This window comes from Pseudomonas sp. LB3P31 (assembly GCF_054897945.1).
Genome location: NZ_CM142710.1, coordinates 1,768,649 through 1,883,598, shown reverse-complemented (window position 1 = coordinate 1,883,598; position 114,950 = coordinate 1,768,649). Strand labels below are relative to the sequence as shown.

Sequence of the window (114,950 nt, the reverse complement as noted above, 5' to 3'; positions counted from 1 at the left end):
TACCGCGCCCTGGCGCTGCGCGAGCAGGGTGAGGACATCCTGCTGCTGTCAGTGGGCGACCCGGATTTCGATACCCCGGTGCCGATTGTCCAGGCGGCCATCGACAGCCTGCTCAACGGCAACACCCACTATGCGGACGTGCGCGGCAAGCGGGCACTGCGCGAAGCCATTGCCAGGCGCCACCAGCAACGCAGCGGCCAAGCGGTTACGGCAGAGGAGGTCACGGTGCTGGCTGGCGCGCAATGTGCGCTGTTTTGCGTGGCCCAGTGTGTGCTCAACCCGGGTGACGAAGTGATCGTCGCCGAACCGATGTACGTGACCTACGAAGCGGTGTTCGGGGCCTGCGGCGCAGTGGTGATCCCGGTGCCGGTGCGCCCCGAGAATGGCTTTCGGGTGTTGCCCGAAGACGTCGCGGCGCGCATCACCCCGCGGACTCGCGCCCTGGCGCTGAACAGCCCGCACAACCCTTCCGGCGCGAGCCTGCCACGCGCCACCTGGCAGGCGTTGGCCGACCTGTGCATCGCCCACGACCTGTGGCTGATTTCCGATGAGGTCTACAGCGAATTGCTGTTCGACGGCGAGCACGTCAGCCCGGCCAGTTTGCCGGGCATGGCCGAACGCACCGCGACGCTCAACAGCCTGTCGAAGTCCCATGCCATGACGGGCTGGCGAGTGGGTTGGGCGCTAGCGCCGCCGTCGTTGTCGGCACACCTGGAAAACCTCGCGATATGCATGTTGTACGGCTCCCCGGATTTCATTCAGGACGCCGCGGTCGTGGCTCTGGAAAGCAACTTGCCGGAGCTGGACGCCATGCGCGACGCCTATCGCCAGCGCCGCGACCTGGTGTGCGCCAGCCTCGCCGATTGCCCCGGCGTGCGGGCCTTGAAACCCGATGGCGGAATGTTCGTGATGGTCGACATTCGCGACACCGGGCTCAGTGCCCAGGCGTTCGCCGATCGCCTGCTCGAGCGCCATGGCGTCTCGGTGCTGGCCGGTGAAGCGTTCGGCCCGAGTGCTGCCGGACATATTCGATTGGGCCTGGTGGTAGGCGCAGAACCCCTGCGCGAGGCCTGCCAACGTATCGCCCGTTGTGCCAGTGAACTGATGGAGACGCGAATTTATGCATGACTACAAGGCGCTGTTTATCGATGGCCGCTGGCAGGCCCCGTTCGGGCAGGGCATCGCCGAGGTGATCAACCCGGCGACCGAAACCGCCGCCGGCTCGGTGCCCCTGGGCGACGAGCGCGATGTCGACCATGCGGTGGCCGCCGCACGGCGGGCTTTCAGCAGTTGGTCACGTACGCCTTCGAGCGTGCGTGCCAGCTACATCCGGGCCCTCGCCGGGCAACTGCGCATGCATGCCGACGCGATGGCTGCGGTGATCACCGCCGAACTTGGCATGCCTGTGCAATGGTGCCGGTCGGTGCAGGTCGACGGGCCCATCCAGGGACTGGAGCAATACATCGAACTGGCTGGCCTGATGGATAAAGTGCGCGAGGTCGGCAACTCATTGGTAGTGCGCGAAGCGGTGGGCGTTTGCGCCTTCATCAACCCGTGGAACTACCCGCTGCATCAGCTGATTGGCAAGCTGGCGCCGGCGCTGGCCGCCGGTTGCACGGTGGTGGTGAAGCCGAGTCAGGAAACTCCACTGCACGCTTTTTTCCTCGCCCAAATGATCGAGGCGATCGGCTTGCCCGCCGGTGTGTTCAACCTGGTCAGCGGGCCCGGTTCAAAAGTCGGCGAAGCGCTGGCCAAACACCCGGACGTGGACATGGTGTCCTTCACCGGCTCCACCGGTGCCGGCGTGCGCGTGGCGCAGGCAGCGGCGCCGTCGGTCAAGCGCGTGTGCCTGGAGCTGGGCGGCAAGTCGCCGCTGCTGATTGCCGAGGACGCCGACCTGGCTGCGGCCGTGCGCTATGGCGTGCAGGACGTGATGATCAACTCCGGCCAGACCTGCACCGCGCTGACCCGCATGCTGCTGCCGGCCAGTCGTTACGCCGAAGCCGTGGAGCTGGCGATTGCCGAAGCGCAAAGCCTGCGCATGGGCGATCCGCTGGACCCGCAAAGTTTCCTTGGCCCGATGTGCTCGGCAGCCCAACGCCGCACCGTGCGTGACTACATACAGGTCGGCCAGGAGGAGGGCGCACGCCTTGTGTATGGCGGCGATTCGGCGATGGAGTTCGAGCCCGGGTTCTACGTCGGCCCGACGCTGTTCGCCGACGTCGACAACCGCATGCGCATCGCCCAGGAAGAAATCTTCGGCCCGGTGCTGTGCCTGATTCCTTACGCCGATGAAGCCCAGGCGATCCAGATCGCCAACGACTCGCCGTTCGGCTTGTCCAGCGGCGTCTGGACCGCCAGCCCGGAGCGGGCTCTGAGCCTGGGCCGGCAATTGCGTGCGGGACAGTGTTTTCTCAATGGCGCGGCGTTCAATTACCAGGCGCCTTTTGGCGGCTACAAACAGTCAGGCAATGGCCGTGAGTGGGGGGAAGAGGGACTCAACGAATTCGTTGAAGTGAAGGCGATCCAGGTGTGAGTCCTGACGAGTTCCAACTGGCTCGACCGGTTGCTCGCGTCCCGTGCGTTACCTTCTTCCAACACTCAGCTTGCAAGCGTCTAAGGAACCACCATGAAAGTACTGATCGTTCACGCCCACCCCGAGCCAAAATCCTTCACCGCAGCCCTGCGTGATCAGGCTGTCGCGACACTCGAAGCCCAGGGGCACGAGGTCAAGGTCAGCGACCTGTATGCAATGAACTGGAACCCGGTGGCCAGCGCCGATGATTTTTCCTCGCGGGAGAATCCCGAGTACCTGGTGTATGCCCTGGAACAACGGCTGGGCGTCAAGAGCCAGTCCCTGGCGCCGGACATCCAGCAGGAGCTCGACAAACTGCTGTGGGCAGACCTGCTGATTCTCAACTTCCCGATTTTCTGGTTCTCCACCCCGGCCATTCTCAAGGGCTGGATCGATCGGGTGCTGGTGTCCGGCATTTGTTATGGCGGCAAGCGCTTCTACGACCAGGGCGGCCTGAGCGGCAAGAAGGCGCTGGTGACCGTCACCCTCGGCGGGCGCGAGCACATGTTCGGCGACGGCGCGATCCACGGGCCGCTGGAAGACATGCTGCGCCCACTGCTGCGTGGCACTTTGGCGTACGTCGGCCTCGACGTGCTGCAGCCCTTCGTCGCCTGGCACGTGCCCTACATCAGCGACGAGGCGCGGCAGGGTTTCCTGCAGGATTACCAGCAGCGCCTGCAGCACCTGAGCGACGAGCAGCCGCTGGTTTTCCCGCGCCTGGCGCAGTTCGACGAGGCGCTTTACCCGCTGCCAGTCTGAATGCCGGATCACCCCGCTGGCGTTCATGTCGATGGACGCCAGCCCCCAGGTCTTTCTACACTGCCCGCAGTCCAGGGGGACCGAGGGGCAACGGATGAATCGCAATGAGCTACGCAAGGCCGACATCAACCTGATGGTGGTGTTCGAGACATTGATGCTCGAACGCAACGTCACGCGGGTCGCGGAAAAACTGTTTCTCGGCCAGCCGACCATCAGCTCGGCGCTCAATCGCCTGCGCACGATGTTCAACGACCCGTTGTTCATTCGGGTCGGCCATCGCATGGAACCCACTGCGCGGGCGGAAGAGTTGATCCAGTATCTGTCGCCTGCCCTCGATTCGCTGTCGGTCGCCCTGAGCCTGACTCACGACTTCGATCCTGCGGTCAGCACCATGACCTTTCGCATCGGCCTGTCCGACGACGTCGAGTTCGGCCTGCTGCCGCCGCTGTTGCGGTCCTTGCGTCAGGAAGCACCGAAAGTGGTGTTCGTGGTCCAGCACGTCGACTACTGGCGCATCCCCGACTTGCTCGCGTCCGGCGACATCACCGTGGGCATCAGCCAGACCCGTGGCTTGCCGGCGAATGCCAAGCGCAAACTGCTGCGCCACATCCAGCCCAGCATCCTGCGTGCCGATGCCAGCGACACCCCGCTGACCCTCGACGAATACTGCGCGCGTCCCCACGTGCTCGTGTCCCACACCGCCAACGTCAGTGGCTACGCCGATGAGTGGTTGGCCGAAATCGGCCGCACCCGCCAGGTGGTGCTGTCCGTGCCGCAATACAGCTCGCTGCCGGCGCTGCTGGCCGGCACCGACCTGATCGCCAGCCTGCCGGACTACACCGCCGAAGCCATGGCCGCCTCCGGTACCTTGTTCAAAGAGCCATTCCCGTTCAAGACCCCGACCCTCGACCTGTCGATGGTCTGGCTCAGTCACGTCGACACCGACCCCGCCGAACGCTGGCTGCGCAAACGCCTGGAAACCTTCATGAGCGCCACGGATCTCAGCGCTCCATCACAGTGAGCCGGATAACTCTGTGCTATACGTACGACCCTTCCGCCAATTCTGAGGAGTAAGCGACATGCCCCACCTGCACATGGAATACACCGCCAACCTGCCAGGCCTGAACCCCGACGTCGCCCTGATCCGGCTCAACAACACCCTGGTGGGTTCCGGCCAGTTCGGCGCAGAGTTCGACATCAAGAGCCGCGCGATCAAGGTCGAGACCTTCAAGGTCGGCACCGCCATGGGCGAGCGTGGTTTTGTGCATGTGAAGCTGGCACTGCTCAGTGGGAGATCGGCGCAGATAAAGAAGCAACTGTCCGAGAGTTTGTTGGCGGTGGTGCAGGAGTTGTGCGAATGGCCGGCGGGGGTGGAGGTGCAGTTGTGCGTGGAGATTCTGGATATTGATCGGGAGTCTTATGCGAAGACGGTGGTTGGTCATTGAGTTGTTTTTGCACGCTTAACCCGATCAGGTAATGCTCGATTCGGACAGGGACGCTCTTCACCGGGTGACCCCTGATCGATCAGATGATTGTTTCTTTCCGGGCACACGCCAGATTGATTTGCTCACGCAGCCAAGCGTTAGAGCTGTCCTCATCCACTTTCCGATGCCACTGCATATCCAGCGTAAAACCCGGCAACCCCACCGGTGCTTCACAACACTCAAACCCGCCGTCACCAGCAAGCAACTGCTCAATTCGCCTCGGCAGCGTCACCACAAACTCCGTCCCCGTGATCATCTTCAACGCCGCGCCATAGCTGTTGGCCCGCGCCACGACCTGGCGGGTCTGCGCCTGTTGCGCCAGCCAGCCGTCGACCATGTTGCTGCTGGAACTCCACGGCGTAGGGAACACGTGTCGGCGTTCGATGAACTCTTCCAGGCTCAATCGCACAACACCCGGCGCGGCGTGTTTGTCGAAGAGGCAGACCAATTGATCCTCCAGTAGCGTCTCGCAATTGATGTCGCCATGGCTGCGGTGAAAGTTCGGGCCGAAGCAGATCACCAGGTCGAGGCTGCCGTCGCGCAGGGCTTCGGCCGGGATGTCGGTTTCGAGTTTGTGCACATTGACGGTCACCGGCCAGTCGGCGAAGGCGAAGCGTTTGAGCAGGCGGGGCAGGATCAGTTGTTCGAAGTATTCCGGGGCGCACAGGTTGAAGGTGGTGGGTCGGGAGGCGGGGTCGAAGGTGGCGGCGCCGGCGTGGCACAGGTTGATCTGTTCGAGGATTTTCAGCACGTGCGGGTACATGCTGTCGGCTTTATAGGTGGGCTGCATGCCCGCGCGGGTGTTGAGGAATAACTCATCGGCGAAGACCCCACGCAGTTTTTTCAGGCAGTAGCTCACGGTCGATTGGCTGACACACAGGGCTTCGGACACGTCGGTGACGTTGTTCTGCTGGTACACGGCAACGAACACCGTGAGGTCCTGCATGTCGAGTTTTCTAAGCAAGTTGCTGTTCAGCATCCGTTCCGTCTCGCAGTGCTGTGTTGCGCGGGTGGGCGCAAAAGTCTGCGAAGGATCCTAACGGATCGACCGAGTCAGGAGAATGTTGATTGCACCTGCCTCTGCAACAAGTGTTCAGCGAATGTGTTGCGCGTAGTGCCGTGGATCGAAGCGCAGGACCATCAGGATCATTACCGCCACCACGGCGGTCAGTGCCCACCAGGCCCATTCGAATCTGCCCAGTTGATCACGTATCAGGCCGGCGAGCAGCGGCGAGATGCCGGCGATCAGGTAGCCGATACCTTGCACGAACGCGGTGAGGCCGCCGGCACGCTGGGGGTTGTGCAGATGGTCCATGGACACGATCAGGCTCATTGGGAACAGCCCGCCGATGCCGAGCCCCAACAGGCAGGGCCACAGCAGGCTCAGGTGTTGCGGGCTGAGGATCAGTCCGCAGAATCCGGCCATAATCAGGCCCAGCAACACCACCAGCACCAGGCGTCGATCACGGCTGCGGTTGGCGATGGCGGGAGTTACCAGGCCTGACACCACTTCCATAGCCGTCAGGAAACCCAGGAGCAAGCCGGCGTCCTGTTCGCTCCAGCCCTTTTCCATGTAGTACGGGGCTAACCAGGCGAGGACGCAGGTGTAGGACGCGGTGCCCAGGCCGAAGAAGATTGCGAGCAGCCAGGCGCGGGAGTTGTTGAAGAACCCATCCTTGGTGGCCGGTTTTGATTCAGGCAGCGTCAGCTGTGCCGGCTGCGCGATCCAGAAAATCAGCGCGACCAGCGCCAGCACAGCCCAGACCGCCAGGCCGACTCGCCAGCTGCCGGTGCGCACCATCACCAGTGGCGCGAAGGAGGCAGCGATGGCCGCGCCGCCCATTATCGAAGTGACGTAGAGGCCCATGCACAGGGCGACGTTGTCGCTGAAGCGCGACTTGATCAGGGCAGGCATCAGCGCCTGGATCAGGGCGATGCCGACGCCTGCCAGCACGGCGCTGAGGATCAGTTCGGCGGCGGAGTCGAGGAACAGTCGCGATGCGGTGGCGAGGCCGATGATCAGCAAAGACAGGATCACGGTGCGTTGTTCGCCCAGGCGCTGGCTGACTCTGATGCCGAAGAACATCGCCATGCCCATCGCCATCACCGGCAGCATGGTCAGGAGTGAGGCCAGGCTGAAGCTCAGTTCGATATCGCCGCGAATGGCTGACAGCAGAGGGCCAACGGCGGCCATGGAGGGGCGCAGGTTGAGGGCGACCAGCACGATGGCGAGCATCAGCAGGAGGGCGGGGCGGGTGTTGGCGCGCACGGTTTCCATCGATCGGACCTTGAATGAACAGGTGGCGATTAGGCGGGTGCGGGGTGGGGGGCGGCAAATCAGAAAGTCTGTTGGGGTATTTGGAAATTAGATAGTTGTTGATGTTGGCGCCTCGGCAGATTGGTGTTGAATGTGCCGATGTCATCGCGGGCAAGCCTTGCTCCCACAGGAGTGAAGTTTCCACAGTGATCGTGCGTGGCCGTGGATTGTTTAGCCATTCCGTAAGCAAAGTTCTTCAAATCCCGATTTAACACCCTATCCACCCGTGTGACGCTGCTCCCATCTGTTCTGCACGGTTTCTCCTATGGACGGTTGCCCCGTCACACTTCCTTCCGATCTGGCCTTCTGGGCGCTGTGGCACTGCCGTCACGCGCGCCCGCCGGATTTCTGCGTTTTGCGTTGATTTGATCTTCAACAGGTCCTGGCGTTTTTACCGGGACCATCCGGGCAGCGCGTGCGCGTCTGCCTGACACGCAAACACGAGAATTCCCATGAGCAGTGCCACGACCACCTTCGCCACTCAACAAGAAGCCCTGACCTTCCTCGAACAGAACCCGGATATCGAGATGTTCGAGTTGTTCATCCTCGACAACAACGGCGTACCCCGGGGCAAGTTGTTACATCGCGATGAGCTGCTGGCTGTGTATGCCACCGGCCGGCCGTTGCCGAGCACGATTCTGGGCCTGACCATCAATGGCGATGACGTCGAGAATTCCGGGCTGGTGTGGGACGTGGGTGATATCGACTGCCGGGCGTACCCGATTAGCGGCAGTCTGACGCGCATGCCGTGGCGGTTGATTCCGACGGCGGCGGTGCAGGTCAGCATGCATCCCACCGAGGGTTTGCCGGCGACGATTGCCGATCCCCGTCATCTGCTGGCGAAGGTGATTGAAGGCTTGCAGGCCGACGGTTATTACCCGGTGATGGCGGCGGAGCTGGAGTTCTATCTGCTGGATCAGCAGCGTGACAGCAATGGTCGTCCGCAGCCGGCGCGGGACGTCGATGGCGGGCGTCCGCGGGGCACCCAGGTCTATGGCCTGCGCGAGCTGGAGCAGATCGAGCCGTTCCTCGCCGATCTCTACAGTGCCTGCAAACTCCAGGGTATTCCGGCGCGCACGGCGATTTCCGAATATGCCCCGGGGCAGGTGGAAATCACCCTCGAACACCGCACTGATGCGCTGCAGGCGATGGACGAAGCGGTGCGATACAAGCGGCTGGTCAAGGGCGTGGCGCACAAACACGGGATGACGGCGTGCTTCATGGCCAAGCCCTTTGATGACCTGGCAGGCACCGGCATGCACATGCACGTCAGCCTGGCGGACGCCGAGGGTAACAATCTGTTTGCCAGCGAAGCGCCGGACGGCACGCCGCTGCTCAGGCACGCGGTCGGCGGCATGCTCAGCACTCTGCTGGATTCTTTGCTGCTGTTCTGCCCCAACGCCAACTCCTACCGCCGCTTCCAGACCAACAGCTACGCGCCGCTGGCAGCCACTTGGGGCGTGGACAATCGCACGGTGAGTTTGCGAGTGCCTGGCGGCCCGGCGTTTTCCCGGCACATCGAGCACCGCATTTGTGGCGCCGATGCCAACCCGTACCTGGCCGCCGCGGCGATTCTCGCCGGGATCCATCGGGGGATACGTGAACAGCTCGACCCCGGCGCTCCTGTGGAGGGCAATGGTTATGCCCAGGCCAAGGAGCTGTTGCCTACCGACTGGCTGACGACTTTGCGCGCGCTGGAAGGTTCGAGCTGGGCACGGGAGGCGTTCGGCAGCGAATTCCTCGGGGTTTACCTGGCGGTTAAACGCGCCGAGTACCGGCAATTCATGGGTGAGGTCGGCGAACAGGACTGGCGCTGGTACTTGCATCAAGCCTGAATAAAAGCTGAATCATTCTCAAATATGTTGGAAGTTTGAGCAATGTGCCATTAGCCAACTAATCGTTGGCTAATTTTTCACAAAAAATTGATGGTTGCCTGCCTAGAGTTTGTGTTGTCGCGGTCAATGAAATTTTCACATTGTCTGCAGGCACTTCTTTCAGGAACTGCAAACCATCATGTTGAAGTTAAAAGCCGTGCGCCCCGAATGGGTGACACTGATTGCCAGTGCGTTTTTATTGACTGGCTTCAATGTCGTTCTCTGGCAGCATCTGTTTGAAATCACCGGCACCGACGGCCAGGGCCTGGTCATGCGGGTGGCGTTCGGGGTGATGATCCTGGCGGCCTTCAACATCGTGCTGACGCTGCTGGCTTTTCGACCGGTGCTGAAACCGGTATTGACCCTGATTTTCATGTGCAGCGCCGGTGTGGCGTATTTCATGGGGCAGTATGGCGCGCTGATAGATGTCGGCATGCTGCGCAACTTTGCCCAAACCAATGCTACGGAAGTCCGCGATTTACTCTCTTGGAAGTTGCTCGGTTATATATTGATTCTCGGTATTCTGCCGTCCTGGTTGTTGTGGAAACTTCCGATTAGTTACCGCCGTTGGCACCGTGAGTTGTTCAGTAAAGTGCTGGTCAGTATTGCCTCGGCTGCGGTGATCGGCGGTGTTGCGCTGGTCAACTACCAAGGGCTTTCCTCGCTGTTTCGCAATCACCATGAACTGCGCTTGATGGTGGTGCCTAGTAATTACATTGGTGCCTCAATCTCCTTCGTCAAGGAGCAGGTGGTGTCCGCGCGGCAACCCTTCGTCAAGATCGGCGAAGATGCCCAGCGCAACCCGGCATGGCAGACCCATGGCCGCAAATCCCTGACCGTGCTGGTGGTCGGCGAAAGTGCCCGGGCCGAGAACTTCGGCATTCTGGGGTACAGCCGCAATACCACGCCGAAACTGGACAAGGAAGCCGGCCTGATCGCGTTCACTGATGTGCATTCCTGCGGCACGGAGACGGCGGTGTCGGTGCCTTGCATGTTCTCCAACATGGGTCGCAAGGATTACAACGCGACCAAGGCGAAGAACGAAGAGGGCCTGCTGGATGTACTTCAGCGTGCAGGCCTGAACGTCATCTGGCGCGATAACCAGTCGGGCTGCAAAGGCACCTGCGACCGCGTCACCTTCGACGACGTCAGCAACCTGAAAGACCCCGGCCTTTGTGCCAATAGCGAATGTCGCGATGAAATCCTCCTGCAGGGCCTGCAGCACTTCATCGACTCCCTGGACAAGGACACCGTGCTGGTGTTGCACCAGATGGGCAGCCATGGTCCGGAGTACTTCAAGCGTTACCCAAAAGAATATGAACACTTCACGCCCGTCTGCGAAAGCAATGCGCTGAACAATTGCAGTCGCGAAAGCATTATTAATGGCTACGACAACACGCTGGTGTATACCGATCATGTGCTGTCTTCGCTGATCGACGTGTTGCGCAGCAATCAGGACAAAGTCGATACGGCGATGCTCTATCTGTCGGATCACGGCGAATCCCTGGGCGAATACAATCTGTACCTGCATGGAACGCCTTACATGCTGGCGCCAGACCAGCAAAAGCATGTAGCGATGCTGGCCTGGTTCTCCGACAGTTATCAGAAGGCCTTTTCGGTGGACACTCATTGCCTGCAGCTGAGCCGTGACAAACCGCTGAGCCAGGACAACCTGTTCCACTCGATGCTGGGTCTGCTGGAGGTCAACAGTCACGTCTATAACCAGGCCCTGGATATGTTTGCCGGTTGCCGCGGTGCGGCGATCGACGGCGTGCTGGCCAAAGAGTAGGGCTCTCAATCCTTCTGACAGCCGGTAAACCAGCGCCTGTCAGACATTTCTTGTTGTGATGCAGGTCTTTTCGCTAAAGCTCTTGTTCAGTGGAGGCGCGGAAATCGCCGGGGGCGATATATACTGCGCGCCATTCTTCAAGGGAGAGCCGTGTGGCCATCGATATTCACTGGATTCGCGACAACGATAGCCTCGGCCGCTTTTGCGCCGAATGGCAGCAACTGCCCTACGTTGCCCTCGACACCGAATTCATGCGGGTCGACACCTTTTATCCGATCGCAGGCCTGCTGCAGATCGGCGATGGCGTACGCGCTTACCTGATTGACCCGCTGACCATCGACAACTGGCAGCCGCTGGCCGCCTTGCTGGAAAACCCGGCGGTGGTCAAGGTGGTGCACGCCTGCAGCGAAGACCTCGAGGTATTGCTGCGCCTGACCGGCAGCCTGCCGGCGCCGTTGTTCGACACACAGCTGGCGGCCGCGTACCTGAACCTGGGTTTCTCCATGGGTTATTCGCGGCTGGTGCAGGCCGTGCTGGGCATCGACCTGCCCAAGGGCGAAACCCGTTCCGACTGGCTGCAACGTCCGCTTTCCGACACCCAAATCAGCTACGCCGCGGAAGATGCGCTACACCTGGCGGAAGTTTTCGTACGCCTGCGTCCGCAGCTGTCTGACGACAAATACAACTGGGTCCTGGAAGACGGCGCCGAGCTGGTGGCCAACCTGCGTCGGGAGATCGACCCGTACGAGGTCTACCGCGAAGCCAAGCTGGCCTGGAAACTCTCTCGCGCCCAATTGGCGGTGTTGCGTGAACTGTGCGCCTGGCGCGAGCGCGAAGCCCGCGCCCGCGACCTGCCGCGCAACCGCATCGTGCGTGAACATTCCCTGTGGCCGCTGGCACGAACCCAGCCGGACAGCCTCGGCGCACTGGGTAAGATCGAGGACATGCACCCGCGTACCGTGCGTCAGGACGGCGAGTTTCTGCTTGATCTGATCAAGCGCTCAGGCAGTGTGTCGCCTGATCAATGGCCACCTGCCGTGCCGGAGCCGTTGCCGGTGGATGCCGCCGCGCTGGTCAAACAACTGCGCGCGATCGGCCAGGCCGAAGCCGAGCGCCTGAACATCGCGCCGGAATTGATGCTGCGCAAGAAAACCCTGGAAGCCTTGCTCAAGAGCGGCTTCCCCAATGGTCCCTACCAATTGCCTGATTCGCTGCGTGGCTGGCGCCGCGAGTTGATGGGCCAGGCGCTGCTCGACAGCCTGGCCACCGCCGGAGAACAGCCTTGAAACGTATTTGCTCGATTTATCGAAGCCTGAAAAAGAACGAGATGTACCTCTATGTGCTCAAGAGCGATGCCCTCGAGCGCGTTCCGGAAAGCCTGATGGCCGCGTTCGGCAAGCCGCACCATGCCTTTGACCTGGTGCTCTCACCCGAGCGCAAGCTGTCGCGCGAGGACATCACGGTGGTCCTGGAAAACCTCGACAAGCAGGGCTACCACCTGCAGATGCCGCCCGCCGAAGACGAATACATCGAGCACCTTCCGGAAGAGTTGCTGCGACGCAACGACCCGATGTAATCGGTCCGGGCTGCAAGCTTCGCTGACACACTGGAATTGATATCTGGCGACGACCGCGCCGATGGGGCGTGACTCCAGCGGCGGTCGTCCGCTCTGTTTTTGAAAGGTTTGAACCATGCGCGTGCTGATTGCTGAACACGACCATCCTGTGTATGCCCAACTGTTGCGCCAGGCAGCGCCTGAGCTGGAAGTGCTGACCAGTGGTGACTCCGCCGAATTGGCCGCCCAGGCCGCCGATTGCCCGATCTGGCTGGGTCAGCCGGACCTGCTGGCGAACTTGCTGCGCCAGGGTCACCAACCGCAATGGTTGCAGTCGACCTGGGCGGGTATCACGCCGCTGCTCGCCGACGGCTTGCCACGGCACTACCGGCTGACTCGGGCGGTGGGGATTTTCGGCCAGGTCATGGCCGAGTACGTGCTGACTTACCTGCTGGGCCATGAGCGCGAAGTGCTGCCGCGCCTGGTCAGCCAGGTCGAGCGCAAGTGGGACAGTCGACAAGGCCAGAGCCTGGCGGGCCGCAAGGTGTTGATCGTCGGTACCGGCGATATCGGCCACACCGTGGCGAAGTTTTTGCAGCCTTTCGGCGTCGAGTTGTACGGCATCGCCAGCGAGGCTCGTGAACAGGCACCATTTCTGGAAGTCGGGACACTGGCGGATTTGCCGCGGCTGGTCGGTGAAGTGGATTACGTGATCAATCTGCTGCCAAATACGCCCAACACTCACGATCTTTACGATGCGGCGCTGTTCAAGCAGTTCAAGCCGACCGGGTTGTTCCTCAACGTCGGTCGCGGCGTCGCGGTGGTTGATGCCGATCTGGTGGAAGCCTTGAAGGAGGGGCATCTGGCGGGCGCGGTAATCGACGTCTGCCGCCAGGAGCCATTGCCGCAGCGTCATCCGTTCTGGACGGCCTGGGGCCTGCTGCTGACTGGCCACAGCTCGGCACCGACTTCGCCTTCGATGATGGTGCAGCTGTTTGTCGATAATCTGCGGGCGTATCAGGCGGGAGAGGCGTTGCGCGGGGAAGTGGATTTCAACCGCGGGTATTGAGGCGTCACCAAAAAGATCGCAGCCTTCTGCAGCTCCTACAGGTGTACACATGACCCTGTAGGAGCTGCCGAAGGCTGCGATCTTTTGCTTTTACAGGGTGAAATCACCTTCCGCAGCCAACTCGCTCAACGGACGCCGCGGGCTCGGTTCTTCCCGTGCCTGCAGGTATTCAGCCAAAGTCGCCTTATCCCCCAACTTGCCCACAGCCACCGCCGCGTGCAGCGCGTAACCCTCGGGGATGTTCAGCTCCTTGCGGGTCAGCTGCTGATCAAAGCCGGCCATGCCATGGGTGTGCCAGCCGCTGATGCTCGCTTGCAGCGCCAGGTGGCCCCAAGCCGAACCTGTGTCGAAGGTGTGCCACAGCGCCGGGGTTTCTTCGCTGGCGCCAGGTGCGGTGAACGTGGTCTTGGAGATCACGATCACCAGCGCCGAGGCATGTTGCGCCCAGGCGCGGTTGAATTCGTTCAGCAGCCCCAGGTAACGCTCCCAGTTCGGTGTGTCGCGCCGCGCGTACAGGAATCGCCAAGGTTGCGAGTTGTAGGCCGATGGCGCCCAGCGAGCGGCTTCGAAGAAGCTCAGCAGGGTTTCTTCAGGAATCGCTTCGCCGGTGAATGCACGGGGCGACCAGCGATCGGTGAACTGCGGGTGGATAGCGTAATCGGCAACACGTGGGTTGGCACTCATCAACAGATTCCTTGGTCGGTTTGAATGTGGGCGACGCAAAACCCTACGTGGCGGCGCGAAAACTGACAAGTGCGTTCTACCGGCAGTCGCCAATGCTTGGCCCGCAGAGCTCCGGGCACTAGACTGGCGGCCTTTTCACCACCTGATGTCGATGCTCGAACCATGGCCGCCAAAGTCGAACCGTTCTGGATACGCAAAACCCTCGATCAACTCGATCAGGAGGAATGGGAGTCGCTGTGCGACGGTTGTGGCCTGTGCTGCCTGCAAAAGCTTGAGGATGAAGAGGACAACAGCGTTTATTACACGCGAATTGCCTGCAAATTGCTGGACCTGAAAACCTGTCAGTGCAGCGATTACCCTAATCGTCGCGAGTCGGTACCGGATTGCATCCAGCTGACGCCGGGCAAGGCCGACGAATTCAAATGGCTGCCGCCGACCTGCGGTTATCGGCTGGTCAGCGAGGGCAAGGATCTGCTGCTCTGGCACCATCTGGTCTGCGGAGACCGGGATCAAGTGCATAAACAGCGCATTTCACAATCGGGGCGCATGCTGGCCGAAGGCAGCGTGGCCGAGGACGATTGGGAAGACCATCTGATTTTTCGCGCGGGCTAACTGTATCTGCCACAAGGAGTGTGTATGGCTGTTGGATTGCGCCAGGCGCTGGCGATTACGCTGCTGGCCCTGAGTTCGTCGGTGTGGGCGGCGAAGAAAGTCGATCTGGATTATCACGTGCGCCTGTTGCCGCAAAGCGATCAGGCCGAAGTGCGGCTGACCCTCGCCCAGGGTTCGGCCGTGCGCAGCCTGGATTTCGACCTGGGCGATGGCAGCCATTACAGCGACTTCAAGGCCGACGGCCAGTGGCAACTTGTACCGGGCAAGCAGGCGCGCGGTATCTGGCGCCCGGCTGCGGACAAATCCAGCCTGATCTACCGCGTGCGCATCAGCCACGGTCGCAAGAGCGGCAGCTTCGACACGCGCATGACGCCCACTTGGGCGTTGATGCGCGGCGATGACCTGGTGCCTGCGGCCAGGCTTGATCAACAGGACGGCATCGAGCTGGTGTCGCGCCTGGAATTCGAACTGCCGACTGGCTGGAAAAGCGTGGAAACCGCCTGGCCGCGCATCGGCAAGAACAAGTTCCGGATCGACAATGTCTCGCGCCTGTTCGACCGCCCGACTGGCTGGATGCTCGCTGGCCATCTCGGCACTCGCCGCACGCGGCTGGGGGAAACCGAAGTCACCGTCGCATCTCCCCGGGGCCAGGGCATGCGTCGCATGGATGTGCTGACGTTGCTGAGTTTCGTCTGGCCCCAGGTGCAGGCAGTGTTCCCGCGGCATCCGGCCAAGTTGCTGATCGTCGGCGCCAATGACCCGATGTGGCGCGGCGCCCTGGCGGCAAGGGAATCCATCTACCTGAACACGCGTCTGCCGCTGGTGAGCGAGAGCGGCAGCAGTGCGCTGGTGCGCGAACTGGCCCAGGTGTTTGGACGGATCAACGACCAGCACCGCAGTGACTGGATCAGCGAAGGATTTGCCGAGTATTACGCCATTGAGCTGGTGCGCCGCGCGGGTGGCATGAGCGATGAGCGGTATGCGAGTTTGTTGAAGAAATTGGCCCGGGATGGGCAGAAGGTCACGACCTTGCGCGGGGAGCAGGTGGATTCGGCGCAGATTGGCAAGGCGGTGTTGCTGCTTGGAGAGCTGGATCAGGAGATTCGCATCAAGACCCGTAACAAGCGTTCGCTGGATGATGTGCTGCGCGGGGCGATGCGGTTGGAGACTGTGGATACCAAGGAGTTTGTGCAGCTGGCCGAGAGTGTGATTGGCGAGCCTTCCAAAGTCTTGGATACGGAGTTGCTTCATTAAGTCAAAAGATCGCAGCCTGCGGCAGCTCCTACGGGTGTCGGGTCGTTCACAACATTCGTGAACGACCTGACATCTGTAGGAGCTGCCGCAGGCTGCGATCTTTTGATCTTAAAATCTCAAACCCCGGTCTTCGGCGAAACCAGCGAATCATTGCCAGTCACAGTAGCCGTACTGGTCGCCGCCTCGGCATTCTTCTTCAGCTGACTCAACTCTTCCCCGGCGCGCTCGATTTTCGCCCGCACGTTGTTCATATCCTGACGGCTTTTTTCCAGCAGGCTCTTGGCCGAGCTGTGGCCGGTAATGCCACGGGCCAAGGCCACGCCACCGATCGCCACCTGGATCAAACCAAAAATACCGCCACGACGCAGGCCTTTGCCCATCATCACCACGCCCCCGGCGAGGGAGCCGATACGCTCCCAGCCATGGACGTTCTGGTTGGTGTTGGTCTGGAACGGGGTGGATTCAATGCGCTCTACGCGTTTGAGTTCGCTCATGATCTGTCTCCTGGCTGGATGGACTGCTTCAAGAATAGATAATTAAGCTGACTGCCATCGCGTGTGGCTTGTTCCATCGGATGTGCGGCAATTCAGCGGAATTTGGCGCCGGATCGGGTATTCAGGCCTTTAGCCATGCGGTCATAGAGCACGACATTGACCGTGGCAGCGAGGTTCATGCAGCCGGTTGTCGGGATGTAGACCACGTCTTCGCACCAGTCGCGAATCTCTTTATCCAGCGAGCCGTCTTCCGGGCCAAAAATGTACAGGGCGCGGTCAGGATGAGTGTACTCGGGCAGCGCGCGGGCGCCTTCGACCAGTTCCACGGCGACCGGGACGCAACCCAGGGGCAGGATCTTTTTCAGGTCATCGATGCCGATCAGCGGGATGTCGTAGTGGACCCGCTTGGTGTCGGTGACGAAATCGGCGGCGCGTTCGTACCGTTTGCCGGTGTAGAACACCGAGGCCACGCCATAGCAGCCGGCGGCGCGCATGACCGAACCGACGTTTTCCGGTGACTTGGGGTTATACAAACCAATGCAGCTGTACCGTTTGTCTGCCACGAGCGGGGTGCCTTCGGGAAAAAAAACGCGATTATACGGGGATTGGGGGGAGGGGTGTTTGGTTTGAGGTTGGGGGTGCCTGGGGGAATGCTATCGCGAGCAGGCTCACTCCTACAGGTTGGTGGTGGTAATGAGTGTTGTGTCTGGTTTGGAGGTTTGTGGTGGCTGGGCTGGCCCCTTCGCGAGCAGGCTCGCTCCTACAGGGGATATTCGGTGGTCACAATTATCTGGTCCACCACAGATCCCTGTAGGAGTGAGCCTGCTCGCGATGAGGCCAGCCCGGCCAACGAAAGCCTTCAGTCTTCCTTCTTCATCAACCCAGCCAGCGCCGCAAACGGGTTATGCGTCGCCTTGGCGATCTTTGGCGAGCTCAACGAACCCTCGCTGAAGTACTGCTGGTCGGTGTAACGCGAGTGCTCATTGTCATGGCAATACAGGCACAGCAGCTCCCAGTTCGAGCCGTCCTGGGGGTTGTTGTCGTGATTGTGGTCACGGTGGTGCACGGTCAATTCGCTCAGGCGCTTGCCGGAAAATTCACGGGTGCAGCGTCCGCACACGTGCGGGTACATCTTCAGGGCCTTGTCGCGGTAACCCATTTCCTTGTCGCGCTGGTTGTCGGCGAGGATGCGGTCCAGCTTCGAGGTGTTGGTCGGGGTGGTTGACGAACTCATGGGTTCACCTTTGTAAAAGACTAATGACGGTTATACACGCAGTTTAGCTCAGCCCTTGAGCTTCTCGGCAATCCAGATGGTGTGGCGGGTACCCTTGTTGCCATGGGCGAAGACCTGGACTTCCTCGGCCTTGAAACCGGCCTTTTTCAGTTTGTCGGAAAACTGCCGGTCGGCGCTCGCCGACCACACCGCCAGCACGCCCTTGGGCCGCAGGGCCTTGGCACAAGCGCTCAAGCCGCCAGCGGAATACAACCAGCTGTTGGCTTTCTGGGTCAGGCCTTCAGGGCCGTTGTCGACGTCGAGCATGATCGCGTCGAAACCCTGGGGCTCAGCCTGCAGCACCTTGGCCACGTCTTCCATGCGGATCACCGTGCGCGGGTCGAGCAGCGGGTTGCCGGCTTTTTCGCCCAGGGGGCCGCGGTTCCATTCGACAACCCCAGGCACCAGTTCGGCGACCACCACTTGCGCGCTCTTGCCCAGGTGCTTGAGCGCCGAAGCCAGGGTAAAACCCATGCCCAGGCCGCCGATCAACACCCGCGAATCTGGCCGGCCGGCGACCTTGCGGCAGGGGATCTCCGCCAGCGCATCTTCAGAGCCGTGCATGCGGGTGTTCATCAGTTGCCCGCCGTCACCGCCCTGGATCTTGATGACGAAGTCCTCGCCGTACTCGAACAGGCACAGGGCACCGCCGTTTTCCGGGATTGGCGTGGTGTCGAGCAGAACAAAACGTTTCATGGGGCTCTCTTGAGAAGAATGGGCTAGAAAAAAATGGTCTTGAAAAAAATGGGCTTGAGAAGAATTGGCATTGGGAAGGGCAAACCCGCACAGTTGGGAGTAGCCTGAGAAAGACAACAAGGCTAACGGAGCCATTGATGAAGCGCACCATTCTAACGGTCATTGCCTTGGCCGCGCTCTCGATAACTGCAGTGCAGGCCCAGGAGCTGCAAACCATTCCCACCAGCCCGGCGCCGATGTCCGGTTCCCCGGGTACCGCCACACCGACACCGTACCCGCAGATCACCCCATCCAGCGTGCCCAGGGCAGGTGCCGGCAGCGGCAGCCCTCCGTTGCTGCCGCCGATCGAAATGCCCAATCCGCCCAAGGACCAGACGTTACCGGGCCTTGAGCAGAACAACACCAGGATCAAATCCCCTGGCGGTTAAACCATGACGGGTATCAGGCGATGCCCAGCACCTTGAACACAAACGCATACTCGAGGGCCACATCACGCAATCCCTGATACCGCCCACTCATCCCGCCATGCCCGGCACCCAATTCAGTCTTGAGCAGTAGCGGATTGGAGTCGGTCTTGGTCGCGCGCAACTTGGCTACCCACTTCGCCGCTTCCCAGTACTGCACGCGACTGTCGTTGTAGCCGGCAATCACCAGAGTCGCCGGGTAAGCCTGGGCGCTGACGTTCTCGTAAGGCGCATAAGCCTTGATCCGCTCATAGACCTCCGGCTCCTCGGGATTGCCCCATTCGTCGTATTCGGTAATGGTCAATGGCAAGTCCGGATCGAGCATGGTGTTGAGCACATCAACAAACGGCACTTCGGCGATTGCCGCCCCAAACAGCTCGGGTCGCTGGTTGAGCACCGCGCCGATCAACAGGCCGCCGGCGCTGCCACCGCTGATTGCCAGCTGGGGTGCGGTGGTGTAGCCATTGGCAATCAGGTGTTCGGCGCAGGCGATGAAGTCGCTGAAGGTGTTGTGCTTGTGCTCCTGCTTGCCTGCGCGGTACCAGGCCTCACCCAGTTCGCCGCCGCCGCGCACGTGGGCGATGGCGAATGCTACTCCGCGGTCCAGCAAGCTCAGGCGCGCGTGGGAGAACCACGGGTCGAGGCTTTCGCCATAAGCGCCGTAGCCGTAAAGGTACAGCGGAGTCGGCTGGCCCAGCGCTTCACGCTTGACCACCAGGCTGATCGGCACCTGCGTCCCGTCCGGTGCCGTCGCCCACAGGCGCTCGCTGACGTAGGCGTCGGCGTCGAACGGGCCGAGTACCGGGGTTTGCTTGAGGACCTTCTGCTCGCCATTGGCCAGGTCCAGCTGACGGATCTGCGCCGGACGATTTAATGCTTCGTAGCGCAGGCGAATGCGCTCGCTGACAAATTCCAGGCTGTTCTGCACATGCAGGCTGTAGGCCGCATCCGGTAATTGCACGCGGTAGCTCGGCAAATCCTGGGGATGCACTTCAATCACCGGCAACCCGCCGACCCGCAGGCTCAGGGTCATGGCCGTGGCATTGAGGCTCATGCCGTCGATCATCGTCAGGTGGCTGTGGGGAATCAGGTTCTGCCACTGCTCTTCGGTTGGCGCCACGTCAGTGTCATCGGCGTGGTACAGGGCGAAATTGATGCCGTCGCGATTGGTGCGGATAAACCAGCTCCACGCGCCGTCGTGCACGCCATGATCGACGTCGTACTCATGGCCCTCGCGGCGAGGCGCCACACAGGTGAACGCCTGGTGTGGCTGCGCCGCGTCGAGTATCCAGACTTCGCTGGTGGTCTTGCTGCCCAGCGCCAGGAGCAATTGCAGCTCGGAGCTGGAGCGGTAGCAATGCAGGAAAAACCGTCCGTCCGGTTCATGGAAGACTTCTTCGGCTGCGGTGCCGTCCAGGCGATAGCGGTACAGCTTGTGCGGGCGATGGGTGTCGTCCAGCTCGCCGAAAAACAGCGTCAGGCTGTCGTTGGCCCAGGTCATGCTGCCGTCGCAGTCTTCGAACTCCAGCTCGCTGACGCGGCCGCTGGACAGTTCTTTCACGAATAGGGTGTAGATCTCATCGCCTGTGGAGTCGATGCTGTAGGCCAGGCGCTGATGGTCCGGGCTGATACTGAACGCGCCCAGGGAAAAGAAGCCGCCTTTGGCCAGCGCGTTCGGGTCCAGCAGCAGTTGTTCCTGGCTCTCGTCGAGCTCCAGGCTGTCATCGGCCGGGCGCGGGCACCGGTAGTGACGGGCGTACTCGTCCCCGGCGGTGGTGCGGGTGTAGTACAGATACGGGCCCCAGGGCGAAGGCAGGGACAGGTCGGTTTCGAGGATGCGGCCCTTGATCTCTTCGAACAGGCTTTCACGCAAACCGGCCTGATCGGCGGTCTGGGCTTCCTGATAGCTGTTTTCGGCCTTCAGATAATCGAGCACTGCGGGGGTGTCACGTTCCTGCAGCCAGGCATACGGGTCGGGACCTTCAGCCTTGTGAGCAATGGGTGCGTCGTGAATGTTGGCGGATGGGGGCATGAAGGGCTCTCGAACAGTGTACGAAAAATGGGGTTAGCTGCGCAGTCCCTGTAGGAGTGAGCCTGCTCGCGATGAGTCCAGCACATTCAACATCGATGTTGGCTGGCAGTCCGCTATCGCGAGCAGGCTCGCTCCTACAGGGGTTGTGTTTTGTCCTGAGGTATTGGGACAAGCCTGGCGTGCGAAAAGTCGTTACTATAAGCGTCTCTTTGCCTGCCTTGCCATGGACACCATGACCGAGAACGACTATCTGATCGCCTGGGGCCTCTACGCCTTTGCCGCTTTAGGCTGCCTGCTGGTGTGGATGCGCCTGACCCGCTGGATGTGGCGCTGGCTGCGCGAGCCGCTGCGGGTGCTGGTCGCCGTGTTGCTGTTTGCCCCGACCATGGTTGACCCGGTGAAGGCAAAAGTCGCCCCGGCGATCGCCATCACCGCCCTCGACCTGATGTTCAAGGTCGGCAACAACGCCTTTCGGGCGATTGCCGACCTGATGATGTACGGGATGTTCGCCTTTGGCATCTACCTGGTCTATGTCGCCATCCGTTTCGCCAGGGAACGCTCGGCCAAGGCTCGCAAGGCTCAGGCTGACGCTGCCCAGGCCGCAGTCCGCGCCGACGAGCCAGAAGACGATCAGCTGTTCGGCGGTGCCGGCGACGATCGTTACGGCCGTCCGCCAGTCCCGAGCAACCCTCAGCGTTTGCGGGTTGAACCGCGTTTGTAAACCTGCCCCAGCTTTTCATCGAGAGTCCGAGCATGTGTGAGTTATTGGGCATGAGCGCCAATGTCCCGACCGATATCGTGTTCAGCTTTACCGGGCTGATGCAGCGCGGCGGGCGTACCGGCCCGCACCGTGATGGATGGGGCATCGCCTTTTATGAAGGCCGCGGATTGCGCCTGTTTCAGGACCCGGCTGCGAGCTGTGAGTCCGAAGTGGCGAACCTGGTGCAGCGTTATCCGATCAAAAGCGAAGTGGTGATTGGGCACATCCGCCAGGCCAACGTCGGCAAGGTCTGCCTGTCCAATACCCATCCGTTCGTCCGTGAATTGTGGGGGCGCAACTGGTGTTTCGCGCACAACGGCCAACTGGCGGATTTCCAGCCGATTACCAGCTTTTACCGCCCGGTCGGCGACACTGATAGTGAAGCGGCATTCTGCGATCTGCTGAACCGGGTGCGCGCGGCGTTTCCCGAGCCGGTCGAAGTTGAAGAGTTTCTCCCGGATCTGGTGGCTGCATGCGCCGAATACCGCAGCAAAGGCGTGTTCAACTGCCTGCTCAGCGATGGTGACTGGCTGTTTTGCTATTGCTCGACCAAACTGGCGCAGATCACTCGTCGTGCCCCGTTTGGCCCTGCGCGGTTGAAAGATGTCGATGTGATCGTCGATTTCCAGGCCGAAACCACGCCCAACGATGTGGTCACGGTAATCGCCACCGAACCCCTGACTGAAAACGAGACCTGGACCCGCTACGAACCGGGCCAGTGGAGCCTGTGGCGACGCGGTGAATGCGTCAGCCAGGGCAAGACCGAATAAGGATCTTTCCGATGTTGCTCAGTTATCTACGGCTGGTGTTGTTCGCGGCGGGCCTGTTGATCGGGGTGCAGGTGCCAGGGTTCATCAGCGATTATGCCAAGCGGGTCGAGGCGCATCTGATTGAAGCGCAGACCAGCCTGAGTGGTTTTCAGGGCACCGCCAACCAGTTCTTCAAAGGCGACATGCAGGCGCTGGTGGCGCATTACCGCGCCAGTGAAGACCCGATTTTCCGCAGTGATGCCGACAGCCTGAGCAACCTGCTCACCCGTCAGCTGGCCCTCGATAAACAGTTCCAGGCCATGCAGGGCCCCTGGTACATCCGCGTGCTGCAGGTGGCGCTGGCCGCTGACCCGGATATTCGCAAAGAAACCTGGAATGGCTACAGCTACCAGATCCTGCTGACCCCGGAAGCGATGATCTGGGGGATGAGCGGCGCGCTGCTGCTGTCGTTCGGGATCGAGTGCCTGTTCCGGTTGATTGATTGGGTGGTGTTGGGCGGCAAGCGTTTGCGCCAGAGCCGGCCGATTGAAGATCGGGATGTGCGCGGGCTCTAAGATCAAAAGATCGTCCGATCGCGGCCCGAGCCTTCGGCAGCTCCTACAGGTGTACGCATTCCAACGTAGGAGCTGCCGAAGGCTCGGGCCGCGATCGGACGATCTTTTGATCCTGCTTTTCGCCCACCGAATTCAACAAAGCAATCAGGAGTGTTCCCCATGACCCGCCTGCTATTGAACTGCGACATCGGCGAAAGCTTTGGCAGCTGGACCATGGGTCTGGACGCCGAAGTCATGCCCTTCATCGACTGCGCCAACATCGCCTGTGGTTTCCACGCCGGCGACCCGAGCATCATGCGCAAGACGGTCAGCCTAGCATTGAGCAACGGCGTGCAGATCGGCGCGCATCCGGCGTATCAGGACCTGGTGGGCTTCGGTCGCCGTTCCATGACCTACACCGCCCAGGAGCTGCAGGACATTCTGCACTACCAGATCGGCGCACTGGATGGCGTCTGCCGCGCCCAGGGCGGGCGAGTGAGCTACGTCAAACCCCACGGCGCAATGTACAACGACATGATGGCCAACCCGGCGCAACTGCGCGCAGTGCTGCAAGCGGTGGCGGCCTACGACCGCACCTTGCCGCTGATGCTGATGGCAACCCGCGACAACAGCGCCGCGCAGCAGCTGGGTGATGAATACGGCATCACCCTGTGGTTCGAAGCCTTCGCCGATCGCGCCTACGACAGCGCCGGCCGGCTGGTCTCGCGCCAACTGCCCGGCGCCGTGCACCACGACCCGCAAACCATCATCGAACAGGCGCTGACCATCGCCCGCGGCGGCGATCTCACCGCCAGCGACGGCAGCGCCCTGCATTTGCAGGCCAATACCCTGTGCGTTCATGGCGACAATAGCAGTTCGGTTGCCGCCGTGCGGCGCATTCGCGAGGCCCTTGATCAGCAGCCTGCACCATGAAACTGCGGGTCGAAGTGGTGGCGCTGGACTGCCTGATGGTGCGGTTGTTTGATGAAATCGCCGAGGCCAACATGCCGTGGATGCTCGCGGCCAGTACCAGCCTGCGGGCAGCGTTCGTCGGGCATCTGATCGACCTGGTGCCGTCCTATACCACCTTGATGGTGCATTACGACTTGACCACCTTGAGCCCGACCCAGGCCCGGGAATTGATCAGCGCAGCCCTGATCGATCTGTCGCCCAATGCCCGCGCCGCCGGCACCTGTCATGTGTTGCCGGTCTGGTACGACCTGAGTGTTGGCCCCGAGTTGAGCCTGTTGTCCCGGCGCAGCGGGCTGGCCGTGCAGGAGGTAATTCGTCGCCACAGCGAGCACGAGTATCAGGTATTCGCGCTGGGCTTCGCGCCGGGCTTTGCCTTTATGGGCCTGGTGGAACCAGAGCTGGCGGCGCCACGTTTGAACACTCCCCGCAAGAAAGTCGCCGCTGGCAGCGTCGGCATCGCCGAGCGGCAGACGGCGGCTTACCCGGTGGTGTCTCCCGGTGGCTGGAACCTGATCGGGCGCACCCCGGCCAAACTGTTCGACCGCGAGCGGGACGGCTACAGCCTGATGCAGCCGGGCGATACGGTGCGTTTTGAAGCGGTGGAGTATGCCGAATTTATTAACCTCGGCGGCGACGATACCCCCCTTGAGGTGCAGACATGAGCCGCCTGCGGATTGAAGCGAGCACGCCGCTGTGTCTGCTGCAGGACGCCGGTCGATTCGGCGTGCGGCACTTGGGTGTGACCCAGGGCGGCGGACTGGATTGGCGCTCGCTGTCCTGGGCCAATTGGTTGCTGGGCAATCCACTGGATGCCCCGGTGATCGAAATCACCCTGGGCGGATTTGCCGTGGTGGCGCAGGACGATTGCGTGCTCGCGCTGGCGGGAGCGGACCTGGGCGCCCAGGTGGATGGCCAGCCGCTCGCGCCGTGGCGCAGTTTCCGGTTGAGCAAAGGGCAGCGCTTGCAGTTGACTCAGCCGCTGCTCGGCGCCCGCGCGTACCTGGCCGCGCCAGGTGGTTTTGCTGCACCGAAGGTCCTGGGCAGCAGTGCGACGGTGGTCCGTGAGGCGCTGGGCGGGTTGAATGGCTTGGGCCGGGCGCTAGCGCCAGGTGATCCGTTGAGCTACCTGGGAAGTTCGCTGGTGTTGCTGCGCGAACTGTCTGCCGGGCAGCGGCCGGATTTCAACGACAGCCGGCCGCTGGACCTGGTGCTCGGGGCGCAGATCGGCGAGTTCAGCGGGCAAAGTTCGTTCGATGCGTTCAACAGTGCCTGGACCCTGGACAGTCGTGCGGATCGCATGGGCATTCGGTTGTTAGGGCCGGCGCTCGAGTATCAGGGCAAACCGATGATTTCCGAAGGCATTGCGCTGGGCGCGGTGCAGGTGCCGCCGGATGGGCAGCCAATTGTATTGCTCAATGATCGGCAGACGATTGGCGGGTATCCACGGCTGGGGGCGCTGACGCCGCTGGCGCTGGCGCGGTTGGCGCAGTATCTGCCTGGGGTGCAGGTAAGGTTGCGGCCGGTGGTGCAGGATGCTGCGCATCGTGAGCAGGTCGAATATTTGCGGCGGTATTTGGATAGCTAAAAGTTTCGCGAGCAAGCCCGCTCCCACAGTAGATCTTCGGTGAATACACAATTTTGCGTATCACTAAAAATCCAATGTGGGAGCGGGCTTGCTCGCGAAGGCGTCCGCCCAGACAACACAACCTACTTGGACAAATACCGCATCCCTTCCTCCAACCCCCGCAATGTCAACGGATACATCTGATCATCAATCAGATCCCGCACAATGTTGGTCGAAGAGGTATACGCCCAAGTATCCTTCGGATAAGGATTGATCCAGATAACCTTCTTGTACTTCTCCATGAACCGCTGCATCCACACATAACCGGCTTCTTCGTTCCAGTGCTCGACGCTGCCCCCGGCCTGGGTGATTTCATACGGGGCCATAGCGGCGTCCCCAATGAAGATCACTTTGTAATCAGCGCCGTACTTGTGCAGCAAGTCCTGGGTCGAAGTGCGCTCGGAAGTGCGGCGCATGTTGTTCTTCCACACTGATTCATAAACGAAGTTGTGGAAATAGAAGTACTCCAGGTGCTTGAACTCGGTCTTGCAGGCCGAGAACAATTCCTCGCAGATCTTCACGTGGGCGTCCATCGAACCGCCGATGTCGAATAACAGCAGCAGTTTGACGGTGTTGCGCCGCTCCGGGCGCATCTGGATATTCAGCAGCCCGGCATCGCGCGCGGTGTGGTCGATGGTGCCGTCGATGTCCAGCTCTTCGGCCGCACCCTGGCGGGCAAATTTGCGCAGCCGGCGCAGCGCGACCTTGATGTTGCGCGTACCCAGCTCCACCGAATCGTCGAGGTTCTTGTACTCGCGCTGATCCCAGACCTTGACCGCCTTGCCCTGGCGCTTGCCGGCATCGCCGACGCGGATGCCTTCCGGGTTGAAGCCGCCGGAACCGAAAGGGCTGGTGCCGCCGGTGCCGATCCACTTGTTACCGCCGGCATGGCGTTCCTTCTGTTCTTCCAGGCGTTTCTTGAACTCTTCGATCAGTTTGTCCAGGCCACCCAGGGACTGGATCGCCGCCCGTTCCTCGTCGGTCAGGGAGCGCTCGAACTCCTTGCGCAGCCACTCTTCAGGAATCAGTGCCTGCAGGTGGTCGTCGAGTTTTTCCAGGCCATTGAAGTACGCACCGAAGGCTCGGTCGAACTTGTCGAAATGCTTTTCGTCCTTCACCAGGATCGCCCGGGACAGGTAGTAGAACTCGTCCATGTCGGCGAAGGTCACGCGCTGTTTTAGCGCGTTGATCAGGTCCAGCAGCTCACGTACCGAGACCGGCACCTTGGCAGCGCGCATTTCATTGAACAGGTTGAGCAGCATGGCTATCGCCCTCTATCGTGTTAAAAGAGGGATCAGCGGGAGCCGCGACGGCTCATGAACGCCAGGCGTTCGAGCAACTGCACGTCCTGTTCGTTTTTCACCAGGGCACCGGCCAGCGGCGGAATGGCCTTGGTCGGATCGCGTTCGCGCAGCACGGCTTCGCCGATGTTGTCGGCCATCAGTAGCTTCAGCCAGTCCACCAGTTCCGAGGTCGAAGGCTTTTTCTTCAGGCCCGGCACCTTGCGCACGTCGAAGAACACGTCCAGCGCTTCGCTGACCAGGTCCTTCTTGATGTCCGGGTAGTGCACGTCGACGATTTTCTGCAGGGTAGTGCGGTCCGGGAAGGCTATGTAGTGGAAGAAGCAGCGACGCAGGAAGGCGTCCGGCAGCTCTTTCTCGTTGTTGGAGGTAATGATGATGATCGGGCGTTTCTTCGCCTTGATGGTCTCGTCGATTTCGTAGACGTAGAACTCCATCTTGTCGAGTTCCTGCAGCAGGTCGTTCGGGAACTCGATGTCGGCCTTGTCGATCTCGTCGATCAGCAGGATCACCCGCTCCTCGGACTCGAAAGCCTCCCACAGCTTGCCCTTCTTCAGGTAGTTACGAACGTCGTGGACCTTTTCGGTGCCCAGCTGCGAGTCGCGCAGGCGGCTGACCGCGTCGTACTCGTACAGGCCCTGGTGGGCCTTAGTGGTGGACTTGATGTGCCAGGTGATCAACTTGGCGCCAAAGGATTCGGCCAGTTGCTCGGCGAGCATGGTCTTGCCGGTCCCCGGCTCACCCTTGACCAGCAGCGGACGCTCCAGGGTGATGGCGGCGTTGACCGCCAGCTTCAGGTCATCGGTGGCGACGTAGGCCTGGGTGCCTTCGAACTTCATCTGCTAATCCTCGAACGGTGACGCCGACCTGAACGAAGCAGGGCGGGACGGGCGAATTAAATATTATGCCCGACTATAACGCGCAGGCCGGTCGACTGTGAACGCAGACGGCTTATTCAGTCTCTGAATGGAGCGTCACTTGATGACTCAGCCCGCATCCGGCTTCGGTCGTTCATAACGAGCATTAAAAGCCTGGATGAATCCGTTGCGTAAAATCTGCAAAAACGCCTGAAACGCGTTGATATCTTGCCGATGCACGTTGCCGCTCAGCTCCACACGGGTCGCGAACTGGTTCTTGCCCTGATTTTTCAGCACGGTCTCCGAGCCTCCGACCACAGCCTCCCATATTGAGCGGAATATCCCCTTATCCTTATTTTCCACATCCTGCTGCCAATTAAACACGTCGACGTCCTTGAGCAGCGGCTTGATGTAGCCCTTGAGTTTGCCCTTGTTGGCTTCGGCCTCGATCACCACGTCACCGTGACCGGCGTTGAAGTCGAACTTGCCATAGGCTGAGGCAAAGTCGTTCATGCGCTTGAGCTCGATGTCACGGGCCCGCAGGCGGAAGTCGAAGTCCTCGAAATTGCTTAACGGGTCGAAGGTCGCGGTAGTTTCCAGCGGCGCATGGCCGAGCAACAGGGCCTTGCCTTCAAAACGCGCGTCACGCCTGCCTTCGGTGTCGACCACGTTGGTCAGGTTGTAGAGGCTCGCATTGACCTTGGTGGCGTTCATGTTCACCGGCGGTTTGGAATTGAAATTGCGGAAGGTGATCTTGCCGTCGTTGATTTTTATTTCGTTAAACGTAAAGGGCGCCAGTTTGCTCAATTGGGCGCGCCAGTCAGTGCCCTTACCAGTCTGCGAGTTCTGTTTGTTGGCGCCACCGTCGACGAAATTCACTTCCGGATTAAAAAACTGCACCTCGGCCACCACCGCGTGGTCGGACCACAGTGAGTGCCAGCTCACGGACAGGTCGATCAACGGCGCGTTGACGAATGGCACCGGGACCTTGCCGTCGACCTTGACGATTTTCAGCCCGTTGATCTTGTAGGCGCCACGCCACCACGCCAGGTCGACGTCGGTGATCTGCCCGCGGTAATCGCCCATGTCGGCGAGTTTTTCATTCAAGTAGTCGCGCACCATGTAGGGCAGGGCGATGTGCAGTGCAACCAGCAGCACAATCACACCGGCGAGGGTCCACAGGGGCCAGCTGTAACGACGTTTCATGATGACAATTCTCCAGCGATGTAAAACCATTGACTGTCATGCTCGCTGGACGTTCGACCTGACTGGACTAGCACCCACAACAGGCTTACCTTGGAGCGCTATTTCAACGCTGCATAAGGACCCAGCCATGAGCCGTATCTTCGCTGACAACGCCCATTCCATTGGCAATACGCCGCTGGTGCAGATCAACCGCATCGCACCGCGCGGCGTGACCATCCTGGCCAAGATCGAAGGACGCAACCCCGGTTATTCGGTCAAGTGCCGGATCGGCGCGAACATGATCTGGGACGCCGAAAGCTCCGGAAAACTCAAGCCGGGCATGACCATTGTCGAACCCACTTCTGGCAACACCGGCATCGGCCTGGCGTTCGTGGCCGCCGCCCGGGGTTACAAGCTGATGCTGACCATGCCCGCGTCCATGAGCATCGAGCGTCGCAAGGTACTCAAGGCGCTCGGCGCAGAACTGGTCCTGACCGAACCTGCCAAGGGCATGAAAGGCGCCATCGAAAAGGCCAGCGAAATCGTCGCCAGCAATCCGGCCAGCCATTTCATGCCGGCACAGTTTGAAAATCCTGCCAACCCGGCCATCCATGAGAAAACCACGGGTCCGGAAATCTGGAACGACACCGACGGTGCAGTTGATGTGCTGGTAGCGGGCGTAGGAACCGGCGGAACTATCACCGGAGTTTCGCGGTATATCAAGAATACCCAGGGCAAACCGATCCTGTCGGTGGCCGTGGAACCGGTGGTGTCGCCGGTGATTACCCAGGCGCTGGCGGGGCAGGAAATCAAGCCGAGCCCGCACAAGATTCAGGGCATTGGCGCCGGTTTTGTGCCAAAAAATCTTGATCTGTCGATGGTCGATCGGGTCGAGCTGGTGACGGATGAAGAGTCCAAGGCCATGGCCTTGCGCTTGATGCAGGAAGAGGGGATTTTGTGCGGGATTTCCTGCGGTGCGGCGATGGCAGTGGCGGTGCGACTGGCCGAAACGCCGGAGATGCAGGGCAAGACCATTGTGGTAATCCTGCCGGACTCCGGAGAACGTTATCTGTCGAGCATGCTGTTCAGTGACCTGTTCACCGACCAGGAAAACCAGGCTTAAGAGACACTGCAAATTCCCTGTAGGAGTGAGCCTGCTCGCGATTGCAATTGATCAACCGGCATTGATGTCGACTGACACATCGCTATCGCGAGCAGGCTCACTCCTACAAAGGACACAGGCCTATGGCCTGACCCAAGTCAGCCCCCGTTCAGCAATCCTGTGCTAAAAAGTAGTTTGTTACCGAATCCCCAACAGTGAATTTTCAGTTTTACGGGTTTTCCCCTATGCCGGCAGTGATGATCATGGCCGGCTGCCACGTCGGGTAGATGGCGTTGTGCAGAGTTGCCCATTATCAAGGAGTTGTTGATGACCTTTTCCTTTGCCGCGAAGGCATCTTTGTTACTGCTGTTTCTGGGCAGCACCCTCTACGTGCATTTGCGCGGCAAGGCGCGACTGCCGGTCCTGCGTCAGTTCGTCAATCATTCCGCTTTGTTCGCCCCTTACAACGCCTTGATGTACATGTTCTCCGGAGTGCCGTCCAAGCCCTATCTGGACCGCAGCAAGTTCCCTGAACTTGACGTTCTGAAGGACAATTGGCAAGTGATTCGTGACGAGGCGATGCACTTGTTTGACGAGGGTTACATCCGCGCTGCCGAAAAGAACAACGACGCCGGTTTTGGCTCGTTCTTCAAGAAGGGCTGGAAGCGTTTTTACCTCAAGTGGTACGACAAACCGCTGCCTTCTGCGCAGGCGTTGTGCCCGAAGACTGTGGCGCTGGTCAGCAGCATCCCCAACGTCAAGGGTGCCATGTTCGCGTTGTTGCCAGGAGGGAGCCATCTGAACCCGCACCGTGACCCGTTCGCCGGTTCGTTGCGTTATCACCTCGGACTGTCGACACCCAATTCCGATGCTTGCCGGATTTTCGTCGATGGCCAGGAGTATGCCTGGCGTGATGGCGAGGACGTGATGTTCGATGAAACCTATGTGCATTGGGTCAAGAACGAGACTGATCAGACTCGGGTGATTCTGTTCTGCGACATCGAGCGACCGTTGAGCAACCGTTTCATGACCCGGGTCAATCGCTGGATCAGCGGCCTGCTGGGCCGTGCTACCGCGCCGCAGAACCTGGATGACGAACGGGTGGGCGGGATCAACCATGCGTATGCCTGGAGCAAGAATTCCAGTGACAGGTTCAGTGGAGTGATCAAGCAGTGGAAACGCCGAAATCCAAAGGCCTACCGCGTGCTGCGCCCGGTGCTGGCGGTGGTGGTGCTGGTGTTGTTAGGGTATTGGTTGTTTGGCTGATGCCTATTGATGCCTATTGATGCCTGCTGATGCTGGCTGATGATCTGTGGGAGCAAAGCTTGCTCGCGATGGCGTCGTGACAGTCAGCATCATGGTGAATGACAGTCCGCAGTCGCGAGCAAGCTTTGCTCCCACAGAACATCAGTTCATCAGTTCATCAGTTCATCAGATCATCAGATCATCAGATCATCAGATCATCAGTTCATCAGTTCATCAGTTCATCAGCCTTGAACAAATCTACCGGCCAACCACCCTGGCCGGTTTCAACACCAGCCACAACGCCAGCGCAATCAACACCCCGCCGTAAATGTGCGCCATCGACAATGGCTCATCGAGAAACAACGCCCCCCACAACACCCCGAACGGCGGGATCATGAAGGTCACCGTCATCGACTTGACCGGCCCGATCGAGCTCAGCAAGCGGAAGTAGATGATGTAGGCAAAGGCCGTGCAGCCCAGGCCCAATCCCAGCAACGACAACCAGACACTCCAACCGCCCCAGTTCGCCGGCGGCTGGCTGATCACGCTGTAACCGAACAGCGGCAACAGGAACAACGTCGCGCCGAGCATGCTGCCCAGCGCCGAGAGACGGCTGTCGAGACCGCCGGCCTGGTCCAGCCAGCGCCGCGCAAGAAACCCGGCGAAGCCGTAGCAGGTCGTGGCAAGCAGGCAGGCGAGGGCGCCCATTAACAGTTGCAGATCGAATGCCACCGGCCCGGCGCGGGTCAGGATGCCGACGCCGAACAGCCCGAGAAACACTCCACCGAGCTTGGTGCCGCTGAGCTTTTCACTAAAGAACAAACCGCCGATCAACACCCCCATCAATGGGGTGGTCGCATTAAAAATCGCCGAGTAACCGGCGGGCAGCACCTGGGCCGCCACGGAATACAAGGTCGCCGGAATGCCGGAGTTGATCACCCCGAGCAGCATCACCGTTTTCAGTTTGCCCTTGAAGTCCCAGCTGATGCGCATCAGGCCCAGGATCACCAACAGACCGGCGGCGGCGATCGAGACCCGGAAGAACCCCGTGGGCACGGTGCCAATGACCGGGGCGATGATGCGCATGAACAGAAAGCTCGCTCCCCAGATGGCTGCCAATGACAGCATGCGAAAAATATCGACGGGGTTCACGGCACGTTCCTTCCTTGATGGGCGCGCAAGTGTCGCGCCAGTCGGGGCACAAGGCAATGGTTGCGTTGCGTAACAAAGGGCCACTAAGCTCAGTCTCCAACGACAAGAACAGCCGCCGAGGTTTTACCTATGCCGCAGCAATGGCCAGCCGCCGATATCGCCCGAATGATCCTCGATGGCTTTGACGATTACCGCGAGCATTTCCGCCAGATCACCGACGGCGCGCGAGCTCGTTTCGAGCAGGCCCAGTGGCAGGAAACGCAATCGGCCTCGGCCGCGCGGATCAATCTGTACGAAGAGAAGGTCGGCGAAACGGTGGACCACCTGCGCGCGTCCTTCGACACCGACGCGCTGATGGACGTCAGTTGCTGGCCGCTGGTCAAGAGTGCGTACATCAGCCTGATCGACCTGCGCTTCGACGACGAGCTGTCCGAGACCTGGTACAACTCGATCTTCTGCGGGCTGTTCAGCCACGACCTGATCAGCGACGGCAGCATGTTCATTCACACCACCCGGCCGAGCCTGCGCCGCGCCCGGGCGGCGCAAACCCGCACCTACAAGCCCCAAGGTCAGCTGTCCGGCATGCTGGCGAGCATTTTTGCCGACTACAGCTTCAGCGAAGCCTACGCCGACCTGCCCGGCGACCTGCGCCGCCTGGAAGCGCAGCTGCGCGAGAATCTCCCAGACTGGGTGTGCAAGGATCCGGAACTGGGCGTCGAACTGTTTTCCTCGGTGCTCTACCGCAACAAGGGCGCCTACCTGGTAGGCCGCATCTATACCCGCGACGAACAATGGCCGTTGGTGATTCCGCTGCTGCACCGCGAAGGTCGCGGCATTCAGATCGATGCGTTGATCACCGACGAAGCCGACGTCTCGATCATCTTCTCGTTCACCCGCTCGTATTTCATGGTGGATGTGCCGGTGCCGGCCGAGTTCATCGGCTTCCTCAAGCGCATCCTGCCGGGCAAGCACATCGCCGAGCTGTACACCTCGATCGGCTTCTACAAACATGGCAAATCCGAGTTCTACCGGGCGCTGATCAATCACCTGGCCAACACCGATGACCAGTTCATCATGGCCCCCGGTGTGCGCGGCATGGTGATGAGCGTGTTCACCTTGCCGGGTTTCAATACCGTGTTCAAGATCATCAAGGACCGCTTCTCGCCGTCGAAAAACGTCGACCGCGCCACGGTGATCGAGAAGTACCGCCTGGTGAAAAGTGTCGACCGGGTCGGGCGCATGGCCGATACCCAGGAGTTCGCCGACTTCCGTTTTCCACTGAGCAAGTTTGACCCGGCGTGCCTGGAAGAGTTGCTTGAGGTGGCGGCGTCGACGGTGTCGGTAGAGGGCGACACGGTGTTGATCCGCCACTGCTGGACCGAACGGCGGATGACGCCGCTCAACCTTTATCTGGAAAACGCCAACGACGATCAAGTGCGCGAGGCGCTGGAGGATTACGGCCTGGCGATCAAGCAGCTGGCGGCGGCCAACATCTTTCCTGGCGACATGCTGCTGAAGAATTTTGGCGTCACCCGTCACGGTCGCGTGGTGTTTTATGACTACGACGAGATCTGCTTCCTGACCGAGGCGAATTTCCGGCATATCCCGCAACCGCGTACGCCTGAAGACGAAATGGCGTCTGAACCGTGGTATTCGATCGGGCCACTGGATGTATTTCCTGAAGAGTTTCCGCCGTTCCTGTTTGCCGATGCAGGGCAGCGCAGGCTGTTCGATCAGTTGCATGGCGAGCTGTATAACGCCGATTACTGGAAAAGCCTGCAGGAAGCCATCCGCGCCGGGAAAGTCATCGATGTGTTCCCGTATCGGCGCAGGGGCCTCGATAACGAATAACGCCACAACCCCTGTAGGAGCTGCCGAAGGCTGCGATCTTTTGATCTTGTTTCTCAGAAGCATCGAAAAAATCAAGATCAAAAGATCGCAGCCTTCGGCAGCTCCTACGCAAGCCCCCGCTTTGAACATCCGCAATCCATAGTAAATCTGCGACAATCGTCCCCCTGCGCCACTAGACGACTGAATTGCGTACCCGATGACCGACGAATCGCCCTCCATCGACAAACTGCTGAAAAACCTCGATCACGCCATGCTCGCCGACCGCCACCGGCTGCGTCGGCAGCTGCTTGAGCTGCGCAAGAAGCCTGACGAAGCCAAGCTGGCCCAGTGGGTCACGCGCATGCAGGCGTCCTGCGACCAGGTGCTGGCGCGGCGTGCCAGCCTGCCGGTGGTGCGTTACGACGACAGTCTGCCCATTGCCGCCAAGCGCGATGAAATCAAGGCGGCCCTGCTCCAGCATCAGGTGCTGATCATCGCGGGCGAGACCGGTTCGGGTAAAACCACCCAGCTGCCGAAGATCTGCCTGGAGATCGGGCGCGGCCAGCACGGCCTGATCGGCCATACGCAGCCCCGTCGAATTGCCGCCCGCAGCGTGGCCAGCCGGGTTGCCGAAGAGCTGGGCACGCCGTTGGGTGCGCTGGTCGGCTATCAGGTGCGGTTCGAGGATCAGAGCGATTCCAACACCCTGATCAAGCTGATGACCGACGGCATCCTGCTGGCGGAAACCCAGAACGATCGATACCTCGAACGCTACGACACGATCATCGTCGACGAAGCCCACGAACGCAGCCTGAACATCGACTTCCTGCTCGGCTACCTGAAAACCCTGCTGCCCCGTCGTCCGGACCTGAAGGTCATCATCACCTCGGCCACCATCGATCTGGAACGATTCTCCAAGCACTTCGATGATGCACCGATCGTTGAAGTCTCCGGTCGCACCTTCCCGGTGGAAACCTGGTATCGCCCGCTGACCCTGGAGCAGGACGAAGAGGGCAACCGGGTCGAGGATGACTTGACCGTCGACCAGGCCATTCTCGCGACCCTCGACGAAATCGCCGATTTCGAACGCAGTGAACGCAAGAGCCCCGGCGATGTGCTGGTGTTCCTGCCCGGCGAGCGTGAGATTCGCGACGCCGCCGACATGCTGCGCAAGGCCCAACTCAAGCACACTGAAATCCTGCCGCTGTACGCACGGCTGTCGCCGGCCGAACAGCAGCGGATTTTCCAGTCGCATCCGGGCCGCCGCGTGGTGCTGGCGACCAACGTCGCGGAAACCTCGCTGACCGTGCCGGGCATTCGTTACGTGATCGACAGCGGCACCGCGCGTATCAGCCGCTACAGCTATCGCGCCAAGGTCCAGCGCCTGCCCATCGAGGCGATTTCCCAGGCAAGCGCCAACCAGCGTAAAGGCCGTTGCGGCCGGGTTGAGCCGGGGATTTGCATACGCTTGTACAGCGAAGAGGATTTTATTGGGCGTCCGGAATTTACCGACCCTGAAATCCTGCGTACCAACCTTGCCGCGGTGATCCTGCAGATGCTGCATCTGCGTCTCGGCGAGATCACCGATTTCCCGTTTATCGAGCCGCCGGATGGCAAGGCCATCAGCGACGGCTTCAACCTGCTGCAAGAGCTCTCGGCGGTCGACCGCAACAGCCAGCTGACCCCGCTCGGTCGTCAGTTGGCGCGGCTGCCGGTGGACCCGCGCATGGGCCGCATGTTGCTGGAGGCGGCCAAGCTTGGCAGCTTGCAGGAAGTCCTGATCGTCGCCAGCGCCATGTCGATCCAGGACCCGCGTGAGCGTCCGCCGGAGCGTCAGCAGGCAGCGGATCAGGCCCACGCCCAGTGGAAGGATGTGGACTCGGATTTCGCCGGGCTGGTCAATCTGTGGCGCGGTTTCGAGGAGCAGCGGCAGGCGCTGACGGCGAGCCCGCTGCGCAATTGGTGCCGCAAGAACTTCCTCAATTACCTGCGCCTGCGTGAATGGCGCGACTCCCATCGGCAATTGAGCCTGATCTGCCGCGACATGCAGCTGAGCCTCAATAAAGAGCCGGCGGATTATCCGAAATTGCACAAGGCGGTGCTCTCCGGCCTGCTCAGCCAGATCGGCCAGAAGACCGACGAAGGCGATTATCTCGGCGCCCGCCAGCGACGCTTCTGGATTCACCCATCGTCGGGCCTGGGCAAGAAACGTCCGCAGTGGCTGATGACCGCCGAGCTGGTGGAAACCACCAAACTCTATGCGCGCATGGTCGCCAAAATCGACTCCGACTGGATCGAGCCGCTGGCCGGGCACCTGATCAAGAAAAACCACTTCGAACCCCATTGGGAGAAGAAGCGCGGGCAGGTGGTGGCTTTCGAGCAGATCACCTTGTTCGGGTTGATCGTGGTGGGTCGCCGGCCGGTGCATTACGGGCCGATCGATCCGGTGGTATCGCGCGAGTTGTTCATTCGCGAAGGTCTGGTACGTGGCGAGATTCAGTCCAAAGCCAAGTGCCTGGTGGCCAATGCGCAGTTGCTCGAACAGTTGGATGAACTGGAAGCCAAGGCCCGTCGTCGCGACATCCTTGCCGACGAGGAAACCTTGTTCGCCTTCTACGATGCGCGGCTGCCGGCGGAGATTCACCAGACCGCGACGTTCGACAGCTGGTATCGCGTCAACAGCCAGAAAGACCCGCAGCTGCTGATCATGCGCGAGGAAGATGTGCTCGCCCGCGAGGCCAGCGAAGTCACCGCGCTGCATTACCCGGACACCCTGCACATCGGCGATCTGGAACTGGCCCTGAGCTATCACTTCGAGCCCAACCATCCGCGGGACGGCGTGACCTTGCGCGTGCCGGCGCCGCTGTTGCCGATGCTGCCGCCGGAACGCCTGGAATGGCTGGTGCCAGGCGTGATCGAGGCCAAGTGCATTGCCCTGGTGCGCAACCTGCCCAAGGCGCTGCGCAAGAACTTCGTGCCGGTGCCGGATTTCGTCAAGGCTGCCTTGCAACGCATGACCTTTGCCGAGGGATCGTTGCCCCAGGCACTGGGTCGCGAATTGCTGCGCATGACCGGTGCGCGGGTCAGCGATGAAGCCTGGGCCGAAGCGGCGCAGCAGGTCGACAGCCACCTGCGAATGAACCTGGAAATCGTCGACGGCCAGGGCAAGTTCCTCGGCGAGGGGCGTGATCTGGCGGAACTGACTGCGCGGTTTGCCGAAGCCAGTCAGGCGGCATTGGCGGTGCCGCAAACTGCAAAAAGCCAGCAGCCGGTGGAGCCGAAAGTCTTTGCCGCGGTGGCGGAAAAAACCCAGCAGAAGATCGCCGGGCTGTCGATGACGGTTTATCCGGCATTGGTAGAGGAAGCCGGCACGGTCAAGGAAGGGCGTTTCTCGACCCCGGCCGAAGCCGAGTTCCAGCATCGGCGCGCCTTGCAGCGTTTGCTGATGCAGCAGCTGGCGGAACCGGCGAAGTTCCTGCGCAGCAAGTTGCCGGGGCTGACGGAGCTGGGGCTGATGTACCGCGACATGGGGCGCATCGACAGCCTGGTGGAAGACATTCTGCTGGCCAGCCTCGACAGCTGCATTCTTGACGGTGAAGACCCGCTGCCCCGCGATGGCGCAGGGCTCGCGGCACTGGCCGAGCGCAAGCGCGGCGGCTGGACCGAGCATGCCGAACGCCTGGCCCGCTTGACCCTGGAAATTCTCAAGCTGTGGCATGGTCTGCAAAAACGCTTCAAGGGCAAGATCGACCTGGCGCAAGCCGTGGCCCTGAACGACATCAAGCAGCAGCTTGGCAATCTGGTGTATCCGGGCTTCGTGCGTGAGACGCCGATGCCGTGGCTCAAGGAACTGCCGCGTTACCTGAAAGCCATTGAGCAGCGCTTCGAGAAACTCGGTGCCCAGGTGCAAAAAGATCGGGTCTGGAGTGGTGAACTGTCCGGCCTGTGGGCGCAGTACCAGGCCCGAGCCAGCAAACATGCCCAGGAAGGCAAGCGCGATCCGCAGCTGGAGCTGTACCGCTGGTGGCTGGAGGAATACCGGGTCTCGTTGTTTGCCCAGCAGCTGGGCACCAAGGTGCCGATCTCGGACAAGCGCTTGAGCAAGCAGTGGGCGCAAGTCGAGCCGTAGCCCACCCGGCTTGATCTCCTGACTACCCCTGTAGGAGCTGCCGAAGGCTGCGATCTTTTGATCTTTCCGGGTCGCGGCACAGGAAGATCAAAAGATCGCAGCCTTCGGCAGCTCCTACAGTGGCCGGAGTTCTCGCAAATAGGGCGAAAACCCGAGCTTTATGGCAAACTTCGCGCCTATAAACACCGGACCTGCGGTTTTGAGCCTTTGCGCTGCCGGCGGACCGGAATAAAGCGATGCCAGGTTTGCGTCCCCCGGATGGGAATAGACCCTTTATGTGTTGGTACGACGGTGCCAACGCTTTCTGCCTGATCAGATTAGAGAAACGACCATGCATAATGTCGTCATCAGCGGCACCGGCCTGTACACCCCGGCCAACAGCATCTCCAATGAAGAGCTGGTGCAGTCTTTCAATGCCTACGTCGCGCTGTTCAACGCCGACAACGCTGAAGCCATCGCCCGCGGCGAAGTCGAAGCCCTGACGGAATCCAGTGCCGCATTCATCGAAAAGGCCTCGGGCATCAAAAGCCGTTTTGTTATGGACAAGGAAGGCATCCTCGACCCGCAACGCATGGCGCCACGTCTGCCGGAACGCTCGAATGACGAGTGGTCGGTGTTGTGCCAGATGGCGATCGGCGCTGCCGAGCAAGCCCTGCAACGCGCTGGCAAGACCGCTGCCGACATCGACGGCGTGATTGTCGCCTGCTCCAACCTGCAACGCGCCTACCCGGCCATTGCCATCGAAGTCCAGGAAGCGCTGGGTATTCAGGGTTTCGGTTTCGACATGAACGTTGCCTGCTCTTCGGCGACCTTCGGCATTCAGCAAGCCGCCAACAGCATACAACTGGGCCAGGCCCGGGCGATCCTGATGGTCAACCCGGAAGTCTGCACCGGTCACCTGAATTTCCGTGATCGTGACAGCCATTTCATCTTCGGTGATGCGGCCACTGCGGTGATCATCGAGCGTGCCGATCTCGCGACCTCCGAGCATCAGTTCGATGTCGTCAGCACCAAGCTGCTGACCAAGTTTTCCAACAACATCCGCAACAACTTCGGCTTCCTCAACCGCGCGGCGGAAGAAGGCGTCGGGGCCAAGGACAAATTGTTCGTGCAGGAAGGCCGCAAGGTGTTCCGCGACGTCTGCCCGATGGTGGCCGAATTGATCGCCACTCACCTGGAAGAAAACCAGCTGAACGTGGGTGATGTGAAGCGCTTCTGGCTGCACCAGGCCAACCTCAGCATGAACCACCTGATCGTGAAGAAGTTGCTGGGCCGTGAAGCGAGCGAAGAAGAGGCGCCGGTGATTCTCGACACTTATGCCAACACCAGCTCTGCCGGGTCAGTGATTGCGTTTCACAAGAACCAGGATGATCTGGCAGCGGGCTCGCTGGCAGTGCTCAGCTCGTTTGGTGCCGGTTACTCGATCGGCAGCGTGATCCTGCGCAAGCGTTGATTGATAAGTGGCTCATGTGGCTCAAGTGGCACCTGTTACACCTGTGAAGCCATAAAAACTGTGGGAGCAAAGCTTGCTCGCGATGACATTCTTTAGATCGCCATCGCGAGCAAGCTTTGCTCCCACAGTCCCACAGTCCCACAGTCCCACAGTCCCACAGTCCCACAGATTGTTTTCCACACACCCACAAAAAACCCGCATTGCACTATCGGACGGATGATGGGGACCGATATTGCAAAGCGGGTTTGGGAAGGCGGCTCGGGCATCCCTGCCCGAGACGTATAGCGGGGATTATCAGAACTTGGCTTCAGCATCCAGTTGCAGGGTGTTGATCTTCGAGTCGCGCAACGTGGCGTTGGTGTAGTCGGATTTCGCCATCAAGTAGGTGGCGCCGAGGGTGAAGTTTTTGTCCAGCTCGTAGCTCACTTTCAACTTGCTGCCGCGCGAACCGGTGAAACCGTTGGCGAAGTCCGAGTCGGTGAAAGCACCCACCACCGCGTTACGCTGCACGTCGCGATAGTTGTAGTCCAGGCCAAAGCCATAGACCTTGGTTTTCACACCGGCCAGCCAACCCATGTCCTGGTCGTTGCTGGCATCCTTGTTATTGACCACCTGACCGTACAACGACAGCGGCATTGGCAGGCCGCCGATGTCCAGCTGACCGAAGCCTTCGTACAGTTTGAACTGCTCGTTCGGGGTGTTGCCGTTAGTGGCCAGTACCGATGGGATGCTGGTACCGCCGGCGGTGATGTCGTCGTCGTTGTCGTAGCCGTAGACGCTGCCACCCAGGGTCAGCTTCAGGCTGTCGGTGATGGCAAAGCGTGCGCCCAGTTGGCCAGCGTACAGACGCAGGTCGTGCTTGAACTGCACGCCTTCACCGTCGACGTTGTCCTTGAGGGTATAGTGGCCGGCGCTGCCGAACAGCTCGGTGCTCGCGCCCAGCGGGTACTTGTAGGTAACGGCCAGGCCTTCCGGGCTGATGTCGCTATCCCAGATGATGTCGCCCATGCTCACCCATTGCTGCGGCATCTTGCCGCCAACGATGTGCAGATTCTTGATGGCGTCGGGGTGGTAGTCGACGTAACCCTGGTCCAGCCAGATCGACTTCTTGTCGAAGTAGTTGTCCAGGCTCTGGTTGGTGGAACGCGCGTCGTCGTTGTTGCCGGTGGCGATACGGATGCCGGTGTCGACCTGCGGGTTGATCTCGGTATAGGCACCCAGGCGGGCACGCACACGCTGGCGATCGGAATCGCGGTTGTTGGAGACGCCATCGTTCTTGATGGTTTCCTGACGGAAACGCACGTCGCCCTTGAACTGGGTCTTCGCAGCCCAGGCCAGCTTCTGGTCGAAGGTACTCAGCGCGTCTGTCTTCTTCGCGGTGGCAGCGATTTGCTCGTTAGTCTCTTGCTGAGCCTGACGGGCGATCTGCTGGTCTTTCTGGTCCCTGGCCAGCTCGGCTTGCAATTCGCCGTACTGCGCATTGGTAATCGAGCCGTTAGCCTTGAGCATGTCGAGCAGTTTGGCGTCGACTGCGGCACTGGCCGGAACGCTCATGGCCAGCAGCAGACCGCCACACAGGGCCGCCGCAGTTTTCGTGGAAGCAAGACGCATATCAATCTCCGAAGATGAGAGTGGATGACTGAGCCATCCAGGGCACAACCGACCATTGAGGACGGAAAACAGTGGCCGGGGTAGAACCCGACGCTCTAAAAACAGGCGCCAGTATCGCGATCGTTTATGACAGAGCGGTGGCAAAGTGATGGCATTGCCGTGACGATATGAAGTCCTCTGCAATGCCCTTCCCAGAGCACTGCGGTCGGATAGGTCGTGTGAGTTGCGCTGCGATAAGCGATACTCGCGGGGCTTTGATGCATCAGGTGAAGAGGAATTTATGCCGCTGCAGCGACTGGAAAATCTGTCCGAAATTGCTCCGCACACCTGGGACGCCCTGGTGCCGGACGCCCAGCCATTTCTGCGCCATGGGTTCCTCAGCGCCCTTGAAGACAGCGCCAGCATTGGCCCGCATTCCGGCTGGCAGCCCGAGCATCTGCTGCATGTCGAGGGTGACCGCCTGATCGCTGCGCTACCGAGTTACCGCAAGTGGCATTCCTACGGTGAGTATGTGTTCGATCACGCCTGGGCCGATGCCTGCGCGCGGGCCGGCATCGACTATTACCCCAAGCTGTTGACGGCGGTGCCGTTCAGCCCAGTCAGTGGCCCGCGGTTGTTGGCGGCCACAGTCGAGGATGGTTTTGAATTGCTGAACAGCCTGCCCGGTTATCTGGAGGTCGAAGAGCTATCCAGCGCGCACATCAATTTCACCGATGCGTTTACCGATGCGGCGCTGGCGGAGCAGCCGGGCTGGCTGCAGCGAATCGGCTGCCAGTATCACTGGCAAAATCGCGGTTACCGGGACTTTCAGGATTTTCTCGACGTTCTCAGTTCACGCAAGCGCAAGCAGATGCGCAAGGAGCGCGAGCAGGTCGCGGGGCAGGGCATCGAGTTTGAATGGCTGGAAGGCCGACAACTGAGTGAGGCGCAGTGGGATTTTGTCTATGCCTGCTACGCGAATACCTACGCAGTGCGTCGGCAAGCGCCGTATCTGACGCGGGCTTTTTTCAGCCTGTTGGCCGAGCGCATGCCCCAGTCGATTCGTGTGGTCCTGGCCAAACAGGGCGCGCGCCCGGTGGCTATGGCGTTCAGCCTGGTGGGTGGCGGCAATTTTTACGGACGTTATTGGGGCTGCCTGGCGGAATTTGACCGCCTGCACTTCGAGACCTGTTTCTACCAGGGTATGGATTACGCGATCGCCAACGGCCTGCAGCGCTTCGACGCCGGGGCTCAGGGCGAGCACAAGCTGATCCGCGGCTTTGAGCCGGTGATCACCCATTCCTGGCACTACTTGCGCCACCCCGGGCTGAAAGCGGCGGTAAAAGACTTCCTGCAGCAGGAGCGCCTGGGCGTGCTGGCTTACGCGGAAGAGGCGAGGACCGCGCTGCCGTATAGGCAGGCGTGATCCTCGCCCCCCAGCCTCAGGTATCTTCCTTGCCCAGCCAGCGGTAGGTCACCCCGCCGACTACCGCTCCGAGCAGCGGCGCGACCCAGAACATCCACAGCTGCGCGATGGCCCAGCCGCCGACGATCAGCGCCGGGCCGGTACTGCGGGCCGGGTTGACCGAGGTGTTGGTCACGGGAATCGAGATCAGGTGGATCAGCGTCAGGGCCAGGCCGATGGCGATCGGCGCCAATCCCGCCGGTGCGCGCTTGTCGGTGGCGCCGAGGATGATCAGCACGAACATCGCCGTCATGACCAGTTCGGTGACAAACCCGGTGGCCAACGAGTACTTGCCGGGAGAGTGTTCGCCGTAGCCATTGGAGGCCAGCCCGGCCGACAGATCGAAACCTTCCTTGCCGCTGGCGATGTAGTAGAGCAACGCGGCGGCGATGACCCCGCCAATCACCTGGGCGACGATGTAGGCGGGCAGCTCCCTGGCCGGAAATCGACCGCCGACGACCAAGCCGACCGATACTGCAGGGTTGAGGTGGCAACCGGAGATATGCCCAATGGCAAAGGCCATGGTCAGTACCGTCAGGCCAAACGCCAGGGCCACACCCAGCACCCCGATTCCCAGCGGAGAAGATGCGGCCAGGACCGCACTGCCGCAACCCCCCAACACCAGCCAGAACGTGCCGAACAACTCAGTAACTGAACGTTTGAACAGAGACATGAGAGCGTCCTTGATAGGCTTCCTATCGAGACTGTATCGAGTTATGCATCCTGCAGATTTACGACAGGCTCGCCTCCAGAGCCTTGGCTGAGTACAGCAGGGATTTTGTGGATTTCCAGCGCCGAAAAAAAACGCCAGGGCTCTGGTGAAAGGGCTCTGGCGGTTCAAGAGGTTACAGCGAATCCCTGTGGGAGCGGGCTTGCTCGCGAAGGCGGTGAGTCAGTCAGCACAAATACTGAATGACACACCGCTTTCGCGAGCAAGCCCGCTCCCACAGGTTTGGTGTTGTCCATTCAATTCAGTCTATGCCGACAAACCCACCCGTCTGGTGCTGCCACAGCCGCGCATACAAGCCGCCATGGGCGAGCAACTCGGAGTGGCTGCCGGTTTCGGCAATCCTGCCGTTTTCGAGGACGACCAGGCGGTCCATCCGCGCGATGGTTGAAAGACGGTGGGCGATGGCGATCACGGTTTTGCCTTGCATCAGGGTTTCCAGGCTCTCCTGGATGGCGGCCTCGACTTCCGAGTCCAGTGCCGAGGTGGCCTCGTCCATGATCAGGATGGGCGCATCCTTGAGCAGCACCCGGGCGATCGCGATCCGCTGACGCTGGCCGCCGGAGAGTTTGACTCCGCGCTCGCCCACATGCGCATCGAATCCGGTACGCCCTTCGGAGTCCGACAGCAAAGGAATAAACTCATCGGCACGGGCCTTGTGCACCGCTTCCCAGAGTTCGGCGTCGGTAGCGTCGGGCTTGCCGTACAACAGGTTGTCGCGGATCGAACGGTGCAGCAGCGAAGTGTCCTGGGTGATCATGCCGATGCGCTCGCGCAGGCTTTCCTGGCCGACTTCGGCGATGTTCTGGCCATCGATGAGGATGCGTCCGCCTTGCACGTCATACAGGCGCAACAGCAGGTTGACCAGGGTCGACTTGCCGGCACCTGATGGTCCGATCAAGCCGATTTTTTCCCCCGGCTTGATGGTCAGGTTGAGGTCGCCGATGATCCCGCTCTTCTTGCCATAGTGGAAATCGACGTGCTCGAAACGCACCTCGCCCCGTGGCACGGTCAGCGGCTTGGCCTGGTCGCGGTCGGTGACGCTGACCGGTTGCGCGATGGTCTGCAGACCGTCCTGGACCATGCCGATGTTTTCAAAGATGCCGTTGACCACCCACATGATCCAGCCGGACATGTTGACGATACGGATCACCAGGCCGGTAGCCAGGGCGATGGCGCCGACCGAGATCAGCGACTGGGTCCACAGCCATAGCGCGAGACCCGTGGTGCCGACGATCAGCAGGCCGTTCATGCTGGTGATCACCACGTCCATGCTGGTGACGACGCGCCCGGCCAGCTGGGCCTTGACCGTCTGCTCCTGGATGGCTTCCTTGGCGTATTGCTGTTCGAAGTTGGTGTGGGCAAACAGCTTCAGTGTGGTGATGTTGGTGTAGCCGTCGACGATCCGCCCCATCAGTTTGGAGCGGGCATCGGAGGACACCACCGAGCGGTCCTTGACCCGCGGCACGAAGTAGCACAGCGCGCCAATGTAGGCGGCGATCCACGTCAGTAACGGGATCATCAGGCGCCAGTCGGCTTCGGCGAACAGCACCAGCGAACTGATTGCATAGATCAGCACATGCCACAGCGCATCCACCGCTTGAACGGCCGAATCGCGCAGGGAGTTGCCAGTCTGCATGATGCGCTGGGCGATGCGCCCGGCGAAGTCGTTCTGGAAAAAATTCAGGCTCTGCTTGAGCACGTAGCTGTGGTTCTGCCAGCGGATCAGGCTGGTCATGCCGGGGCTGAGGGTCTGGTGCACCAGCAGGTCATGCAGGCCGACAAACACCGGGCGCAGGACCAGCGCCACGACGGCCATCCAGGCCAGCTCGACGCCGTGTTCCTGGAAGAAATTGACGTTGGGCGTGCCTTGGGCCAGATCGATGATGCGGCTCAGGTAGCTGAATAGCGCCACTTCGATCAATGCGCCGAACAGGCCAACGATCAGCAGGGCGGCGAAACTCGGCCAGACCTGCTTGAGGTAATAGATATAGAAGGGGAGAACCCGGTCCGGCGGAGCCGCCGTCGGTGCATCACGGAAAATGTCGATCAGTTGTTCAAAACGGCGATAAAGCATCGGTTCTCCGCCCGCGCTCGGGCTCTCCTTTGACAAGGCGAACGGCGCCGTCACAGGCGCCGCTCGGTGTTACCCGTGCAGCTTAGTCGATACGCTTGGCCGACTTGATGAACACCGGGTCAGCCGGCACATCTTTCATGCCGCCGCGGGTGGTGGTTGGCGAGTTGACGATGATGTCGACCACGTCCATGCCCTTGACGACTTTACCGAACACCGCATAACCGTCGCCCTGGTCGAGGAAATCGTTGTCCTTGACGTTGATGAAGAACTGGCTGGTGGCCGAATCCGGTGCCGAAGTACGGGCCATCGACAAGGTGCCACGGACGTTCACCAGGCCGTTCTTGTGCTCGTTCTTGATCGGCGCCTTGGTGTCTTTTTGCTGCATCTGTTGAGTGAAGCCGCCGCCCTGGACCATGAAGCCCGGGATCACGCGATGGAACACCGTGTTGTTGTAGAAGCCGCTGTCCACGTACTCAAGAAAGTTCTTGGTACTGATCGGCGCCTTGACCGGGTCCAGTTCGATTTCGATCTGGCCGTTGGTGGTTTCCAGCAACACGTGCGGCGCCTTGGCAGGCGTGGCGGCCATCAGGTTGGCGGCAAACAGAACGGTGCCGGCGGCGAGGGCGATTTTTTTCAGCATGGGTCAGTGATCCTGAGTGTGGTGGTGTCGACTGCGGTGAGAAACTCGAGCAGGGTTTGATTGAAATGTTCGGGCTGATCCAGCGGGGTGGCGTGGCGCGAATCGGCGATCACGACCAGCCGCGCATCGGGCAGCAGTTTTACATAGTTCTCTTTCAGTGCGACCGGAGTGTAGTCACGGTCGGCAGTGACGATCAGCGTTGGACAGGAGACTCTGGAAAGTCGTTCCTGAACCCCCCAGCCGACAATGGCGTCGAAGCTGGCGAGATAAGCATGTTTGTCGTTTTTTGCCCAGCGCAGGGCCATTTTTTCGCGAAGGTCGGCCTGCTCCGGCTTGGGGAACAGCTTGGCGCCCAGGGCTTTACCGATGGTGCCAAGGCTGAGCGCACGCATCAGACTCCAACGCTTGAACCACTGCCAGTAATCGTCGCGGCTGCGCAGTTTGACTTCAGGCGCGCTGTTGACGATGCACAGGCTTTTCAGCAGCTGCGGCTGATCCACGGCCAGTTGAAAACCGATCATGCCGCCCATCGACAGGCCCACGTAGTGCACCGGTCCAAGGTTCAGATACTCGATCAGCGCGATCAGGTCGGCGCTGAACCCGGCGATGCTGTAGCGCTCGCGGGGTTTGTCGGAGCGCCCGTGGCCGCGCACATCCGGGACAATCACCCGGTAGCGGGCGGCGAGGGCCGGGATTTGCATCTCCCAGTCCAGGGTGCTGGAACCGAGACCATGGACCAGCAGCAGCGGGGTGCCGTGGCCATATTCCTCATAGTGCAGGTTGCAACCTTCATGTTCGAAATAGGCCATGCAGTCACTCCATGTCAGGCTTGTTCAGGGGCGGCAAACGGCGCATCCAGCGGCGCGGTGTCGAAGGTGCGCAGCAGGTCGATGAGGATCTGCGTTGCCGGGCCCAGGGGTTTGTCCTTGTTCGAATACAGGTAGAAGCTCGGGTTGCGGCTGCCACCCTGATCCAACGGTAGCAGCTTGAGCGTACCTTCCTTGAGTTCACGTTCAATCATGTGCCTGGGCAGCCAGGCGAAACCCAGGCCGCTGCTGACAAAAGTCGCCGCCGTGGCCAGGCTGCCGACGGTCCAGCGCTGCTCCGCCCCCAGCCAGCCGACATCCCGCGGCTGCTGGCGACCGGAGTCGCGAATCACCACCTGCATCTGGCTTTCCAGGTCCTGAAAGCTCAGTTCGCGGTTCAGGCGATGCAGCGGATGATCGGGATGAGCCACGGCAATAAACTCGACGTCGCTCAATTCCGCGCCCAGATATCCTGGAATACTGAAGCTGGTAATGGCCAGGTCAGCCACGCCCTCCAGCAACACTTCCTCGACGCCCGACAGTACTTCCTCACGCAGCCGCACCCGGCAGCCCCGGCTTTGCGGCATGAAGGCGGTGAGGGCGCGCACCAGGCGGGCACTCGGGTAGGCGGCATCGACCACCAGGCGCACCTCCGCTTCCCAGCCCTGTTCCATGTGATGGGCCAGGTCTTCGAGCTGGCTGGCCTGTTTCACCAACTGCCGGGAGCGACGCAGCAGCACGCCGCCGGCTTCGGTCAACACGGCCTTGCGGCCATCGATGCGCAGCAGCGGCACGCCCAGCTGGTCCTGCATGCGCGCGACGGTATAGCTGACTGACGATTGCGAGCGATGCAGCGCTTCGGCGGCCTGGGCGAAACCGCCGTGATCGACCACGGCCTGCAACGTTCGCCATTGATCAAGGGTCACGCGGGGCGCTTTCATGTTGAGCTCCTCTTGTCCTAAGCTGGCAGCTCTTATTGGAGACTGCCAAATGAAAAAATTTTGTTGCCTGCTGTTAGCGATATTGCCGCTGACTGCGTTTGCGTACCCCATCGATGTGACCAAGCAGCTCAATGGTTTGAGCATCGACTACAACGCCTACGACACGGATAGCGACATCGCCTCCATCCAGGTCAACAACTACGGCACCACCGATGCACTCTGCAAGGTGGTCTTCAACAACGGCCCGGAAGCTCCGCGTACCCGCAAGATCGAGGTGGCCGCAGGCAAGCATGCCAATGCCACGGCCAAGTTCACCCGCACCATTATCAAGATGCGCATCGACTTGAGCTGCTCGCCGAAATAGCCACTGGATCCTGTGGGAAATCACTGTGGGAGCGAGCCTGCTCCGGGCGGCGTTCCGACGATAGCGGTGTGTCATTAATTATTGTTCAACCTGACACACCCCTATCGTCGGAACGCCGCCCGGAGCAGGCTCACTCCTACAGGGGGTGTGCTCATGCTTATAAACGAATTTATTGATGGGTTGTAGCAGTTATTTGCGCTTTTTCATCGATATGGTTCTGTTTAACCTTCACTCCATCGCCTTACAGCATTCTCAGATGGAGCCTACAAGCCATGTCACGCGTCCTGATCATCGAAAGCAGCGCCCGTCAGCAAGATTCGGTTTCCCGTCAACTGACCCAGACCTTCATCAACCAGTGGAAAGCCGCGCATCCGGCTGACCAGATCACCGTGCGTGATCTTGCCATCAATCCGGTGCCACACCTGGACATCAATCTGCTGGGTGGCTGGATGAAGCCGGTGGATCAGCGCAATGACAGCGAACAGGCCTCCCTTGAGCGCTCCAACCAGCTGACCGACGAATTGCTCGCCGCTGATGTACTGGTCATGGCTGCACCGATGTACAACTTTGCCATCCCGAGCACTCTCAAAGCCTGGCTCGACCATGTGCTGCGTGCTGGTGTGACCTTCAAGTACACCGAGACCGGCCCGCAGGGTCTGCTCAGCAGCAAGCGCGCCTTCGTACTGACCGCCCGCGGCGGGATCTACGCCGGCGGCCCGGCGGATCACCAGGAACCGTACCTGCGTCAGGTGATGGGTTTTATCGGGATCAATGACGTGACCTTTATCCATGCTGAAGGCATGAACCTGGGCGGTGATTTCCAGGAGAAAGGTCTGAATCAGGCAAACGCCAAGCTGGCTCAGGTTGCTTGATATGTTAATCGCCAGATAATCGCTGGATGTTCTAGTGATCTGGCGTCTCCACTTCAAGGCTTTGACGCGCATCGAACCTCCCTTTGCACTTGTGCTCCTGAGTGCTGCCGCCCGATTGAACGCTTTAGCGAGATCGGGCTTTTTTTTGTCTGGGTTTTTTTGAACCTGCGATGAGGGCCTTTTTTTCGGGTACCTATCCGTTTCTCCGGTAACGACTGCTATTGGTTCCGCTTTTACAGCGGGTTACTCCGTTCTCCTGTAGGAGCTGTCGAGAGAAACGAGGCTGCGATCTTTTGATCTTGCTGTGTACATATCCGTTACTTCGGTCACGGCCTCTATTGGTTCCGCTTTTACAGCGGGTCACTTGGAAGAGCGCCAAGTAACCAAGCGCTTTTTGCCCCACCACTCGGCACCTCGCCTAGGCTCGGTGTGCCCGAACGCAGGCATTGCTCCGCGGGCCCGCCGCGATGGCCCATCCATGGGCCAGCGCGGCTAAACCGGCATCCTTGCCGGTTTACCCGCTCCACAATACCTGCGTTCGGCCATCGTGGTTTTACGGGGCGTCCGCGATCAAGAACCACGCCGAGGCGGCCTGAGAGCCGACCTGGCTGGTAGTTCGGCCGTGCATCGGCGGCGAATGGCACACACCAATGTCTTGCCTGAAAGGGATCCCCCGTGGGAGCGGCGGTGCGACGATTCGACTTGCTCGCGAAAGCGGACTGACATTCAACATAGATGGCGACTGACCCGGCCTCTTCGCGAGCAAGCCCGCTCCCACAAAGTGATCGCATCAATGCGGGAGGGTGCGCAAGGCAAAACAAGCGCAGCGCGCCGGCTTGATGCCTTGGTCGGCCCGAAGGCCGCCACGGCCCGGTTTTTGATCGCGGACGCCCCATAAAACCACGATGGCCGAACGCAGGCATTGTGGAGCGGGTAAACCGGCAAGGATGCCGGTTTAGCCGCGCTGGCCCATGGATGGGCCTTCGCGGCGGCCCGCGGAGCAATGCCGGAGTGAGGGCACACCGAGCCTAGGCGAGGTGCCAAGTGGTGGGGCAGGAAGCCCTTGGTTACTTGGGGCTTTTCCAAGTGACCCGCTGTAAGAGCGGAACCATTAGCGGCCCTGACCGCAGCAACGGATATGTACACAAAGCAAGATCAAAAGATCGCAGCCTCGTTTCTCTCGACAGCTCCTACAGAAAAACGGAGTAACCCGCTGTAAAAGCGGAACCGACCGCAGCAACGGATATGTACACAAGGCAAGATCAAAAGATCGCAGCCTCGTTTCTCTCGACAGCTCCTACAGAAAAACGGAGTAACCCGGTGTGCGGGTGGTACCAATATCAGCCATCACCGAAATAACGGATATGCACACAAACCCAACATCGCGATAACACAAAAAACCCGCTATCGTCGCCGCCATTCAAAACGAGGCGACCCATGGGCTATCTACTTTTCGTCACGCTGATCCAGGCATTCTCCTTCAGCCTGATCGGCGAATACCTCGCCGGCCACGTCGACAGCTACTTCGCCGTACTGGTGCGCGTGGTACTCGCTGGACTGATCTTCATCCCGCTGACACGCTGGCGCTCGGTAGAGCCCGCGTTCATGCGCGGCATGCTGGTAATCGGCGCCCTGCAGTTCGGCGTCACCTACGTCTGCCTGTACCTGAGCTTCAGGGTCCTGACCGTGCCCGAAGTGCTGCTCTTCACCATCCTCACGCCCCTGCACGTGACCCTGATAGAAGACGCGCTGAACCGCCGCTTCAACCCATGGGCCCTGGTGGCAGCGCTGGTGGCCGTGCTCGGCGCTGCGGTGATTCGCTACGACCGGATCAATCCAGACTTCTTCATGGGCTTCCTGCTGCTGCAGCTGGCCAACTTCACCTACGCCGCCGGGCAGGTGCTGTACAAACATCTGGTAGCGAAACACCCAAGCGACCTGCCGCACTATCGGCGCTTTGGCTATTTCTACCTGGGCGGATTCGCGGTGGCGTTGCCCGCGTTCCTGCTATTCGGCAAAGCCGACTTCCTGCCCGAGGCGCCGCTGCAATGGGGCGTGCTGGTATTCCTCGGCCTGGTCTCGACCGCGCTCGGATTGTACTGGTGGAACAAGGGCGCGTGTATGGTCAACGGCGGGACGCTGGCGGTGATGAACAACCTGCATGTGCCCGTGGGGCTGTTGCTCAATCTGCTGATCTGGAATCAGCATGAGGAACTGGGACGGTTGTTTTTTGGCGCGATGGTGATTCTGGCGGCGGTGTGGATCAGTCGGTTGGGTATACGCAAGGCGGCAGTCGTACGCTAGAAACTGCAGGAGTGAGCCTGCTCGCGATAGCGGTGTGTCAGTTGGAATAGATTCCTCTGATAGACCGCTATCGCGAGCAGGCTCACTCCTACAAGGGGGAGGTGTCACATAACGTGTTTTTCTGGCTCGGGGATGTGGCTTGCGCCGAGCATCGCCGGCAACAACCCCACCCGCAAATCCCCGCCACTCGGCTGCTGATAAAGGCTTAAGCCAAACTCCGGCAACACCGCCAGCAGGTAATCGAATATATCCCCCTGGATCCGCTCGTAATCCGCCCAAGCGGTGGTGCGGGTGAAGCAGTAGATCTCCAGCGGAATCCCCTGGGCCGTGGTCTGCATCTGGCGGACCATGCAGGTCATGTTCGGCTGCACCTCCGGATGGCTCTTCAGATACGCCAGCGCGTAAGCGCGGAAGGTGCCGATATTGGTCATGCGCCGCCGGTTGGCCGACATCGCCGCGACATTGCCCTGCGCTTCATTCCACGCCTTGAGTTCGGCCTGCTTGCGGCTGATGTAGTCGGTCAGCAAATGCACCTGGGACAGCTTCAGCTCCTCCTCATCACGCAGGAAACGCACCCCGCTGGCGTCGATGTACAGGCTGCGCTTGATCCGGCGTCCACCGGACTGCTGCATGCCGCGCCAGTTCTTGAACGACTCGGACATCAGGCGCCAGGTCGGGATCGACACGATGGTCTTGTCGAAATTCTGCACCTTCACCGTGTGCAGCGTGATGTCGACCACATCGCCATCGGCACCGACCTGCGGCATCTCGATCCAGTCGCCCACCCGCAGCATATCGTTGCTGGTCAGCTGCACGCTGGCGACAAAAGACAGCAAGGTGTCCTTGTAGACCAACAGGATCACCGCCGACATGGCACCCAGGCCGGACAGCAGCAGTAACGGCGAACGATCGATCAGGGTGGCGACGATGATGATCGCGCCAAACACGTACAGGACCATTTTCGTCAGTTGCACGTAGCCCTTGATCGAGCGGGTGCGGGCGTGCTCGGTCCGCGCGTAGATATCCAGCAACGCGCTGAGCATCGCGCTGAAGGCCAGCAGCAGAAAGAGGACGGTGAACGCCAGTGCCACGTTGCCGAGGAACACCAGGCTGGTCTTGCTCAGCTCCGGCACCAGGTGCAGGCCGAACTGGATCACCAGCGAGGGCGTCATCTGGGCCAGGCGATGAAACACCTTGTTGTGGCGCAGGTCGTTCATCCAGTGCATGGCCGGCTGGCGCCCGAGCAGCTTGGCGGCGTGCAGGATCAGGTAACGCGCCACTCGTCCGAGCACCAGGGCCACCACCAGCAATATCATCAATGCCAGGCTGGAATGCAGGAGCGGGTGCTGATCGAGGGCACCCCAGAGGTCTTGGGCGTTGAGCCAGAGCTGTTTGATATCCATAAGCTAAAACGGTCTTCTGTAGGACGCGACGGGTCGATTAGAGCATTTAAGACGCTTTGTATTACGTCTGGAGACAAATAAGGCAACAAAAAAGCCACTGATTACCGCCGTTTGTATAAAGAAACTCGGCCTGGGCGCTCGAAACCGGTAACCTATGCAGCTGTTTTTTTGTATTTCTTCGAGGTAGCACCCGTGTTTTCCGAATTCGCCTTGCACGAACGCCTGCTCAAAGCCGTGGCCGAGCTTAAATTTGTCGAGCCAACGCCCGTGCAAGCAGCGGCTATTCCGCTGGCGCTCCAAGGGCGTGACCTGCGGGTGACTGCGCAAACCGGTAGCGGCAAAACCGCTGCTTTTGTCCTGCCGATCCTCAATCGCCTGATCGGCCCGGCGAAAATCCGCGTCAGCATCAAGACCCTGATCCTGCTGCCGACCCGCGAGCTGGCCCAGCAGACCATCAAGGAAGTCGAGCGCTTCGCCCAGTTCACGTTCATCAAGTCCGGCCTGATCACCGGCGGTGAAGACTTCAAGGTCCAGGCGGCGATGCTGCGCAAAGTGCCGGACATCCTGATCGGTACCCCGGGGCGGATGATCGAGCAACTGAACGCCGGCAACCTCGACCTGAAAGAAGTTGAAGTACTGGTGCTCGACGAAGCCGACCGCATGCTCGACATGGGCTTTGCCGAAGACGTCCAGCGTCTGGTGGAAGAGTGCACCAATCGCCAGCAGACCATGCTGTTCTCGGCCACCACCGGTGGTTCGGGTCTGCGCGAGATGGTCGCCAAGGTGCTGAACAACCCTGAGCACCTGCAGCTCAACAACGTCAGCGACCTGAACGCCACCACGCGCCAGCAGATCATCACCGCTGACCATAACCAGCACAAAGAACAGATCCTCAACTGGTTGCTGGCCAACGAGACCTACCAGAAAGCCATCGTGTTCACCAACACCCGGGCCATGGCTGATCGCATTTACGGCCGGCTGGTGGCGCAGGACTACAAAGCGTTCGTGTTGCACGGCGACAAGGATCAGAAAGACCGCAAGCTGGCCATCGACCGCCTGAAGCAGGGCGGCGTGAAGATCCTGGTAGCCACCGACGTTGCCGCTCGCGGCTTGGACGTCGACGGTCTGGACCTGGTGATCAACTTCGACATGCCACGCAGCGGCGACGAATATGTGCATCGCATCGGTCGCACCGGTCGTGCCGGTAACGACGGCCTGGCAATCTCGCTGATTTGCCATGGCGACTGGAACCTGATGTCGAGCATCGAGCGCTACCTCAAGCAGAGCTTCGAGCGTCGCACCATCAAGGAAATCAAAGGCACCTACGGCGGACCGAAGAAGGTCAAGGCTTCGGGCAAGGCCGTTGGCGTGAAGAAGAAAAAGGTCGACGCCAAGGGCGACAAGAAGAAAACCGGCGCCAAGGCTCCGACCAAACGCAAGATCGCCAACCGTCCAAAGACCGATGCGTTGTCGCTGGTCAGCAAGGACGGCATGGCGCCGCTCAAGCGTCGTAAGCCGGAAGCGCCGGCTGCTGAATAAGCGGTTCCAGCGCCCCACAAAAAAAACCGGACAAATGTCCGGTTTTTTTTTGCGTCAAAAGATCGCAGCCTCGTTTCACTCGACAGCTCCTACAGGTCGGTTGATATCACTGTAGGGGCTGTGTAGGAGCTGTCGAGTGAAACGAGGCTGCGATCTCTTGATCTTGCTCTAGCCCTCAGTCTTCTTCTCAGCCGAATCCAGCTCCTTGAGCCGCTGATCAATCAACTGGCACTTGTCCGGCAAATCCGCACTGGCAGTCCCCAAGTCCATCTTCTGCAACTCTGCATTGATTTCCTTGGCCTTGGTCGGATTCTGCTGAGTCAGCCGCGTGACTTCCTTGGCCAGCTGTTCGCGTTTGGCGGTGGCTTCCTCGGGCGTGCAGGCCCAGACGGGCAGGGCGCAGGCCAGTGTGGCGGCGAGCGTGACTTTCAACAGGGTTTTCATGGGGGGCGGCCTCGTTTCCGGTTAAGGCGGTATAACGGGTTGAGCCTCAAGCTACGCAAAAAGTTCACATGTGCTGTCAACTGTGGCAGCAGGTGGCAGGGGCTTTCTCCTCATAACGGTCGTGATGGCGCACCCACTCCATGATCTCCTCCTCATTGCGCCCCTTGGGCGTGAGATCAAGATAATTGTAAGCGCCGACCAGCATGTCCAGGCCCCGGGCATAGGTGGAGTAGGTGTGGAAAATCTCGCCAGCTCCATTGCGATAAAACACGCTGAGACCGGGGAGTTCTTCTTCCACTCCGTGAGTTTTTTCGTAGTTGTAGGTGGCTGTGCCGGCGGCGACGTCTTCTGCTCGCGCCGTAACTCCAAAGTCGTAGTTGAAATCGCAACCTTCAGACGACACCCACTCGAACTTCCAGCCCATGCGCTGCCTGAAGGCCTGGAACTCGGCAAACGGCGCGTGGGAAACCGCTATCACGGCTACGTCGTGATGAGCCAGATGCTGGTTGGCTCCGTCGATGTGATCGCTGAGAAACGAACAACCGGAGCAGCCTTCGTCCCAGCCTCGGGCAAACATGAAATGGTAAATGACCAACTGGCTGCGGCCGCCAAACAGGTCAGCCAATTTCAATTCGCCATTGGCGCTTTGAAAGTGATAGTCCTTATCGATCTTCACCCAAGGCAGGGCGCGGCGTTCTGCGTTGAGCTTGTCGCGTTCCCGGGTAAAGGCTTTTTCATGGGCCAGGTGTTGTCGGCGGGCGGCGAGCCATTCTTCCCGGCTTACGACCGGATGGTTCTGAATGTTCATGGGGGCATTCTCCTGCGCGAGGCGGGGGTGACTGACAAAGACTAGTCGTTCCACCATCGTCCAATTCGACATACCGCTGGTCACTGCTGCTGAAAATGCAGGCTGAACGGCTGGGTGCGGCGCAGGTCACAACTATGAAGGCCATCTCACTCTCAGGCTTGGAGGTTGAATCAGGATGACGACTTATAATTGGGATTTGATTGAGTGTTTGCTGCATGAAGTGCAGAACGACGACCCCAGCTACGCGCCACGTGCCTACGCCGAGAAGTACGCGGCGGCCAAGGCGGCAGCGGGCGAGGAGACCGAAAACCTCGACCATCTGAAAACGGTGGCCGGGGAGTACGAAAAGGTGCTGCTGGCACGTGGTTACATCGAGCCTCGGCCTGAAGAGCAGGGTGGTTCGGGGTCCAACTACATTCTGACTGCGCGCGGCTCGAGCTTGCTGAGTCTTATCGACAGCAGCATTCCCGGCAATGATCACCCGCGTCAGGTGTTGGATGATCAAGCGGATGCGCTGGATGAAACGACATTCGACACAGTAGCTTCCAAAGCGCAGATCGCCTGAGTTTCCTCTGATCCTTTGGGTAATGAATCCCCTCGGAAGAAACCTGTAGGAGTGAGCCTGCTCGCGATTTCGGTCTGACATTCAGCATTGATGTCGGCGGTTATTACGCTATCGCGAGCAGGCTCACTCCTACACGGCCGTGCGGGGGCGGCTAATTCTGCTGCGCCGCCTTCAGGCATTTCAGGTCGTTGAAGTCCTTTCTCACTCCCTCAATCTTCTTCAGCAACCGCTCGCGCTGCGTCGGCGTGCTTTCGGCCATCAAGTCTACAAACAGCGATCGCGCTTGCGCTTCGGTACTTGCGAAAGCCTGGCGATAAGCCGGGGTCCACAGGCTCTCGCGATTCACCAATAGCGTTTGAATGCGCTGTGGGAACTCCGGGCTCTGGCGTTGCTCAACCGCCGCGCTGAACTGCTTCTGCCAATGCTCGCGGTTGGCGATCCATTGGGTGTTCTGGTCTCCCAACGCGCTGGACCAGGCGGCTACCCGTTGCTTCTGGGTCGCACTCAGCGGCCCCAGCCAGTCATCCAGGCGTTTCTCCATGCGCTGGGCGCGGTCCTTGATCTGCTGATCCAGGGATGGCTTGAGGTATTCGGCCTGGCGCTTGCGCTGATCCTTGGCAAACGCCTCATTCATTTCCGCCACCTGCTTGTCGTCCAACCCCTGCAGCAGCTCGATGGCTGACGGGGTGATCTCGCGAGCGGTCTGGGCGATCGCCTCCTTGGCTTCCTGGGTGCGGGCCTGTAATGCCGCATCGGTCACCTGGTTGTTCTCGACCATGACCTGCATCCGGTCCAGCCAATCCAGGTAACCCGGCAGCTGCGTGGTGCAGTGCCAGCTCAGGTGCTCCTTGAGGCGTTCGTTGAACCAGCCTTTCTGCTCACCGTTCATATCCAGGTAGTCGCTGAGCGTCCAGGGAATGATCACGTCGAGGTTACGGTAGGCCAGGCCTACGCGGCTGCAGCCACCAAGGGCCAGGCAGAGGGTGATGAGGACGGCGAGATATTTAAACCAGCGCGACATGGGCGAGTCCTTGCAAAAGCCTGGCTACTTGAATGGATTCTTATGTGAACGCAGGATGAGCCTCGCAGTTCAGACGATCAGTAAAAGCTGCGCACAGCCTTCAGCGTCACTAGCCCATCGCATTGGCTGTTGTGCCCGGAGTAGGCTGAACAGTCACTGCCGCTGAGGTTGGAATCGCTGTAGATCAGGTCCAGGTCGATGCCCATGAACGGCCGGGAGAGCTGCACCGACCAGTCGGTAAAGCTGCCGATGTAACCACCGTCGACCGAGACCGGCGCGTTCAGCTGGTGGGTGGTGTACTTCATGCTCACGCCAATGCCAAACGGCTTGTTGCCGCCGAGATCGGCAAATACGGTGCTGTTCTGTTTGTCCGGATCGCTGCTGAAGGCTGCGCCGAAACGGCTACCGAGCAGGGTCAGGCCACCGAACAGCTCCTGGCTGTCTAGGATGTCTACTTTCGGGTAGCTGTAGTGAATCATGCCCACTTCATAACCAAGCGTCTGGTCGAAGGGTTGCTTGAAGCCCATGTAGGAGTCGACTTCGAGGTTTTTTCCAGGACTGATCCCCATGCTGGGCGCCCACTGACCGACATAAAAACCACTGTCATGGCTTAGGTCGAGCCCGCCGTGGAATGAGCCAATAGCCGCCGGCTTAACCAGCCCCTGGGCCATGCTGCGGCTGGGGGTGGTACCGAGTTTCAGGTCGAAGTCGCCCAATTCGCGCTGGAAGACTTGCGCGTTGGCGACCGAACACGACAGCAGGATGCCGAGCAATATGAGTGGGGGCTTGGCCATGCGTCACTCCATGAACAGCGCAAAGCAGGAACGGGCAACCTGCTGAAACGCTTGATCTAGACGTGTGCAAGGATACCGGCGAATGTTCGGCGTTGAAGGCCGTTCGTCGCTTTTTGAGAATCAGGAGTGAGAATCAGGAGTTTGTGCGGGTATTTCGAGGGGTTCCAGTCCAAGCGCTTCGAAGCTCAAAGCGCCTATGGACCAGGTGTAGCCAGTGTTACTTCTTGCCCAGCGTGATCTGCTTGGACGGGCCGAATGTCTGGCCGCTGACGCCTTTGGCAATTTGCTGAATCTCGCCGCCGGACTTGAGGAACGCAGCGATCTGGTTGTTGATCGACTCGCTGGTTTCAACGGCTGGAGCTGGCTTTGCTTTGCTGTTGGATGCTTTTACACGCATGGCGGCCATTAACCTGTAGAAAATTAACTTGGCCAGGCATAGTACAGGAAATACTTGACAATTGCTTGGTAAATATCCCCCCGATTTTAATCTCGCTAAGGCTGGGATTCATTCCAAGTGCATACCTAAGCCGCTGTTTTAATTAACAACGGTCGAAAAGCTGCCTGTGCTGAGCAATCGAATGTGGCACAAACTGTCCGCGTGCGTCGGACGAGCGGCTCAAGCCTCTGAGCGAAACCCTTCAAAAACAGGCTTTTGCGATGATTTTCGGCGCCATCGGGCCGGGCGCAGAACGCCGACTGCAAAACCGGGTAGAATGCCGCCCACGCAATGAGGGTATTGGACATGGCTTTAGTCGGGCGTTACAACAGTTTGCAAGTGGTTAAACACACTAACTTCGGTTTATATCTGGACGGTGGCGCGGATGGCGAAATCCTCCTGCCCAATCGTTATATTCCCAAAGATATTCCCAGCGAAGATGAAGATTGGCTCAACGTTTTTGTTTATCTGGACAGCGATGACAAACTCATCGCAACTACCGAAAAGCCGAAAGTTCAAGTCGGTGAATTCGCCAGTCTGAAAGTCGTTGAAGTTAACAGCATCGGCATATTCCTGGATTGGGGTCTGTCGAAGGACTTGCTGCTGCCGTACTCTGAAGAAAAGCGCCAGATGACCGCCGGCGAATATGTCGTGGTGCACGTCTATCTCGACAAGCACACCCGCCGCATCACCGCCACCGCACGCCTGGACCGCTATCTGGACAAGACGCCGGCCAACTATACTGCGGGCCAGGAAGTCGACCTGCTGGTGGCCGAAGCAACCGACATGGGTTTCAAGGCGATCATCAACAACAAGCATTGGGGCCTGATCCACAAGAACGAGATCTTCAAGTTCATGCGGGCCGGCAAGGAAGAGAAGGGCTTTATCAAAGAAGTCCGTCCCGACGGCAAGATCAGCTTGAGCCTGCAGCCGGTTGGAGAAGAAGCCGCCACCAGTCTGAACTCGAAGATTCTCGCCAAGTTGCGCGAGAACAATGGCAGTCTGCCGGTCAGCGACAAAAGCGATCCGACCGTGATCAGCAGCCTGTTTGGCGTCAGCAAAGGTAACTTCAAGAAGGCGATTGGCGCGTTGTACAAGAACGGCCAGATCGTCATTCATGCAGATCGTATTGAACTAAGCTGACGGCCCACCAGCCCCATGCTTATCACAGGGAGGCTGGACGACTATGCAAAACGCATTATTTGCCTACGCGGGCACCTTGCTCGCGTTTCTGGTGCTTGATGGCCTATGGCTTGGCGTGCTGATGGCGGCGAAATACAAATCGCTGCTGGGTTCGCTGATGCTCGACAAACCGCTGCTGGGTCCGGCAGCGGTTTTCTATCTCCTGTATGTCGTCGGTTGTGTAGTGTTCGTGGTCTTGCCAGCGACTAGCTGGCAGCGTGCTGCCGGCATGGGCGCCTTGTTGGGCCTGGTGGCCTACGGCACATACGACCTGAGCAACTGGGCCACGCTGAAAGGTTGGTCGGCGCAGCTCGCAATCATGGACATGGCGTGGGGCGCCTTTGCCACGTGCATCGCCTGTACCGTTGGCTACTGGGCGGCTCAAAAGGCGCTTTAACGGCTCTACGTTGAACGGTGGCCTGCCCGGGCAGGCCATGTTTGAACTATCCGCGCCGGATTCGGATCAATTCAGTAACAGATCATTGCTTCATTTGCCGAGCATTGCGTAGGACTTCGGACTATTATCAGTGCGAAGCGACTTCAGAATTCCGGTCGCTCGGCACTACCCTGAAGGGGGCACCATGAAAGAGAAAATTCAAAACTGGCTGCACGACCTGGGTGTCGCACTCGGCTTGATTGAACCGCCTATGCAACCTGTGCCTATCCGTACAGACGACGAGCGCCGCCGCCAGCCGCGCCGCCGGTAGGTGCTCCGGGAGCTCCGGGAGCTCCGGGAGCGATGCTTGCTGTGGGAGCAAAGCTTGCTCGCGATTGTCGCCAACGATAACGCGGCCATCCATGACGCACGCGGCGCTCCAACCAGATCGCGAGCAAGCTTTGCTCCCACAGGTCATACACCATGCCATGGTGTAGTTTGCCTGGCAGTCTAATGCCGCCCAATCTCCAGCAAAAAACGGCTTAAATCATTAGCCGTTTTTGCATTCCTGAGCATTTCATCTTCCTCCCCGGTAAACGCAGTCAAGCCCAGCTCATCCTCCAGATGGAAGATCAGCTCCTCGATATCCTCCTTGTCCAACCCCAGCTCATCGAGCCTTGAGTTGTCGTCAAAGTCGTCCTGATTGTCCAGCAGGCGGCTGATGAAGCGATGCACGGCGGCGCGTACGGCGGCTCTTTTCATGGTCGGTCTTCGCGGGGTAATTATTGTTGTCCCACCCGTTGATTACAGCAGGCCACAGAGCAACCGACGCTGCCGCTCGTCTTGCCCGCGACTTTTCTGCAGGCGAAAAAAAACGGGTGGGGCAACCGACGCCCCACCCGTCGAAGAAAAAGCCAGATCATTTTTCAGGATCAGAGTGCGCTCGCCACCACCGAAGGGCGACGGGACGCCAGGCTGACCACCACAAAGCTCACCAGGCCGACACCCAGGCTGTAATAGATCGGGGTGTTGGCATCCAGGCCATCCTTGAACATGAACACCAGTGCCGTGGCAAAACCCAGGCCCATGCTGGCGATAGCACCGGCGGTGGTCGCGCGTTTCCAGAAAATGGCGCCGATCAGCGGGATCAGCATGCCACCCACCAGCAGGTTGTAAGCCAGGGTCAGGGCGCTGATTACGTCATTCACCACCAGGGCGATGCCGAGTACGGCGATACCGGTCAGCAGGGTAAACAGGCGGTTGATGCGCAGGCTCGACTGTTTACCGCCACGCAGTTTCGGCAGCAGGTCTTCGGTCAGGGTGGTCGACGCAGCCAACAGGCCGGCGCTCGCGGTGGACATCATGGCGGCCAGTGCGGCAGCGATGACCAGGCCACGGATACCGTCCGGCAGGGACAGTTTGACGATGGCGGCGAAGGCGTTGTTGACGTTGTCCAGGTCCGGAATGAGCACGTGGGCCGCCATGCCGATCAGGGCGCAGGCCAGGCCGTAGAGGATGCAGTAGAAACCGGCGAAGGTACCAGCGTACTGGGCGATCTTCGCGTTCTTGACGGTAAACACGCGCTGCCAGATGTCCTGGCCGATCAGGATCCCGAAGAAGTAGATCATGAAGTACGTAATGATGGTGTCCCAGCCGATGGTGGTGAAGCTGAAGGCGCTCGCCGGCAGTTTCAGCACCAACTCATCCCAACCGCCGACGCGGTACAGGCAGATGGGCAACAGGATGAACATCAGGCCGACGGTCTTGATCACGAACTGGACGATGTCGGTCAGGGTCAGGGACCACATGCCGCCGATCGCCGAGTAAATCACCACCACACCGCCGCCGAGCAGCACCGAGATCCAGAAGGGCAGGCCGAACAGCACTTGCAGCACGGTGCCGATCGCCAGAATCGAGGTCACGCCGATCATCAACGCGTACGCCAGCATGATCGCTGCGCTGGCGGAGCGGGCCATCGGGTTGTAGCGTTTTTCCAGGACCTGGGTAACGGTGTAGATCTTCAGCTTGAGCAACGGCTTGGCAAGGAACAGGTTCAACGCCACGATCCCGCAGCCCAGGGCCGCGCACAACCAGAACCCGGAAATACCGTGGACATAGCCCAGGCGCACGGTGCCGACGGTGGACGCGCCACCCAGGACCGTAGCCGCCATGGTGCCCATGTACAGGGTCGGGCCGAGGTTGCGACCGGCGACCAGGTAGTCTTCGTTGGTCTTGGCCTTGCGCATGCCGAAGTAGCCGAGGACCAGCATCGCGGCGGCGTATATGAGAACGACGAATAAATCCAAAGCCATGATGGCGTGTCTCCGATTGTCTTTTTTATGGTGAAACAAAAGTGGTATTGCTCTCTGTAGGAGTGAGCCTGCTCGCGATAGCAGTCTTGCAGTCACATCGATGCCGGATGTGCCGCAGTCATCGCGAGCAGGCTCACTCCTACAGGTAGATCTGTGTCAGGCGGGCTGCCGAATTTCAGGTTTTTCTAGGGTGCTCGCCTCTTTGCTGCGCAAATCATCCGGGCCAAACACTGCCTTGGGTTCCGGGAACAGGCTCAGCAGCACCAGGTACACCACCGAGGCCAGGCCCAGGGTGACTGGCAAGCTGATGTCGATGCCGCCGGCGAGGTTGCCCAGCGGGCCGACGAATTGCCCGGGCAGGTTCACAAAGCACAAACCCACCAGTGCACTCGGGATCCACGCCCCCAGCCCGCGCCAGTTCCAGCCGTGGGTAAACCAGTAGCGCCCACCTTTTTCGCCGCGGGTGAACACCTGCAGGTCATCCGGGCAATAGAAGCCGCGACGCACCACCAGGCCGATGATCATGATCACCATCCACGGCGTGGTGCAGGTGATGATCAGCACGGCGAAGGTCGACACGCTCTGCACCAGATTGGCGGCGAAGCGGCCGATGAAGATGAAGGCAATCGACATCACCCCGATCAGCAGCGTGGCCTTGACCCGGGACAGCACTCGTGGAAACACGCTGGACATGTCCAGCCCGGTGCCATAGAGCGAAGTGGTGCCCGTGGACATGCCGCCGATCACCGCGATCAGGCACACCGGCAGGAAGAACCAGCTCGGCGAAACGGCGAGCAGGCCGCCGACATAGTTGTTGGCTGCAATGTAGTCAGGCGCCTTGATGGCCACGATGGTGGCGGTGGCGAGGCCGAACAGGAACGGGATCAGGGTGGCGAGTTGTGCCGCGATCACCGCGAACATGATCCGGCCTTTCGGAGTTTCGCGCGGGATGTACCGCGACCAGTCACCCAGGAACGCGCCGAAGGAAATCGGGTTGCTCATGGCGACCAGTGCAGCGCCGATGAAGGCTGCCCAGAAACCCGCCTGACCCATGGCGACGGTGCCGGCGAAGTGACTGTCGAAGGTTGGGGCGAAGGCGAAGATGCCCAGCAGGAACAGTGCGCTGGCCGCCCATACCGCGATGCGGTTGACCCACAGCATGAAGCGAAAACCATAGATGCACACGGTCAGCACCAGGATCGCGAACAGGCCGTAGGCCAGGCCCAGGCTCAGGTCGGTTTCCGGCAGGCCGACCAGACGCTTGGCGCCACCGATCAACGCATCCCCCGAGCTCCATACCGACAGCGAGAAAAACGCGATGGCGGTCAGCAGTGACAGGAACGAACCGACAATTCGCCCGTGCACGCCGAAATGCGCCCCGGAGGACACGGCATTGTTGGTGCCATTGATCGGGCCGAACAGGCCCATCGGCGCCAGGATCAGCGCGCCGAGCACGACGCCCAGCACGATCGCCCAGACACCGGCCTGAAAGGACAGGCCGAACAGCACCGGGAAACTGCCGAGTACGGCGGTAGCAAAGGTGTTGGCTCCGCCGAAGATCAGGCGAAACAGGTCGCCGGGACGGGCGTCGCGTTCGTGGTCCGGGATCTGTTCGACTCCGTTTGTTTCGATGCTGCTAAGGCTTTTTTCGTTGTTGTTGTTATTCATGATCTGCTCCGATCATAAAGGCGCGCTCATCGTGTGTGAGCGTCACCTGTTTGGCTAAGGGGGTGGCAGCCCTTCCGGCATCGCGGATAAATGTTCGTGGCAGGCCAGCCAATGGCCTTGTTGTTCTTGGCCAGACGCCTGTTTTTTGAAAACAATCGTCTCGCGCTCCTGGCTGAAGTGTTGCTCCCCTTGCATGCGCAGCTCGGTGGCCACGTCATGGATAAAAATCGCCACGTCACCCTGCAGGCTGACAAAAGCGTTGTTCGAGGTGCACGAGAGCACCTCGAAGCCATCCTGCGATCGCCAGTTGTCCCACAACGCCTGATAGGCGTCGCGCGACAGCAGCGGCTGTTCGAGGGTGTAGAAGACGAAGCTGGCATCGGCGCTGAAGGCGCCGAAGTAGGCTTCGCGATCGTTACGGGCAAAGGCCGACACCAGATCGGCGGCAGCTTGCAAAACTTGATCGCGTTCGTTCATGACCGATCCTCAGCGATGAACCACGCCAGGCAGTACGCAGAGCATTTCGTACAGCAGGTTGGCGGCCAGCAGCGAGGTGTTACCGGTGGTGTCGTAGGCGGGCGAGACTTCTACCAGATCGCAACCGACCAGGTCGAGACCTTGGCAGCCACGCACGATCTCGATCGCCTGAATGGTCGTCAGGCCACCGATTTCCGGGGTGCCGGTGCCCGGAGCCCAAGCTGGGTCGATGCCGTCGATGTCGAAACTCAGGTACACCGGGCCACCGCCGACTTTCTCGCGGACTTCAGCCATCAGCGGCGCGAGGGATTTATGCCAGCACTCCTCGGCCTGGACCACACGGAACCCCTGTTTGCGGCTCCAGTTGAAGTCGTCGGCGGTGTAACCCTGGGCGCGCAGGCCGATTTGCACCACGCGATCGGGGTCCAGCAGGCCTTCCTCGACGGCGCGACGGAAAGTGGTGCCGTGGGCGATTTTCTCGCCGAACATGTGATCGTTCACATCGGCGTGGGCGTCAATGTGCACCAGGCCGACCTTGCCATGTTTCTTATGGATGGCACGCAGGATCGGCAGGGTGATGGTGTGATCGCCGCCCAAGGTCAGCGGGATCACGTCATGTTCGAGAATGTTGTCGTAAGATTCTTCGATGATCCGTACGGCGTCCAGCAGGTTGAACGTGTTGATTGCCACGTCGCCAATGTCGGCCACCGACAGTGAATCGAACGGCGCGGCGCCGGTCGCCATGTTGTACGGGCGGATCATCACCGATTCAGCGCGGATTTCGCGAGGCCCGAAGCGGGTACCGGGACGCAGGGAGGTACCGATGTCCAGTGGCACGCCAACAAAGGCAGCGTCCAGACCGGCAGCGGTAGGCAAATGGGGGAGTCGCATCATGGTGGCGATGCCGCCGAAGCGCGGCATTTCGTTGCCGCCCAGTGGTTGGTGAAGAATCTTGTCCACGGGTTCAGGCCTCATCTTTTTTATATTAGGAGCTGTATCAGGCGCCGATTCTGCGAAATGTAGTGGCCGGGAAGAATCGCTACGAACAAATACTTAGTTCAGATTTTTCTAAACTAATGGTTGGGCTGGCGATAGACTTGTTCCATCACACCATTGCTCGTAGGAGCTGCCGAGAGAAACGAGGCTGCGATCTTTTGATCTTAAAAAATCAACGTCAAAAGATCGCAGCCTCGTTTCACTCGACAGCTCCTACAGGGGAATGATCTTGCCGGTTTTCTGGAGTGCCCCATGGCCAACGCTTTACCCGACCTGAAACTGCTGCGCATCTTCGTCAGCGTGGTTCGTCATCAGGGGTTCGCCACTGCCCAGCAAGAGCTCAACCTCTCGACGTCGGCCATCAGCACCTACATGAGCCAGCTCGAAGCCGCCCTTGGCCTGGTGCTGTGCCATCGCGGGCGTGGCGGCTTCAGCCTTACCAGCAAAGGCGAACTGTTCCACCAGGAAACCCTGCGCCTCCTGGCCGAGCTCGAAGGGTTCGAGCAATACGCAGCGGCCCTCAAGGGTGAGTTGCGCGGCACCCTGAACCTGGGGGTGATCGACTCCACGGTCAGCGACAAGGCCTTGCCGTTCGCCGAAGCCATCGGCGCCTACAGCCAGGAACACCCGGCCGTGCATTTGCACCTGTCGGTGATGAGCCCTTACGAACTGCAACTCGGCGTGCAGGACAATCGCCTCGACCTGGCCATCGGCGCATTTTCCACGCGCATGAGCGGGCTGGTCTATATGCCGCTGTACCGCGAGCAGCACTGGCTGTACTGCAGCAGCCGGCATCCGCTGTTCACCGAGCGGCGCATTCCCGAGCAGGTGATCACCCAGCAGCGCATGGTCGGTCGCGGTTACTGGAGCCAGGCGGAGCTGGCGCGACACGGCTTCAAGCACAGCGCCGCGACCGTGGAGAGTATGGAGGCGCAACTGATCCTGGTGCTGTCCGGCGCCTACATCGGCTATCTGCCGGAGCACTACGCCCAGGCTTGGGCAGACAAGGGCGACCTGCGGGTGCTGCTGCCGGCGACCTTCGGTTATCAGGCGCCATTTTCGATGATCGTGCGCCGAGGCCGCAGCCGCGAACCGCTGATCCAGACTTTTCGCGACTTGCTCAAAGCGCAGCTCAATCAGGCTTGAAATCATGTCCAGAACCCAATGCCCGCGCTGCCTGCGCCCTGAAACCCACTGCTTGTGCCCGTTGATCCCGAGCCTCGACAGCCGCACCCGGGTGCTGGTGTTGCAGCATCCGAGTGAAGTGAACCACGCGCTGAATACTGCGCGGCTGGCTGCGTTGGGCCTGAGCAATGCCGAGCTGATCGTCGGTGAGGTGTTTGAGGATCTGCCTGCGCTGTTGAATCAACCGGGGTATCGGGCACGGCTGCTGTATCCGGGCGAGGATGCGCAGACGTTGCAGGGTTATGTCGTGGACGATCGGCCGTTGTTGCTGGTAGTGCCGGACGGCACCTGGCGCAAGGCGCGCAAGATGCTGCACCTGAATCCGCTGCTGGCAGCGTTGCCTCGGGTGACGCTGGCAGAGGGTGGGGTGTCGCGGTACCGGTTGCGCAAGGCACCGGGGTCGGGGGCGTTGTCGACGGTGGAGGCGATTGTTCAGGCGTTGCAGACACTTGAAGCACCGACCTCTTTTGAACCGTTGCTACGGCCGTTCGAAGCACTGATCGAGGGGCAGATTGCGGCGATGGGGGAAGCGGTTTATTTGCGTAACCATGGACCGAAATAGGCGGTGACTGGTCCACCGCTATCGCGAGCAGGCTCACTCCTACAGTTGACCGAGTCCTGTAGGAGTGAGCCTGCTCGCGATAGCGGTAGTCCAACCACCACAACTTCAAGCCAGAACCTACCGCTCGCGCATGGCCTCAGTCCGCGCCTTCAACACCGGCTTGAGCAGATAATCCAGCACACTCTTCTCCCCCGTAATGATATCCACCGTCGCCACCATCCCCGGAATGATCAGCAGTGGCTTGGCATCCCCGCCCAGGTGGTTCTTGTCGGTGCGCACCTGGATCAGATAAAAGCTGTTGCCCTTGTCATCAGTAATGGTATCCGCGCCGATCAACTCCAGCTTCGCGCTCAACCCGCCATAAATCGTGTAGTCGTAGGCGCTGAACTTGACCATCGCCTTCTGCCCCGGATGCAGGAACGCCACGTCCTGCGGGCGGACCTTGGCTTCGATCAGCAGGTTGTCTTCCAGCGGCACAATTTCCACCATGTCACTGCCTGGCTGGACCACACCGCCGATGGTGTTGACCTTCAGCACCTTGATAATCCCGTGCACCGGCGACACTACCGTAGTGCGGGTGACCCGATCATCAATGGCGATGCTCGACGCAGTGATTTTCGACAGGTCGGTGCGTTTCTCGTTGAGCTCCTTGGCGGCGTCCGAACGGAAGGACTGTTCGGACTCGTCGATCTTGCTCTTGATCTCGGCGATCGCCGACTCTGCGCGTGGGATGGCCAGGGTCGTGGCATTCAACGAGCCACGAATTTCCACGGCGCTACGCTTCAGCCGGAGGATTTCCACCGGCGACACCGCGCCGGTACCCACCAGTGGCGCCGACATGTTCATCTCTTGCTGCAGCAATGCCAGGCTGGAGCTGAATTGCCCCTGTTTGGAACGGAATTCCGCCAATTCCTGGGTTTTTTGCCGAAGTTGTTCGCTGAGCGTGCGCTGTTCACTGGCCAGCCGACGCTGCCGTTGTTCAAAGAGTGAGCGTTCGTCCTCGGCCACTTGCGGGGCCTTGGCAATCACTTCGGGCGACAGCTTGAACGGCCGTCCTTCGGCCTCGGCAGACAGGCGTTCGACCTGGGCGGTCAAGGCATACCGGTCCGCCTCGCTTTCACCCTTGTTCGATAGAAAGCGCGTGTCATCCAGGCGCAGCAAGGTGTCGCCCTTGTTGACCATTTGCCCCTCGCGAACAAAGATCTCGGTGACGATGCCGCCTTCCAGGTTTTGAATCACCTGGACCTTGCTCGACGGAATCGCCTTGCCTTCGCCCATGGTGACTTCCTGCAGCACAGCGAATTTGGCCCAGACCACCGCGCTGACAATCAGCCCGGCGGCCAGCCACACGGTAATCCGCGACCAGCGCGGCGAGTCCTGCAAGGTGGCCCCCGCAGTCTCGGGCATGAACTCGCTCTCGGCGCTTTTCTTGAAGCTGCCGAAATATCCACGTTTCTGCGAATCGGAGGAGTCGGAAGATGAACGGGCCATGGGCAACTCCTAGACCGCTGCCGAGCCGACACGGCCCTTGCGCAGCGCATCGATGACCGCTTCTTTCGGACCGTCGGCGACGATCCGTCCGTTGTCCAGCACCACCAGCCGATCCACCAGGCTGAGCATCGAGGTGCGGTGGGTGACCAGCAGCAGGGTCTTGCCCTGGACCCAGCCATGCAGTTTTTGCCGCAGGACATCTTCGCTGCTGTTGTCCATGGCGCTGGTCGGTTCGTCGAGCAGCATGATCGGCGGGTCGAGCAACAAGGCCCGGGCGAGCAGCACGGCCTGGCGCTGGCCACCGGAAAGCAATTGTCCGCGTTCACCCACCGGGCGGTCGAAACCCTGCGGGTGCTGGCGGGCCAGTTCGGTGACGCCAGTGAGTTCCGCCACTTCAAGCATCCGCGAGTCACTGATGTAGCGGGCGCCCAGGGTCAGGTTGTCGCGCAGGCTGCCAGCCAGCAGCGGCAGGTCATGCGCAACGTAGCCGATCTGCTGGCGCAAGTCGGCGACGTCGAGTTGGCGCAGGTCCAGGCCGTCGAGCAGCAACTGGCCTTCCTCCGGGGTATAGAAACCCATGACCAAGCGCGCCAGGGTGCTTTTGCCCGAGCCGCTGCGGCCGATGATGCCGATGCGCTCGCCGGGCTTCATGCTGAAACTGACGTTGTGCAGCGCCGGGGCATTCTGGCCGTTGTAATGAAAGGTCACGCCGCTGACTTCGAGGGCGCCTTGCAGTTGCGTGCGCTCCAGTGGCCGCTGTTTGGCGTCGCGCTCCTGGGGCAGGCCCATCAGCGCATCGGTACTTTTCATCGTCAGCTGTGCTTGCTGGTAACGAGTGATCAAGCCGGCGATCTGCCCCAGCGGCGCCAGGACACGGCTGCCGAGCATGTAGGTCGCCACCAGCGCACCGACGCTGAGGTTGCCGGCGATGATGCTGTAGACCCCGGCGACGATGGTCGCCATGCCGGAGAACTGCTGGATGAACAGCGTGCCGTTGGTGGCCAGCGCGGAAAGGTTGCGCGCATGGCTGTCGAGGCGGGTGAGGGCGCCGTGGGTGGTTTCCCATTTGTGCTGGCGCTCGCTTTCGGCGCTGCAGGCCTTGAGGGTCTCCAGGCCGCCGAGGGTTTCAATCAGCAAGGCCTGGCGCTCTGCACCCAGGGACAGGCTTTTTTGCACGGTGTCGCGCAGGCGCACCTGGATGATCATGGCGAAGATGATCGTGATCGGGAATGCCAGCAGCGGAATCACCACCAGCCAGCCGCCAAGCAGGCCGATCACCACCAGCATCAGCACGGCGAAAGGCAGGTCAATCAGGCTGGTAAGGGTCACCGCAGTGAGAAATTCACGCAGGCCCTGGAAGTCATGAATGCTCTGGGCGAAGCCGCCGATGGTGGCGGGGCGGGCTTTCATCGACATGCCGGTGATGCGTTCGAACAGCGTGGCCGAGAGAATCACGTCGGTTTTCTTCCCGGCGGTGTCCAGCAAGTGCGCGCGGACTACCCGCAGCACCAGTTCGAAACCGGTGCCGATCAGCAAGCCGATGGACAGAACCCACAGGGTCGAGGTGGCCTGGTTCGGCACGACCCGGTCGTAGGTCTGCATGACGAACAGCGGCACCATCAAGCCCAGCAGGTTGATCAGGAAGCTCGCCAGGATCGCATCGCTGTAGAGCCATTTCGACAGTTTCAGGGTGTCGCGAAACCAGGCCTCCACACGCGGCACCAGGGGTGAGCGCAGGTCTTCGAGTTCATGGCGCGGCCGGGCGAACAACGCCTGGCCACTGTAATTTTCGGTCAGTTCTTCACGGCTGACCCATTGCTCACCGCCGTCGGCCTCGCTGGGCAAAATCAGCAGGCGGCCGTCGTCGCCCAGACGTCGCAGAATGGCCGTGCGGCCATTGCCGAGCATCAGCATCACGGGGAGGTTCAGAGAGGAAATATCCGCCAGTTCCCGGCGCAGCACACGCGCCTGCAAACCGGCCCGGGCTGCTGCGCGGGGCAGCAGGTCCAGGCTCAGGCGCTGTTTGTTGAGGGGCAGCCCGGCACTCAGGCTGGCGCGACTGACCGTCGCGCCGTGGAGCTTGCAGAGGATCAAGAGCCCGTCGAGTAGCGGGTCGTCGAAGCCAAGACGCGGATCGACACCGGTGTTGCCGGTTTCCATGCTGGTCACATTGATCGCTCCAGTTGAACGGGCTGCCACACATCACCACTACACACCGTGTAGGAGCTGCCGCAGGCTGCGATCTGTTGATCTTGATTCTAAAAAAACATCAAAAGATCGCAGCCTGCGGCAGCTCCTACGCCGCAGCGTTTACCTCAGCTCAGGCAACCGGGCTTCGCTCTTGACTTCGCTCTTGGCAATCGCATCGGCAGGCAGCACCACGCGTTGTTTGCTCAGCAACTCACCCATGTTCGACAGGATGCGGTACATCGAGTATTCCTCAGTGTAGCGAACCTCGGTGTAGCGACGGTTGGCGTTGTACAGCTCGTTTTCACTGTCGAGCACGTCAAGCAGGGTGCGCTGGCCGAGGCCGAACTGGTCCTGATAGGCCGCACGTACGCGTTTGGTAGTTTCGGCATACTCGCGGGCGGTCGGCGTCTGCTTCTTCGCGTTGAGCATGGCGTTCCAGGCCAGGTGGATGTTCTCGTTGAGCTGGCGCAGGGCGTTGTTGCGGATGTCCATGGCCTGGTTGATCTGGTGCGCATTGGACTGCAGGCGGGCCTTGTCGCTGCCGCCGCGGAACAGGTTGTAGTTCATCACAATGCCGACACGCCACTCGTTGTCGTGGCCTTCATCGCCCTGCACGTTGTTGTTCGCGCCCACCGCTGCTTCGGCATCGAAACGTGGGAAGAACGGCGACTTGGCGACTTCGTACTGGCTCTCGGCAGACTGTACGTCAGCCTGGGCGGATTTCAGGTAAGGGTTGTTCTCCACCATGCTCTGCTGGGCTTCCGGCAGGGTGGCGGGCAACTCGCCGCGAATCGACGGCAGGGTTTCCAGCTCATCCGGCATGCGACCTACCACGGCAAAGAAATTCGATTCGGCATCGGCCAGATCGACTTCGGCGGTGTCCAGGTTGTTCTGCGCCAGTGCCCGGCGAGCGGTGGACTGGTCGGCGTCAGCGGTGCTGCCGATCCCGCGCTGGGTACGCAGGCCGATCTGGTCGTTGACCCGCAGGTGAGCCTGCAAATTGTTGGTGGCCAGGGTCACCAGTTCGCGGCGCTTGAGCACTTCGAGGTAGACCTCGATGGTGCGCAGTGCCAGGTCCTGGGCGGTGCCCTGGGCGTAATAGGCGCGGGAGTTGACCACACCCTTGGTGCGCTCTACTTCGTTGGCAGTGTTGAAACCGTCAAACAGCATCTGCCGCAGGCGCAGTTCCGACTGGGTGTAGGTCAGGATCTCCGTGTGGTGATTGCCCTGAGCGCGGGTGCTGGTGTTATCGCTGTAGCCACGGCCGTAAGAGGCGTTCAGATCGACAGATGGATAGAAGCCCCCTTTGGCGATTTTCACTTCTTCATCCGCGGACAGCCGCGCGTCCACGCGCGAGGCAAGTTCCGGGTGAGTAGCGATAGTGCTTTGGATCGCCTCGGTCAGGGACATGGCCTGGGCCGGTGACGTGCAAGCCATTGCCAGCAATATCGCGCTGCAGAGGGGGGTTAAAACGCGCATGGGTACTTCTCCCTGTATTCCTAATGATGCTTATCAGTCGCCAAATATTTGACGGCATTTATAGTGAAAACCGTTTCAAGCTTGTAACAACAGAGCTAAGAACATTCTAGAGCAAAGCTAAGAAATATTTCTCATATCTGTTATGCCAAAAAAAACTTATGAGCTCTGAAAAATCCAGCACATTGTGCACTCGTGAGCCCTTGTATTACGAGCCCTAGGGAGCTTGCAAGGGCAAATCGAAAGTTCCATCCATTTATCGACACGGGACGAGGGAGTGCTGGAGGGGAAGGAGGCGGGGCAGTTTGGGGGTGACGTTTTTTTGTCACTTTGCTGGTTCAGGACTGTTACGCATCGCTGGCAAGTGATCATTTTCGCTGATTAGTAGCCCAAAGCCATTGAATGTATTGGGGTTGTCCGAATCAGGCGCTGGTCACCCGCAAGCGACAGGCTTGGCGAGAATGTCGCCAGGGCGGCGGTTTCACCCGGGGAAAACCCGGTGAAAGCACGTTTGCCCGGTAGATGGTCCGCCCGGCACCTGCCTTTATCCATTGGCATTCTCCTCGCAAAAAATTGGTTGCCGGCAGCGCTTGGCAGCGGAGGAAATGCATATGGCTACTCTCATCGGTATCGTTACCAAGGTCATTGGTCAGGTAGTTGCTGTAGCGGGTGACGGCACCCGACGCGCACTGGTCGAAGGCGATCGGTTGTTTGCCGGCGATCAACTGGTCACCGGGGCCGAAGGGGCGGTGGCGGTGAAGTTGCAAAATGGCCAGGAGTTGACGCTCGGGCGCGACAGCAGCCTGCAGATGACTTCGCAATTGCTCGCGCATCAGGCGCCCCATGCAGACTCGCCTGAAATCATCACGCCGAGCGAAGCGCAGCTGACCGATGTCGAAAAACTGCAAAGAGCCATTGCCGCCGGCGATGACCCGACGCAAACCGGCGAAGCCACTGCGGCGGGACCTGGCGGCAGCAACGCTTCCGGCGCACTGGGCGGCGGTCACAGTTTTGTCCTGCTCGAAGAAGTGGGTGGCCGGGTCGACCCGAACATAGGTTTCCCGACGGCCGGCTTCAACGGCATTCCGGAATTTCCGCTGGAGCGTATTTTCAACGATCCGGATAACAATCTCGCAGACGTCACGCCGCCCTTAGAGCTGCCTCCAGTGTTGGTCCCGCCAGTAGTGGCCCCACCAGTGGTGAACAATCCCGTCACCCTGGGCGGCCTCGATACTACCGGCGGCGAGCTGACGTTCAACGAAGCCAACCTGCCGAACGGTACTGTCAGTAATCCCGCAGCGCTGACCCAGAACGGCACTTTCACCGTGACGGCGCCCGATGGCCTGCTGAATCTGAACGTGGGCGGCATCAGCGTATTCAGCGGCGGCGTAGCCTCGGGCTTGCCGCAATCGATCACCACCCAGCTGGGTAATACCCTGACGATCACCGGTTACAACCCGGCCACCGGCGTGGTGAGCTACAGCTACACCCTCAACGGCAACGACACCCATTCGGCGGGTGATGGCACCACTCTCAGCGAACAGTTCACCGTGGTGGCCGGCGACACCAATGGCGACACCGCCACCGGTTCCCTGGACATCAACATCACCGACGATGCGCCGAAAGCGGTCGACGACAGCAACGCCAATACCGCCTCGGAAACCCTGCTGACCCTGACCGGCAGCGTGCTGCCCAATGACACTCAAGGCGCCGACCGTATCCCCACCGGACCCAATAGCGGGCCGGTCATCGGTGGGACTTTCACCGGTACCTACGGCACCCTGGTGCTCAACCCGAACGGCACCTACACCTACACGCTGAACACCAATGACCCGGACTTCAAGGCGCTGCACGGCGGCGGCAATGGCACGGAAAACTTCGTCTACACGCTGACCGATTCCGACGGCGATACCAGTACGGCCACCCTGGTGCTGAACATCCACAACAACGATGATCCGATCACCATTGGCGGCCTCGGCGTGTTTGGCGGTGAAGTGACCGTCTACGAGAAAAACCTCAGCGATGGCAGTGCGCCGGATTCTGCAGCCCTGACTCAAAACGGCACGCTGACTATCACCGCCCTCGACGGTGTGCAGAGCCTGAACATCGGCGGAATCAGCGTGGTGACCGCAGGCGTGAGCGCCGGCTTCCCGCAATCGATCACCACCCCACTGGGCAGCACGCTGACCATCACTGGCTACGACAGCGCGACCGGCGTGGTCAGCTACAGCTACACCCTGGCCGATAACGAAGCTCATCCGACGGCCAATGGCGCGAATACGCTCTCCGAGCAATTCGCCGTCACCGTGGTCGACGACAACGGCACCACCGCCAACGCCAGTCTCGACGTCAACATCATCGATGACCTGCCCAAAGGTGTGGACGACAGCAACGCCAACACCGCTTCGGAAAGCCTGCTGACCCTCAACGGCAACGTACTGACCAATGACGTGCAAGGCGCTGACCGGGTAGTGACCGGCGAGAATGCCGGCCCGATCACCCCCGGCACTTTCACTGGCGTGTACGGCACCCTGGTGCTGAATGCCAACGGTACCTATACCTACACGCTGACCACCAGCGATGCCGACTTCAAGGCACTGCATGGCGGCGGCAACGGCACTGAAACTTTCACCTACACCATCACCGATGCCGATGGCGATACCAGCACCGCCAACCTCGTGCTGCAGATCCATAACAACGACGATCCAGTGACCATCGACGGCCTCAACGTCAACGGCGGCGAGCTGACCGTCTACGAGCAAAACCTTGGCGACGGCAGTGCGCCGAATGCCACCGCTCTGACCCAAAGCGGCGCCTTCACCATCACTGCGCTGGACGGCGTGCAAACCCTCAGCGTCGGTGGCATCAACGTGGTGGTGGGCGGCGTGAGCGCGGGCTTCCCGCAATCCATCGTCACCCCGCTGGGCAGCACGTTGACCATCACCGGGTTTGACAGCGCCACCGGTGTGGTCAGCTATAGCTATACCTTGGCCGATAACGAGGCTCATCCGACGGCCAATGGCGCGAACAGTCTGTCCGAGCAATTCGCTGTCACTGTGGTTGACGACAACGGCACCACCGCCAACGCCAGTCTCGACGTCAACATCGTCGATGACCTGCCCAAAGGCGTGGACGACAGCAACGCCGGTACCGCCTCGGAAAGCCTGCTGGCCCTCAACGGCAACGTGCTGACCAACGACGTGCAGGGCGCTGACCGCGTAGTGACCGGCGACAACGCCGGCCCGATCACCCCCGGCACGTTCACTGGCGTGTACGGCACCCTGGTGCTGAATGCGAACGGCACTTACACCTACACGCTGAACACCAGCGATGCCGACTTCAAGGCGCTACAAGGCGGCGGCAACGGCACTGAGACCTTCGCCTACACCCTCACCGATGCCGATGGCGATACCAGCACCGCAAACCTGGTGCTGCAGATCCACAACAACAACGATCAGGTCTATCTCAACGGCCTTGAAGTCAACGGCGGTGAACTGACCGTCTACGAGAAAAACCTCGGCTGGGGCACCAACCCTGACGCACCGGCGCTGACCCAGAGCGGCACATTCACCGTAACCGCGCTCGACGGCCTCAACTCTCTGGTCGTCGGTGGCTACGCGGTGGTGGACAACGGCGCGGTGGTCGGTTTGCCTCACACCATTGTCACCCCGCTGGGTAATTTCCTGACCATCAACGGGTTCGATTTCGCCACAGGCGTGCTCAGCTACAGCTACACCCTGGTGGGCAGCGAAAACCATCCAACGGCCGATGGCGCCAACAACATCGTCGAAAACTTCAACGTAGTGGCATTCGATACCGATGGCAGCTCGGCGTCGGGCCAGCTCAACGTCAACATCGTCGATGATTTGCCGAGTGCCAAACCGGACGTCGATCATGTGCAGGAAGGCGGGACAGTCAGCGGCAATGTGCTCGACAACGACATCGCCGGTTCCGACGGTCCGGCGGCAACCGGGGCAGTGGTGGGCGTGCGCGGGGGTAGCGACACTTCGACCTCGGCCATTGGCGGCCTCAACAGCAACATCAATGGTACCTACGGTTACCTGACCCTGGACGCCAACGGCAACGCGACCTATCACAGCAATCCGAACGCCGTCAGCGGGCCAGGCGCCACCGACGTATTCACCTACACCGTGCGCGATGCCGACGGTGATGAAAGCACCACCACCATCACCATCGATGTCTACAACAGCAGCATCAAGGCGGTGTCCGACACCGATGTGACGGTCTACGAAAAAGCCCTCGACCTGAGCAAAGACGGCCAGGACCTGGCGGCAGGTACCGTCGCGGGCAGCGACCCGAGCAACACTGGCGAGACCGCTTCCGGCACGCTGGTCGGCTCGGTCACCGGCGCCGTGGGTGCGATTACCTACGCCCTGGTGGGCAGTGCCGCAGGCAATTACGGGCAGCTCCAGCTCAATGCCGACGGCACCTACACCTACACCCTGACTTCGCCGGCGAGTACCACCCCGCACGCCAACGACGGCGCGAATACGCTGAGCGAAACCTTTACCTACCAGGCAACCGATTCCCTCGGCAATATCACTACCAGCACCATCGTGGTGAACATCGTCGACGACGTGCCCAAGGCGGTGAACGACAGCAACGCGAACACTGCGTCGGAAACCCGCCTGACCCTCGATGGCAATGTCCTGACCAACGACGTGCAAGGCGCTGACACTGTGGCGACCGGTCCGAACGCCGGCCCGATCACTCCCGGTACGTTCACCGGCACCTACGGCACCCTGGTGCTGAACGCCAATGGCACCTACACCTATACGCTGAACACCAGCGATGCGGACTTCAAGGCGCTGCACGGCGGCGGCAACGGCACGGAAACGTTCGCCTACACCCTCACTGATGCCGACGGCGATACCAGCACGGCGAACCTGGTGCTGCAGATCCATAACAACAACGACCCGGTCTATCTCAATGGCCTGGAAGTCAACGGCGGCGAACTGACCGTCTACGAGAAAAACCTCGGCTGGGGCACCAACCCCGACGCACCGGCGCTGACTCAATCCGGCACTTTCACCGTAACGGCGCTCGACGGCCTGAATTCCCTGGTCGTGGGTGGCTACGCGGTGGTGGACAACGGAGCAGTGGTCGGTTTGCCGCACACCGTAGTCACCCCGCTGGGTAACTTCCTGACCATCACCGGTTTTGATACCACCACTGGCGTACTCAGCTACAGCTACACTTTGGTCGGCAGCGAGACCCATCCAACGGCCAATGGCGCCAACAGCATCGCCGAGAACTTCAATGTGGTGGCCTTCGACAACGACGGCAGCACTGCGTCGGGCCAGATCAACGTCAACATCATCGATGACTTGCCGAGCGCAAAACCGGACTCCAGTCATGTGCAAGAAGGCGGGACGGTCAGCAGCAATGTGCTCGCCAACGACATCGCGGGCTCCGACGGCCCGGCGACAACAGGGGCAGTGGTCGGCGTGCGCGCGGGCAGCGACACCTCAACCTCGGCCAGCGGCGGGCTCAATACCAACATCAACGGCACCTACGGTTACCTGACCCTGGATGCCAACGGCAATGCGACCTATCACAGCCGGCCTGACTCCGTGGGCACACCGGGTGCCACTGATGTCTTCACCTACACCGTACGCGACGCCGATGGCGATGAAAGCACCACCACCATCACTATTGATGTGTGCAACAGCAAGCTCCTGGCGGCCACCGACACCGACGTGACGGTCTACGAAAAAGCCCTGGACCTGAGCAAGGATGGTCAGGATCTCGCGGCCGGCACGGTCGTCGGCAGCGACCCGGGCCACACCGGCGAAACCTCCACCGGCACACTCGTGGGCTCGGTCACCGGAGCTAGCGGCGCGATTACCTACACCCTGGTCAGCAACGGCACCGGGGCCTATGGGCAGATGCTGCTCAATGCCGACGGCACCTACACCTACACCCTGACCTCGGCGCCGAAAACCGCACCGAACGCCAACGATGGGCCGAACACCCTGAGCGAAAGCTTCACCTACAAGGCCACCGATGCGCTGGGCAACAGCACCACCAGCACCATCGTGGTGAACATTGTCGATGACGTGCCCAAGGCGGTCGCTTCGGACCGCTCGGTGGCGGCGGTGGAAATCGATTCCAACCTGTTGTTGGTCATCGACGTGTCCGGCAGTATGGCCGACGCATCCGGCGTACCCGGTCTGTCGCGCCTGGCCCTGGCCAAGCAGGCGATCAGTGCCTTGCTCGACAAGTACGACGACCTCGGCGATGTGAAGGTGCAGATTGTCACCTTCAGCAGCTCCGCAACGGACAAGACTTCGGTCTGGGTCGATGTGGCCACGGCCAAGTCGATCATCGCCGGCCTGACAGCGGGCGGCGGTACCAACTACGACGCTGCCGTGAGCATGATGCAAACCGCGTTCAACACCTCGGGCAAACTGACCGGGGCGCAAAACGTCGGTTACTTCTTCTCGGACGGCAAGCCCACCAGTGGGCAGGACATTGGTGCTCAGGATGAAGTCGCTCTGAAAGCCTTCCTCGACGCCAACGGCATCAAGAACTACGCGATCGGCCTGGGCAGCGGTGTCAGCAATTCCAACCTTGATCCGGTGGCCTACGACGGCAGTACCCACACCAACACCAACGCGGTGGTGGTCACCGACCTCAACCAGCTCAACTCCGTGCTTTCGGGCACCGTGCAGGGCGCGCCGGTCACGGGCACTTTGCTGGAGGGTGGAACCTTTGGTGCCGATGGCGGTTTCATCAAGACCATCGTGGTCGATGGCACCACCTACACCTACGACCCCAAAGCGCTGGGTAACCAGGGTTCGCTGAACTTCAGCGGCGGTGCCAACCACGGCACGTTCAACACCGCCGATAACTCCCTGAGTATCGCCACCAACGGCGGCGGCACCCTGGTCATCAATCTGGATAGCGGCGAGTACAACTACATCTCGCAGAAAGCCACCTCGGTTTTGATCACGGAAAATATCGGCTTCACCGTCAGCGACAACGACGGCGATCTGGCCAGCTCGACCCTGGTGGTCAAGGTTATTCCGAACGGGGCACCGGTGGCCGGCGATGATCATGTCATCACCAACGTGCTGTCAGGCAGCGTCGTGGTACCGGGCGAGTTGCTGCTGGCCAACGATACTGATCCGGAAGGCGATCAGCTGACCGCAGCACCGACCACCTTCAACACCGCATGGGTGGCCAAGGGTGCTGACTTCGTCGGCACAGGTGCGATCAACTTCAAGGGTACCGGCAACAACGCTGCTAACCAGAACCTCGCGGATGTGCGTTCATCCTTCGCGGCCAACACCGCAGCCATGACCGCAGTGCTGGTGATCAGCGGCTATCTGGGCGGCGTCACCACGTCCAACGCCAACGATGAAGACCTGATCACCGTGAAACTCAAAGAGGGCGAGACCCTCAATCTGGATCACAACCTGGCGGCGGGTCACGTCACTATGGAGTACTCGCTCAATGGCGGTGCGTTCGTCACCATTGCCGACGGTGGGACCATCACGGCAGCGGCCGATGGCACCTACCAGATCCATGTCACCAACATCACCAACACCAGTGGCAGCGGCACCAACAATGCCGAAAACTACCAGCTGACCATGACAGTCAACTACGCCGGTGCGCATGACATCACGCCGGACTTCCACGGCGCCTACACCGCCAACGACACCCATGGCGGCAGTGACGCGGCGAACGTGACGATCAGTTATCAGGACGGCCACACCCTCACCGGCACGGCGGGCGATGACGTACTGGTGGCCGGTACCGGCAACAACATCCTCAATGCCGGCGACGGCAACGACGTGTTGACTGCGGGCACTGGCAACAACGAGCTGCACGGCGGCGCTGGCAATGACCTGCTGTTCAGCGGCATTGGCAACGACCTCCTGGATGGCGGCAGCGGTATCGACACCGCCAGTTACGCCCATGCCGCCAGCGGCGTCACCGTCGACCTCAGCCTGCTTGCCCCGCAAAACACCGGAGGTGCGGGAACCGATACCCTGACCGGGATCGAGAACCTGGTGGGCTCCAACTTCAATGACAGCCTGACGGGAGACAATAACAGCAACGTCATCACTGGCGGCCTGGGCAACGACGTCCTCAACGGCGGTGGCGGCGATGACTTCCTGATCGGCGGCCTGGGCAACAACACCCTCACCGGTGGTGCTGGCGCGGATACCTTCCAGTGGCTTAAAGGCAACTCCGGGCATGACGTGGTCACCGATTTCACCCCAGGCACCGACAAGCTTGACCTGTCGCAACTGCTGCAAGGTGAGAACGGAACGACAGCCTCACTGGATGATTACTTGCACTTCAAGGTCATCGGCAGCGGCGCCTCGGTACTCACCAGCATCGACGTCAGCGCCATGGCCGGCGCCACGCCGAACCAGACCATCGACCTGGCCGGCGTCAACCTCGCCAGTCATTACGGCGTTACGCCGGGGGCGGGTGGTGTAGTGGCTGGGGGGCATGACACGGCGACCATTATCAACGGAATGTTGAACGACCATTCGTTGAAGGTGGATACGGTTTGATCTGAGGGGTAGCAGCCGCCTGTGGGAGCAAGGCTTGCCCGCGATAGCAATCTTGAGGACGCCATCGCGGGCAAGCCTTGCTCCCACAGGAGGGGTGGATTGAAGTGCTACATTGGCTCAGGCGGCCCGATCAACCGTCCCATCACCCCATAAACCCCCAACTCCCTGATGGTCTCAAACTCCCCGCGAGTCTCGACCATCTCCGCAATCAGCGGCAAATCGATGCTGTTGGTCGCCCGAAAAATCGCATCAATGAACAGACGCTTGTCACTCTGGCGATCAATCCCGCGGATATACGCCCCGTCGATCTTCAGATAAGCCAAGCCCAATTGAGTCAGGTTGCCGATCTGGCTGAAGCTGCCACCAAAATGCTGCAGCCCGATGCGGTACCCGGTCTCGAGCAGGCTGTGACACAAGCGCTGCAACTCCAGCGGCGGCGGCAGTTGGCGTTCGTCGATCTCCAATGTCAGCAACGGCGCCAGTTCGGGCAGGGATTCGAGCATGTCGAGAATTTTCGCCAGTTGCAGCGGATCGCGCAGGGTGCTGCCGGACAGACTCAATGCCAGCGGCCAGCGGTTGACGACCAGATAGTCCAGGGTCGCTTCGAGCATCGCCAGGTCCATGCGCGCCGACCATCCGAGGCGCTCAATCCAGGGCAGGAAATGCCCGGCTGCAATTGCTTCGCCTTGTGGGTCGAGCAGGCGCGCCAGGACTTTGTGATGCAGCACCTGGCTGGTATCGGCGCATTGCACCACAGGTTGAAAGTACAGCTGCATATTGCCCTGGGTCAGGGCCTCGTCTATCCAGCTGCGCCAGTCATGCTGGGACTGGCTCGGCGCACAATCGCCGCCATCCAGGTACATCCACGGCCGCTCGGGGTGTTGCCTGGCCTGGGTCAGCGCCTGGTCGAGGCGCAGCAATACGGCGCTGGTGGATTCTCCCGGGTGATAGGGGACGATGCCCAGATGCGCCACGGGCATGCTGTCGCTGGCTCCGGTCAGGCGCAGGTTTTCCAGGGATGCACTGAGTTCGGTCGCCAGGCGTACCGCGTCGGCTTGGTCCAGGCCTGGCGTGAGCAGGCTGAACTCGCCGCCGCGGTTGCGGGCAGCCAGCCAGTGACGGCGATCGGGCAGGCCGCTTACGCGCTTGAGCAGTTCGGCGACCCCGTTGATCAAGGCATCAGTGCGTTGCCCGCCCATGCGCTGATTGAGCCCCGCCAGGTCGTTGATCCGCAGCATCAACAGATGCCCATCACTGCTGTGCTCGGCGACCAGCAAATGGTCCGCCAGTTGTTCATCCAGCAAGCGCCGATTGGCCAGCCCGGTGAGGTTGTCCTGATAGGATTCGGTGCGCAGTTTTTCGCTGCGTGCCGCCTCTTCGTCGAACAGCGCCTTGAGCTTTTCGACCATCTGGTTCATCGCCAGCACCACGCGTTTCAATTCCGGGGTGCGCGGCAGCTTCGGCAGGCTACGAAATTCTCGTTTGCTGATGGCTTCGGCCTGTTTAACCATCTTGTCCAGCGGGCGCAATTGCCGGCGCAGCAACCAGCCACCAAACACCGCGCTGAGCAGTCCGCAGATGAGCAGCCAGATCAGGCTGCCCAGGGTGCTGTCCCACAGCTTGGCCAGGGCAAATCGCGGATTGCTCAGCACTTCGACCCGGGCGAATTGCTCCCAGCCCCGCATGATCAATGCTTCGCCACCTTGCGGGCGCAAATTGACCAGCGCCACGAACCAGCCGGGCACACGCTCGCCATCGGACGCCACGCTGCGTTCCACCAGCACCTGCTCATCAGCAATGCTGACCACGCGGATGCTGGTGAAATAACCACTGTCGAAAATCGAGCTGACCATCAATTCCGTCATCGCCGGATCGTCGACCTGCGCGGTCAGCGACAATCCCAGCGCCGTCGCCGCGTCCTGGGCGTGCGAGCGTAACTGGCCGAGCATCTGGTCGCGGGAGCTCTCCAGGCTGACAAAAAAACTGCCGCTGAACGCCACCAGCAGGAACAGACAGATGGCGAGAAACAATTGTTTGCGCAGTGACATAAAGACGCTCCTTGCGAGGACGATCAGCCGTCGCCCACGGCGAAACCTTCAACCTGCATTTTTTTCAGTACATCCTGCCAGCGCGACAGCTTTTTCGAGTCGCTCGAACGCTTGCCGCCGTTGGTGCCCGGCAGGTAAAGGCCTTCGGCATTGAAGGCATAGACCGGCAACAGGTCCTTGCGCCGTGAGGCAGGGGAGATCTCGCCCTTCAGGTTGTCCAGCACCAGCGGATCGGCCGTGGGGCTGCTGTAAAAGGTCAGCACCATGTGCGCCTGGTTCTGCGTCAGGGCTTTAACGTAGGTGATGCGCAGTTTCTCGCTGGGGATGCCGAGATAGCGCAGGCTGAAATACTTCGCCAGCGCGTAGTCCTCACAATCCCCGGCACCCTTGACCAGCGATTCGACGGGCGTGGCCCAGTAATCGGTCTGGCGCCAGATGCGCATATCGTCCTGGAAGGTTAGTTGCTGATTGAAGAAGCGATTGACCGTGTTGAGCTGCTCGCGCTCGGGCTGACCCTGTTGACCTTGCAGCAGTTGGCTCCAGTCCTTGATCCGCTGCTGCGCCGGGCCGAGCGCACCATAACGGGTCTGGGCATTTTGCAGCACCTGGGTGAAATCCCAGCTGGCCAACACCGAGCCCAGGCCGCAGACCAGCAAAATTGCCAGCAATAGCCGTCCGCCGAACCGAAATCGGAGCGTTGACCATCCTGGACTACGCCGGCGACGAGGCATGTCGGGCTGCTCGGGGTGCAGATGGATGGAGTCTAGGCGTTGTTTTCAGCGGGGGAGGGGAGATTGTCGGTTGGCCAGACGATCAGGGTTTGCGCAGGGTTTTCTGTCTGAGGATGTAGATGCTCACCAGCACCGCACTGGTCAGCATGAACCCGCGGGCCCATGGCATTGGCACCAGGTAGCAGGAGAACAGGATGCTCACCCACATCAGCCCGATGGCGTAGACCTTGCCCTTGAGCGGAATACCGTTGCCGTCGAGGTAGTCGCGGATCCACGGGCCGAGTCGTGGATGCTCCACCAGCCAATGGTAAAAACGCGGCGAGCTACGGGCGAAACAGGCGGCCGCCAGCAACAGGAAGGGAGTAGTGGGCAATACCGGCAGGAAGATCCCGATCACCCCCAACGCTACGCTGAGCCAGCCGATGGCCAGCAGCACGTAGCGCAACATCAGGGAGCGGTTGCCTATGGGATTGTCCATAGGCAGGACCTTAGTGGTGACGAGGCTTGAGGATCGCCGGTTTTTCGTCAGGCGCGTTGCACAGCAGGTACAGCGCGGTCAGGGCTTCCGGGATCTGCACGATCATGTCATCCATCAGGTTGGCATCGGCAGCGATGTCGGAGAACTCCGGCTGCTCGTCGAACAGGCCCGAGCCGACCATGATCGGCAGGAGCATTTCGCTGACTTCGTCTTCAGCGGTTTCAAACCAGGCCGCTTCACGCAGGAACACGCCTTCCATGAAACCGATGCACCAGCCGCGCAGGTCGGAGTCGTCCGGATCTTCACCGAGATCGAGTTCGCATGGCAGCTCGAATTCTTCGTCGGATGCCAGCTGGCGAGCGATGTGGGCCTTGAGTGCCAGGAGGGTGGATTCGATGGCTTCACGCTCGGTATCGTCGGCGTAATGTGGCTCTTCGGCGAACAGGGCGTCGATCCATTCACGGTCCGGAACGGTTTCGGAGCAGATCGACAGGGCTGTGAGGTAACCGTGGGCGGCCACGTAGTCCAGCGCCTCGTCATGCAGTTCATCGGCGTCGAGGAAGACTTGCAGGCGGGTTAGTTGCTCAGCGAAGGACATTAAAGGGCTACCTTGGAATTAAACAGATGCGCGAATTCTAGGCCTTCTTGAGCAGTCAGGCCAGCCGCGTGGGATATTTGGCCCAGTGGGGCCGCGAAACCTTGCGGCGGGGCACACCTTTTTCTGCAGGACCGTGTAGGAACTGTGTAGGAGCTGTCGAGTGAAACGAGGCTGCGATCTTTTGATCTTGCTTCGTGTACATATCCGTTTCTGCGGCAACGGCTTCTATCGGTTCCGCTTTTACAGCGGGTCACTTGGAAAAGCCCCAAGTAACCAAGGGCTTCTTGCCCCACCACTTGGCACCTCGCCCAGGCTCGGTGTGCCCTCACTCCGGCATTGCTCCGCGGGCCGCCGCGATGGCCCATCCATGGGCCAGCGCGGCTAAACCGGCATCCTTGCCGGTTTACCCGCTGCGCAATACCTGCGTTCGGCCATCGTGGTTAACGGGGCGTCCGCGATCAAGAACCGGGCCGAGGCGGCCTGAGAGCCGACCTGGCACGTAGTTCGCGCAGACATCGGCGGTGTTGCGTACGCGTAGTTGTCGTGCCCGAGACATATCCCCTGTGGGAGCGAGCTTGCTCGCGAATGCGGACTGACATTCAACATTGATGGCGACTGACCCGGCCTCTTCGCGAGCAAGCCCGCTCCCACTGGGGGATTGCAAGGCCGGAAGATGTGCGCGACCAAAAAAAGCGCAGCGCGCCGGCTTGACGCTTTGGTCGGCCCGAAGGCCGCCACGGCTAAGCTTTTGATCGCAGGCGCCCCGTTAACCACGCTGGCCGAACGCAGGCATTGCGTAGCGGGTAAACCGGCAAGGATGCCGGTTTAGCCGCGCTGGGCCAGGGAAGGCCCATCGCGGCGGCCCGCGGAGCAATGCCGGAGTGAGGGCACACCGAGCCTAGGCGAGGTGCCGAGTGGAGGGGCAAGAGCCTTTGCTTACTTTGGGCTTTTCAAAGTGAGTCGCTGTAAAAGCGAAACCAATAGAAGACATTACCGCAGAAACGGATATGTACCCCGAAAGCCGCCATCGCTAGCAAGCTTTGCTTCTTAGCTCCTCAGCTGACTCCCACAAGGAATGCAGTGTTTGTCCGCATGTGTCTTCTAAGCGGCACCCCTCGCAGAGAAGCCCTCGGGTATACTCCCGCGTTTTGTGATGCCCTGCTGGCGTCATGGCTGAGATGGACAGCGTCATGCAACGCGCACTTACGACTCGTCGGTGCAGACTGCGCGATTTTGGACCAGCCTTGCAGGGATGTTTCGGTGATTTTTGGAGTTTTTATGCTCGAACAGGCTCAACGCGTCCTCAAGGACATCTTCGGCTACGACAGCTTTCGTGGCCGCCAGGGTGCAATCATTGAGCGCGTGGCCAGTGGTGGCGACGCCCTGGTACTGATGCCTACCGGTGGCGGCAAGTCCTTGTGCTTCCAGGTGCCGGCGCTGCTGCGCGAAGGCCTGGCAGTCGTGGTGTCGCCGCTCATCGCATTGATGGACGACCAGGTCGCCACACTCGAAGAGCTGGGCGTCGCCGCCGCCGCCTTGAACTCCACGCTCAGCGCCGAGCAGCAACGGGACCTGGCCAACCGCATCAAGCGCGGTGAAGTGAAGATGCTCTATCTCGCCCCCGAACGCCTGGTGCAGCCGCGGATGCTGGCCTTCCTGCAGAGCCTGGAAATCTCCCTGTTCGCCATCGATGAGGCGCACTGTGTATCGCAATGGGGCCACGATTTCCGTCGCGAATACCTGCAACTGGGCCAACTGGCGGAGCTGTTCCCCAACGTCCCGCGCATCGCGCTGACCGCCACCGCCGACAAGCGCACCCGCGAAGAAATCGTCGATCGCCTGCACTTGCAGGATGCCGAGCGTTTCCTGTCGAGTTTCGACCGGCCGAACATCTTCTATCGCATCGTCCCCAAGGAGCAGCCACGCAAGCAGTTGCTGGCGTTCCTTGCCGAGCGACGCAGCGACGCCGGCATCGTCTATTGCCTGTCGCGCAAGAAAGTCGACGAAGTCGCGGTGTTCCTCAGCGAGCAAGGCTTCCCGGCGCTGCCGTATCACGCCGGCCTGCCCAATGAAACCCGCTCCCATCATCAGAAGCGCTTCCTCAACGAGGAAGGCCTGATCATGGTTGCCACCGTGGCGTTCGGCATGGGTATCGACAAACCGAACGTGCGCTTCGTCGCGCACCTGGATTTGCCGAAATCCCTTGAGGCGTACTACCAGGAAACCGGTCGCGGCGGTCGTGATGGCCTGCCGGCGGATGCCTGGATGGCTTACGGCCTGCAGGACGTGGTGATGCTCAAGCAAATGCTGCAGAACTCCGAAGGCGACGAGCGGCACAAACGCCTGGAGCAGCACAAGCTCGACGCCATGCTCTCGCTCTGCGAAGAAACCCGCTGCCGTCGGCAAACCCTGCTGGCCTACTTCGACGAAGACATGCCGCAGCCGTGTGGCCATTGCGACAACTGTGTCGATGGCGTGCAGACCTGGGACGCCACCGAACCTGCGCGCCAGGCGTTGTCGGCGATCTTCCGCACTGGCCAGCGCTACGGCGTCGGGCACCTGGTGGACGTGCTGCTGGGCAAGGACAACGAAAAGATTCGCAGCTTCGGTCACCAGCACCTGTCGGTGTATGGCGTCGGCAAGGCGATGGGCGAGAGCGAATGGCGCTCGCTGTTTCGCCAGCTGGTTGCCCGGGGCCTGGCGGACATCGACCTTGAAGGTTATGGCGGCCTGCGCCTGAGCGCTACCTGTCGCCCGCTGCTCAAGGGCGAAGTGACCCTGGAATTGCGCCGCGACCTCAAGCCGCAGACCACCGCCAAAAGCAGCAAGAGCCAGGCGAGCCAGCTGGTGCGCGGCGAAGAACGCGAACAGTGGGAAGCCCTGCGTGCGTTGCGCCGCAAGCTTGCCGAAGAACATGGGGTGCCGCCGTACGTCATCTTTCCGGATTCGACATTGCTGGAAATGCTGCGCAGCCAGCCGAGCTCGATGGCCGAGATGGCCCGGGTCAGCGGCGTCGGCGCGCGCAAGCTGGAGCGCTACGGCGAGGCCTTCCTCGAAGTGCTCGGGGGCCAGGCCGAGGCACCGAAAGTGGTGGCCGACCTGCGCCACGAATTGATCACCCTGGCCCGCGCCGGCATGACACCGCTGCAGATCGCCGGTCAGCTGCAGTGCTCGGAGAAGAACGTCTACACCCTGTTGGCCGAGGCGATTGGCAAGCAGCAGTTGTCTCTGGAGCAGGCACTTGATCTACCCGACGACTTGATGGGAGAAATCCAGGATGCGTTCCTCGATGGGGAGGGCGAATTGCCACCGGTGGCGGAGATTGCTGCATTGTTTGCCGGGCGGGTTCCTGAGGGGGTCCTGTACTGTGTCCGGGCCGCGCTGCAGTCTGAATTTGAAATCTGAAACAAGCCTTGCGTTGATGTAACGATTCAGTACAAAGCGAGCCTTGCTTCAAGTCATCGGTCATGCTTAGCTGACTAATAATTAGGTTTTCTCTATTTCAGTCTAACCATGAGTTTTTTATGCCGTTAACCGATCATCACCGCTTTGGCATGCAGTTGGCGCACATGTCCCGGGGCTGGCGGGCCGAGCTGGACCGACGCCTGGCAGGCCTTGGTTTGTCCCAGGCACGCTGGTTGGTGCTGTTGCATCTGGCGCGTTTCGAGGAGCCGCCGACCCAACGTGAACTGGCGCAAAGCGTCGCCGTCGAAGGGCCGACCCTGGCCCGGTTGCTCGATAGCCTGGAAGGTCAGGGCCTGGTTCAGCGTCAGGCCGTACTCGAAGACCGCCGGGCGAAGAAAATCGTCCTCTGTGCCCCGGCCCGTCCATTGATCGAACAGATTGAAACCATCGCCAATCAGCTGCGCCTGGAACTGTTCGAAGGCGTCGACGAGGCGGATTTGAAAACGTGCATGCGGGTTCACGGACACATCCTGGCCAATCTGGAAAAGTCTTGATTCATTAGCCCCTGCCAGACTTTTGAGTTACCCCGTTGGGCGGACTATAAAGAACTACTAGGCAATATCGGGTTCGTACCGGATGTGCGAACACGTACAGGTTGGTTCTGGTTATCTAAGGGATGCTCATGTCTGAGAGTTTGCACGTTGGCTTGCGGTGCGGCGCCAGGCTGCTGCTGGTAGCGGGTGCTGTGTTTTACTCGGCATTGGCGCCGGCGTTGGGATTGGGTGAGATCACCCTGCACTCGGCGCTGAACCAGCCATTACGCGCAGACATCGCCCTGGTGGACGCGGCGGGTCTTGAAGAAGGCGACCTGTCAGTCAACCTGGCGACGGCGGACGAATTCAGTCGAGCCGGTGTCGAGCGCGTGTTTTTTCTCAACGATCTGAAGTTCACGCCGATCCTGCGGGGCAATCGCAGCCTGATTCGGGTCAGCTCCAACAAAGTGGTCAATGAACCCTTCCTGAATTTTCTGGTGCAGCTCAATCAGCCCAATGGGCGTGTGCTGCGCGAATACACGGTGTTGATCGATCCGCCGGGTGCGCCGGGGATTGTCCCGGTGGTCGATGAACCCGAGGCGCCTGCGCGCAACTCTCCATTTCCCAAGGTCAAGCCCGCTGCAGCAACGCCCCTGCCCGGGAAAAAAACCGCGACAGCGCCCAAGCCCGAACCCGTGGCCCCGGCGCCGGTGATTGACCCCGCAGCAGAGCAACTGGCCGCCAGCGTGCTGCAGAACCAGCAACTGCAGGCGACCGTCGGCGAATTGAATACCAAGCTCCAGGCGCAGGACGAACAAGTTGCCGGCTACAAGAAACACGTAGCAGAGCTGCAAACCCAACTGGCTGAACTCAAGCAGGCACCGCCAGCAGCACCTGTTGCGGTGGCGCCTGCCGTAGCGGTGGTCGAGGAACCTGAGTCCAGCAATTGGCTGACAATGCTCGGCTTGCTGGCCCTTGCAGGCCTGTTGCTACTGGGTCTGTTCATTCGGCGCCAACGCCAACGCCAGCACCAGCTGGCAGATGATTTACCGCAGGCGGATCCCGGTCCAGTCTCCCGAGCTGATTCAGAATTCGACGATCAAACAGCGGCACAGGCGCCCTTGGCAACATCGGATGCCGATCAGCATGAGCAGACGCCGTCCGGTGATGTGCTTGAGGGCGTAGGCATCTACCTGGCTTATGGGCGCTTTTCCGAGGCTGCCGGTTTGTTGCGCGAAGGGCTGGCCAAGGAACCGCAGCGCACGGATCTGGCGGTACAGCTGCTGGAAGTACTCGGTAAACAAGGCGACGTTGCGGCGTACGATGCTCAGGAAAATCAGCTGCGCGACGCTGGGTTTGATCCGCAGACGCTTGAGGATATTCGCAGTCGTCACCCGAAAATGCACAGTGTGGCGCCGGTATCTGCTGCGCCGATTGTCGCGGCGGCGATCACCGCAGCACCTGCGGTTATCCAGGGCGATGAGTTCCAGTTGAACCTGGATGACTTGTCGATGGATGCCAACTGGGACCTGATCAGCCCCTTTGAAACAGCCCAGCCGCCGGCTCCTGCGCAGGAGCCGGCGTTCGCCTCTAACCTCCATGTCCTGCCTGACGTATTCGAAATGCCCGAAGAGTCGACCCAGGAAGAGTCTGAGCTGCAATGGAGTGCAGAACCGGACTCCCAAGCGCTGGATGACGATTTCCTCGCAGAATTCGGCGACCCCGAGCCGGCAATGCAACTGGAGCCGTTGAGCCTGGAACCGGACAATGCCGGCAAACTCGAGCAAGCGCAGACGTGCATTGATGACGGTGACCTGGACAGCGCGATAGAGCTGCTCAATGAGTTGCTTAAGGACGCCGATGAGCCGCTCAAGCAGACTGCCCGGAGTTTGCTGGCAGGCATCAGCTAAGATTTACCTGTAGGAGCGAGCCTGCTCGCGATAGCGGGGTGTCAGTCGACTCAAATGTTGAATGAACGACCTCAATCGCGAGCAGGCTCACTCCTACAGGAATGGGTCTGATCGCGATAGCGGGGTGTCAGTCGACTCAAATGTTGAATGATTGACCTCAATCGCGAGCAGGCTCACTCCTACAGGAATGGGTCTGCTCGCGATAGCGGTGAGTCAGTCGACACAAATGTTTAATGTTCAACCGTAATCGCGAGCAAGCTCACTCCCACAGGATTTAGAACGTCTGCCCCAGATTCAGGTACACCGCCTGCTCATCCGCATCGTTGAACCCATAACTGAAGTTCAACGGTCCCAACGGCGTATCGAAGCCAATGAATACGCTCGCCGCGTTGATGTACCCGCTGTCGAATTCATTGTCATTGTTCCATGCCCGCCCGCGTTCCAGCGAACCTCCAACATACAGCGGAAAGTCCAGCGGCAGGTACGATCGGGGGGTCAGGCGGCGGTAGTAGACGCCGCGCATCAGGCTGATGTTCTGCCCGGAAATCGCATCCTCCCTGAAGCCCGACAGCTGCCGAGCGCCGCCGAGCAGGAAGCTGGAAGTGACCACGTTGGCATCGTTAAGCGTGCGGCCATAACGGCCACCGAGAATGAACGTATCCGGGCCGCTGCTGAGGGCCTTGTCCAGCTTGAGCTCCCATTGCTGGTAGCGATTGTCCGAGCCCAACCCCGGTTCGTACTGCCGGAATGCCAGGCCGAAGTCTTCACCTGCATGGGGGAAGTAGACGTTGTCCAGTGAGTCGAACGAATACTTCAGTTCATAGAAGCCTTCATTGAAGCTTTCGCTGGGCAGGTCTTGATCGCCGATGCGCACATCGGCCTTGCCCCACGCTTCGCCAACACCCAGGCGCACCTCGCCGCTATTGCCGATCTGGCGCCCGACGTTCAGGCCGAAGCCGTAGCGTTCCACTCGATACTGCGCGATCGGATCGTTGTCGAGGATGGCTTCGACGTTCTGCGCGTCAAAGGCGGCATAAGGCGCGATGAAATACCGCGAACCGACGTCCAGCGGCTGGTAGAACTCGGTATAGAGCTCCTGGCGGTCTCCGATCTGCGCGCGGGTCAACCATTCGGCGCCCAGGCGGTTGATGCCGTTGACCCGGTAACTGGCGCCCAGGTTGAATGCACTGTCGCCGCGCATATCGTCTGAAAGATTCAACCCGAGTCGCAGGTAATCCGTGCCGCTGCGCTTGCCCCGGGCACTGATGATCAGCGTGTGGGCCTGGCCCTTGTGCGCGACTCGATACTGCACCTGCTCGAAGTAGTCGAGCCCATACAGAGTGCCCATGTCGGTTTGCAGGCGCCCCAGGTCCAGTGGCTGGCCGATGTGCTGGTGAATGTAGTAACGAATCACGTCGTCGCCGACCTTCGAATCGTTTTCCACTTTGATCGCCGTAATGATCGGCGTGCGTTCACTCGGCGCGCGGGCGGCGCTCAACCCGGGATCCAGCGCTTGTGCGGGTTTGAGGCGCGCCAGGCGTGCATCGAGGATTTTCGTCGCGCGATAGCCGGCGTCGATCATCTCCTCGGCGCGGCCGAAGTCGGTGACCCCGAAACTCGCCAGCGACGGCTGGATCAGGATGTCGTCCTTGTGCAGGGCCGCCAGTTGTTCCTCGGAGTTGCGGCGGGTCATCAGGGTGATCGACTGGTTCAGCACGTCGACCACGGTGGCCAGCTCCTTGCGACTGCGCAGTGGCGTGCCAATGTCGACCACGATGGCCACATCGACCCCCATTTCCCGGGCCACATCCAGCGGGATGTTATCGGTCATGCCGCCGTCCACCAGCAGACGGCCATCCAGTTCGACCGGGGCGAACACGGCCGGGATCGACATGCTGGCGCGAATTACCTGCGGCAGGTGGCCCTTGCGGAACACCACCTTTTCACCGCTGGCGATGTCGGTCGCGACTGCGCGGAAGGGGATGGGCAGCTTGTCGAAATCCCGGGTGTCACTGGCATGGGCCAGCAGGCTTTCCAGCATCAGCGCGAGGTTCTGGCCCTGGATCACCCCCAGTGGCAGGCCGAGGCTGCCGTCGTCGCGAAAGCTGAGTTTCTGCTTCACCAGGAAGTCGCGGTCATCCTGCTTGCGCCGGAACGGCACGTCGGCCCTGGGCGGCGCGTCGGACAACGCTTGTTGCCAGTCGATGTTCAGCGCGAGCTTTTCCAGTTCGTCGATCTTGTACCCGGATGCATAAAGCCCACCCACCACCGCGCCCATGCTGGTGCCGGCGATGGCGTCGATCTGGATGCCTTGCTCCTCCAGCGCCTTGAGCACGCCGATGTGCGCCAGGCCGCGGGCCGCGCCACCGGACAGCACCAGGCCGACTTTCGGTCGCGCAGGCTCGGCGGCCTGGACGATCATGGGCAGCAGGCAGAGCAACAGGCAGCACAGAAGATGACGCATCATGAATCTCGGGACCGGTGAAAAAGGTCGCTATTATAGCGGCGCCCTTTGCCTCAGGAGACTCGTCAATCATGACCGCACGCAAACCGGAAGTCGTCATCACCTATTGCACCCAGTGCCAGTGGTTACTGCGCGCTGCCTGGCTGGCCCAGGAACTGCTCAGTACTTTTGGCGATGACCTGGGCAAAGTGTCGCTGGTGCCCGGTACCGGTGGGGTCTTTCACATTTTCTGTGACGAAGTGCAGCTCTGGGAGCGCAAGGCTGACGGTGGTTTTCCCGAGGCCAAGGTGCTCAAGCAACGGGTCCGTGATCAGATTGATCCGGACCGCGACCTCGGTCACAACGATCGCACTCAGTGAGAGGCTGCTTCTGCGGCGACGGCCTTCTTGTCTGAGCCGCTGGAAAGACGGCTGGAGACCACAATCGCCAGGATGATTAGCGCGCCGCCGATTAGCATGCGCAACGTTGGGTTTTCGTTGAACAGCAGCCACGCCAAAGTGATGCCGTAGACCGGCTCCAGGGCGAACACCACGGCGGCAGTGCGGGCCTTGATCACCGCGAGGCTGGCGACGAACAGGCTGTGAGCGACGCCGGTGCAGAATATGCCGAGCAGGCCGATCCACAACCAGTCCAGGGCTCGTACTTCGCTCAATTGCGGAGCGGCCACTGGCAGCAGGCACAAGGCAACCACCACGTTCTGACACAGCGCTGCCTGCACCGGCGGGATACGGGCCGAACTGGCGCGGTTGGTCAACGACAGCAAGGCGAACAGCAGGCCGGAACCCACCGCCCACAACAGCCCGGTGGTCGCCCCGCTGGCGAGGTCGAAGTCAGGCGTGACCAGCACCAGGCCGACACTCACCAGCACCACCAGCAGAATTTCGTTGGCGCGAATCCGCTCGCGAAAGATCAGCCCTTCGAGAATCACGGTAAAGGCCGGGAAACTGGCGAAACCCAAGGTCGCGATCGCGACGCCGGCGACCTTCACCGCAATGAAAAAGCTCACCCAATGTCCGGCCAGCAACAAGCCGCTGAGCAACAGCCGGCGCCAGTCCACGGCTTCGAGTTTCCGCCAGCGAGTGGCACTGGCGAAGCGCGCAAATACTGCCAGGGCGAGCACGGCGAAGGCGGCGCGACCAAACACGATGACCGCCGGGGAGGCCGCAGCGAGTTTGCCGAACACGCCGGTCAGGCCGAACATCAGTGCGCCAATGTGCAGGGCGCCAAGGGCGGTACGGGGAGTCATTGCAGATCCTTGATGGATGTATTGAACCGGGCCAACCATTCACGGATGGACCCCGTAGGAGCTGCCGAAGGCTCGCGGCCCGAGCCTTCGGCAGCTCCTACATTGAACCGTGTGGAGCCCTTACGTCTGTCGCCAGACTATCGTCTTTTATCGCCAGCCTCGCGCCGCAGTTTGCCCGGAGTTGCGCCGAACTCGCGCAGCACCGCCGCCGCGAACGCACTCTGGGAGCTGTAGCCGACGCGGCTGGCAATTTCGCCGATGGGCAGCGCCGTGTCGCGCAGCAATTCGACGGCCCGATGCAAACGGCGGCTGCGAATATAGTCCATCGGCGTCTGCCCGCACTCGGCCACAAAACGTGCATGCAGGCGTGCGCTGGACAGGTCGGCGATACGCGCGAGGTCGGCGACCTGCAGGGGATAGGCCGCGTGCTGGTCGATATGCGCATTCAGCGCCGCATAAGGCAGGCGTCGCCCGCCCATGACCTGGGGTTGGACGTTGTTGAGGCTGGCCAGCAACAGCACTGCGCCCTGTTGCGCGATCAGCGGATCGTCGACCTGGCTCCCCGCCAGCCAGCTCACCAATTGGCTTTGCCCGGCATCCAGCGGCAGGCGCCCGGCGCTGTCGAGCAGGCGTCGACTGGCGTCGGCATGATCTCCCAGCGACTGCGCCACCCATTGATCGCTCGGCACATCCAGCACCAGGCAGCGGCTGCCGTTGGCACTGTTGCAGGCGTGATGAAAGCCGGAAGGCACCACCACAAAACTCTGCTGCACCACCTGGCTGCCATGCCCGCCGACCTCGAAATCCAGCGCACCGGACAAGCCGAAAACCAGCTGCGCATGGTCATGGCTGTGGATGATCAGGTCCTTGGTGTACTGGCGCAGCGTGAGGATCGGTCTCATCGCAGGTCTCCGGGGCAAGGTCCGCATTCTACACCGAGCCCGCAGTGTGGCGCTGTCACAGGAATGACTCGTCATTGTCATGGGCGATTAACCCGCCTGGCGCACAGTTGCAAAAACCATCGTGGAGGGTTGCCAATGACCAGTGCCGAGCTCGCCAGACCCGGTCGCAAGCAACTGGTGCGGACCTTGTGGATTTCCGATGTGCACCTGGGCACACGGGACTGCCAGGCCGAGCACTTGAGCAAATTCCTCAAGGGCTACCACGCGGACAAGGTCTACCTGGTCGGCGACATCATCGACGGCTGGAAGCTGCGCAGTGGCATGTACTGGCCACAGGCCCACACCAACGTGATTCGTCGCCTGCTGACCATGAGCAAGCGCGGTACCGAGGTGATCTACGTTACCGGCAACCACGATGAATTCCTGCGGCGCTACTCGAAATTGATTCTGGGCAATATCCAGCTGGTGGACGAAGCTGTGCACGTCACGGCCGACGGCCGGCATCTGCTGGTTATCCATGGCGACCAGTTCGACGTGATTACCCGCTACCACCGCTGGCTGGCGTTTCTTGGGGACTCCGCCTACGAGTTCACCCTGACCCTCAACCGCTGGCTGAATCACTGGCGCGCCCGTTACGGTTATGGGTACTGGTCGTTGTCGGCGTACCTCAAGCACAAGGTGAAAACCGCGGTCAGCTTTATCAGCGATTTCGAGGAAGCCATCGCGCATGAGTGCGTGAAGCGCGAGTTGCATGGCGTGGTGTGCGGGCATATTCACCACGCCGAGATTCGTCGGGTGGGCGGGGTGGATTACCTTAACTGCGGGGATTGGGTGGAGTCGTGCACGGCGTTGATCGAGCATTGGGACGGGTCGATCGAGTTGTATCGGTTGGCGGATGCGCAGGCGCGGGAGGCGGAGTTGAGGGCGGTGAAGGTGGCTGAGCCTGCCTGAGATCAAAGTCAAAAGATCGCAGCCTTCGGCAGCTCCTACAGTGGAATGCGTACCTCCGTAGGAGCTGCCGAAGGCTGCGATCTTTTGATCTTAGGCTGGCGCGTGCTCCTCCATCGCCGCCTTGTAAATCGAATGCTTGGGCTGGGCAAACAACCGCTCCATCATCGGTTCAAAGAAACTCAGCGGCAGTGTCTCGTAACCCGGATCAAACGCCGCCGCGTCATACTTGGCGCAGAACTCAATGGTCGCCTGGTATTGCGGATGATCGCTGAACTGCTCGCGCAGATGCCGATCCATGCCAAGGTGGTGGAAGAAGTAGTAACCCTGGAAAATCCCATGCTTCTCCACCATCCACAGATTCTCGGCGCTGACGAATGGCTTGAGAATCGCCGCGGCGATGTCCGGATGGTTATAGGAGCCCAAGGTGTCGCCGATGTCATGCAGCAACGCACACACCACGTACTCCTCGTCGCGGCCATCGCGCCAGGCGCGGCTTGCGGTTTGCAGCGAGTGGGTCAGACGGTCCACGGGAAAGCCGCCAAAGTCACCCTCCAGCAACTTCAGGTGCGCCACGATACGGGTCGGCAACTGCCTGGCGTAGGCGCTGAAGTCGGCAGCGATGATCGCCCAGTCTTCCTGGGTGCCGTCCTGCATATGGGTAAATCGGGCATTGGCATTCATCGGCTTTCCTCGAATGACGGGTGACACCTAGAACGGCACGCGACCCAGAATCATGTCGCGATACATGACGAAATCGCCGAGCAGGCTGTACAACGGGTGCTGGAAAGTCGCAGGACGATTCTTCTCGAAAAAGAAATGCCCGGCCCAGGCAAAGCTGTAACCGGCCAGCGGCAGACTCAGCAATAACAGCCAGGCGCCCTGGCCGATGGCCATGGCCAGAATGAAAATAACCAGCGTGGTACCGATAAAGTGCAGTCGACGACACGTACTGTCACCGTGCTCGCTGAGGTAATACGGGTAGAACTCAGCGAAGCTGTTGAAACGTTTGATGTTTTCCACGACCGCGATCTCTATGGTTTTTGTTCTGACGACAAGTTGTTCTGCGGGTAGCTTATTTGAGTCTAGAGTGATCATTGGCATCAGCCAGTGACAATAGGCGCCACTTTAGTATCCTTCGGTAAACCTGCCGCCGTTGACGGCTCACCAAGACAGTAAACGCCATGAGCGAAAGAACGACTTCTGCAAGCTGGGCGATGGGGATTGTCAAGGCACTGGAAATGGACGGCCTGGATTGTCGGGTTCTGTTCAGGCAGCTGGGGCTGGACTATGCGTCACTGAATGATCCCGATGCGCGCTTCACCCAGGACTCGATGACACGACTGTGGCAGCGCGCGGTCGAGCTGTCCGGCAACCCCGCGATCGGCCTGAACATGGGCAAGGTGGTGCGGCCAGCGTCGTTCCATGTGGCTGGCTATGCCTTGATGTCGAGCCAGACCCTGGTCGAAGGCTTCCAGCGCCTGGTGCGGTATCAGCGGATCATCGCGGAAAGTGCCGACCTGAGCTTCCGCCTGCTGGACGAGGGTTATGCACTGATCCTGACGGTGCACGGCGATCATCTGCCGCCGACCCGGCAAAGCGCCGAGGCCTCGCTGGCCTGCGCCCTCGGAATGTGCAACTGGCTGACCGGGCGCACCCTGCAACCGCGCAAGGTGATGTTCCAGGGCGATCAGCCGGTCAACCTTGAGCCTTACAATCAGACATTCCACGCCCCGCTGGTGTTCAGCGCGGCATATGACGCGCTGATCTTCGAGCGCGCCGACATGGAAGCGCCCCTGCCGACGGCCAACGAAGCGATGGCGGTGTTGCATGACCGGTTTGCCGGTGAATACCTGGCGCGGTTTTCCGAGAGCCGAGTCACCCACAAGGCGCGACAGGTGCTGTGCCGCCTGCTGCCCCAGGGCGAACCCAAGCGCGACACCGTGGCGCAGACCCTGCACCTGTCGCAGCGCACGTTGCAGCGCCGGTTGCAGGAGGAAGGCACCAGCTTTCAAGCGTTGCTCGACGACACCCGTCGCGAACTGGCCGAGCAGTACCTGGCCCAGCCCAGCATGACCTTGCTGGAAATCGCCTACCTGCTGGGCTTCGCCGACCCTAGCAATTTCTTCCGCGCGTTTCGCCGCTGGTTTGACGCCACACCCGGCGAATACCGGGCACGGCTGACGGAGACGCCGGTGCCGGTCAGTGACGCCAAAACGCCGGAATACACAACACAAACACCGTGATGATTTCCAGTCGACCTAGCAGCATGCCGAACGACAGGATCCATTTCGCCGCATCGGGCAAGGTCGCAAAGTTACCCGCAGGCCCGATGGTTTCACCCAGCCCCGGGCCGACCCCGGAAACGGTACTGGCCGCGCCGGTCAGCGCGGTCATCCAGTCCACGCCGAGCAGCGACAGCAGCAAGGCAATGACGCAGATGGTGATGGCAAAGAAGAACGAGAAGGTCAGGATCGACCGCACGATCTCTTCGTCGAGGCGGTGCCCGTTGTACTTCTGCTTGATCACTGCCCGCGGGTGAATCAGCTGGTTAAGGTTGGCTTTGAGCAGGATATAGGCGACCTGGAAACGGAAAATCTTGATCCCGCCGGCGGTGGAGCCCGAGCAGCCACCAACAAAACCCAGGTAGAAGAACAGCATTAGCGAGAAATTGCCCCACAGGCTGTAGTCCCCCAGCGCAAAACCGGTAGTGGTGACCACGGAAGTGACGTTCAGCGCCACGTGCCGCAGCGCGTCCAGCCAATGCAATTGAGTGGTCCACCAGTACCAGATGCTGAGCACCAGCCAGGTCACCAGCAACATGCCGAGTAAACCCTGGACCTGCTGATCCTTGATCAGCGCCCGGCGGTTGCCGCGCAGGGTTGCCACGTAGAGGGTGAACGGCAGGCTGCCGAGGATCATGACAACGATCGCCACCCAGTGCACCGCCGGTTGGGTCCATTTCGCCAGGGACTTGTCGGAGGTCGAGAAGCCGCCGGTGGAAATCGCCGACATCGCATGGTTGATTGCATCAAACGGGCTCATCCCGGCCCACCAGAACGCCAGGCTGCCGACAATGGTGATGCCGACATAGGCCGCCACGATCAGGCGCGCCACCATGTGCGAGCGCGGCATGACTTTTTCCGAGCGATCGGACGATTCGGTCTGGAACAGGCGCATGCCACCGATACGCAGCAGTGGCAGGATCGCTACCGCCATGCCGATAAAGCCGATGCCGCCGATCCAGTGCAGCAGTGAGCGCCACATCAGGATGCCCGGGGACATGGTGTCCAGGCCGTTAAGCACGGTCGCACCGGTGGCGGTAATGCCGGACATGCTTTCAAAGAATGAGTCGGTGTAGCTGATGTGCTGGGTCAGCAGGAACGGCAGCGCGGCAAAAATGCACACCACCAGCCAGCTGCTGACGGTCAGCAGGTACATGTCCCGCGGGCGCAGGTGCACGTGTTCGGGGCGACCGGGGATGACCAGCGCCAGGCCGGCGACAAAGGTGATCATGCTCGCCCAGAGGAACGACGGCAGGTCGCCCGTGCGCTCGAAAATCACCAGCGTGGCCATCGGCACGACCATGGCGATAGCCAGGGTGATCAGGAAGATGCCGATGATGAAACCAATAGTCCTTAAGGTCGGCAACGCCATGAAGTCCGCTCGGGCTGTAATAGGGAAGGGCGCCATTCTACCTGCGGGACAGGGCATGTAAACCGGCATCCCTGCGGCAGTTACCGCTAGAATAGCCAAACATTTTTCCTTGGAGGTGGCCGATGCAGGCTCTCGACGCTTTGCTCAACCGTGTTTCCGTTCCACGACTGCTCGAACCGGCACCGACCGCCGAGCAACGTGAAGCACTGTTCGCCGCTGCCATGCGTGCACCGGACCATGGCCATTTGCAGCCGTGGCGGTTCCTGACAGTCGAGGGCGGGGCACGGGAGCAGATGGGCGAGTTGCTGGCCGAAGCTGCCAGGTTGCAGGACAACGAAGTGTCCGAGGCGGCGGTGGACAAGGCGCGCAACGGGCCCCTGCGGGCACCGCTGGTGGTCGTGGTGATTGCGCGGTTACAGGATCACGTCAAATATCCGAAGTCCGAGCAGCTGCTGGCTGCCGGGTGCGCGGCCCACGGGATTTTGCTGGCTGCGTATGCGCAGGGGATTGGCGCGGTGTGGCGCACCGGCGAGCTGGCGTATTCGTCGCACGTGGCCAAGGGGTTGGGTCTGGCGGAGGGGGAGGAGGTGATTGCGTTCCTTTACCTGGGTACACCGCAGAAAGAACCGCGGGTGGCGGAGAAGGTTGATCTGAGCGAGTTCGTCAGCGCTTGGCCTGGTAAGGGCTGAAGATCAAGAGATCGCAGCCTCGTTGCACTCGACAGCTCCTACAGGTCGCATCGGTGCGCACCCTCTGTAGGAGCTGTCGAGTGCAACGAGGCTGCGATCTTTTCGGCTCCCGAAATTTTTACGGCTGGACCACGGCCCCGGGCACCAACGGTAATTCCAGGCTGGCGATAAACCCACCATCAGGATGATTCGCCAACACCAGGCTCCCGCCATGCCGCTCCGCCGCCCGGCGCGCGATGGCCAGGCCCAGGCCGTGCCCTGCTGCGCTCTGCCCCGGTGCCCGATAGAACGGCTCACCCAACTGACTCAAGTGCGCAGCCTCCACCCCAGGGCCGTGATCGCGCACACTCACCACAATCCGCTCGCCATGCCGCATCGCCTGCATTTCAATTGGCTGCCCAGCCGGGCTGAAGCGTTGCGCGTTGCGCAGCAGGTTATCCACCGCACGTTCGATCATCGTCGGCCAGCCCTTGAGGCTGAGCTGCGGCTCGGCTTCGAGGCGTACGGTCTGTTCCGGTGAACTCAGCTGCGCGTCCTTCTGCAGAGTGTGCAGCAGGTCATTGAGATCGACGTCTTCGGCGCTGGCATTGTCGGCATCGACCCGCGCCAGCACGAGAATTTCGCTGATCAGCGCTTCCAGTCGATCGCACTCGCGGGTCAGGCGTGGCCAGAGTTTTTCCCGTTCTTCGGGGTTGGCGCGCTCGGCCAGTGCCAGGGCAATGCGCAGTCGGGCGAGGGGCGAGCGCAGTTCGTGGGAGACATCGCGCAGCAATTGCCGCTGGCTGCCGATCAGGCTTTGCAGACGCGCCCCCATGCGGTTGAAATCATTGGCCAGCACGCCGAACTCGTCGCGCCGGTTGGCCAGTTTCACCAGGCTGTTCTGTTGGTAGGTGGTTTGCCCCAGGTCATGCACGGCGCCGCGCAAACGGCTGAGCGGGCGGGTAATCGACAGGGTCACGAACAGGCTGAACAGGGTCAGTACCACCAGCGCGATACCCAGCGCGCTCAACGGCCACAGCAGGCTTTCGCGATGCCAGGAGTCGAGTTCCGGGTGTGGGATACGGTAGATCAGCAAGTAGGTGTTGCCGGTTTTTTCGCTGGTGTATTCGTCGGTCAGGCGCCGCCATGGCAGGCGGCGATCACCGTCGTTCTGCCGGGCTTCGAAGGCCGCCGCACGGCGCGGGAAGGTGCCGCGCACCACGGGGTCGCCGCTCTCATTGAGCACCTGAACGTCGATGTGATACTGGCGTTTGCGCTGTTCGAGGATGTCCTGGGCGGCTTCTTCGCCTTGGGCCTCGTAGGTTTGCGTCCACTGTTCGGCCAGGGTGTTGAGGCCCGGGTGGCGACTGAGAATCCAGGCGTCCTGGTTGAGCATATGCCCCAGCAGGATGGAAAGCCCTGCAACCAGGGCAATGGCCAGCCAGAAGCTGGCCAGGATTCGCCAGAACAGTGAACGCACAGAAATTCCTCAAGCTGGCAGAGACCCCCTGTGGGAGCGAGCCTGCTCGCGATAGCGGTGTGTCAGAACAAGCTATTTTGACTGACACACCGCTATCGCGAGCAGGCTCACTCCTACAGGGGTTTTGCATAAATTCAGACCCAACGGTGTTCACCCGTTGGGTCCGTGGTCAGCGCATTATTGCGCTTTTTGCGGTTGCTGCGCTTTCCACGCCTTGAACTCGGCCCATTCGGCGCGGCGTTCGGCTTTTTTCTTCTGGATCTCGTCGAATTGCTTCTGTTGATCCGGTTTCAGCAGGGCGCGTACGTCCGCTTCGGCCTTCTTGTGGTTGGCGGCCATTTCATCTTTCATGGCTTTCTGGTCGGCCGGGGAGAGTTTCTCCAAGTACTTGTCGACCACTTGCTTACGCTCGTGCATCTGCTCGCCCATGATCTTGCGGATCTGCTCGCGCTGTTCGCGGCTCAGGTCGAGTTCACCGTATGGGCCTTTGCCGTGCATGCCGTGCATCTGACCGCCGTGGCGCGGGCCGTCCATCGAACCACCCATCGGGCCGGCGCCTTCAGGCATCGCCATGGCAACGGTCGGCAGGGCGGCGGCAAACATCAGAGCGATAAGAGTCTTGCGCATGGTGAATCTCCTTGTCTCGTTCCCGGTACGTTCCGGATGAGTACAGATTAACGAGGTCAAGGTAAGCGGCGGTCAGCGGAGCGTAAAGCTTAGGTAAAGAGAGTTTTGCCCCGGCCTGACAAACCTGCTGCATGAAACTCCCCGTAGGAGAAGGCTGCGATCTTTTGATCTTGATCCTTCAGGGGTCGCCGAAGAGCAAGATCAAAAGATCGCAGCCTTCGGCAGCTCCTACAGGGGATCGCAGTTTTATCGAACCCACGGGAAGGTTCAGAGGCTGTAGTAGTACCCACGGCTACGCAGCGCAATGATGCGTGGGCGGCCGTCGGGGTGGGGGCCGATCTTTTTGCGCAGGTTGCTCACGTGCATGTCGAGGCTGCGGTCGTACAGGGTCAACTTGCGGCCCAGGGCGATCTGCGCCAGCTCCTGTTTGTCCAGCGGCTCGCCCGGTTGCTTGAGCAACGCTTCGAGCAGGCGGCTTTCGGACACCGTCAGGGTGAACTCCTGTTCGTCGATGCTGACCACGCCGCGCACCGGGCTGAAGCACAGATCGCCCAATTCCACCTGGCTGGACACAGCCGCCGGGTGACTGCGGCGCAATACTGCGCGCAGGCGGGCGGTCAGCTCCCGTGGATCGCAGGGTTTGGCCAGGTAATCGTCGGCACCCAGCTCCAGGCCGAGAATGCGGTCCAGCGGCTCGCCGCGGGCCGAGAGCATCAGCACCGGCAGGTCCGGGTGATCGCTGCGCAGTTGCTTGAGCAACTCCAGCCCGCTGCCGTCCGGCAACATCACGTCCAGCACCACCGCTGCCGGCGCCGTTTCCGCCAGCGCCCGGCGGGCACTCTGGCCGTCGTGGCAGGCACGCACCAGAAAGCCTTCCTGGCTCAGCCAGCTCACCAGGAGCTCACACAGCTCCTGGTCATCATCAATCAATAACAACTCGCTCATGAATCACTCAATTTAGCCATTGCCGACGTTTTCGATATGCCCCACTGGCGAAGATACCGCAGAGCAGGGCAAACAGTGCAACTCCCGCCCCGGTGACGAACCACTGCTGCTGGTCGGTCAACAGGCGCGGTAGATGGTTGCCGGCCTGCGCTTCCTTGAGTTGCAGCTTCAGACGTTGATTCTCCTGGCGCAACCGGCTCAACTGAGCGCTTTCGCGTTCGCCATCGGAACTTTGCAATTGTTTGACCTGCTCTTGCCGTTGTTGCTCGCTGGCATTAAGGCGTTGCTGCAGATCACTGATCTGGCTGGCGGCGCTAATACCTGCGGGATTTTCCTCACCGTGGGCCGGGGCCCCGATCGACAACGTCAGCAACATCAGACACAACGGACCCTTGCGCATCGCGACTCCTGATTCCAATCGGTTATTGGGCAGGTTGTCGGCAGGCAAACGGGAATGATGAGTGATTGAGAACACGATGAACCGGCGAAGGTTCATCGTGAGGGGAGAACTAAGGCAGGACTTGCTTGAATGGCTTGACCGAAACGTTGGCGTAGACGCCCGCTGCGATGTACGGATCAGCGTCGGCCCATGCCTGGGCGGCGCTCAGGGAATCGAACTCGGCGACGATCAGGCTGCCGGTGAAGCCTGCAGCGCCCGGATCATTGCTGTCGACTGCCGGGTGCGGCCCGGCCAGTACGATTCGGCCTTCGCCCTTGAGCTGTTGCAGGCGCTCGAGGTGGGCAGGTCGCGCGGCCAGGCGGGCTTCCAGGGAATTGGCGACGTCTGTGGCAATGATTGCGTAAAGCATGTCAGTCCTCGGTTTTTGGCGTTGTGGTATCGGTGTCGTGCAGGTGGCGCGACAGGTAGATGCCCTGTGCGACCAGGAACAGCAAGGTCATGCCCAGGCTGCCGAAGACCTTGAAGTCGACCCAGTAGCTCTGGAACGTGAACGCGACAAACAGGTTGGCGGCTCCGCAAAACAGGAAGAAGCAGATCCAGGCGATGTTCAGGCGAGTCCAGACCGGGTCTGGCAGGGTCAGTGCGTGGCCCATGATGCGCTTGATCAACAGGCGGTCGCCGATGAAATGACTACCGATGAACGCCAGGGCGAACAACCAGTTGACCACCGGTGCCTTCCATTTCAGGAAGGTCTCGCTATGGAACGCCAGGGTCATGCCGCCGAAGACCAGGCAGGCAATGAGGGTCAGCCACTGGCTCTTCTCCAGCTTGCGCTGGCTGATGAACAGGGCGCCATAGACCACCAGCGAACTGATGATCAGCATCGCGGTGGCGCTGTAGATTCCGCCTACAGTCAGCTCGTGGCCGGCGATGTCGACGACCCGTGGATCAAGTTTGTAGACGATGAAAAACAGGAGAAGCGGGATGAAATCGATGAATTGTTTCACAGTGGCAGCCAGAAGCAGGATGTGGCGGCATAATACCAAACATATGGGCGCGCGATAGCGCCAGCTGATTTGAGGTTACACATCCCCGTGAATGTTGATTTGCACTGCCATAGCACGGCCTCCGATGGCGCCCTGGCGCCTGCGGTTCTGGTTGCGCGTGCGTTCGAGAAAGGCGTGCGAGTTCTGGCCTTGACTGATCACGACACCCTCGAAGGCCTGGATGAGGCCCGTACGGCCGCCACGTCGCTGGGCATGCAGCTGATCAACGGCGTCGAATTGTCCTGCACCTGGGGCGGCGCGACCATTCATGTGCTGGGTTACGGTTTTGATGTAAATGCGCCTTCGCTGGTCGAAGCGATTGCCAGACTGCACGATGGCCGCTGGCTACGGTCCGAAGAAATAAGCCGCAAGCTGGCGTTGAAGGGCATGCCGGGGGCGCTGGAAGGCGCTCGGGCCATTCAGCAGGAATTGGGCGACAGCGGCAACGCGCCGGCCCGTCCGCACTTTGCCGACTGGATGGTGCGCGAAGGTTTCGTCAAGGATCGCGCCGAGGCGTTCCGCAAATGGCTGGGCGCCGGCAAGCTGGGGGACGTCAAGCAACACTGGCCGACCCTGGAAGAAACCGTCGAAACCCTGCGTGCGGCAAAAGCCTGGGTTAGCCTGGCGCACCCATGGCATTACGATTTCACTCGCAGCAAGCGTCGCCGGCTGATTTCTGACTATATTCAAGCAGGGGGCCACGCCATCGAAGTGGTCAATGGCCATCAGCCCGCCGAACAGGTCGGCAGCCTGGCGATTCTTGCCCGTGAGTTCGGTCTGCTGGTCAGCGCCGGCAGTGATTTTCATGGCCCTGGAGGCTGGTCCGAGATCGGCGAGTATCGCCCGCTTCCGGAGGATCTGCCGCCACTGTGGTGTCGATTCAAACATGACCCAATTATTGACGCCGTCTGAACAGGTAGAGAATGTGAGTCAATTTTTCCAGATTCATCCGGAAAACCCGCAAGCGCGCCTGATCAAACAGGCTGTCGAGATCATTCGCAAGGGCGGGGTGGTGATCTACCCCACAGACTCTTCCTACGCCATTGGTTGCCAGATCGGCGACAAGGTTGCCGTGGAGCGCGTACGCCGCCTGCGCGGCCTGGACGACAAGCACAATTTCGCGCTGATCTGCAGCGACCTGTCGCAACTGGGGCTGTTCGCCAAGATCGATACCGGGACGTTCCGCCTGCTCAAGGCGCACCTGCCTGGGCCGTACACCTTCATTCTCAACGCCACCCGCGAAGTCCCGCGGCTGTTGTTGCACCCAAAAAAACGCACCATCGGCCTGCGGGTACCGAGCCATCCGATTGCCCTGGCCTTGCTCGAAGAGCTGGGCGAGCCATTGATGAGCGTGACGCTGATCATGCCCGGTGACACCGATCCGCTGACTGACCCGTATGAAATGCGCCAGATGCTCGAACATCAGGTCGACCTGATCATCGACGGCGGTTTTGGCGGGATCAAGGCGTCCACCGTGATCAACCTGGCCGATGGCGAGCCGGAAGTGATTCGTGTCGGTTGCGGCGACCCTGCGCCGTTCATGGCCGAGGCCTAGATGTCTGCAGTAGAACCCGTCGACAGTCAGGCCGGCGCCCAGCAGGAGCTGCCTTTCGCCATGGTCTACGGTCAGGCGGTGCTGGAAATGCCGCTGGACCTGTACATCCCGCCGGACGCTCTCGAGGTATTCCTCGAAGCCTTTGAAGGCCCGCTCGACCTGCTGCTGTACCTGATCCGCAAGCAGAACATCAATATCCTCGACATCCCGGTGGCGGAAATTACCCGCCAGTACATGGGTTATGTCGAGTTGATGCAGTCAGTGCGCCTGGAGCTGGCCGCCGAGTACCTGGTGATGGCCGCGATGCTGGCCGAGATCAAGTCGCGGATGCTCTTGCCCCGGGCGGAAACCATCGAGGCCGAAGAAGACGACCCGCGCGCCGAGCTGATCCGGCGGCTACAGGAGTACGAGCGGTTCAAGGCCGCGGCGGAAGGCATCGATGGCCTGAGTCGGGTCGGTCGGGACGTTGTGGTGCCCCGGCTGGACGCCCCGGAGGCCCGGGCACGCAAGCTGGTGCCGGACGTCAGTCTGGCAGAGTTGCTGATGTCCATGGCCGAGGTGCTGCGCCGTGGCGACATGTTCGAAAGTCACCAGGTCAGTCGCGAGGCATTGTCGACCCGCGAACGCATGAGCGATGTGCTGGAGCGCCTCAAGGGCGGCGGCTTCGTGCCCTTTGTCGAGCTGTTCACCGCTGAAGAAGGGCGCCTGGGGGTGGTGGTGACCTTTATGGCAATCCTCGAACTGGTCAAGGAATCTTTGGTCGAGCTGGTGCAGAATGAGCCGTTCGCGGCGATCCACGTGCGGGCGCGAGCCGATTAACGAGTTGAATCATGAACCTGACTGAACCCCGCGAGCTGGCACCACTGCTTGAAGCCTTTCTGTTGGCCTCGGGAAAACCGCAATCGCTTGAGCGCCTGTTCGAACTCTTCGAAGAAGCCGAGCGACCGGAACCGCCGGTCTTCAAGAAGGCCCTGACGATCCTGGCCAAGTCCTGTGATGGCCGCGCCTTCGAACTGATCGAAGTCGCCTCCGGCTATCGCCTGCAGATTCGCGAAAAGTTCTCGCCGTGGGTCGGCCGCCTGTGGGAAGAACGGCCGCAACGCTATTCCCGGGCCATGCTCGAAACCATCGCACTGATCGCCTACCGCCAGCCGATCACCCGGGGCGAGATCGAGGACGTGCGGGGCGTGGCGGTCAACAGCAACATCGTCAAGACGCTGCTTGAGCGCGAGTGGGTGCGCATTGTCGGTTACCGCGACGTGCCCGGCAAACCGGCGATGTTCGCGACCACCAAGGCCTTTCTCGATCATTTCAACTTGAAGAACCTCGACGATCTGCCACCCCTGGCGGAACTGCGCGAGCTGGAGCCCGACCCGATACTCGACTTCGACGACGCCCCGGTGCCGGCCAGCCTGCAGGAGCTGGCCGACGCCAGCGCCGAGCCCGAAGAGCCGAAGGAGGAGACCAGTTTCCATACTTTGCTGCAGGAGCTGGACACCATGGAGGAGGGGCTCAAGACCGACTTCGACGACATCCTGCGCGATGGCGCGGTGACCGAAGTTGAGGAACTACCGGATCAGGCCGAGCCTGAGATCGAAGTTGAACTTCAGGTTGAGGTCGAAGCCACAGTTGAAGAAGAGTGCGAAGATGATGTGCTGGGTGTGGCCGAGGCTCGCGAGAAACTGCTGGCGGCAGTTGCTGCGCTCACCCCGGAGCTGACCGACGAAGAAGCCGAAGCCCAGGCCCTGGCTGAAGCCATCGAAGCCGAACGCCGCGAGTTCGATGACTGACCCCGATCTTCCTTGTGGGAGCGGGCTTGCTCGCGAATGCGGTGTGTCATTCAACATTGATGTCGACTGATACCCCGCATTCGCGAGCAAGCCCGCTCCCACAGGGGCCCGTTCCCACAGTGGGTTTTGGGTTAACCGGAGAATTGCATGAGTTCCACCAAAGACCCCTGCATCAGTCTGTGCAAATTCACCGACGACATCTGCATCGGCTGCGGGCGCAGCAAGCGTGAAATCAAGTCATGGAAGAAACTCGACAAGGTCGACAGGCGCAGCGTGCTCGCCGAAGCCGCGCTGCGCCTGTTCGCGCTCGGGGCGACCGCTCGGCGCAAAAGCAAATAACCTGGTGACACTCCGCTAGTCTCTGATGCGTAAACCCGCGCATGAGCGTATGATTCGCGACCCTTCGGCGATCCCTTCGCCCAAGTACCAGATTTACAACGCTTCAGGATGCTCATTCTGCGCCTCCTGAACAGACCACACCGGGAGGTGCCCAGATGAGTATCAACGACCAGAAAGACGACCAGGAAATCGGCCCAGCAGGCGAAAAACTGCAGAAAGTCCTCGCCCGTATCGGCGTCGGCTCGCGCCGTGACGTGGAAGCCTGGATCAGCCACGGCCGCATCAAGGTCAACGGCAAAGACGCCACCCTTGGGCAGCGCGTCGACCTGCATGACGCCATCACCATCGATGGCCGCGTGATCAAGCGCGAAGAAGCCGCCGAGTCGGTTCGCCGCGTGATCATGTACAACAAGCCCGACGGTGAGATCTGCACCCGCAACGATCCGGAAGGCCGTCCAACCGTATTCGACAAGATGCCGCGTCCGAAAGAAGGTCGCTGGATCAACATCGGTCGCCTGGACATCAACACCACCGGCCTGCTGATGTTCACCACTGACGGTGAGCTGGCCAACCGCCTGATGCATCCTTCCTACGAAATGGACCGTGAATACGCGGTACGTGTGCGGGGCGAAGTCGATGACGAGATGATCGAGCGCCTCAAAGCCGGGGTTGTCCTCGAAGACGGCCCGGCCAAGTTCACCGACATCAAGCAGGCGCCAGGCGGCGAAGGCTTCAACCACTGGTACCACTGCGTGGTGATGGAAGGTCGTAACCGCGAAGTTCGTCGCCTGTGGGAATCCCAGGGCCTGGTGGTCAGCCGCCTGAAGCGCGTGCGCTTCGGTCCGGTATTCCTCAACTCGGACTTGCCGATGGGTCGCTGGCGCGAAATGAGCCAGTTCGAAGTCGACATCCTCAGTGCCGAAGTGGGCCTGACGCCGGTGGCGATGCCGCAGATGAATGCCAAGAGCAAGGACAAGCTCGAGCGTATGCAGCGCAAGTCGTCCCGCCCGATGGGCACTACCGAGCGCGTACGTACCCTGCGTCCTGCCGCGGGTGCTCCAGCCGCCACTCCGCGTCCAGCCCGTGAGCCGCACATCGAAGGCGAACGTCCGGCCCGCAAGCCGGTTGCACCGCGTGCCGATGGCGAGCGTGGCCCGCGCACTCCGCGTCCGGCCAATGGCCGTACCGAGCGTGGCGAAGGCCGTGGCGCACCAGCCGGTCGCGGTACGCCAGTGGCTGACCGTCCTTCGGACTCCAAGCGCCCAGCCAAGCCAGCGCCGAAAAAGCGTCCGGGCATTGTGCTGGTCGACAAGGACGCGCCATCGGGTAAACGCCGTGGCGCGCCGGCCGGTTCGGGCCAGCGTCCGGGGTTTGGGCGTCGAAAGCCTGAGTGAGGCAGTTGTAAGCTTCAAGCCTTGAGCTGCGAGTGAAAGCGCCATCCTTCGGGGTGGCGTTTTTTTTTGGTCTGGTTTGAATGTCGTGGCGTCTGGTAGACCGCCATCGCGAGCAGGCTCACTCCTACAGTGGACCGCGTATTTATGTAACTCCCCGATCCCCTGTAGGAGTGAGCCTGCTCGCGATGCGGTGCCAGAGCCACCAGAGAATGTCGCCTGGAAACCCCTCGTTACGCCCTGTAACGAAATACTGACGAATTACCCAGCACTCCTGCCGCCTGCAGAATCCTGTAAGGAAAACCTTCCGCCAAAAATCCCGCAACACCTTCCCCACCCCTCTAGCCCGCTTGTCTCGGCCGCCATAGCAGGATCATATGCGCCCCATGCCTGCCGCGCAGGTGCATAAAAACAAGGAGGCGCAATGAACGCCGTGATCCCGCTCCACCTCTCTCCGAGGGCCGATTTTCCCATCGTCCCCGTCGATGACCTGCAAAGGTCTGACTCAATTTTTGCAGCCGCCCGGCACGCCCGGGGCGGACACAGGCAATCCCGGCAAACGACACGCTGATCCAGCGGGTCTGGCAGCAGGGGGTTACAGGTGTACAATGCGCCGCGTTTTAACTGTGACTTCCTGCGCATCTGCGCAAACCTCAAGGCTATCCGCCTTGTTCACTCCGTCGCGCCACAAGCGTGTCGGGTTCGATTTCGTCACAGATAAAAACAAACAGGTGACGCATGAACGTTGTTAATACGCTGAACTCCTGGTGCTTGCGCTGGGGTTTGATCGGCGCTGCTTGAAATCGCAACCCGAGCAGTACGTCTACCGAACATCATCAAACCTTGCGTGAGACCCTTTTCATGAGTGGACAAAACTCGCATTCAGGCGAGCTGAAACGCGGCCTGAAGAATCGCCATATTCAACTGATCGCCCTCGGTGGCGCGATTGGTACCGGATTGTTCCTCGGCTCGGCCGGAGTGCTCAAATCCGCCGGCCCGTCGATGATCCTCGGCTACGCCATCTGCGGCTTCATCGCCTTCATGATCATGCGCCAGCTGGGCGAAATGATCGTCGAAGAGCCGGTCGCCGGTTCGTTCAGCCACTTTGCGCACAAATACTGGGGCGGTTTCGCCGGCTTCCTTTCGGGCTGGAACTGCTGGATCCTGTACATCCTGGTGGGCATGTCGGAGCTGACCGCGGTCGGCAAGTACATTCACTACTGGGCGCCGGATATCCCGACCTGGGTCTCGGCCGCCGGTTTTTTCGTCCTGATCAACCTGATCAACCTGGCGAACGTCAAGGTGTTCGGCGAGGCCGAGTTCTGGTTCGCGATCATCAAGGTCGTGGCGATCGTCGGCATGATTGCCCTGGGCAGCTACCTGCTGGTCAGCGGCAATGGCGGGCCGCAGGCGTCGGTAAGCAACCTGTGGTCCCACGGTGGCTTCTTCCCCAATGGCGTCAGTGGCCTGGTCATGGCCATGGCGATCATCATGTTCTCCTTCGGCGGCCTGGAAATGCTCGGTTTCACCGCAGCTGAAGCGGACAAGCCGAAAACCGTGATCCCCAAAGCGATCAACCAAGTGATCTACCGCATCCTGATTTTCTACATCGGTGCCCTGGTGATCCTGCTGTCGCTGACGCCATGGGACAGCCTGCTGGAAACCCTGAACGCCTCCGGCGATTCCTACAGCGGCAGCCCGTTCGTGCAGGTGTTCTCGATGCTCGGCAGCAATACCGCCGCGCACATCCTCAACTTCGTGGTGCTGACGGCGGCATTGTCGGTGTACAACAGCGGCACTTACTGCAACAGCCGCATGTTGCTGGGCATGGCCGAGCAGGGTGACGCGCCCAAAGCCTTGGCGAAGATCGACAAGCGCGGCGTACCGGTGCGCTCGATCCTGGTCTCGGCGGCGGTAACGCTGATTGCGGTGTTGCTCAACTACCTGATCCCGCACAGCGCCCTTGAGCTGTTGATGTCGCTGGTGGTGGCTACCCTGGTGATCAACTGGGCGATGATCAGCTACTCGCACTTCAAGTTCCGCCAGCACATGAACAAGACCAGCCAGACGCCGCTGTTCAAGGCGCTGTGGTACCCGTACGGCAACTACATCTGCCTGGCGTTCGTGGTGTTCATCCTGGGCGTGATGCTGCTGATCCCGGGCATCCAGATCTCGGTGTACGCGATCCCGGTCTGGCTGGCCTTCATGTGGGTCTGCTACGGCATCAAGAACAAACGCAGCGCCCGTCACGGGATGCAGCCTGCGGTGAAGTAACGCAGTACGCAGCAACAACAAACCCGGCCATGTGCCGGGTTTTTTGATTTCATGACCTGCGCAAATCTCCTGTGGGAGCGGGCTTGCTCGCGAAGGCGGTGGGTCAGGCAACGAAGGTGTCGACTGATCCACCGCCTTCGCGAGCAAGCCCGCTCCCACAGGTGATCTTCGGCGTGCTGAAGGTCCCATTCGCGGTATCCTGCGCATTCTGAATACGGACGCTTTTTCCATGCTGGTGATTTCCAACAACGTGCATCTGCCGGATGCCGAGATCGAGTTGACGGCCATCCGCGCCCAGGGCGCTGGCGGGCAGAACGTCAACAAGGTCTCCAGCGCGATGCACCTGCGCTTCGACATTCGCGCCTCGTCGTTGCCCGAGTTCTACAAGGAACGGCTGCTGGCGCTGCGGGACAGTCGCATCACCAGCGAAGGCGTGCTGATCATCAAGGCCCAGCAGTACCGTACCCAGGAAGCCAATCGCGCCGATGCGCTGGAACGCCTGACCGAGCTGATCCTCAGCGCCACCAAGGTCGAAAAGAAACGCCGCCCGACCAAGCCAACGCTCGGCTCGAAAAAGCGTCGCCTCGAATCCAAGACCAAGCGTGGCAGCATCAAGGCCGGGCGCGGCAAGGTCGACTTCTAGCCGGCGTCGCGTTCTTCCCGGTACTTCGGCGCCTGGCGGTAGAGGTAGATGCTCAGGGCCAGGCCGCTAAGGGCGGCGAGGGCGGCAAACAGGAAAATCGAGGCAAAGCCGAAGCCTGCGGCAATCGCGCCGGCCACCGGCCCGGTAATCCCCAGCGACAGATCAATAAACAGCGAGTACGCGCCGACCGCAGCGCCTCGACTTGAAGCCGGCACCAGGTTGACCGCTTCCACGCCCAGCGCCGGGAACACCAGGGAAAAGCCGAACCCGCTGAGTGCCGCGCCCGCCAATGCCCAGTGGGCATCCGGCGCCAGCCACAGCAACAGCAAGCCCAGGGTTTCCACCGACAGGCAGGCAATCGCCACACGAAAGCCGCCGAGTCGATTGATCAGGTTGCCGAACAGCAGGCGCGCGCCGATGAAACTGGCGCCGAACAGGCTCAGGCACAGCACGGCGTTGTCCCAGTGTTGCGTGGCGTAATACAGGGTGATGAAGGTGGCGATGGTGCCGAACCCGATGGACCCCAGCGCCAGGCCGCAACCGTGGGGCAGTACTCGCCCCAGCACGTGCAGGAACGGCAAGCGCTCACCGGCCACGATCGGTGCAGCGGTTTTTGGCCAGGCCAGTGCCAGCCCGATCACGGCCAGCAACACGATGCTCACGCCCATGCTCCACAAGCCCAGCTCCCGCACCAGCAGTACGCCCAGCGGCGCGCCGACGGCCAGTGCGCCGTAGCTGGCGATGCCATTCCAGGAAATCACTTTGGCGGTGTTCGCTGCGCCGACCCGGCCGATGCCCCAGCCAATCGAACCGGAGCCCACCAGGCTTTCCGCGCTACCCAGCACCAGGCGGCCGATCAGCAGACTGATGAGGCTGAGCATCGGCAGGCTCTGGGTCCAGGCCGAAATCAGCATGAACACTCCGCTCAGGCCGCAGCCAGCCAAGCCATACATCACCGCCAGCTTGCTGCCCTTGTTGTCGATAATCTTGCCGGCGTAAGGCCGGCTGAGCAGGGTGGCCAGGTATTGCACGCTGATCACCAGCCCGGCGATCACGGCGCCGAAGCCCAGGTCGCTGTGGACGTAGCCCGGCAGCACGGCCAGGGGAATGCCTATGTTCAGGTAGCCGATAAAGGTAAAGAGAACGATGGAGACAACTTGCAGCGTGACTGCCATGGGGCGCTGGTTTTCAGGCATGGGTAAAGGTCCACGGCAAAGCAGGATAGATAGGCTGCTTATGATAGCGGCGCGAGTCCACGCAGGTCGTGAAAAAGTAAAACTATTTGCCGGGCGGGGTTGAATCAGGCTTGGCCGGGGCAACCAGCTGCGTCGTGACCAGGGCGGCCAGGGCGTTTTCCTCGGTGCCGAATCGGTCGAGCAGGGCGGCTTGTTTTTCTGGGGAGAGACGGTTCCAGATCGCGATCATTTTCTCGGCGGTGCCGATCAATACGCTCGCCTTGGTCTCATCGAAGTCGTTGTTCATGCAGGGGCGCTCAATGTTCAGGCGGTGTGGAAAGCGCATGTTAGCGCTTTCCACACGGTCTGGCATTGCGGGTGTCTCAGTCTTCGCTGTCAGCCTTGCGACTGTCAGCTGCTTCTTTCGGCTCGGGCTGTTGGGCACCGGCTTGTTGCGGGGTTGTCTGCTCAGTTTCGTGCAGGCTTGGGAAGGGGAGATTAGGGATCTCGTGCATGTTTCGCGCTCCTCGCAAAGTCTGTTGATAGGTCTGGTAGATCCGCGCTTTTACAAAGCCTGGGCAGGATACAGC

General features: G+C 60.7%; 101 protein-coding genes and 1 pseudogene (1 of these 102 cut by a window edge). 51 read left to right on the top strand and 51 right to left on the bottom strand.

Annotated features, from left to right (window positions below; translation table 11 throughout):
* From ACYZTK_RS08485 to ACYZTK_RS08465, 5 genes are all read left to right on the top strand, one after another.
* A protein-coding gene (locus tag ACYZTK_RS08485) for a pyridoxal phosphate-dependent aminotransferase (RefSeq protein WP_462014017.1) crosses the window boundary here: on the top strand, window positions 1–1,128 show its 3' portion. It extends 63 nt beyond the left edge of the window; the window shows 1,128 of its 1,191 coding nt (coding positions 64–1,191); the start codon falls outside the window, past its left edge; the stop codon is at window positions 1,126–1,128.
* Entirely contained in the window at window positions 1,121–2,536 is a 1,416-nt protein-coding gene (locus ACYZTK_RS08480; protein WP_462014016.1) for an aldehyde dehydrogenase family protein, read from the top strand. Before ACYZTK_RS08485 ends, ACYZTK_RS08480 begins: the two co-directional genes overlap by 8 nt.
* A 93-nt stretch (window positions 2,537–2,629) precedes the next feature.
* Window positions 2,630–3,334 carry an NAD(P)H-dependent oxidoreductase gene (locus tag ACYZTK_RS08475; RefSeq protein ID WP_462014015.1) on the top strand — a complete coding sequence of 235 codons (705 nt, stop codon included), beginning with the start codon at window positions 2,630–2,632 and terminating at the stop codon, window positions 3,332–3,334.
* 94 nt (window positions 3,335–3,428) lie between these two features.
* A complete protein-coding gene (locus ACYZTK_RS08470) occupies window positions 3,429–4,355 on the top strand; it encodes a LysR substrate-binding domain-containing protein (protein ID WP_462014014.1) in 927 nt (308 codons plus the stop codon).
* Between the two features lie 58 nt (window positions 4,356–4,413).
* A complete protein-coding gene (locus tag ACYZTK_RS08465; RefSeq protein WP_462014013.1) occupies window positions 4,414–4,779 on the top strand; it encodes a 5-carboxymethyl-2-hydroxymuconate Delta-isomerase in 366 nt (121 codons plus the stop codon).
* A gap of 79 nt (window positions 4,780–4,858) precedes the next feature.
* Here the strand turns inward: ACYZTK_RS08465 and ACYZTK_RS08460 are convergent, their stop codons facing one another.
* Entirely contained in the window at window positions 4,859–5,797 is a 939-nt protein-coding gene (locus ACYZTK_RS08460; protein ID WP_462014012.1) for a LysR family transcriptional regulator, read from the bottom strand.
* Window positions 5,798–5,911: 114 nt separating this feature from the next.
* Window positions 5,912–7,096, bottom strand: coding sequence for a cyanate transporter (locus tag ACYZTK_RS08455; protein ID WP_462014011.1), 1,185 nt, complete (start codon window positions 7,094–7,096; stop codon window positions 5,912–5,914).
* A gap of 491 nt (window positions 7,097–7,587) precedes the next feature.
* Here ACYZTK_RS08455 and ACYZTK_RS08450 point away from each other — a divergent pair, with 491 nt between their 5' ends.
* From ACYZTK_RS08450 to ACYZTK_RS08430, 5 genes are all read left to right on the top strand, one after another.
* Complete coding sequence (locus ACYZTK_RS08450) at window positions 7,588–8,970, top strand: glutamine synthetase family protein (protein WP_462014010.1); 1,383 nt, start codon at window positions 7,588–7,590, stop codon at window positions 8,968–8,970.
* 178 nt (window positions 8,971–9,148) lie between these two features.
* On the top strand, window positions 9,149–10,798 hold the full coding sequence (locus ACYZTK_RS08445; RefSeq protein ID WP_462014009.1) for a phosphoethanolamine transferase: 1,650 nt from the start codon (window positions 9,149–9,151) through the stop codon (window positions 10,796–10,798).
* Between the two features lie 152 nt (window positions 10,799–10,950).
* Complete coding sequence (rnd, locus tag ACYZTK_RS08440) at window positions 10,951–12,084, top strand: ribonuclease D (RefSeq protein ID WP_462014008.1); 1,134 nt, start codon at window positions 10,951–10,953, stop codon at window positions 12,082–12,084.
* Window positions 12,081–12,374, top strand: a complete 294-nt coding sequence (locus tag ACYZTK_RS08435) for a YcgL domain-containing protein (RefSeq protein ID WP_462014007.1) — start codon at window positions 12,081–12,083, stop codon at window positions 12,372–12,374. Before rnd ends, ACYZTK_RS08435 begins: the two co-directional genes overlap by 4 nt.
* Window positions 12,375–12,489: 115 nt before the next feature.
* A complete protein-coding gene (locus ACYZTK_RS08430) occupies window positions 12,490–13,422 on the top strand; it encodes a D-2-hydroxyacid dehydrogenase (protein WP_462014006.1) in 933 nt (310 codons plus the stop codon).
* A gap of 90 nt (window positions 13,423–13,512) precedes the next feature.
* On the opposite strand, the gene ACYZTK_RS08425 is transcribed toward ACYZTK_RS08430, so the two are convergent.
* A complete protein-coding gene (locus tag ACYZTK_RS08425; protein WP_462014005.1) occupies window positions 13,513–14,106 on the bottom strand; it encodes a nitroreductase family protein in 594 nt (197 codons plus the stop codon).
* Window positions 14,107–14,268: 162 nt separating this feature from the next.
* Between ACYZTK_RS08425 and ACYZTK_RS08420 the strand changes: the two genes are divergently transcribed.
* Window positions 14,269–14,718 (top strand): YcgN family cysteine cluster protein, encoded by a 450-nt coding sequence (locus ACYZTK_RS08420; RefSeq protein ID WP_462014004.1) that lies wholly within the window; start codon window positions 14,269–14,271, stop codon window positions 14,716–14,718.
* A gap of 24 nt (window positions 14,719–14,742) precedes the next feature.
* Window positions 14,743–15,972, top strand: coding sequence for a hypothetical protein (locus ACYZTK_RS08415; protein WP_462014003.1), 1,230 nt, complete (start codon window positions 14,743–14,745; stop codon window positions 15,970–15,972).
* A 116-nt stretch (window positions 15,973–16,088) separates the two neighbouring features.
* On the opposite strand, the gene ACYZTK_RS08410 is transcribed toward ACYZTK_RS08415, so the two are convergent.
* The 4 genes from ACYZTK_RS08410 to ACYZTK_RS08395 all read right to left on the bottom strand — a co-directional run bounded on the left by ACYZTK_RS08410 (window position 16,089) and on the right by ACYZTK_RS08395 (window position 18,435).
* A complete protein-coding gene (locus ACYZTK_RS08410; RefSeq protein ID WP_462014002.1) occupies window positions 16,089–16,466 on the bottom strand; it encodes a YgaP family membrane protein in 378 nt (125 codons plus the stop codon).
* 92 nt (window positions 16,467–16,558) lie between these two features.
* Window positions 16,559–17,029, bottom strand: coding sequence for an RNA methyltransferase (locus tag ACYZTK_RS08405; RefSeq protein ID WP_045058733.1), 471 nt, complete (start codon window positions 17,027–17,029; stop codon window positions 16,559–16,561).
* Window positions 17,030–17,325: 296 nt separating this feature from the next.
* Entirely contained in the window at window positions 17,326–17,700 is a 375-nt protein-coding gene (locus ACYZTK_RS08400) for a YajD family HNH nuclease (protein ID WP_045058732.1), read from the bottom strand.
* 48 nt (window positions 17,701–17,748) lie between these two features.
* On the bottom strand, window positions 17,749–18,435 hold the full coding sequence (locus ACYZTK_RS08395) for a spermidine synthase (protein ID WP_462014001.1): 687 nt from the start codon (window positions 18,433–18,435) through the stop codon (window positions 17,749–17,751).
* 137 nt (window positions 18,436–18,572) lie between these two features.
* On the opposite strand from ACYZTK_RS08395, the gene ACYZTK_RS08390 reads away from it, so the two are divergent.
* Window positions 18,573–18,863, top strand: a complete 291-nt coding sequence (locus ACYZTK_RS08390; protein ID WP_462014000.1) for a hypothetical protein — start codon at window positions 18,573–18,575, stop codon at window positions 18,861–18,863.
* A gap of 13 nt (window positions 18,864–18,876) precedes the next feature.
* Here ACYZTK_RS08390 and ACYZTK_RS08385 read toward each other — a convergent pair whose 3' ends face one another.
* Complete coding sequence (locus tag ACYZTK_RS08385; RefSeq protein WP_462013999.1) at window positions 18,877–20,931, bottom strand: S9 family peptidase; 2,055 nt, start codon at window positions 20,929–20,931, stop codon at window positions 18,877–18,879.
* Window positions 20,932–21,154: 223 nt separating this feature from the next.
* On the opposite strand from ACYZTK_RS08385, the gene ACYZTK_RS08380 reads away from it, so the two are divergent.
* From ACYZTK_RS08380 to ACYZTK_RS08355, 6 genes are all read left to right on the top strand, one after another.
* Window positions 21,155–21,652, top strand: a complete 498-nt coding sequence (locus ACYZTK_RS08380) for an MFS transporter (protein WP_462013998.1) — start codon at window positions 21,155–21,157, stop codon at window positions 21,650–21,652.
* Window positions 21,653–21,684: 32 nt separating this feature from the next.
* Entirely contained in the window at window positions 21,685–22,461 is a 777-nt protein-coding gene (locus ACYZTK_RS08375; RefSeq protein ID WP_462013997.1) for a class II glutamine amidotransferase, read from the top strand.
* An 11-nt stretch (window positions 22,462–22,472) separates the two neighbouring features.
* A complete protein-coding gene (locus ACYZTK_RS08370; protein WP_462013996.1) occupies window positions 22,473–23,015 on the top strand; it encodes a DUF2937 family protein in 543 nt (180 codons plus the stop codon).
* Window positions 23,016–23,174: 159 nt separating this feature from the next.
* Window positions 23,175–23,927, top strand: a complete 753-nt coding sequence (locus ACYZTK_RS08365) for a 5-oxoprolinase subunit PxpA (protein ID WP_462013995.1) — start codon at window positions 23,175–23,177, stop codon at window positions 23,925–23,927.
* Complete coding sequence (locus ACYZTK_RS08360) at window positions 23,924–24,628, top strand: 5-oxoprolinase subunit B family protein (RefSeq protein ID WP_462013994.1); 705 nt, start codon at window positions 23,924–23,926, stop codon at window positions 24,626–24,628. The genes ACYZTK_RS08365 and ACYZTK_RS08360 overlap by 4 nt, the downstream gene beginning before the upstream one ends.
* A complete protein-coding gene (locus tag ACYZTK_RS08355) occupies window positions 24,625–25,551 on the top strand; it encodes a 5-oxoprolinase subunit C family protein (RefSeq protein WP_462013993.1) in 927 nt (308 codons plus the stop codon). Before ACYZTK_RS08360 ends, ACYZTK_RS08355 begins: the two co-directional genes overlap by 4 nt.
* Before the next feature lie 122 nt (window positions 25,552–25,673).
* On the opposite strand, the gene ACYZTK_RS08350 is transcribed toward ACYZTK_RS08355, so the two are convergent.
* The 3 genes from ACYZTK_RS08350 to ACYZTK_RS08340 all read right to left on the bottom strand — a co-directional run bounded on the left by ACYZTK_RS08350 (window position 25,674) and on the right by ACYZTK_RS08340 (window position 28,954).
* A complete protein-coding gene (locus tag ACYZTK_RS08350; protein WP_462013992.1) occupies window positions 25,674–26,852 on the bottom strand; it encodes a vWA domain-containing protein in 1,179 nt (392 codons plus the stop codon).
* Window positions 26,853–26,884: 32 nt separating this feature from the next.
* Window positions 26,885–27,730, bottom strand: coding sequence for an AAA family ATPase (locus tag ACYZTK_RS08345; RefSeq protein ID WP_034150015.1), 846 nt, complete (start codon window positions 27,728–27,730; stop codon window positions 26,885–26,887).
* A 147-nt stretch (window positions 27,731–27,877) separates the two neighbouring features.
* On the bottom strand, window positions 27,878–28,954 hold the full coding sequence (locus ACYZTK_RS08340) for a DUF748 domain-containing protein (RefSeq protein ID WP_462013991.1): 1,077 nt from the start codon (window positions 28,952–28,954) through the stop codon (window positions 27,878–27,880).
* Window positions 28,955–29,081: 127 nt separating this feature from the next.
* On the opposite strand from ACYZTK_RS08340, the gene cysK reads away from it, so the two are divergent.
* Window positions 29,082–30,056, top strand: a complete 975-nt coding sequence (gene cysK, locus ACYZTK_RS08335) for a cysteine synthase A (RefSeq protein ID WP_462013990.1) — start codon at window positions 29,082–29,084, stop codon at window positions 30,054–30,056.
* A 306-nt stretch (window positions 30,057–30,362) separates the two neighbouring features.
* Window positions 30,363–31,301 (top strand): aspartyl/asparaginyl beta-hydroxylase domain-containing protein, encoded by a 939-nt coding sequence (locus tag ACYZTK_RS08330; RefSeq protein WP_462013989.1) that lies wholly within the window; start codon window positions 30,363–30,365, stop codon window positions 31,299–31,301.
* 237 nt (window positions 31,302–31,538) lie between these two features.
* Here the strand turns inward: ACYZTK_RS08330 and ACYZTK_RS08325 are convergent, their stop codons facing one another.
* Window positions 31,539–32,432 (bottom strand): DMT family transporter, encoded by an 894-nt coding sequence (locus ACYZTK_RS08325; RefSeq protein ID WP_462013988.1) that lies wholly within the window; start codon window positions 32,430–32,432, stop codon window positions 31,539–31,541.
* 129 nt (window positions 32,433–32,561) lie between these two features.
* On the opposite strand from ACYZTK_RS08325, the gene aceK reads away from it, so the two are divergent.
* From aceK to ACYZTK_RS08310, 3 genes are all read left to right on the top strand, one after another.
* Window positions 32,562–34,283: a bifunctional isocitrate dehydrogenase kinase/phosphatase gene (gene aceK, locus ACYZTK_RS08320; protein WP_462013987.1), complete on the top strand. Its 1,722-nt coding sequence runs from the start codon at window positions 32,562–32,564 to the stop codon at window positions 34,281–34,283.
* Window positions 34,284–34,479: 196 nt separating this feature from the next.
* A complete protein-coding gene (gene hrpA / locus ACYZTK_RS08315; protein WP_462013986.1) occupies window positions 34,480–38,391 on the top strand; it encodes an ATP-dependent RNA helicase HrpA in 3,912 nt (1,303 codons plus the stop codon).
* A 331-nt stretch (window positions 38,392–38,722) separates the two neighbouring features.
* A complete protein-coding gene (locus ACYZTK_RS08310) occupies window positions 38,723–39,844 on the top strand; it encodes a beta-ketoacyl-ACP synthase III (protein WP_462013985.1) in 1,122 nt (373 codons plus the stop codon).
* A 294-nt stretch (window positions 39,845–40,138) separates the two neighbouring features.
* On the opposite strand, the gene ACYZTK_RS08305 is transcribed toward ACYZTK_RS08310, so the two are convergent.
* On the bottom strand, window positions 40,139–41,455 hold the full coding sequence (locus ACYZTK_RS08305; protein WP_462013984.1) for a putative porin: 1,317 nt from the start codon (window positions 41,453–41,455) through the stop codon (window positions 40,139–40,141).
* A gap of 280 nt (window positions 41,456–41,735) precedes the next feature.
* Here ACYZTK_RS08305 and ACYZTK_RS08300 point away from each other — a divergent pair, with 280 nt between their 5' ends.
* Window positions 41,736–42,860: a GNAT family N-acetyltransferase gene (locus ACYZTK_RS08300; protein WP_462013983.1), complete on the top strand. Its 1,125-nt coding sequence runs from the start codon at window positions 41,736–41,738 to the stop codon at window positions 42,858–42,860.
* A 16-nt stretch (window positions 42,861–42,876) separates the two neighbouring features.
* Here the strand turns inward: ACYZTK_RS08300 and aqpZ are convergent, their stop codons facing one another.
* From aqpZ to ACYZTK_RS08275, 5 genes and pseudogenes are all read right to left on the bottom strand, one after another.
* The gene (aqpZ, locus tag ACYZTK_RS08295) at window positions 42,877–43,572 is read right to left on the bottom strand and encodes an aquaporin Z (protein ID WP_462013982.1); all 696 of its coding nucleotides are present in this window, start codon (window positions 43,570–43,572) and stop codon (window positions 42,877–42,879) included.
* Window positions 43,573–43,870: 298 nt separating this feature from the next.
* A complete protein-coding gene (locus tag ACYZTK_RS08290) occupies window positions 43,871–45,703 on the bottom strand; it encodes an ABC transporter ATP-binding protein (protein ID WP_462013981.1) in 1,833 nt (610 codons plus the stop codon).
* 82 nt (window positions 45,704–45,785) lie between these two features.
* A complete protein-coding gene (locus tag ACYZTK_RS08285) occupies window positions 45,786–46,343 on the bottom strand; it encodes a peptidylprolyl isomerase (RefSeq protein ID WP_462013980.1) in 558 nt (185 codons plus the stop codon).
* Window positions 46,344–46,346: 3 nt separating this feature from the next.
* Window positions 46,347–47,152: pseudogene (locus ACYZTK_RS08280) on the bottom strand (alpha/beta fold hydrolase).
* Window positions 47,153–47,166: 14 nt separating this feature from the next.
* The gene (locus ACYZTK_RS08275; protein ID WP_462013979.1) at window positions 47,167–48,090 is read right to left on the bottom strand and encodes a LysR family transcriptional regulator; all 924 of its coding nucleotides are present in this window, start codon (window positions 48,088–48,090) and stop codon (window positions 47,167–47,169) included.
* 49 nt (window positions 48,091–48,139) lie between these two features.
* Here ACYZTK_RS08275 and ACYZTK_RS08270 point away from each other — a divergent pair, with 49 nt between their 5' ends.
* The 3 genes from ACYZTK_RS08270 (at window position 48,140) to ACYZTK_RS08260 (ending at window position 51,630) form a co-directional block, all read left to right on the top strand.
* Entirely contained in the window at window positions 48,140–48,454 is a 315-nt protein-coding gene (locus ACYZTK_RS08270) for a 3-phosphoglycerate kinase (protein WP_462013978.1), read from the top strand.
* A gap of 272 nt (window positions 48,455–48,726) precedes the next feature.
* Window positions 48,727–49,326 (top strand): FMN-dependent NADH-azoreductase, encoded by a 600-nt coding sequence (locus tag ACYZTK_RS08265; protein ID WP_462013977.1) that lies wholly within the window; start codon window positions 48,727–48,729, stop codon window positions 49,324–49,326.
* A gap of 1,437 nt (window positions 49,327–50,763) precedes the next feature.
* A complete protein-coding gene (locus ACYZTK_RS08260) occupies window positions 50,764–51,630 on the top strand; it encodes a carboxylate/amino acid/amine transporter (protein ID WP_462013976.1) in 867 nt (288 codons plus the stop codon).
* Window positions 51,631–51,734: 104 nt separating this feature from the next.
* On the opposite strand, the gene ACYZTK_RS08255 is transcribed toward ACYZTK_RS08260, so the two are convergent.
* Window positions 51,735–53,033: a mechanosensitive ion channel family protein gene (locus ACYZTK_RS08255; RefSeq protein ID WP_462013975.1), complete on the bottom strand. Its 1,299-nt coding sequence runs from the start codon at window positions 53,031–53,033 to the stop codon at window positions 51,735–51,737.
* Window positions 53,034–53,225: 192 nt separating this feature from the next.
* On the opposite strand from ACYZTK_RS08255, the gene ACYZTK_RS08250 reads away from it, so the two are divergent.
* Window positions 53,226–54,572 (top strand): DEAD/DEAH box helicase, encoded by a 1,347-nt coding sequence (locus ACYZTK_RS08250; RefSeq protein WP_462013974.1) that lies wholly within the window; start codon window positions 53,226–53,228, stop codon window positions 54,570–54,572.
* A gap of 168 nt (window positions 54,573–54,740) precedes the next feature.
* Here ACYZTK_RS08250 and ACYZTK_RS08245 read toward each other — a convergent pair whose 3' ends face one another.
* Together ACYZTK_RS08245 and ACYZTK_RS08240 are read right to left on the bottom strand one after the other, a co-directional pair.
* On the bottom strand, window positions 54,741–55,016 hold the full coding sequence (locus tag ACYZTK_RS08245) for a hypothetical protein (RefSeq protein ID WP_462013973.1): 276 nt from the start codon (window positions 55,014–55,016) through the stop codon (window positions 54,741–54,743).
* Between the two features lie 76 nt (window positions 55,017–55,092).
* On the bottom strand, window positions 55,093–55,824 hold the full coding sequence (locus tag ACYZTK_RS08240) for a DUF899 domain-containing protein (RefSeq protein WP_462013972.1): 732 nt from the start codon (window positions 55,822–55,824) through the stop codon (window positions 55,093–55,095).
* A gap of 175 nt (window positions 55,825–55,999) precedes the next feature.
* On the opposite strand from ACYZTK_RS08240, the gene ACYZTK_RS08235 reads away from it, so the two are divergent.
* Window positions 56,000–56,389 (top strand): transcriptional regulator, encoded by a 390-nt coding sequence (locus ACYZTK_RS08235; RefSeq protein ID WP_462013971.1) that lies wholly within the window; start codon window positions 56,000–56,002, stop codon window positions 56,387–56,389.
* Between the two features lie 151 nt (window positions 56,390–56,540).
* On the opposite strand, the gene ACYZTK_RS08230 is transcribed toward ACYZTK_RS08235, so the two are convergent.
* From ACYZTK_RS08230 to ACYZTK_RS08220, 3 genes are all read right to left on the bottom strand, one after another.
* The gene (locus tag ACYZTK_RS08230) at window positions 56,541–57,410 is read right to left on the bottom strand and encodes a DUF6279 family lipoprotein (protein WP_462013970.1); all 870 of its coding nucleotides are present in this window, start codon (window positions 57,408–57,410) and stop codon (window positions 56,541–56,543) included.
* A gap of 77 nt (window positions 57,411–57,487) precedes the next feature.
* Entirely contained in the window at window positions 57,488–58,204 is a 717-nt protein-coding gene (locus ACYZTK_RS08225; protein ID WP_462013969.1) for a TorF family putative porin, read from the bottom strand.
* Between the two features lie 217 nt (window positions 58,205–58,421).
* Window positions 58,422–58,610, bottom strand: a complete 189-nt coding sequence (locus ACYZTK_RS08220) for a hypothetical protein (protein WP_017337097.1) — start codon at window positions 58,608–58,610, stop codon at window positions 58,422–58,424.
* 336 nt (window positions 58,611–58,946) lie between these two features.
* On the opposite strand from ACYZTK_RS08220, the gene ACYZTK_RS08215 reads away from it, so the two are divergent.
* From ACYZTK_RS08215 to ACYZTK_RS08205, 3 genes are all read left to right on the top strand, one after another.
* Window positions 58,947–59,783, top strand: a complete 837-nt coding sequence (locus ACYZTK_RS08215) for a CvfB family protein (RefSeq protein ID WP_462013968.1) — start codon at window positions 58,947–58,949, stop codon at window positions 59,781–59,783.
* Window positions 59,784–59,826: 43 nt separating this feature from the next.
* Entirely contained in the window at window positions 59,827–60,219 is a 393-nt protein-coding gene (locus ACYZTK_RS08210; protein WP_462013967.1) for a DUF2177 family protein, read from the top strand.
* A 184-nt stretch (window positions 60,220–60,403) separates the two neighbouring features.
* On the top strand, window positions 60,404–60,529 hold the full coding sequence (locus tag ACYZTK_RS08205; protein WP_462013966.1) for a PA1414 family protein: 126 nt from the start codon (window positions 60,404–60,406) through the stop codon (window positions 60,527–60,529).
* A gap of 179 nt (window positions 60,530–60,708) precedes the next feature.
* Here the strand turns inward: ACYZTK_RS08205 and ACYZTK_RS08200 are convergent, their stop codons facing one another.
* The 5 genes from ACYZTK_RS08200 to speB form a co-directional block, all read right to left on the bottom strand.
* Window positions 60,709–60,960 carry an acyl carrier protein gene (locus ACYZTK_RS08200; RefSeq protein ID WP_462013965.1) on the bottom strand — a complete coding sequence of 84 codons (252 nt, stop codon included), beginning with the start codon at window positions 60,958–60,960 and terminating at the stop codon, window positions 60,709–60,711.
* A gap of 170 nt (window positions 60,961–61,130) precedes the next feature.
* Complete coding sequence (locus ACYZTK_RS08195; protein WP_462013964.1) at window positions 61,131–62,510, bottom strand: sodium:solute symporter family protein; 1,380 nt, start codon at window positions 62,508–62,510, stop codon at window positions 61,131–61,133.
* Between the two features lie 156 nt (window positions 62,511–62,666).
* Entirely contained in the window at window positions 62,667–64,178 is a 1,512-nt protein-coding gene (locus ACYZTK_RS08190; RefSeq protein ID WP_462013963.1) for a purine-cytosine permease family protein, read from the bottom strand.
* A gap of 54 nt (window positions 64,179–64,232) precedes the next feature.
* The gene (locus ACYZTK_RS08185) at window positions 64,233–64,655 is read right to left on the bottom strand and encodes a YybH family protein (protein ID WP_462013962.1); all 423 of its coding nucleotides are present in this window, start codon (window positions 64,653–64,655) and stop codon (window positions 64,233–64,235) included.
* Between the two features lie 9 nt (window positions 64,656–64,664).
* Window positions 64,665–65,615 carry an agmatinase gene (gene speB, locus ACYZTK_RS08180; RefSeq protein WP_162436868.1) on the bottom strand — a complete coding sequence of 317 codons (951 nt, stop codon included), beginning with the start codon at window positions 65,613–65,615 and terminating at the stop codon, window positions 64,665–64,667.
* Window positions 65,616–65,903: 288 nt separating this feature from the next.
* Here speB and ACYZTK_RS08175 point away from each other — a divergent pair, with 288 nt between their 5' ends.
* Both ACYZTK_RS08175 and ACYZTK_RS08170 read left to right on the top strand, forming a co-directional pair.
* Window positions 65,904–66,797 carry a LysR family transcriptional regulator gene (locus ACYZTK_RS08175; protein ID WP_045058685.1) on the top strand — a complete coding sequence of 298 codons (894 nt, stop codon included), beginning with the start codon at window positions 65,904–65,906 and terminating at the stop codon, window positions 66,795–66,797.
* Between the two features lie 4 nt (window positions 66,798–66,801).
* Entirely contained in the window at window positions 66,802–67,398 is a 597-nt protein-coding gene (locus tag ACYZTK_RS08170) for a tRNA-uridine aminocarboxypropyltransferase (RefSeq protein WP_462013961.1), read from the top strand.
* A 117-nt stretch (window positions 67,399–67,515) separates the two neighbouring features.
* Here the strand turns inward: ACYZTK_RS08170 and ACYZTK_RS08165 are convergent, their stop codons facing one another.
* From ACYZTK_RS08165 to ACYZTK_RS08155, 3 genes are all read right to left on the bottom strand, one after another.
* Window positions 67,516–68,889, bottom strand: a complete 1,374-nt coding sequence (locus ACYZTK_RS08165; RefSeq protein ID WP_462013960.1) for an HlyD family type I secretion periplasmic adaptor subunit — start codon at window positions 68,887–68,889, stop codon at window positions 67,516–67,518.
* A gap of 9 nt (window positions 68,890–68,898) precedes the next feature.
* Window positions 68,899–71,058: a type I secretion system permease/ATPase gene (locus ACYZTK_RS08160; protein WP_462013959.1), complete on the bottom strand. Its 2,160-nt coding sequence runs from the start codon at window positions 71,056–71,058 to the stop codon at window positions 68,899–68,901.
* Between the two features lie 141 nt (window positions 71,059–71,199).
* Complete coding sequence (locus ACYZTK_RS08155; RefSeq protein WP_462013958.1) at window positions 71,200–72,558, bottom strand: TolC family outer membrane protein; 1,359 nt, start codon at window positions 72,556–72,558, stop codon at window positions 71,200–71,202.
* A 608-nt stretch (window positions 72,559–73,166) separates the two neighbouring features.
* On the opposite strand from ACYZTK_RS08155, the gene ACYZTK_RS08150 reads away from it, so the two are divergent.
* The gene (locus ACYZTK_RS08150; RefSeq protein WP_462013957.1) at window positions 73,167–81,107 is read left to right on the top strand and encodes a retention module-containing protein; all 7,941 of its coding nucleotides are present in this window, start codon (window positions 73,167–73,169) and stop codon (window positions 81,105–81,107) included.
* 107 nt (window positions 81,108–81,214) lie between these two features.
* Here ACYZTK_RS08150 and lapD read toward each other — a convergent pair whose 3' ends face one another.
* From lapD to ACYZTK_RS08130, 4 genes are all read right to left on the bottom strand, one after another.
* The gene (lapD, locus tag ACYZTK_RS08145; RefSeq protein WP_462013956.1) at window positions 81,215–83,155 is read right to left on the bottom strand and encodes a cyclic di-GMP receptor LapD; all 1,941 of its coding nucleotides are present in this window, start codon (window positions 83,153–83,155) and stop codon (window positions 81,215–81,217) included.
* 23 nt (window positions 83,156–83,178) lie between these two features.
* A complete protein-coding gene (gene lapG, locus ACYZTK_RS08140) occupies window positions 83,179–83,886 on the bottom strand; it encodes a cysteine protease LapG (protein WP_462013955.1) in 708 nt (235 codons plus the stop codon).
* A gap of 82 nt (window positions 83,887–83,968) precedes the next feature.
* Entirely contained in the window at window positions 83,969–84,364 is a 396-nt protein-coding gene (locus tag ACYZTK_RS08135) for a YbaN family protein (RefSeq protein WP_462013954.1), read from the bottom strand.
* A gap of 10 nt (window positions 84,365–84,374) precedes the next feature.
* Entirely contained in the window at window positions 84,375–84,962 is a 588-nt protein-coding gene (locus ACYZTK_RS08130) for a UPF0149 family protein (protein WP_045058676.1), read from the bottom strand.
* 1,278 nt (window positions 84,963–86,240) lie between these two features.
* On the opposite strand from ACYZTK_RS08130, the gene recQ reads away from it, so the two are divergent.
* The 3 genes from recQ to ACYZTK_RS08115 all read left to right on the top strand — a co-directional run bounded on the left by recQ (window position 86,241) and on the right by ACYZTK_RS08115 (window position 90,810).
* Window positions 86,241–88,367 carry a DNA helicase RecQ gene (gene recQ, locus ACYZTK_RS08125; protein WP_462013953.1) on the top strand — a complete coding sequence of 709 codons (2,127 nt, stop codon included), beginning with the start codon at window positions 86,241–86,243 and terminating at the stop codon, window positions 88,365–88,367.
* Window positions 88,368–88,486: 119 nt separating this feature from the next.
* Window positions 88,487–88,921: a MarR family transcriptional regulator gene (locus ACYZTK_RS08120; RefSeq protein WP_462013952.1), complete on the top strand. Its 435-nt coding sequence runs from the start codon at window positions 88,487–88,489 to the stop codon at window positions 88,919–88,921.
* A 128-nt stretch (window positions 88,922–89,049) separates the two neighbouring features.
* Window positions 89,050–90,810 carry a FimV/HubP family polar landmark protein gene (locus ACYZTK_RS08115; protein ID WP_462013951.1) on the top strand — a complete coding sequence of 587 codons (1,761 nt, stop codon included), beginning with the start codon at window positions 89,050–89,052 and terminating at the stop codon, window positions 90,808–90,810.
* A gap of 274 nt (window positions 90,811–91,084) precedes the next feature.
* Here the strand turns inward: ACYZTK_RS08115 and ACYZTK_RS08110 are convergent, their stop codons facing one another.
* Window positions 91,085–93,274: a patatin-like phospholipase family protein gene (locus ACYZTK_RS08110; RefSeq protein WP_462014877.1), complete on the bottom strand. Its 2,190-nt coding sequence runs from the start codon at window positions 93,272–93,274 to the stop codon at window positions 91,085–91,087.
* Between the two features lie 71 nt (window positions 93,275–93,345).
* Here ACYZTK_RS08110 and ACYZTK_RS08105 point away from each other — a divergent pair, with 71 nt between their 5' ends.
* On the top strand, window positions 93,346–93,633 hold the full coding sequence (locus ACYZTK_RS08105; protein ID WP_462013950.1) for an Rdx family protein: 288 nt from the start codon (window positions 93,346–93,348) through the stop codon (window positions 93,631–93,633).
* On the opposite strand, the gene ACYZTK_RS08100 is transcribed toward ACYZTK_RS08105, so the two are convergent.
* Both ACYZTK_RS08100 and ACYZTK_RS08095 read right to left on the bottom strand, forming a co-directional pair.
* Window positions 93,627–94,520: a DMT family transporter gene (locus ACYZTK_RS08100; RefSeq protein ID WP_462013949.1), complete on the bottom strand. Its 894-nt coding sequence runs from the start codon at window positions 94,518–94,520 to the stop codon at window positions 93,627–93,629. The genes ACYZTK_RS08105 and ACYZTK_RS08100 overlap by 7 nt on opposite strands.
* A 137-nt stretch (window positions 94,521–94,657) precedes the next feature.
* Window positions 94,658–95,422: a helix-turn-helix transcriptional regulator gene (locus ACYZTK_RS08095; protein ID WP_462013948.1), complete on the bottom strand. Its 765-nt coding sequence runs from the start codon at window positions 95,420–95,422 to the stop codon at window positions 94,658–94,660.
* 135 nt (window positions 95,423–95,557) lie between these two features.
* Here ACYZTK_RS08095 and ACYZTK_RS08090 point away from each other — a divergent pair, with 135 nt between their 5' ends.
* Complete coding sequence (locus ACYZTK_RS08090; RefSeq protein WP_462013947.1) at window positions 95,558–96,373, top strand: UDP-2,3-diacylglucosamine diphosphatase; 816 nt, start codon at window positions 95,558–95,560, stop codon at window positions 96,371–96,373.
* A gap of 90 nt (window positions 96,374–96,463) precedes the next feature.
* Here ACYZTK_RS08090 and ACYZTK_RS08085 read toward each other — a convergent pair whose 3' ends face one another.
* Together ACYZTK_RS08085 and ACYZTK_RS08080 are read right to left on the bottom strand one after the other, a co-directional pair.
* A complete protein-coding gene (locus ACYZTK_RS08085) occupies window positions 96,464–97,054 on the bottom strand; it encodes an HD domain-containing protein (protein WP_462013946.1) in 591 nt (196 codons plus the stop codon).
* 27 nt (window positions 97,055–97,081) lie between these two features.
* Window positions 97,082–97,393: an Mpo1-like protein gene (locus tag ACYZTK_RS08080; protein WP_462013945.1), complete on the bottom strand. Its 312-nt coding sequence runs from the start codon at window positions 97,391–97,393 to the stop codon at window positions 97,082–97,084.
* A 161-nt stretch (window positions 97,394–97,554) separates the two neighbouring features.
* Between ACYZTK_RS08080 and ACYZTK_RS08075 the strand changes: the two genes are divergently transcribed.
* Window positions 97,555–98,616 (top strand): AraC family transcriptional regulator, encoded by a 1,062-nt coding sequence (locus ACYZTK_RS08075; RefSeq protein WP_462013944.1) that lies wholly within the window; start codon window positions 97,555–97,557, stop codon window positions 98,614–98,616.
* Here ACYZTK_RS08075 and ACYZTK_RS08070 read toward each other — a convergent pair.
* Window positions 98,573–100,027 carry a TrkH family potassium uptake protein gene (locus ACYZTK_RS08070; RefSeq protein ID WP_462013943.1) on the bottom strand — a complete coding sequence of 485 codons (1,455 nt, stop codon included), beginning with the start codon at window positions 100,025–100,027 and terminating at the stop codon, window positions 98,573–98,575. The two genes, ACYZTK_RS08075 and ACYZTK_RS08070, sit on opposite strands and share 44 nt — an antisense overlap.
* A gap of 122 nt (window positions 100,028–100,149) precedes the next feature.
* Between ACYZTK_RS08070 and ACYZTK_RS08065 the strand changes: the two genes are divergently transcribed.
* Entirely contained in the window at window positions 100,150–100,716 is a 567-nt protein-coding gene (locus ACYZTK_RS08065) for an NAD(P)H nitroreductase (protein WP_462013942.1), read from the top strand.
* A 118-nt stretch (window positions 100,717–100,834) separates the two neighbouring features.
* On the opposite strand, the gene ACYZTK_RS08060 is transcribed toward ACYZTK_RS08065, so the two are convergent.
* From ACYZTK_RS08060 to ACYZTK_RS08035, 6 genes are all read right to left on the bottom strand, one after another.
* A complete protein-coding gene (locus ACYZTK_RS08060; protein ID WP_462013941.1) occupies window positions 100,835–102,175 on the bottom strand; it encodes a sensor histidine kinase in 1,341 nt (446 codons plus the stop codon).
* Window positions 102,176–102,352: 177 nt separating this feature from the next.
* On the bottom strand, window positions 102,353–102,802 hold the full coding sequence (locus tag ACYZTK_RS08055; RefSeq protein ID WP_462013940.1) for a Spy/CpxP family protein refolding chaperone: 450 nt from the start codon (window positions 102,800–102,802) through the stop codon (window positions 102,353–102,355).
* Window positions 102,803–103,069: 267 nt separating this feature from the next.
* A complete protein-coding gene (locus tag ACYZTK_RS08050) occupies window positions 103,070–103,747 on the bottom strand; it encodes a response regulator transcription factor (protein WP_462013939.1) in 678 nt (225 codons plus the stop codon).
* A gap of 7 nt (window positions 103,748–103,754) precedes the next feature.
* Entirely contained in the window at window positions 103,755–104,147 is a 393-nt protein-coding gene (locus ACYZTK_RS08045; RefSeq protein WP_462013938.1) for a translation initiation factor 2, read from the bottom strand.
* 109 nt (window positions 104,148–104,256) lie between these two features.
* On the bottom strand, window positions 104,257–104,556 hold the full coding sequence (locus ACYZTK_RS08040; RefSeq protein WP_162436839.1) for a YciI family protein: 300 nt from the start codon (window positions 104,554–104,556) through the stop codon (window positions 104,257–104,259).
* A gap of 1 nt (window position 104,557) precedes the next feature.
* Window positions 104,558–105,154, bottom strand: a complete 597-nt coding sequence (locus ACYZTK_RS08035) for a septation protein A (protein WP_462013937.1) — start codon at window positions 105,152–105,154, stop codon at window positions 104,558–104,560.
* Window positions 105,155–105,241: 87 nt separating this feature from the next.
* Between ACYZTK_RS08035 and ACYZTK_RS08030 the strand changes: the two genes are divergently transcribed.
* From ACYZTK_RS08030 to arfB, 8 genes are all read left to right on the top strand, one after another.
* Window positions 105,242–106,105 carry a PHP domain-containing protein gene (locus ACYZTK_RS08030; protein WP_462013936.1) on the top strand — a complete coding sequence of 288 codons (864 nt, stop codon included), beginning with the start codon at window positions 105,242–105,244 and terminating at the stop codon, window positions 106,103–106,105.
* A 13-nt stretch (window positions 106,106–106,118) separates the two neighbouring features.
* Window positions 106,119–106,748 carry an L-threonylcarbamoyladenylate synthase gene (locus tag ACYZTK_RS08025; RefSeq protein WP_462014876.1) on the top strand — a complete coding sequence of 210 codons (630 nt, stop codon included), beginning with the start codon at window positions 106,119–106,121 and terminating at the stop codon, window positions 106,746–106,748.
* Between the two features lie 60 nt (window positions 106,749–106,808).
* Window positions 106,809–107,567 carry a segregation and condensation protein A gene (locus ACYZTK_RS08020; RefSeq protein ID WP_462014875.1) on the top strand — a complete coding sequence of 253 codons (759 nt, stop codon included), beginning with the start codon at window positions 106,809–106,811 and terminating at the stop codon, window positions 107,565–107,567.
* An 11-nt stretch (window positions 107,568–107,578) separates the two neighbouring features.
* Window positions 107,579–108,538, top strand: coding sequence for an SMC-Scp complex subunit ScpB (gene scpB, locus ACYZTK_RS08015; protein ID WP_462013935.1), 960 nt, complete (start codon window positions 107,579–107,581; stop codon window positions 108,536–108,538).
* 147 nt (window positions 108,539–108,685) lie between these two features.
* A complete protein-coding gene (locus ACYZTK_RS08010) occupies window positions 108,686–108,877 on the top strand; it encodes a DUF1289 domain-containing protein (RefSeq protein ID WP_462013934.1) in 192 nt (63 codons plus the stop codon).
* A gap of 155 nt (window positions 108,878–109,032) precedes the next feature.
* Complete coding sequence (rluB, locus tag ACYZTK_RS08005; protein ID WP_462013933.1) at window positions 109,033–110,271, top strand: 23S rRNA pseudouridine(2605) synthase RluB; 1,239 nt, start codon at window positions 109,033–109,035, stop codon at window positions 110,269–110,271.
* Window positions 110,272–111,129: 858 nt separating this feature from the next.
* Window positions 111,130–112,542: an amino acid permease gene (locus ACYZTK_RS08000; protein WP_462013932.1), complete on the top strand. Its 1,413-nt coding sequence runs from the start codon at window positions 111,130–111,132 to the stop codon at window positions 112,540–112,542.
* A 229-nt stretch (window positions 112,543–112,771) separates the two neighbouring features.
* Complete coding sequence (arfB, locus tag ACYZTK_RS07995) at window positions 112,772–113,185, top strand: alternative ribosome rescue aminoacyl-tRNA hydrolase ArfB (protein WP_462013931.1); 414 nt, start codon at window positions 112,772–112,774, stop codon at window positions 113,183–113,185.
* On the opposite strand, the gene ACYZTK_RS07990 is transcribed toward arfB, so the two are convergent.
* The 3 genes from ACYZTK_RS07990 to ACYZTK_RS07980 all read right to left on the bottom strand — a co-directional run bounded on the left by ACYZTK_RS07990 (window position 113,182) and on the right by ACYZTK_RS07980 (window position 114,875).
* Complete coding sequence (locus tag ACYZTK_RS07990) at window positions 113,182–114,381, bottom strand: MFS transporter (RefSeq protein WP_462013930.1); 1,200 nt, start codon at window positions 114,379–114,381, stop codon at window positions 113,182–113,184. The two genes, arfB and ACYZTK_RS07990, sit on opposite strands and share 4 nt — an antisense overlap.
* Before the next feature lie 82 nt (window positions 114,382–114,463).
* Entirely contained in the window at window positions 114,464–114,667 is a 204-nt protein-coding gene (locus tag ACYZTK_RS07985; RefSeq protein WP_462013929.1) for a hypothetical protein, read from the bottom strand.
* A gap of 76 nt (window positions 114,668–114,743) precedes the next feature.
* Window positions 114,744–114,875, bottom strand: a complete 132-nt coding sequence (locus ACYZTK_RS07980; protein ID WP_462013928.1) for a hypothetical protein — start codon at window positions 114,873–114,875, stop codon at window positions 114,744–114,746.
* Window positions 114,876–114,950: the final 75 nt, after the last annotated feature.

Bases quoted from the DNA above. Each gene is read 5' to 3' on its own strand.
- ACYZTK_RS08480 (WP_462014016.1), top strand. From the start codon at position 1,121: ATGCATGACTACAAGGCGCTGTTTATCGATGGCCGCTGGCAGGCCCCG.
- ACYZTK_RS08475 (WP_462014015.1), top strand. From the start codon at position 2,630: ATGAAAGTACTGATCGTTCACGCCCACCCCGAGCCAAAATCCTTCACC.
- ACYZTK_RS08470 (WP_462014014.1), top strand. From the start codon at position 3,429: ATGAATCGCAATGAGCTACGCAAGGCCGACATCAACCTGATGGTGGTG.
- ACYZTK_RS08465 (WP_462014013.1), top strand. From the start codon at position 4,414: ATGCCCCACCTGCACATGGAATACACCGCCAACCTGCCAGGCCTGAAC.
- ACYZTK_RS08460 (WP_462014012.1), bottom strand. From the start codon at position 5,797: ATGCTGAACAGCAACTTGCTTAGAAAACTCGACATGCAGGACCTCACG.
- ACYZTK_RS08455 (WP_462014011.1), bottom strand. From the start codon at position 7,096: ATGGAAACCGTGCGCGCCAACACCCGCCCCGCCCTCCTGCTGATGCTC.
- ACYZTK_RS08450 (WP_462014010.1), top strand. From the start codon at position 7,588: ATGAGCAGTGCCACGACCACCTTCGCCACTCAACAAGAAGCCCTGACC.
- ACYZTK_RS08445 (WP_462014009.1), top strand. From the start codon at position 9,149: ATGTTGAAGTTAAAAGCCGTGCGCCCCGAATGGGTGACACTGATTGCC.
- ACYZTK_RS08430 (WP_462014006.1), top strand. From the start codon at position 12,490: ATGCGCGTGCTGATTGCTGAACACGACCATCCTGTGTATGCCCAACTG.
- ACYZTK_RS08425 (WP_462014005.1), bottom strand. From the start codon at position 14,106: ATGAGTGCCAACCCACGTGTTGCCGATTACGCTATCCACCCGCAGTTC.
- ACYZTK_RS08420 (WP_462014004.1), top strand. From the start codon at position 14,269: ATGGCCGCCAAAGTCGAACCGTTCTGGATACGCAAAACCCTCGATCAA.
- ACYZTK_RS08415 (WP_462014003.1), top strand. From the start codon at position 14,743: ATGGCTGTTGGATTGCGCCAGGCGCTGGCGATTACGCTGCTGGCCCTG.
- ACYZTK_RS08410 (WP_462014002.1), bottom strand. From the start codon at position 16,466: ATGAGCGAACTCAAACGCGTAGAGCGCATTGAATCCACCCCGTTCCAG.
- ACYZTK_RS08400 (WP_045058732.1), bottom strand. From the start codon at position 17,700: ATGAGTTCGTCAACCACCCCGACCAACACCTCGAAGCTGGACCGCATC.
- ACYZTK_RS08395 (WP_462014001.1), bottom strand. From the start codon at position 18,435: ATGAAACGTTTTGTTCTGCTCGACACCACGCCAATCCCGGAAAACGGC.
- ACYZTK_RS08390 (WP_462014000.1), top strand. From the start codon at position 18,573: ATGAAGCGCACCATTCTAACGGTCATTGCCTTGGCCGCGCTCTCGATA.
- ACYZTK_RS08385 (WP_462013999.1), bottom strand. From the start codon at position 20,931: ATGCCCCCATCCGCCAACATTCACGACGCACCCATTGCTCACAAGGCT.
- ACYZTK_RS08380 (WP_462013998.1), top strand. From the start codon at position 21,155: ATGGACACCATGACCGAGAACGACTATCTGATCGCCTGGGGCCTCTAC.
- ACYZTK_RS08375 (WP_462013997.1), top strand. From the start codon at position 21,685: ATGTGTGAGTTATTGGGCATGAGCGCCAATGTCCCGACCGATATCGTG.
- ACYZTK_RS08370 (WP_462013996.1), top strand. From the start codon at position 22,473: ATGTTGCTCAGTTATCTACGGCTGGTGTTGTTCGCGGCGGGCCTGTTG.
- ACYZTK_RS08365 (WP_462013995.1), top strand. From the start codon at position 23,175: ATGACCCGCCTGCTATTGAACTGCGACATCGGCGAAAGCTTTGGCAGC.
- ACYZTK_RS08360 (WP_462013994.1), top strand. From the start codon at position 23,924: ATGAAACTGCGGGTCGAAGTGGTGGCGCTGGACTGCCTGATGGTGCGG.
- ACYZTK_RS08355 (WP_462013993.1), top strand. From the start codon at position 24,625: ATGAGCCGCCTGCGGATTGAAGCGAGCACGCCGCTGTGTCTGCTGCAG.
- ACYZTK_RS08350 (WP_462013992.1), bottom strand. From the start codon at position 26,852: ATGCTGCTCAACCTGTTCAATGAAATGCGCGCTGCCAAGGTGCCGGTC.
- ACYZTK_RS08345 (WP_034150015.1), bottom strand. From the start codon at position 27,730: ATGAAGTTCGAAGGCACCCAGGCCTACGTCGCCACCGATGACCTGAAG.
- ACYZTK_RS08340 (WP_462013991.1), bottom strand. From the start codon at position 28,954: ATGAAACGTCGTTACAGCTGGCCCCTGTGGACCCTCGCCGGTGTGATT.
- cysK (WP_462013990.1), top strand. From the start codon at position 29,082: ATGAGCCGTATCTTCGCTGACAACGCCCATTCCATTGGCAATACGCCG.
- ACYZTK_RS08330 (WP_462013989.1), top strand. From the start codon at position 30,363: ATGACCTTTTCCTTTGCCGCGAAGGCATCTTTGTTACTGCTGTTTCTG.
- aceK (WP_462013987.1), top strand. From the start codon at position 32,562: ATGCCGCAGCAATGGCCAGCCGCCGATATCGCCCGAATGATCCTCGAT.
- hrpA (WP_462013986.1), top strand. From the start codon at position 34,480: ATGACCGACGAATCGCCCTCCATCGACAAACTGCTGAAAAACCTCGAT.
- ACYZTK_RS08310 (WP_462013985.1), top strand. From the start codon at position 38,723: ATGCATAATGTCGTCATCAGCGGCACCGGCCTGTACACCCCGGCCAAC.
- ACYZTK_RS08305 (WP_462013984.1), bottom strand. From the start codon at position 41,455: ATGCGTCTTGCTTCCACGAAAACTGCGGCGGCCCTGTGTGGCGGTCTG.
- ACYZTK_RS08300 (WP_462013983.1), top strand. From the start codon at position 41,736: ATGCCGCTGCAGCGACTGGAAAATCTGTCCGAAATTGCTCCGCACACC.
- aqpZ (WP_462013982.1), bottom strand. From the start codon at position 43,572: ATGTCTCTGTTCAAACGTTCAGTTACTGAGTTGTTCGGCACGTTCTGG.
- ACYZTK_RS08290 (WP_462013981.1), bottom strand. From the start codon at position 45,703: ATGCTTTATCGCCGTTTTGAACAACTGATCGACATTTTCCGTGATGCA.
- ACYZTK_RS08285 (WP_462013980.1), bottom strand. From the start codon at position 46,343: ATGCTGAAAAAAATCGCCCTCGCCGCCGGCACCGTTCTGTTTGCCGCC.
- ACYZTK_RS08275 (WP_462013979.1), bottom strand. From the start codon at position 48,090: ATGAAAGCGCCCCGCGTGACCCTTGATCAATGGCGAACGTTGCAGGCC.
- ACYZTK_RS08270 (WP_462013978.1), top strand. From the start codon at position 48,140: ATGAAAAAATTTTGTTGCCTGCTGTTAGCGATATTGCCGCTGACTGCG.
- ACYZTK_RS08265 (WP_462013977.1), top strand. From the start codon at position 48,727: ATGTCACGCGTCCTGATCATCGAAAGCAGCGCCCGTCAGCAAGATTCG.
- ACYZTK_RS08260 (WP_462013976.1), top strand. From the start codon at position 50,764: ATGGGCTATCTACTTTTCGTCACGCTGATCCAGGCATTCTCCTTCAGC.
- ACYZTK_RS08255 (WP_462013975.1), bottom strand. From the start codon at position 53,033: ATGGATATCAAACAGCTCTGGCTCAACGCCCAAGACCTCTGGGGTGCC.
- ACYZTK_RS08245 (WP_462013973.1), bottom strand. From the start codon at position 55,016: ATGAAAACCCTGTTGAAAGTCACGCTCGCCGCCACACTGGCCTGCGCC.
- ACYZTK_RS08240 (WP_462013972.1), bottom strand. From the start codon at position 55,824: ATGAACATTCAGAACCATCCGGTCGTAAGCCGGGAAGAATGGCTCGCC.
- ACYZTK_RS08235 (WP_462013971.1), top strand. From the start codon at position 56,000: ATGACGACTTATAATTGGGATTTGATTGAGTGTTTGCTGCATGAAGTG.
- ACYZTK_RS08230 (WP_462013970.1), bottom strand. From the start codon at position 57,410: ATGTCGCGCTGGTTTAAATATCTCGCCGTCCTCATCACCCTCTGCCTG.
- ACYZTK_RS08225 (WP_462013969.1), bottom strand. From the start codon at position 58,204: ATGGCCAAGCCCCCACTCATATTGCTCGGCATCCTGCTGTCGTGTTCG.
- ACYZTK_RS08220 (WP_017337097.1), bottom strand. From the start codon at position 58,610: ATGGCCGCCATGCGTGTAAAAGCATCCAACAGCAAAGCAAAGCCAGCT.
- ACYZTK_RS08215 (WP_462013968.1), top strand. From the start codon at position 58,947: ATGGCTTTAGTCGGGCGTTACAACAGTTTGCAAGTGGTTAAACACACT.
- ACYZTK_RS08210 (WP_462013967.1), top strand. From the start codon at position 59,827: ATGCAAAACGCATTATTTGCCTACGCGGGCACCTTGCTCGCGTTTCTG.
- ACYZTK_RS08205 (WP_462013966.1), top strand. From the start codon at position 60,404: ATGAAAGAGAAAATTCAAAACTGGCTGCACGACCTGGGTGTCGCACTC.
- ACYZTK_RS08200 (WP_462013965.1), bottom strand. From the start codon at position 60,960: ATGAAAAGAGCCGCCGTACGCGCCGCCGTGCATCGCTTCATCAGCCGC.
- ACYZTK_RS08195 (WP_462013964.1), bottom strand. From the start codon at position 62,510: ATGGCTTTGGATTTATTCGTCGTTCTCATATACGCCGCCGCGATGCTG.
- ACYZTK_RS08190 (WP_462013963.1), bottom strand. From the start codon at position 64,178: ATGAATAACAACAACAACGAAAAAAGCCTTAGCAGCATCGAAACAAAC.
- ACYZTK_RS08185 (WP_462013962.1), bottom strand. From the start codon at position 64,655: ATGAACGAACGCGATCAAGTTTTGCAAGCTGCCGCCGATCTGGTGTCG.
- ACYZTK_RS08175 (WP_045058685.1), top strand. From the start codon at position 65,904: ATGGCCAACGCTTTACCCGACCTGAAACTGCTGCGCATCTTCGTCAGC.
- ACYZTK_RS08170 (WP_462013961.1), top strand. From the start codon at position 66,802: ATGTCCAGAACCCAATGCCCGCGCTGCCTGCGCCCTGAAACCCACTGC.
- ACYZTK_RS08165 (WP_462013960.1), bottom strand. From the start codon at position 68,889: ATGGCCCGTTCATCTTCCGACTCCTCCGATTCGCAGAAACGTGGATAT.
- ACYZTK_RS08155 (WP_462013958.1), bottom strand. From the start codon at position 72,558: ATGCGCGTTTTAACCCCCCTCTGCAGCGCGATATTGCTGGCAATGGCT.
- ACYZTK_RS08150 (WP_462013957.1), top strand. From the start codon at position 73,167: ATGGCTACTCTCATCGGTATCGTTACCAAGGTCATTGGTCAGGTAGTT.
- lapD (WP_462013956.1), bottom strand. From the start codon at position 83,155: ATGTCACTGCGCAAACAATTGTTTCTCGCCATCTGTCTGTTCCTGCTG.
- lapG (WP_462013955.1), bottom strand. From the start codon at position 83,886: ATGCCTCGTCGCCGGCGTAGTCCAGGATGGTCAACGCTCCGATTTCGG.
- ACYZTK_RS08135 (WP_462013954.1), bottom strand. From the start codon at position 84,364: ATGGACAATCCCATAGGCAACCGCTCCCTGATGTTGCGCTACGTGCTG.
- ACYZTK_RS08130 (WP_045058676.1), bottom strand. From the start codon at position 84,962: ATGTCCTTCGCTGAGCAACTAACCCGCCTGCAAGTCTTCCTCGACGCC.
- recQ (WP_462013953.1), top strand. From the start codon at position 86,241: ATGCTCGAACAGGCTCAACGCGTCCTCAAGGACATCTTCGGCTACGAC.
- ACYZTK_RS08120 (WP_462013952.1), top strand. From the start codon at position 88,487: ATGCCGTTAACCGATCATCACCGCTTTGGCATGCAGTTGGCGCACATG.
- ACYZTK_RS08115 (WP_462013951.1), top strand. From the start codon at position 89,050: ATGTCTGAGAGTTTGCACGTTGGCTTGCGGTGCGGCGCCAGGCTGCTG.
- ACYZTK_RS08110 (WP_462014877.1), bottom strand. From the start codon at position 93,274: ATGCGTCATCTTCTGTGCTGCCTGTTGCTCTGCCTGCTGCCCATGATC.
- ACYZTK_RS08105 (WP_462013950.1), top strand. From the start codon at position 93,346: ATGACCGCACGCAAACCGGAAGTCGTCATCACCTATTGCACCCAGTGC.
- ACYZTK_RS08100 (WP_462013949.1), bottom strand. From the start codon at position 94,520: ATGACTCCCCGTACCGCCCTTGGCGCCCTGCACATTGGCGCACTGATG.
- ACYZTK_RS08095 (WP_462013948.1), bottom strand. From the start codon at position 95,422: ATGAGACCGATCCTCACGCTGCGCCAGTACACCAAGGACCTGATCATC.
- ACYZTK_RS08090 (WP_462013947.1), top strand. From the start codon at position 95,558: ATGACCAGTGCCGAGCTCGCCAGACCCGGTCGCAAGCAACTGGTGCGG.
- ACYZTK_RS08085 (WP_462013946.1), bottom strand. From the start codon at position 97,054: ATGAATGCCAATGCCCGATTTACCCATATGCAGGACGGCACCCAGGAA.
- ACYZTK_RS08075 (WP_462013944.1), top strand. From the start codon at position 97,555: ATGAGCGAAAGAACGACTTCTGCAAGCTGGGCGATGGGGATTGTCAAG.
- ACYZTK_RS08070 (WP_462013943.1), bottom strand. From the start codon at position 100,027: ATGGCGTTGCCGACCTTAAGGACTATTGGTTTCATCATCGGCATCTTC.
- ACYZTK_RS08065 (WP_462013942.1), top strand. From the start codon at position 100,150: ATGCAGGCTCTCGACGCTTTGCTCAACCGTGTTTCCGTTCCACGACTG.
- ACYZTK_RS08055 (WP_462013940.1), bottom strand. From the start codon at position 102,802: ATGCGCAAGACTCTTATCGCTCTGATGTTTGCCGCCGCCCTGCCGACC.
- ACYZTK_RS08050 (WP_462013939.1), bottom strand. From the start codon at position 103,747: ATGAGCGAGTTGTTATTGATTGATGATGACCAGGAGCTGTGTGAGCTC.
- ACYZTK_RS08045 (WP_462013938.1), bottom strand. From the start codon at position 104,147: ATGCGCAAGGGTCCGTTGTGTCTGATGTTGCTGACGTTGTCGATCGGG.
- ACYZTK_RS08040 (WP_162436839.1), bottom strand. From the start codon at position 104,556: ATGCTTTACGCAATCATTGCCACAGACGTCGCCAATTCCCTGGAAGCC.
- ACYZTK_RS08020 (WP_462014875.1), top strand. From the start codon at position 106,809: ATGGTCTACGGTCAGGCGGTGCTGGAAATGCCGCTGGACCTGTACATC.
- scpB (WP_462013935.1), top strand. From the start codon at position 107,579: ATGAACCTGACTGAACCCCGCGAGCTGGCACCACTGCTTGAAGCCTTT.
- ACYZTK_RS08010 (WP_462013934.1), top strand. From the start codon at position 108,686: ATGAGTTCCACCAAAGACCCCTGCATCAGTCTGTGCAAATTCACCGAC.
- rluB (WP_462013933.1), top strand. From the start codon at position 109,033: ATGAGTATCAACGACCAGAAAGACGACCAGGAAATCGGCCCAGCAGGC.
- ACYZTK_RS08000 (WP_462013932.1), top strand. From the start codon at position 111,130: ATGAGTGGACAAAACTCGCATTCAGGCGAGCTGAAACGCGGCCTGAAG.
- arfB (WP_462013931.1), top strand. From the start codon at position 112,772: ATGCTGGTGATTTCCAACAACGTGCATCTGCCGGATGCCGAGATCGAG.
- ACYZTK_RS07990 (WP_462013930.1), bottom strand. From the start codon at position 114,381: ATGCCTGAAAACCAGCGCCCCATGGCAGTCACGCTGCAAGTTGTCTCC.
- ACYZTK_RS07985 (WP_462013929.1), bottom strand. From the start codon at position 114,667: ATGAACAACGACTTCGATGAGACCAAGGCGAGCGTATTGATCGGCACC.
- ACYZTK_RS07980 (WP_462013928.1), bottom strand. From the start codon at position 114,875: ATGCACGAGATCCCTAATCTCCCCTTCCCAAGCCTGCACGAAACTGAG.